The sequence below is a fragment of the Paraburkholderia ultramafica genome (assembly GCF_902859915.1).
In the GTDB taxonomy this organism is placed as follows: Bacteria; Pseudomonadota; Gammaproteobacteria; order Burkholderiales; family Burkholderiaceae; genus Paraburkholderia; species Paraburkholderia ultramafica.
On the sequence record NZ_CADIKK010000003.1, the window covers coordinates 172,069 to 287,411 of the forward strand.

Annotated in this window: 96 protein-coding genes and 6 pseudogenes (2 of these 102 only partly in view); 61 read left to right on the top strand and 41 right to left on the bottom strand. The window is 64.6% G+C overall.

Going from position 1 to position 115,343, the window contains the following annotated elements; all coding sequences use genetic code 11:
* From HV744_RS04525 to HV744_RS04535, 3 genes are all read left to right on the top strand, one after another.
* Window positions 1-1,305, top strand: the 3' portion of a protein-coding gene (locus HV744_RS04525; protein WP_175148346.1) for a 3-(methylthio)propionyl-CoA ligase. It extends 381 nt beyond the left edge of the window; 1,305 of the gene's 1,686 nt are visible here — the last part of the coding sequence; its start codon lies beyond the left edge, outside the window; it ends in the stop codon at window positions 1,303-1,305.
* A gap of 172 nt (window positions 1,306-1,477) precedes the next feature.
* Complete coding sequence (locus HV744_RS04530) at window positions 1,478-3,562, top strand: 3-hydroxyacyl-CoA dehydrogenase NAD-binding domain-containing protein (RefSeq protein WP_175148347.1); 2,085 nt, start codon at window positions 1,478-1,480, stop codon at window positions 3,560-3,562.
* A gap of 196 nt (window positions 3,563-3,758) precedes the next feature.
* Window positions 3,759-4,937 carry an acetyl-CoA C-acyltransferase gene (locus HV744_RS04535; protein WP_175148348.1) on the top strand — a complete coding sequence of 393 codons (1,179 nt, stop codon included), beginning with the start codon at window positions 3,759-3,761 and terminating at the stop codon, window positions 4,935-4,937.
* A gap of 136 nt (window positions 4,938-5,073) precedes the next feature.
* Here HV744_RS04535 and HV744_RS04540 read toward each other — a convergent pair whose 3' ends face one another.
* Window positions 5,074-5,595, bottom strand: a complete 522-nt coding sequence (locus HV744_RS04540; RefSeq protein WP_175148349.1) for an LEA/WHy family protein — start codon at window positions 5,593-5,595, stop codon at window positions 5,074-5,076.
* A 168-nt stretch (window positions 5,596-5,763) separates the two neighbouring features.
* Here HV744_RS04540 and HV744_RS04545 point away from each other — a divergent pair.
* From HV744_RS04545 to HV744_RS04565, 5 genes and pseudogenes are all read left to right on the top strand, one after another.
* Window positions 5,764-6,345: pseudogene (locus HV744_RS04545) on the top strand (aminotransferase class I/II-fold pyridoxal phosphate-dependent enzyme); the annotation flags it as partial.
* Window positions 6,346-6,586: 241 nt separating this feature from the next.
* The gene (locus tag HV744_RS04550; protein ID WP_175148350.1) at window positions 6,587-7,075 is read left to right on the top strand and encodes a PaaI family thioesterase; all 489 of its coding nucleotides are present in this window, start codon (window positions 6,587-6,589) and stop codon (window positions 7,073-7,075) included.
* 128 nt (window positions 7,076-7,203) lie between these two features.
* Window positions 7,204-8,202: an NADP-dependent oxidoreductase gene (locus tag HV744_RS04555; RefSeq protein WP_175148351.1), complete on the top strand. Its 999-nt coding sequence runs from the start codon at window positions 7,204-7,206 to the stop codon at window positions 8,200-8,202.
* A 64-nt stretch (window positions 8,203-8,266) separates the two neighbouring features.
* Window positions 8,267-9,178: an SDR family oxidoreductase gene (locus HV744_RS04560; protein WP_175148352.1), complete on the top strand. Its 912-nt coding sequence runs from the start codon at window positions 8,267-8,269 to the stop codon at window positions 9,176-9,178.
* Window positions 9,179-9,262: 84 nt separating this feature from the next.
* Window positions 9,263-10,222: an alpha/beta hydrolase gene (locus HV744_RS04565; protein WP_175148353.1), complete on the top strand. Its 960-nt coding sequence runs from the start codon at window positions 9,263-9,265 to the stop codon at window positions 10,220-10,222.
* Window positions 10,223-10,294: 72 nt separating this feature from the next.
* Here the strand turns inward: HV744_RS04565 and HV744_RS04570 are convergent, their stop codons facing one another.
* Window positions 10,295-11,140 (bottom strand): NRDE family protein, encoded by an 846-nt coding sequence (locus HV744_RS04570; RefSeq protein WP_175148354.1) that lies wholly within the window; start codon window positions 11,138-11,140, stop codon window positions 10,295-10,297.
* Between the two features lie 95 nt (window positions 11,141-11,235).
* Complete coding sequence (gene ygfZ, locus HV744_RS04575) at window positions 11,236-12,333, bottom strand: CAF17-like 4Fe-4S cluster assembly/insertion protein YgfZ (RefSeq protein WP_175148355.1); 1,098 nt, start codon at window positions 12,331-12,333, stop codon at window positions 11,236-11,238.
* 78 nt (window positions 12,334-12,411) lie between these two features.
* Here ygfZ and mltG point away from each other — a divergent pair, with 78 nt between their 5' ends.
* The 10 genes from mltG (at window position 12,412) to HV744_RS04625 (ending at window position 22,546) form a co-directional block, all read left to right on the top strand.
* Window positions 12,412-13,422, top strand: coding sequence for an endolytic transglycosylase MltG (gene mltG / locus HV744_RS04580; RefSeq protein ID WP_175148486.1), 1,011 nt, complete (start codon window positions 12,412-12,414; stop codon window positions 13,420-13,422).
* Window positions 13,422-14,042: a dTMP kinase gene (tmk, locus tag HV744_RS04585; protein ID WP_175148487.1), complete on the top strand. Its 621-nt coding sequence runs from the start codon at window positions 13,422-13,424 to the stop codon at window positions 14,040-14,042. Before mltG ends, tmk begins: the two co-directional genes overlap by 1 nt.
* 93 nt (window positions 14,043-14,135) lie before the next feature.
* Window positions 14,136-15,170: a DNA polymerase III subunit delta' gene (locus HV744_RS04590; RefSeq protein WP_175148356.1), complete on the top strand. Its 1,035-nt coding sequence runs from the start codon at window positions 14,136-14,138 to the stop codon at window positions 15,168-15,170.
* Window positions 15,171-15,291: 121 nt separating this feature from the next.
* Window positions 15,292-15,816 carry a GNAT family N-acetyltransferase gene (locus tag HV744_RS04595; RefSeq protein WP_175148357.1) on the top strand — a complete coding sequence of 175 codons (525 nt, stop codon included), beginning with the start codon at window positions 15,292-15,294 and terminating at the stop codon, window positions 15,814-15,816.
* A 33-nt stretch (window positions 15,817-15,849) separates the two neighbouring features.
* Complete coding sequence (locus tag HV744_RS04600) at window positions 15,850-16,641, top strand: TatD family hydrolase (protein WP_175148358.1); 792 nt, start codon at window positions 15,850-15,852, stop codon at window positions 16,639-16,641.
* 52 nt (window positions 16,642-16,693) lie between these two features.
* Window positions 16,694-17,434: an ankyrin repeat domain-containing protein gene (locus HV744_RS04605; RefSeq protein WP_175148359.1), complete on the top strand. Its 741-nt coding sequence runs from the start codon at window positions 16,694-16,696 to the stop codon at window positions 17,432-17,434.
* A gap of 254 nt (window positions 17,435-17,688) precedes the next feature.
* Window positions 17,689-18,045, top strand: a complete 357-nt coding sequence (locus tag HV744_RS04610) for a Rap1a/Tai family immunity protein (protein WP_175148360.1) — start codon at window positions 17,689-17,691, stop codon at window positions 18,043-18,045.
* 504 nt (window positions 18,046-18,549) lie between these two features.
* Window positions 18,550-19,773: a mechanosensitive ion channel family protein gene (locus HV744_RS04615; RefSeq protein WP_175148361.1), complete on the top strand. Its 1,224-nt coding sequence runs from the start codon at window positions 18,550-18,552 to the stop codon at window positions 19,771-19,773.
* Between the two features lie 65 nt (window positions 19,774-19,838).
* Window positions 19,839-21,251, top strand: a complete 1,413-nt coding sequence (gene otsA, locus HV744_RS04620; protein WP_175148362.1) for an alpha,alpha-trehalose-phosphate synthase (UDP-forming) — start codon at window positions 19,839-19,841, stop codon at window positions 21,249-21,251.
* Window positions 21,252-21,475: 224 nt separating this feature from the next.
* Complete coding sequence (locus tag HV744_RS04625) at window positions 21,476-22,546, top strand: glycosyltransferase family 4 protein (protein WP_175148363.1); 1,071 nt, start codon at window positions 21,476-21,478, stop codon at window positions 22,544-22,546.
* On the opposite strand, the gene HV744_RS04630 is transcribed toward HV744_RS04625, so the two are convergent.
* From HV744_RS04630 to HV744_RS04645, 4 genes are all read right to left on the bottom strand, one after another.
* Window positions 22,515-22,748 (bottom strand): hypothetical protein, encoded by a 234-nt coding sequence (locus tag HV744_RS04630; RefSeq protein ID WP_175148364.1) that lies wholly within the window; start codon window positions 22,746-22,748, stop codon window positions 22,515-22,517. The genes HV744_RS04625 and HV744_RS04630 overlap by 32 nt on opposite strands.
* A gap of 129 nt (window positions 22,749-22,877) precedes the next feature.
* On the bottom strand, window positions 22,878-23,471 hold the full coding sequence (locus HV744_RS04635) for a BPSL1445 family SYLF domain-containing lipoprotein (protein WP_175148365.1): 594 nt from the start codon (window positions 23,469-23,471) through the stop codon (window positions 22,878-22,880).
* A 481-nt stretch (window positions 23,472-23,952) separates the two neighbouring features.
* Window positions 23,953-24,402: a hypothetical protein gene (locus HV744_RS04640; protein ID WP_175148366.1), complete on the bottom strand. Its 450-nt coding sequence runs from the start codon at window positions 24,400-24,402 to the stop codon at window positions 23,953-23,955.
* Between the two features lie 243 nt (window positions 24,403-24,645).
* On the bottom strand, window positions 24,646-24,942 hold the full coding sequence (locus HV744_RS04645; RefSeq protein WP_175148367.1) for a PsiF family protein: 297 nt from the start codon (window positions 24,940-24,942) through the stop codon (window positions 24,646-24,648).
* Window positions 24,943-25,378: 436 nt separating this feature from the next.
* On the opposite strand from HV744_RS04645, the gene HV744_RS04650 reads away from it, so the two are divergent.
* Complete coding sequence (locus HV744_RS04650) at window positions 25,379-25,675, top strand: YciI-like protein (RefSeq protein ID WP_175148368.1); 297 nt, start codon at window positions 25,379-25,381, stop codon at window positions 25,673-25,675.
* 583 nt (window positions 25,676-26,258) lie between these two features.
* Window positions 26,259-27,434: a transposase gene (locus HV744_RS04655; protein ID WP_175148369.1), complete on the top strand. Its 1,176-nt coding sequence runs from the start codon at window positions 26,259-26,261 to the stop codon at window positions 27,432-27,434.
* Between the two features lie 120 nt (window positions 27,435-27,554).
* Here HV744_RS04655 and HV744_RS04660 read toward each other — a convergent pair whose 3' ends face one another.
* Window positions 27,555-29,108: a mannose-1-phosphate guanylyltransferase/mannose-6-phosphate isomerase gene (locus tag HV744_RS04660; protein WP_281363626.1), complete on the bottom strand. Its 1,554-nt coding sequence runs from the start codon at window positions 29,106-29,108 to the stop codon at window positions 27,555-27,557.
* Window positions 29,109-29,749: 641 nt separating this feature from the next.
* Between HV744_RS04660 and HV744_RS04665 the strand changes: the two genes are divergently transcribed.
* The 10 genes from HV744_RS04665 to HV744_RS04710 all read left to right on the top strand — a co-directional run bounded on the left by HV744_RS04665 (window position 29,750) and on the right by HV744_RS04710 (window position 43,092).
* The gene (locus HV744_RS04665) at window positions 29,750-31,147 is read left to right on the top strand and encodes an undecaprenyl-phosphate glucose phosphotransferase (RefSeq protein ID WP_175148370.1); all 1,398 of its coding nucleotides are present in this window, start codon (window positions 29,750-29,752) and stop codon (window positions 31,145-31,147) included.
* Between the two features lie 100 nt (window positions 31,148-31,247).
* A complete protein-coding gene (locus HV744_RS04670; protein ID WP_175148371.1) occupies window positions 31,248-32,726 on the top strand; it encodes a UDP-glucose dehydrogenase family protein in 1,479 nt (492 codons plus the stop codon).
* 46 nt (window positions 32,727-32,772) lie between these two features.
* A complete protein-coding gene (locus HV744_RS04675; RefSeq protein ID WP_175148372.1) occupies window positions 32,773-33,234 on the top strand; it encodes an arsenate reductase/protein-tyrosine-phosphatase family protein in 462 nt (153 codons plus the stop codon).
* The gene (locus tag HV744_RS04680) at window positions 33,228-34,436 is read left to right on the top strand and encodes a polysaccharide biosynthesis/export family protein (protein WP_175148489.1); all 1,209 of its coding nucleotides are present in this window, start codon (window positions 33,228-33,230) and stop codon (window positions 34,434-34,436) included. The genes HV744_RS04675 and HV744_RS04680 overlap by 7 nt, the downstream gene beginning before the upstream one ends.
* 92 nt (window positions 34,437-34,528) lie before the next feature.
* Window positions 34,529-36,754: a polysaccharide biosynthesis tyrosine autokinase gene (locus HV744_RS04685; RefSeq protein WP_425497676.1), complete on the top strand. Its 2,226-nt coding sequence runs from the start codon at window positions 34,529-34,531 to the stop codon at window positions 36,752-36,754.
* A gap of 52 nt (window positions 36,755-36,806) precedes the next feature.
* Complete coding sequence (locus tag HV744_RS04690) at window positions 36,807-37,730, top strand: glycosyltransferase family 2 protein (RefSeq protein WP_175148373.1); 924 nt, start codon at window positions 36,807-36,809, stop codon at window positions 37,728-37,730.
* Between the two features lie 127 nt (window positions 37,731-37,857).
* Window positions 37,858-39,117: a glycosyltransferase family 4 protein gene (locus HV744_RS04695; protein ID WP_175148374.1), complete on the top strand. Its 1,260-nt coding sequence runs from the start codon at window positions 37,858-37,860 to the stop codon at window positions 39,115-39,117.
* A 3-nt stretch (window positions 39,118-39,120) separates the two neighbouring features.
* Complete coding sequence (locus HV744_RS04700) at window positions 39,121-40,599, top strand: glucose-6-phosphate isomerase (protein WP_175148375.1); 1,479 nt, start codon at window positions 39,121-39,123, stop codon at window positions 40,597-40,599.
* Complete coding sequence (locus HV744_RS04705) at window positions 40,596-41,825, top strand: glycosyltransferase family 4 protein (protein ID WP_175148376.1); 1,230 nt, start codon at window positions 40,596-40,598, stop codon at window positions 41,823-41,825. Before HV744_RS04700 ends, HV744_RS04705 begins: the two co-directional genes overlap by 4 nt.
* 100 nt (window positions 41,826-41,925) lie before the next feature.
* A complete protein-coding gene (locus HV744_RS04710; RefSeq protein WP_175148377.1) occupies window positions 41,926-43,092 on the top strand; it encodes a glycosyltransferase family 4 protein in 1,167 nt (388 codons plus the stop codon).
* A 226-nt stretch (window positions 43,093-43,318) separates the two neighbouring features.
* Here HV744_RS04710 and gmd read toward each other — a convergent pair whose 3' ends face one another.
* From gmd to HV744_RS04725, 3 genes are all read right to left on the bottom strand, one after another.
* Entirely contained in the window at window positions 43,319-44,362 is a 1,044-nt protein-coding gene (gene gmd / locus HV744_RS04715) for a GDP-mannose 4,6-dehydratase (RefSeq protein ID WP_175148378.1), read from the bottom strand.
* Between the two features lie 150 nt (window positions 44,363-44,512).
* A complete protein-coding gene (locus HV744_RS04720; protein ID WP_175148379.1) occupies window positions 44,513-45,325 on the bottom strand; it encodes an SGNH/GDSL hydrolase family protein in 813 nt (270 codons plus the stop codon).
* The gene (locus tag HV744_RS04725; RefSeq protein WP_175148380.1) at window positions 45,322-46,464 is read right to left on the bottom strand and encodes an acyltransferase family protein; all 1,143 of its coding nucleotides are present in this window, start codon (window positions 46,462-46,464) and stop codon (window positions 45,322-45,324) included. The genes HV744_RS04720 and HV744_RS04725 overlap by 4 nt, the downstream gene beginning before the upstream one ends.
* Window positions 46,465-47,168: 704 nt before the next feature.
* Between HV744_RS04725 and HV744_RS04730 the strand changes: the two genes are divergently transcribed.
* The 3 genes from HV744_RS04730 (at window position 47,169) to HV744_RS04740 (ending at window position 53,406) form a co-directional block, all read left to right on the top strand.
* Window positions 47,169-49,370, top strand: coding sequence for an NHL repeat-containing protein (locus HV744_RS04730; RefSeq protein ID WP_175148381.1), 2,202 nt, complete (start codon window positions 47,169-47,171; stop codon window positions 49,368-49,370).
* A 125-nt stretch (window positions 49,371-49,495) separates the two neighbouring features.
* Entirely contained in the window at window positions 49,496-50,962 is a 1,467-nt protein-coding gene (locus HV744_RS04735; RefSeq protein ID WP_175148382.1) for a flippase, read from the top strand.
* Window positions 50,959-53,406 carry a glycosyltransferase family 4 protein gene (locus HV744_RS04740; RefSeq protein ID WP_175148383.1) on the top strand — a complete coding sequence of 816 codons (2,448 nt, stop codon included), beginning with the start codon at window positions 50,959-50,961 and terminating at the stop codon, window positions 53,404-53,406. The genes HV744_RS04735 and HV744_RS04740 overlap by 4 nt, the downstream gene beginning before the upstream one ends.
* A gap of 174 nt (window positions 53,407-53,580) precedes the next feature.
* On the opposite strand, the gene HV744_RS04745 is transcribed toward HV744_RS04740, so the two are convergent.
* Window positions 53,581-54,795, bottom strand: coding sequence for an acyltransferase family protein (locus HV744_RS04745; protein ID WP_175148384.1), 1,215 nt, complete (start codon window positions 54,793-54,795; stop codon window positions 53,581-53,583).
* 240 nt (window positions 54,796-55,035) lie between these two features.
* On the opposite strand from HV744_RS04745, the gene HV744_RS04750 reads away from it, so the two are divergent.
* Both HV744_RS04750 and galU read left to right on the top strand, forming a co-directional pair.
* Window positions 55,036-55,179: a hypothetical protein gene (locus HV744_RS04750; protein WP_175148385.1), complete on the top strand. Its 144-nt coding sequence runs from the start codon at window positions 55,036-55,038 to the stop codon at window positions 55,177-55,179.
* A 318-nt stretch (window positions 55,180-55,497) separates the two neighbouring features.
* Window positions 55,498-56,415 (top strand): UTP--glucose-1-phosphate uridylyltransferase GalU, encoded by a 918-nt coding sequence (galU, locus tag HV744_RS04755; protein ID WP_175148386.1) that lies wholly within the window; start codon window positions 55,498-55,500, stop codon window positions 56,413-56,415.
* Window positions 56,416-56,636: 221 nt separating this feature from the next.
* Here the strand turns inward: galU and HV744_RS04760 are convergent, their stop codons facing one another.
* The 4 genes from HV744_RS04760 to glcE all read right to left on the bottom strand — a co-directional run bounded on the left by HV744_RS04760 (window position 56,637) and on the right by glcE (window position 61,569).
* A complete protein-coding gene (locus tag HV744_RS04760) occupies window positions 56,637-58,811 on the bottom strand; it encodes a malate synthase G (RefSeq protein WP_175148387.1) in 2,175 nt (724 codons plus the stop codon).
* A 141-nt stretch (window positions 58,812-58,952) separates the two neighbouring features.
* Window positions 58,953-59,357, bottom strand: coding sequence for a heme-binding protein (locus HV744_RS04765; protein WP_175148388.1), 405 nt, complete (start codon window positions 59,355-59,357; stop codon window positions 58,953-58,955).
* A 19-nt stretch (window positions 59,358-59,376) separates the two neighbouring features.
* Entirely contained in the window at window positions 59,377-60,654 is a 1,278-nt protein-coding gene (glcF, locus tag HV744_RS04770) for a glycolate oxidase subunit GlcF (protein WP_175148389.1), read from the bottom strand.
* A gap of 36 nt (window positions 60,655-60,690) precedes the next feature.
* Window positions 60,691-61,569 (bottom strand): glycolate oxidase subunit GlcE, encoded by an 879-nt coding sequence (gene glcE / locus HV744_RS04775; protein ID WP_246278940.1) that lies wholly within the window; start codon window positions 61,567-61,569, stop codon window positions 60,691-60,693.
* On the opposite strand from glcE, the pseudogene HV744_RS04780 reads away from it, so the two are divergent.
* Both HV744_RS04780 and HV744_RS04785 read left to right on the top strand, forming a co-directional pair.
* Window positions 61,541-61,950: pseudogene (locus HV744_RS04780) on the top strand (FCD domain-containing protein); the annotation flags it as partial. The gene glcE and the pseudogene HV744_RS04780 sit on opposite strands and share 29 nt — an antisense overlap.
* Before the next feature lie 61 nt (window positions 61,951-62,011).
* Window positions 62,012-62,893 carry an MOSC domain-containing protein gene (locus tag HV744_RS04785; RefSeq protein ID WP_175148390.1) on the top strand — a complete coding sequence of 294 codons (882 nt, stop codon included), beginning with the start codon at window positions 62,012-62,014 and terminating at the stop codon, window positions 62,891-62,893.
* A gap of 8 nt (window positions 62,894-62,901) precedes the next feature.
* On the opposite strand, the gene cobA is transcribed toward HV744_RS04785, so the two are convergent.
* Entirely contained in the window at window positions 62,902-63,717 is an 816-nt protein-coding gene (gene cobA / locus HV744_RS04790) for a uroporphyrinogen-III C-methyltransferase (RefSeq protein WP_175148391.1), read from the bottom strand.
* A 701-nt stretch (window positions 63,718-64,418) separates the two neighbouring features.
* Between cobA and nirB the strand changes: the two genes are divergently transcribed.
* The 6 genes from nirB (at window position 64,419) to HV744_RS04820 (ending at window position 74,303) form a co-directional block, all read left to right on the top strand.
* Window positions 64,419-66,959, top strand: coding sequence for a nitrite reductase large subunit NirB (nirB, locus tag HV744_RS04795; RefSeq protein WP_175148392.1), 2,541 nt, complete (start codon window positions 64,419-64,421; stop codon window positions 66,957-66,959).
* Window positions 66,960-67,038: 79 nt separating this feature from the next.
* Window positions 67,039-67,392: a nitrite reductase small subunit NirD gene (nirD, locus tag HV744_RS04800; RefSeq protein ID WP_175148393.1), complete on the top strand. Its 354-nt coding sequence runs from the start codon at window positions 67,039-67,041 to the stop codon at window positions 67,390-67,392.
* 45 nt (window positions 67,393-67,437) lie between these two features.
* Window positions 67,438-71,631: a bifunctional nitrate reductase/sulfite reductase flavoprotein subunit alpha gene (locus tag HV744_RS04805; RefSeq protein WP_175148394.1), complete on the top strand. Its 4,194-nt coding sequence runs from the start codon at window positions 67,438-67,440 to the stop codon at window positions 71,629-71,631.
* A 198-nt stretch (window positions 71,632-71,829) separates the two neighbouring features.
* The gene (locus HV744_RS04810; RefSeq protein ID WP_175148395.1) at window positions 71,830-73,197 is read left to right on the top strand and encodes an MFS transporter; all 1,368 of its coding nucleotides are present in this window, start codon (window positions 71,830-71,832) and stop codon (window positions 73,195-73,197) included.
* A 295-nt stretch (window positions 73,198-73,492) separates the two neighbouring features.
* On the top strand, window positions 73,493-73,954 hold the full coding sequence (locus HV744_RS04815; protein WP_175148396.1) for an SRPBCC family protein: 462 nt from the start codon (window positions 73,493-73,495) through the stop codon (window positions 73,952-73,954).
* On the top strand, window positions 73,938-74,303 hold the full coding sequence (locus HV744_RS04820; RefSeq protein WP_175148397.1) for an ArsR/SmtB family transcription factor: 366 nt from the start codon (window positions 73,938-73,940) through the stop codon (window positions 74,301-74,303). Before HV744_RS04815 ends, HV744_RS04820 begins: the two co-directional genes overlap by 17 nt.
* Before the next feature lie 193 nt (window positions 74,304-74,496).
* Here HV744_RS04820 and HV744_RS04825 read toward each other — a convergent pair whose 3' ends face one another.
* The 3 genes from HV744_RS04825 to tam form a co-directional block, all read right to left on the bottom strand.
* On the bottom strand, window positions 74,497-75,720 hold the full coding sequence (locus HV744_RS04825; protein ID WP_246278941.1) for an aldehyde dehydrogenase family protein: 1,224 nt from the start codon (window positions 75,718-75,720) through the stop codon (window positions 74,497-74,499).
* Entirely contained in the window at window positions 75,689-76,054 is a 366-nt protein-coding gene (locus HV744_RS04830) for a hypothetical protein (RefSeq protein ID WP_175148398.1), read from the bottom strand. The genes HV744_RS04825 and HV744_RS04830 overlap by 32 nt, the downstream gene beginning before the upstream one ends.
* A 172-nt stretch (window positions 76,055-76,226) precedes the next feature.
* Window positions 76,227-77,003 (bottom strand): trans-aconitate 2-methyltransferase, encoded by a 777-nt coding sequence (gene tam / locus HV744_RS04835; protein ID WP_175148399.1) that lies wholly within the window; start codon window positions 77,001-77,003, stop codon window positions 76,227-76,229.
* A 154-nt stretch (window positions 77,004-77,157) separates the two neighbouring features.
* Between tam and HV744_RS04840 the strand changes: the two are divergent.
* Together HV744_RS04840 and HV744_RS04845 are read left to right on the top strand one after the other, a co-directional pair.
* Window positions 77,158-77,295, top strand: a pseudogene (locus HV744_RS04840) (helix-turn-helix domain-containing protein); the annotation flags it as partial.
* Between the two features lie 247 nt (window positions 77,296-77,542).
* Window positions 77,543-77,887 carry a hypothetical protein gene (locus HV744_RS04845; protein WP_175148400.1) on the top strand — a complete coding sequence of 115 codons (345 nt, stop codon included), beginning with the start codon at window positions 77,543-77,545 and terminating at the stop codon, window positions 77,885-77,887.
* 178 nt (window positions 77,888-78,065) lie between these two features.
* On the opposite strand, the gene fabV is transcribed toward HV744_RS04845, so the two are convergent.
* The gene (gene fabV / locus HV744_RS04850; RefSeq protein ID WP_175148401.1) at window positions 78,066-79,262 is read right to left on the bottom strand and encodes an enoyl-ACP reductase FabV; all 1,197 of its coding nucleotides are present in this window, start codon (window positions 79,260-79,262) and stop codon (window positions 78,066-78,068) included.
* 148 nt (window positions 79,263-79,410) lie between these two features.
* Between fabV and HV744_RS04855 the strand changes: the two genes are divergently transcribed.
* Window positions 79,411-81,933: a penicillin-binding protein 1A gene (locus HV744_RS04855; protein WP_175148402.1), complete on the top strand. Its 2,523-nt coding sequence runs from the start codon at window positions 79,411-79,413 to the stop codon at window positions 81,931-81,933.
* A gap of 139 nt (window positions 81,934-82,072) precedes the next feature.
* On the opposite strand, the gene HV744_RS04860 is transcribed toward HV744_RS04855, so the two are convergent.
* On the bottom strand, window positions 82,073-83,425 hold the full coding sequence (locus HV744_RS04860) for an MFS transporter (RefSeq protein WP_175148403.1): 1,353 nt from the start codon (window positions 83,423-83,425) through the stop codon (window positions 82,073-82,075).
* Window positions 83,426-83,776: 351 nt separating this feature from the next.
* Here HV744_RS04860 and HV744_RS04865 point away from each other — a divergent pair, with 351 nt between their 5' ends.
* On the top strand, window positions 83,777-84,148 hold the full coding sequence (locus HV744_RS04865; RefSeq protein WP_425497674.1) for a hypothetical protein: 372 nt from the start codon (window positions 83,777-83,779) through the stop codon (window positions 84,146-84,148).
* Between the two features lie 25 nt (window positions 84,149-84,173).
* On the opposite strand, the gene HV744_RS04870 is transcribed toward HV744_RS04865, so the two are convergent.
* Window positions 84,174-84,314, bottom strand: a complete 141-nt coding sequence (locus HV744_RS04870; RefSeq protein WP_175148404.1) for a hypothetical protein — start codon at window positions 84,312-84,314, stop codon at window positions 84,174-84,176.
* A gap of 9 nt (window positions 84,315-84,323) precedes the next feature.
* Window positions 84,324-84,419, bottom strand: a pseudogene (locus HV744_RS37120) (cupin domain-containing protein); the annotation flags it as partial.
* Between the two features lie 114 nt (window positions 84,420-84,533).
* Here HV744_RS37120 and HV744_RS04875 point away from each other — a divergent pair.
* The 4 genes from HV744_RS04875 (at window position 84,534) to HV744_RS04890 (ending at window position 89,503) form a co-directional block, all read left to right on the top strand.
* Complete coding sequence (locus HV744_RS04875; RefSeq protein ID WP_175148405.1) at window positions 84,534-84,971, top strand: MarR family winged helix-turn-helix transcriptional regulator; 438 nt, start codon at window positions 84,534-84,536, stop codon at window positions 84,969-84,971.
* A 73-nt stretch (window positions 84,972-85,044) separates the two neighbouring features.
* On the top strand, window positions 85,045-86,568 hold the full coding sequence (locus HV744_RS04880; protein WP_175148406.1) for an efflux transporter outer membrane subunit: 1,524 nt from the start codon (window positions 85,045-85,047) through the stop codon (window positions 86,566-86,568).
* 42 nt (window positions 86,569-86,610) lie between these two features.
* Complete coding sequence (locus HV744_RS04885) at window positions 86,611-87,858, top strand: HlyD/EmrA/EmrK family protein (protein WP_175148407.1); 1,248 nt, start codon at window positions 86,611-86,613, stop codon at window positions 87,856-87,858.
* Between the two features lie 82 nt (window positions 87,859-87,940).
* Complete coding sequence (locus tag HV744_RS04890; protein WP_175148408.1) at window positions 87,941-89,503, top strand: DHA2 family efflux MFS transporter permease subunit; 1,563 nt, start codon at window positions 87,941-87,943, stop codon at window positions 89,501-89,503.
* A 120-nt stretch (window positions 89,504-89,623) separates the two neighbouring features.
* On the opposite strand, the gene HV744_RS04895 is transcribed toward HV744_RS04890, so the two are convergent.
* The gene (locus HV744_RS04895) at window positions 89,624-90,685 is read right to left on the bottom strand and encodes a DNA-binding protein (protein WP_175148409.1); all 1,062 of its coding nucleotides are present in this window, start codon (window positions 90,683-90,685) and stop codon (window positions 89,624-89,626) included.
* 161 nt (window positions 90,686-90,846) lie between these two features.
* Here HV744_RS04895 and HV744_RS04900 point away from each other — a divergent pair, with 161 nt between their 5' ends.
* From HV744_RS04900 to HV744_RS04915, 4 genes are all read left to right on the top strand, one after another.
* Window positions 90,847-92,067 carry a tyrosine-type recombinase/integrase gene (locus HV744_RS04900; protein WP_175148410.1) on the top strand — a complete coding sequence of 407 codons (1,221 nt, stop codon included), beginning with the start codon at window positions 90,847-90,849 and terminating at the stop codon, window positions 92,065-92,067.
* 405 nt (window positions 92,068-92,472) lie between these two features.
* Entirely contained in the window at window positions 92,473-93,045 is a 573-nt protein-coding gene (locus tag HV744_RS04905; RefSeq protein WP_175148411.1) for a DUF2760 domain-containing protein, read from the top strand.
* A complete protein-coding gene (locus HV744_RS04910; protein WP_175148412.1) occupies window positions 93,042-94,913 on the top strand; it encodes an Hsp70 family protein in 1,872 nt (623 codons plus the stop codon). Before HV744_RS04905 ends, HV744_RS04910 begins: the two co-directional genes overlap by 4 nt.
* Window positions 94,910-97,804, top strand: coding sequence for an Hsp70 family protein (locus HV744_RS04915; RefSeq protein WP_175148413.1), 2,895 nt, complete (start codon window positions 94,910-94,912; stop codon window positions 97,802-97,804). Before HV744_RS04910 ends, HV744_RS04915 begins: the two co-directional genes overlap by 4 nt.
* A gap of 66 nt (window positions 97,805-97,870) precedes the next feature.
* Here the strand turns inward: HV744_RS04915 and HV744_RS04920 are convergent, their stop codons facing one another.
* A complete protein-coding gene (locus HV744_RS04920) occupies window positions 97,871-98,140 on the bottom strand; it encodes a hypothetical protein (protein WP_175148414.1) in 270 nt (89 codons plus the stop codon).
* Between the two features lie 280 nt (window positions 98,141-98,420).
* On the opposite strand from HV744_RS04920, the gene HV744_RS04925 reads away from it, so the two are divergent.
* Together HV744_RS04925 and HV744_RS04930 are read left to right on the top strand one after the other, a co-directional pair.
* Window positions 98,421-99,650 (top strand): amidohydrolase family protein, encoded by a 1,230-nt coding sequence (locus tag HV744_RS04925; protein ID WP_175148415.1) that lies wholly within the window; start codon window positions 98,421-98,423, stop codon window positions 99,648-99,650.
* 145 nt (window positions 99,651-99,795) lie between these two features.
* Window positions 99,796-100,692: a LysR family transcriptional regulator gene (locus tag HV744_RS04930; protein WP_175148416.1), complete on the top strand. Its 897-nt coding sequence runs from the start codon at window positions 99,796-99,798 to the stop codon at window positions 100,690-100,692.
* Between the two features lie 82 nt (window positions 100,693-100,774).
* Here HV744_RS04930 and HV744_RS04935 read toward each other — a convergent pair whose 3' ends face one another.
* Window positions 100,775-100,936: a hypothetical protein gene (locus HV744_RS04935; protein WP_217469094.1), complete on the bottom strand. Its 162-nt coding sequence runs from the start codon at window positions 100,934-100,936 to the stop codon at window positions 100,775-100,777.
* A 120-nt stretch (window positions 100,937-101,056) separates the two neighbouring features.
* Entirely contained in the window at window positions 101,057-102,298 is a 1,242-nt protein-coding gene (locus HV744_RS04940; protein WP_175148417.1) for a 2-aminoethylphosphonate--pyruvate transaminase, read from the bottom strand.
* A gap of 118 nt (window positions 102,299-102,416) precedes the next feature.
* Between HV744_RS04940 and HV744_RS04945 the strand changes: the two genes are divergently transcribed.
* The gene (locus HV744_RS04945; protein WP_175148418.1) at window positions 102,417-103,307 is read left to right on the top strand and encodes a LysR substrate-binding domain-containing protein; all 891 of its coding nucleotides are present in this window, start codon (window positions 102,417-102,419) and stop codon (window positions 103,305-103,307) included.
* Window positions 103,308-103,381: 74 nt separating this feature from the next.
* On the opposite strand, the gene HV744_RS04950 is transcribed toward HV744_RS04945, so the two are convergent.
* On the bottom strand, window positions 103,382-104,128 hold the full coding sequence (locus HV744_RS04950) for a glucose 1-dehydrogenase (RefSeq protein ID WP_175148419.1): 747 nt from the start codon (window positions 104,126-104,128) through the stop codon (window positions 103,382-103,384).
* A 375-nt stretch (window positions 104,129-104,503) separates the two neighbouring features.
* Between HV744_RS04950 and HV744_RS04955 the strand changes: the two genes are divergently transcribed.
* Both HV744_RS04955 and HV744_RS04960 read left to right on the top strand, forming a co-directional pair.
* Complete coding sequence (locus HV744_RS04955) at window positions 104,504-104,758, top strand: type 2 periplasmic-binding domain-containing protein (RefSeq protein WP_246278942.1); 255 nt, start codon at window positions 104,504-104,506, stop codon at window positions 104,756-104,758.
* 188 nt (window positions 104,759-104,946) lie between these two features.
* Complete coding sequence (locus HV744_RS04960) at window positions 104,947-105,924, top strand: PDR/VanB family oxidoreductase (protein ID WP_175148420.1); 978 nt, start codon at window positions 104,947-104,949, stop codon at window positions 105,922-105,924.
* Here the strand turns inward: HV744_RS04960 and HV744_RS04965 are convergent.
* The 12 genes and pseudogenes from HV744_RS04965 to HV744_RS05020 form a co-directional block, all read right to left on the bottom strand.
* Complete coding sequence (locus HV744_RS04965) at window positions 105,921-106,268, bottom strand: HepT-like ribonuclease domain-containing protein (protein ID WP_175148492.1); 348 nt, start codon at window positions 106,266-106,268, stop codon at window positions 105,921-105,923. The genes HV744_RS04960 and HV744_RS04965 overlap by 4 nt on opposite strands.
* Window positions 106,265-106,555, bottom strand: a complete 291-nt coding sequence (locus HV744_RS04970; RefSeq protein WP_175148421.1) for a nucleotidyltransferase family protein — start codon at window positions 106,553-106,555, stop codon at window positions 106,265-106,267. Before HV744_RS04970 ends, HV744_RS04965 begins: the two co-directional genes overlap by 4 nt.
* 99 nt (window positions 106,556-106,654) lie before the next feature.
* A pseudogene (locus HV744_RS04975) lies at window positions 106,655-106,864 on the bottom strand (transposase); the annotation flags it as partial.
* Between the two features lie 101 nt (window positions 106,865-106,965).
* On the bottom strand, window positions 106,966-107,256 hold the full coding sequence (gene catC / locus HV744_RS04980; protein WP_175148422.1) for a muconolactone Delta-isomerase: 291 nt from the start codon (window positions 107,254-107,256) through the stop codon (window positions 106,966-106,968).
* 155 nt (window positions 107,257-107,411) lie between these two features.
* Window positions 107,412-108,320 carry a catechol 1,2-dioxygenase gene (gene catA, locus HV744_RS04985; protein ID WP_175148423.1) on the bottom strand — a complete coding sequence of 303 codons (909 nt, stop codon included), beginning with the start codon at window positions 108,318-108,320 and terminating at the stop codon, window positions 107,412-107,414.
* A 59-nt stretch (window positions 108,321-108,379) separates the two neighbouring features.
* Window positions 108,380-109,537: a muconate/chloromuconate family cycloisomerase gene (locus HV744_RS04990; RefSeq protein ID WP_175148424.1), complete on the bottom strand. Its 1,158-nt coding sequence runs from the start codon at window positions 109,535-109,537 to the stop codon at window positions 108,380-108,382.
* Window positions 109,538-110,006: 469 nt separating this feature from the next.
* Window positions 110,007-110,450: a hypothetical protein gene (locus tag HV744_RS04995; RefSeq protein WP_175148425.1), complete on the bottom strand. Its 444-nt coding sequence runs from the start codon at window positions 110,448-110,450 to the stop codon at window positions 110,007-110,009.
* 193 nt (window positions 110,451-110,643) lie between these two features.
* Window positions 110,644-111,414, bottom strand: coding sequence for an ATP-binding cassette domain-containing protein (locus tag HV744_RS05000; protein ID WP_175148426.1), 771 nt, complete (start codon window positions 111,412-111,414; stop codon window positions 110,644-110,646).
* Complete coding sequence (locus HV744_RS05005) at window positions 111,414-112,403, bottom strand: ABC transporter permease (RefSeq protein ID WP_246278943.1); 990 nt, start codon at window positions 112,401-112,403, stop codon at window positions 111,414-111,416. Before HV744_RS05005 ends, HV744_RS05000 begins: the two co-directional genes overlap by 1 nt.
* An 8-nt stretch (window positions 112,404-112,411) precedes the next feature.
* Complete coding sequence (locus tag HV744_RS05010) at window positions 112,412-113,491, bottom strand: sugar ABC transporter substrate-binding protein (protein WP_175148428.1); 1,080 nt, start codon at window positions 113,489-113,491, stop codon at window positions 112,412-112,414.
* Between the two features lie 448 nt (window positions 113,492-113,939).
* The gene (locus HV744_RS05015; protein WP_175148429.1) at window positions 113,940-114,668 is read right to left on the bottom strand and encodes a FadR/GntR family transcriptional regulator; all 729 of its coding nucleotides are present in this window, start codon (window positions 114,666-114,668) and stop codon (window positions 113,940-113,942) included.
* 117 nt (window positions 114,669-114,785) lie between these two features.
* Window positions 114,786-115,028 (bottom strand): hypothetical protein, encoded by a 243-nt coding sequence (locus HV744_RS05020; RefSeq protein ID WP_175148217.1) that lies wholly within the window; start codon window positions 115,026-115,028, stop codon window positions 114,786-114,788.
* On the opposite strand from HV744_RS05020, the pseudogene HV744_RS05025 reads away from it, so the two are divergent.
* Window positions 114,982-115,343 (top strand): annotated as a pseudogene (locus tag HV744_RS05025) (RHO alpha subunit C-terminal catalytic domain-containing protein) (its annotated part continues 259 nt past the right edge of the window); the annotation flags it as partial. The gene HV744_RS05020 and the pseudogene HV744_RS05025 sit on opposite strands and share 47 nt — an antisense overlap.

Below are 115,343 nucleotides of genomic sequence, written 5' to 3' on the forward strand. Positions count from 1 at the left end.
CTCGTCGACGTGCTCGCGCCGCAATGCCCGAAAGTGCGCGGCTGGATCGCGCTGGCCGACGCAGCGCATCTGCCGGTCATGCAAACGCCGGTGCTCAGTTACGAGACGCTGATGGCCGCGCAGGACGGCAACTTCGCCTGGCCGCATATCGACGAGCGTCAGGCGTCGTACCTTTGCTACACATCTGGCACCACCGGCAATCCGAAGGGCGCGCTGTATTCGCAGCGCTCGACGGTACTGCATGCGTTCGGCGCCTCCTTGCCCGATGCGATGAGCCTGTCCGCGCGCGATGCGGTGCTGCCGGTCGTGCCGATGTTCCATGTGAACGCGTGGGGCATTCCGCACGCCGCGCCGTTGACCGGCGCGAAGCTGGTATTCCCCGGCAAGGACCTCGACGGCAAGTCGCTTTATGAACTGATGGAAAGCGAGCGCGTCACGTATTCGGCCGGCGTGCCGACCGTGTGGCTTGGCTTGCTGAACTATCTGCGCGAGGCGGGCGTGAAGTTTTCGTCGCTCAATCGCACCGTGATCGGCGGCTCCGCGTGTCCGCCGGCGATGCTGCGCACGTTCGAGGACGACTACGGCGTGCAGGTGATCCACGCGTGGGGCATGACCGAAATGTCGCCGCTCGGCACCTTGTCGAAACTGACGTGGGAGCAAAGCCAGCGGCCGCTCGCCGAGCAGCGCAAATCGCTCGAAAAGCAGGGCCATGCGATCTATGGCGTCGACATGAAGATCGTCGGCGAGGACGGGCGGGAATTGCCGTGGGACGGCGTCGCGTTCGGCGATCTGCATGTGCGCGGGCCGTGGGTGATCGACCGGTATTTCCGCAAGGACGAGTCGCCGCTGGTGGACGGCTGGTTTCCGACCGGCGACGTCGCGACCATCGACCCCGACAGTTTCCTGCACATCACCGACCGCTCGAAGGACGTGATCAAATCCGGCGGCGAATGGATCAGTTCGATCGACGTCGAGAACGTCGCTATTGCACATCCGGCGGTAGCGGAAGCGGCGTGCATCGCGTGCGCGCATCCGAAGTGGACCGAGCGTCCGCTGCTGGTGGTGGTCAGGCGCGCGGGCTTCGACGTGACGCGCGAGGAACTGCTCGCGTTCTACCAAGGCAAGGTGGCCCGCTGGTGGATCCCCGACGACGTCGCGTTCGTCGACCAACTGCCGCACACGGCCACCGGCAAGCTGCAGAAACTGAAGCTGCGCGAGCTCTTCCGCGATCATGTGCTGCCCTCCGCGCTCGAGGACGAAAAGAACTGTCCGCTTGGTCCGCTTGCCAGGGGAAACCCCGTCTAACGATAAATTGAACGAGCGTGCTTTTTTGTGTATCCTGCCTGCTGACCCCGGGACAATCGGCCAGAAAGTTGGACAATGAGTTGGGCAATGCGCCAATTCGATTGAACCGGACAGGCGGCGCGTGATGCCGCCTTAATCGCATGATTGGCATCGATCGCATGGAGGCAGGCAGATGGCAGTGGACTACACAACTCATGACGGCGTGGCCGTCATCACGCTGAACAATCCTCCGGTGAACGGCCTCGGGCTGTCGACGCGAGCTGGCATCGTCGAAGGGATCGAGCGCGCGCAGAACGATCCGGCCATCAAGGCCATCGTGCTGACGGGCGCCGGCAAGGCCTTCTCGGGCGGCGCCGACATCACCGAATTCAACACGCCGAAGGCGACCCAGGAGCCGACGCTCGCCACGGTCATCAAGATCGTCGAAGGCAGCGTGAAGCCGGTGGTCGCGGCGATTCACAGCGTCGCGATGGGCGGCGGCCTCGAACTGGCGCTCGGCGCGCATTACCGGATCGCCGCACCCGGCGCGCAGATCGCGCTGCCGGAAGTGAAGCTCGGCATCCTGCCGGGCGCGGGCGGGACGCAGCGTCTGCCGCGCGCGATCGGCCTCGAAGCCGCGCTCAACATGATCGTCTCCGGCGCGCCGGTGCTGTCGGAGAAACTGGCCGACTCGGGTCTGTTCGACGAAGTCGTGCAAGGCGATCTGGCCGAAGCGGCGCTCGCGTTCGCCCGCAAGGTCGGCGCGAAGGAAGGCCCGCATCCGAAGGTGCGCGAGCGCAAGATCGAGCATCCGAACGCGGCCGGTTTCATCCAGTTCGCGCGCAACAGCGTTGCAGGCATCGCAAAGAATTTCCCGGCGCCGCACAAATGTATCGACGCTGTCGAAGCGGGCGTGCAGAACGGTTTCGACAAGGGCCTCGAGTTTGAGCGCGAATGCTTTATCGCGCTCGTGCAGACGCCGGAAAGCCATGCGCTGCGTCACGCGTTCTTCGGCGAACGCGCGGCCAGCAAGATTCCCGACGTGCCTGCCGACACGCCGGTGCGCGACATCAGCACGGTAGCGGTGATCGGCGCCGGCACGATGGGCGGCGGCATCGCGATGAACTTCATCAACGCGGGCATTCCGGTCACGCTGCTGGAAACCAGACAGGAAGCGCTCGACCGTGGCTTGGCCACGATCCGCAAGAACTACGAAGCCACCGTCAAGAAGGGCAAGCTCAAGCCCGAAGCGCTCGAACAGCGGATGGCGCTGATCACGCCCACGCTTTCCTACGACGACCTGAAGCACGCGGATCTGATCGTCGAAGCCGTGTTCGAAGAACTCGGCGTGAAAGAGCAGGTGTTCAAGCGTCTTGACGAAGTCGCCAAACCCGGCGCGATCCTCGCGTCGAACACGTCGACGCTCGACGTCGACAAGATCGCCGCGTTCACGAAGCGTCCGCAGGACGTGGTCGGCTTGCACTTCTTCAGCCCGGCCAACGTGATGAAGCTGCTCGAAGTGGTGCGCGGCAAGGACACGGCGAAGGACGTGCTCGCCACCGTGATGAAGCTCGCGAAGAAGATCAGGAAGACCGCGGTGGTCTCGGGTGTATGCGACGGCTTCATCGGCAACCGGATGATCGAGCAATACATTCGTCAGGCGCTCTTCATGCTCGAGGAAGGCGCGCTGCCCGCGCAGGTCGACCGCGCAATCGAGAAATTCGGCTTCGCGATGGGTCCGTTCCGCATGAGCGATCTGGCCGGCAACGACATCGGCTGGGCGATTCGCAAGCGCCGCTATCTGGAACATCCGGACATGCACTACTCGAAGATCGCCGATCGTCTGTGCGAGATGGGGCGCTTCGGCCAGAAGACCGGCGGCGGCTGGTACGACTACAAGGCGGGCGACCGCACCGCGTATCCGTCGAACGTGGTCGACGAGATGATCGGCGAGTTCTCGAAAGATACCAACGCCGCGCGCCGCAAGATCGGCGACGAGGAAATCGTCGAGCGCCTCGTGTTCGCGCTCGTCAACGAAGGCGCGAAGATTCTCGAAGAAGGCATTGCGTCGAAAGCGTCGGATATCGACATGGTCTATCTGACCGGCTACGGCTTCCCGCTCTATCGCGGCGGCCCGATGCTGTACGCGGATACGGTCGGCCTCTACAACGTCGAGCGCGCGATTCGCCGCTACGCGGCGCGGCCGAACGGCGACGCGTGGCAACTGGCGCCGGGCATCGCGGAGCTGGCCGCCAAAGGCCGTGGGTTCAACGATTGAGCGGGCTGAGCCGGCTGAATGGCCGCTCGAGTGAAATGACTGAGGTGGCGCGCTGCGGCGCTCCAGCCGCCCGGCGATTCGCCAACGCGCCACCATCGACATCTGGAAGTACCGACCAACTTGTATGGGACCAGAGTAACCGCTGAAGCGCCAACTCTGGTCGACCGCAATAACTTGCATGGGATGGGAGACATGTATGACTGACGCCGTAATCGTATCGACCGCCCGCACGGGTCTCGCCAAATCATGGCGCGGCGGTTTCAACATGACGCACGGCGCGACGCTCGGCGGCCACGTGACCCAGGCCGCCGTCGAACGCGCGAAGCTCGACCCGGCGCGCGTCGAAGACGTGATCATGGGCTGCGCGAATCCGGAAGGCGCGACGGGCGCCAACATCGCGCGGCAGATCGCGTTGCGTGCCGGCTTGCCGGTCAGCGTGCCGGGCATGACGGTGAACCGTTTCTGTTCGTCGGGATTGCAAACTATTGCGCTTGCCGCGCAACGCGTGATCGCCGGTGAAGGCGATGTGTTCGTGGCGGGCGGCGTGGAATCGATCTCGTGCGTGCAGAACGAGATGAACCGCCACATGATGGCCGAAGGCTGGCTCAGCAAGAACAAGCCGGAAATCTACTGGTCGATGCTGCAGACCGCCGAGAACGTCGCGACGCGCTACTCGATCTCGAAAGAGCGTCAGGACGAATACGGCGTGCGCTCGCAGCAGCGCGCGGCGGCCGCGCTCGAAGCCGGCAAGTTCAAGGACGAGATCGTGCCGTTGACGGTGCTCGCCGGCGTCGCCGACAAAGCGAGCGGCCGTCTCTTCACGAAGGAAGTGACGGTCAGCAGCGACGAAGGCATTCGCGCCGACACGACGCTCGAAGGCGTGTCGAAGATTCGCACCGCGATGCCGGGCGGCGTGATCACCGCCGGCAATGCGAGCCAGTTTTCAGATGGCGCGTCGGCCTGCGTGGTGATGAACGCGAAGGTCGCGGAGCGTGAAGGCCTGCAACCGCTCGGCATGTTCCGCGGCTTCGCGGTGGCCGGTTGCGAGCCGGACGAGATGGGCATCGGCCCGGTGTTCGCGGTGCCGAAGCTGCTCAGGCAGGCGGGCCTGAAGGTCGAGGACATCGACCTGTGGGAGCTGAACGAAGCATTCGCGGTGCAGGTGCTGTATTGCGCGGACAAGCTCGGCATTCCGCACGACCGTCTGAACGTGAACGGCGGCGCGATTGCGGTCGGCCATCCGTATGGCGTGTCGGGCGCGCGGCTGACCGGGCACGCGTTGATCGAAGGCAAGCGGCGTGGCGCGAAGCTGGTCGTCGTGACGATGTGTATCGGCGGCGGCCAGGGCGCGGCAGGGCTGTTCGAAGTGGTTTGATCCGGTTCAGGCGGAGCTGGGACGGCGGGTGCTGTGGGGTTCGTTGCGGTGGCGACCAATCCGCAGCACTGTTTTTTTATCTGCGCTTTCTCCAACAGCGGTTGCCGGACTCAGTTGCCTGATTCAATTGCAGGCATCACGGCGAAGTCGGGCCACGCGGCGACAGGCTCAACGTTCCTTGATTGGTAAATCGCGTCGTACCCGTCAAGCCGCTCGCGAGCTTGCCGCGCAGAATGTACGGAATCTGCCCCGACTGCGCGGCGTCCGCGAGCGCGAAGGCCTGGCGAACCGCAGCGAAAGCCGGCACGGTCAGTGGCACGGTGACGACGGTTTCGCCGAAGCGCTGCACGGTGCCGCCCTGGTCGCTGACGCCGCTGGCGAACGGCTTGCCGTTCAGTTCGAGTTCGAGCGACACGCCGTTGAAGCTGACCGTGGAGTCGTTGGGATTCTGCACGCGCAGTTTGATATTGAAGCGCATCTCCAGCCCCTGGCTGTCGATCGGCTCGATGCCGGCCACACTGACGCGCAACGGGTCGGCCCCCAACAGGCCGGCGCAGCCATTGAGCGTCAGTGTGATGGTGGTGAAGAGGGCGACGATGATGAACAGGCGGCAAACACTGGACAAACGACCGGACAGCGGCGCGCGCAGGGAGGACATGACCGGCACCTCGAAGGAAGCGGGTTGATCATGCATTGTACCGGGAGGCGTCGCGCGGGCAGAGGCGTTTCAGGCGGCGCGCCGCAACCGTGTTCTGACGAGGCCAGCCAGATGATGCGCGGCCTGACGGATGTAGCTGTAAGTGCCTTTATCGGCGCACGGGGGGAGTACGACGAACGCGCTGATGCCGCACAGCCGCCCAGGTCGCTGAAAGCGTGGGACACCGACGGCACCGTGATCCATTGCACGTTGTTCAACAAGACGCTGGCGCCCGGCATGCGGGTCGGCTGGATCAACGGCGGACGCTGGCATCCGCGTATCGGCATGCTGAAGTTCGCGCAGTCGCGGCACAACGAGCAGTTGTCGCAAGTGGTGCTTGCCGGGTTCCTGGAAACGAGTGCGTACGAGCGGCATTTGCGGCGCTTGCGCGACGGCTTGCGGCTTCAGCGCGAACGGATGGCGGCGGCGGTGGCCGCGTCGTTTCCCGACGGCACGCGCTTCACGCCGCCGCGCGGCGGCATGTTTTTCTGGATCGAACTGCCGCGTGAAGTATCGTCGTCGGCTTTCTTCGATGCCGCGTTGGATGACGGCATTCGCGTGATGCCGGGGACGGTGTTTTCGAACGCGGGGCGTTTCGATCACTTCATTCGGCTGAGTTGTCCGGGTACGGATCCCGATCTGGCCGATCAAGCGGTGCGCAGGCTGGGGCGGTTGGCGGGACGGATGGCGGCGCATGCGCCGACGCGATAGCGGGTATCATTTCCTGCTGCGTGCGCCTACGGCTCCGCGTGCGTTTGGATGCCGCACGATGCGACGGGACGTCATGCAAAGCAATGCAGCGAATGCCGGGCATCAGCCGGGCAAATGGAATTGAAGCGACGCGAACAAGGTGATTCAGTGATCCATCACATTGTGATGTCAAAGCTCAACGAACAAAGCCAGCCTGCCGAAGGCGCCTCGCGCTCCGCCGACTACGAAACCTGAATACGCAATGACCGATTCATCCTCATCACCCAAAGCAGGCAGCCCATCTCTGCCCGAAAGCCCGTTCGTCGACCGCCTCGGCGCGCAGCTGTTGTCGGCCGCCGACGGCGTCAGCGAAGTCGTGCTGCCGTTGCAGGCCGATCATATGAACACGTGGGACGTCGCGCATGGCGGCGTCACGATGACGCTTGCCGACGTAGCGCTCGCGATGGCCGCACGCAGTCTGGCCGGCGACGGCGTCGGCGTCGTCACCGTCGAGATGAAGGTCAACTTCATGCAGCCGGGCCGCGGCGAATTGCGCGCGACCGGCCGCGTGTTGCACCGCTCGACCACCATGGCCTATTGCGAAGGCGAGATTCGCGACAGTGAAGGCCACTTCGTTGCCAAGGCGCTCGGCACCTTCAAATACATGCGCCGCCTGGCCGTCGGCCGCGGCGTGACGCAACAGCGCCTGCGCAGCGACCCGTCGGCGAAGCCCGGCCCCAGCGACGGCTGATCGGCCGATGCAGCGCGCGCGTTCCGGGTAAGCCGCACGCGTCAGTTGTGGCCTTTGTGCGCCGTTCGATTCACGCGCGCCGTTAAATCATTCACCGACCCAATCGGTAACTCAAGGAGACGACCGTCATGCCCCAGATCAACCGTCAACTCGTGCTGGCTTCGCGTCCGCAAGGCGCGGTCACGCCCGACAACTTCAAGCTCGTCGAAACGCCGCTCGCCCCGCTTGCCGATGGCGAATTGCGCGTGCGTAATCACTTCCTGTCGCTCGATCCGTACATGCGCGGCCGCATGAACGACAGCAAGTCGTACGCGGCGCCGCAGCCGCTGAACGAAGTGATGATCGGCGGCACGGTCGGCGAAGTGGTTGAGTCGAAGAATCCGAAGTTCGCGGTCGGCGACAAGGTCGTCGCGATGTTTGGCTGGCAGGAGTACGGCACGTCGAACGGAACCGGCGTGCAGAAAGTCGACGATACGCACGTGCCGCTGTCGGCCTGGCTGGGTCCGGTCGGCATGCCGGGCGTCACCGCGTGGTACGGGCTGAACCGGATCATCGCGCCGAAAGCGGGCGAGACGGTGGTGGTCAGCGCGGCGAGCGGCGCGGTGGGCAGCGTGGTCGGACAACTGGCGAAGCTGGCCGGCGCACGCGCGGTCGGCATCGCGGGCGGCGCGGACAAGTGCCGCTATGTGGTCGAGACGCTCGGCTTCGATGCCTGTGTCGATTACAAGGCCGGCAACCTGTATCAGGACCTCAAGGCCGTGACGCCGGATGGCGTGGACGGCTACTTCGAAAACGTCGGCGGCGAAGTGCTCGACGTGACGCTCGCACGCATGAACGCGTTCGGGCGCATCGCGCTGTGCGGGTTCATCGCGGGCTATGACGGCCAGCCGCTGCCGCTCAGGCAGCCGTCGTTGATGCTCACGCAGCGGCTGCTGGTGCAAGGCTTCATCGTCAGCGAACATATGGACGTGTGGCCGGAAGCGCTCAAGCAGTTGGGCACGCTGGTCGCGCAGAACAAGCTGCAATACCGCGAGACCATCGCGCAAGGGCTCGACGCGGCGCCGGAGGCGTTCATGGGTCTGCTCAAAGGCAAGAACTTCGGCAAGCAGCTCGTCAAGCTGATCTGAGCGCAGCAACGCATACAGGCAAGCGGCGCAGGCAGACAACGCCGCTCAACCCAGGAGTCAATGGATGTTCGAATTCGCAGGCAAGGTGGCCGTGATCACCGGGGCGGCTAGTGGTTTCGGCCGCGCGTTCGCGCAGAAGGGCGCGGCACTCGGCATGAAGCTCGTGCTGGCCGACGTGAATCCCGACGCGCTCGCGCAAACCGTCGAAGCGTTGCGCGAGAGCGGCGCCGAAGCGCTCGGCGTGCCGACCGACGTGTCGAACCCGGCCCAGGTCGAAGCGCTCGCGCAAGCGGCGCTCGCCGCGTTCGGCAAGGTGCACCTGCTCTTTAACAACGCGGGCGTGGGCTCGGGCGGCTTCCTGTGGGAAAGCTCGGCGAACGACTGGTCGTGGGTGTTCGGCGTCAACGTGATGGGCGTCGCGCACGGTGTGCGCGTCTTCACGCCGATCATGCTCGCGCAGAACGAGCCCGCGCATATCGTAAACACGGCGTCGGTCGCGGGCTTGCTGTCGCCGCCCGCGATGGGCATCTACAACGCGTCGAAACACGCGGTGGTGTCGCTGACCGAGACGCTCTATCAGGACCTGCAACTGGCGCAGGCGGCCCGCGTGCAAGCGGCGGCGGGCACACAAGCGGCGGGCGGCCTGGTCGGCTGTTCGCTGCTGTGCCCAGCCTTCGTGCCGACCGGCATCGCCGATGCGGAACGCTCGCGTCCTTCGGAACTGCGCAACGCCAGTGCTCCGACGCGCTCGCAGATCGCCGCCGGCAAGCAACTGCAACGCGCGGTGCAGTCTGGCAAGCTGAGCGCCGCCGATGTCGCCGACATCACCTTCGAAGCGATCGCCGCGCGGCGGTTCTACATCGTCACGCATCCGGCCATCATGGCGACGGTCAAGCTGCGTCACGAGGACATCGAGCAATGGCGCAATCCCACCGATCCGATGTCGCTGAAGCCCGAAGTGAAGAACGCGAGCTAGGCGCTCATCGCATTGCCGGCGCGTTTTGCGCCGGCTCTTTTTAACCTTCGGCGCGCAGGCGCCATCCGACGCAGCACGCGCACCATGCCGCTGAATCCGAAGATCGAGCAGGTGCTCGATATGATCGCGCGGGCCAAGCGCCCGCAGTACCACCACATGAGCGCGCAACAGGCGCGCGCGTCGTACGAAAAAAGCGCGCCGATCCTGGAGATCGCGAGCGCGCCGATGTTCACGCTCGAAGATCTGCGCATCCCGACGCGCGACGGCGCGACCATTCGCGCGCGTCTGTACCAGGCGGTCGAGCCGAGCTGGGCCGAGCCCGCACCGGCGCTGATCTACTATCACGGCGGCGGCTTCACGGTAGGCAGCGTCGATACGCACGACGCGCTGTGCCGGATGTTCGCGCGCGACGGCCAATGCACGGTGCTGTCGGTCGATTACCGGCTCGCGCCCGAGTACAAATTCCCCACCGCGGTTGAAGACGCGTTCGACGCATTGAGCTGGCTGCACGAGCACGCCGCGGAATACGGCGTCGACGCGCAGCGGCTCGCGGTCGGCGGCGACAGCGCGGGTGGCACGCTGGCGACGGTCTGCGCGGTGCTCGCACGCGACGCCGGCATCCGGCTCGCGTTGCAGTTGCTGATCTATCCGGGCACCACCGGCTATCAGCAAACCGATTCGCACTCGCGCCTCGCCGACGGCTTCCTGCTGTCGGGTGACACGATTCAATGGTTCTTCGAGCAATACGTGCGCGACACAGGCGATCGCGACGACTGGCGTTTCGCGCCGCTCGACGGCCAGCGTGGCGCGCCCGATTTCAGCGGTGTCACGCCGGCATGGATCGCGACCGCCGAATACGATCCGTTGAGCGATGAAGGCGATGCGTATGCGCAGAAGCTGCGTGCCTCGGGCAACGAGGTCACGCTCACGCGCTATCCAGGCATGATCCACGAGTTCTTCAAGATGGGCGGCTTCGTGCCCGAGGTCGCGAACGCGCATGCGGATGCCGCGGCGGCATTGCGCGCGGCGTTCGGGGTGGAGTAATTGCTGCTGTTGGTCTGAGGCGTCGGATCGATCGTCAGAAGAGCGCCAGACTATCGCGACGCGAAGCGCCCCTCACGCAATCTCACGCTCGATATTGAACGCGAAGCTGCGCTCGAAATCCCCGGGGCGCACGATCCGATGCGAGCCGTTGTCGTCGCTGCGCTCGGCGACAGCCACGCTGATCACCTCACCATGCGCGGCCACCCGCAACGCGGTCGTGCCGCGCGTGCCATATTCCGGCGATTCGATAAACGCCGCCGACAACACCCGTTCGCGTTCGAGCGGAATGCCGGTGGACGGCAGTTCGTCGTCGCGCGCGAGACGCGGATCGCGCATCAGATCGATCAGACGCTCGAGCGGCGGCATCGCGTCGCGCGTAAGCAGGGTGCTCAGCTCGGCGCGCTTTTTCACCAGCTTCGGCCAAGCGGTATCGAGCACCGCGTTCGAGATGCCGTGCGTGCCCGGCGTGAGCAGAGCGGGCGCGCGCTCCGAGCGGTTGCAATACCAGGCGAGTTCGCGGCGCGCCCAGTCGCCCACCAGCAGATTGAAGCCGTTATAGATGTCGCCGGTTAGCGCGACGTGTTGCAGATACGCGAGCGGAGTCTCATGCAGGCTGCCATTCGCATCGCGCGCCGGACCGCTCAGCCAGTCGCTGACGAGCGTGCCACGGGTCGGCGCGTCGGCGCGCATTTCGTGCGGCGCGCGGTAATTGGTCAGCGCGGCGAAGCGGCCGTCGCGCGACAGTCCGAGCCACGTGCCGCCGCCCACCAGATCGCGGCCGGCCAGCACGGTCGGCGCGTGCTGCCACCAGCCGATCGGTTCGGCCGTGCGGCGAAAGAATTCGTCGCGATTCGCGGCGAGCGTGAGAAGCGGGCCGTCGACCGCGTCGGGCCGCCAGTCGAAAACGATCAGACACATCGGGGGGCGTCTCCCGGTGAGGGGCCGTTGGCGTTGTTGATGAGGCCAGCAAAAAGCGGCGCCTGATTGCGCCGCTTCGGACCGTGCAGGGGTGTTTAGACCTCGGCCGGCAACCCGTACGGCAGCGCGAGGAACCGCAGCGCCGGGCCATCGGCCGCGCCCAGATGCACCGAGCCGCTTTCCAGTGCCGCGAGCTTGATCTCGACCAGCAGATCGACCCCGCCGCCTCGCGCCGACGCCGCATTCACGATCATCCCGCACGGCTGGCCGGGATCGTCCGAATGGAACAGTTCCGCGCCGGGCCTGACGGTTTCGAGTTCGCCGTCCACGTTGGCGAGCGACGTGCGCCGCTTGATCGTGCCGCGATACTGGCTGCGCGCGACCACTTCCTGGCCCGGATAGCAGCCTTTGCGGAAATTCACCGCGCCGAGCACGTCGAAGTTGACCATTTGCGGCACGAACTGCTCGACCACCGGCTGGGTGATGCGCGGCTCGCCCGCGCGGATGTCGAGCCAGTCCCACACCGCCGGCGACACGCGCTGGAGTTTTTCATCGAGCAAGGGCAGGTGGGCCTCGACCTGCGCCTTCGGGCCGACCCACAGATAACGCAGACGCGCGAGCGCATCCGGCACGCGAATCAGCGAGCCCGCCGTCCCGTCCACCTGCACATGCACGCCGTCGGGCAGCGCGTCGAACACGCCGGACAGCGCTTTACGCACGTCGCCGGCGAGACCCACCACCGCCAGCTCGCCGCTCGCGTCGACGAGCTTCGCCTTGGCGCGCAGGATGAACATCGATAGCCGCTTCTGCACCGCGGCCTGCACGTCTTTCGACAGCAGCATGCGGATCGTGTCGCCGCTGCGCCACGTCAGGAGCGACGCCAGCAGCCGGCCCTTGGCCGAGCAGTAGCCGGCCAGACGCGCGCTGGCGGCATCGAGATGCTGGGTGTCGTTGGTCAACTGGCCGTGCAGGAAGCTCGCCGCGTCGTCGCCGGTGGCGTCGATCACGCCGAACTGCGCGAGCGGCATGTACGCGCCGTGATGGATCACGGCGTCGAATTCATCGGCCGACGGGCGCGGCAACACTGGCAGCCCGGCGGGCGCGACGGCTGCCGGGGCGGCCGCGGGGCTCGACGTGAGTCCTGAAGCCGGACTCGAAGCGGTGCCTGAAGCGGTAGCGAGCGGTGTGTTCATGGATTCCGGGAACAGTCAATTCTGACTTTGGCTAAGGCAAACAAGTATTATATGCAGTCCAACCCTGCCACGTTTCGCATGTCCCTTCTGAAGAAATGTTTCGTCGCCGGCTCAATCGTCGTTGTGCTGGCCGCTGCCGCAATCGCTGGCGGTTATCACTGGGCCACCAGTCCGCTCGACCTGACCCCCGCGCAACTCGACGTCACCGTCAAACCGCACAGCAGCCTGCGCAGCGTCGCGCAGCAGCTCAATCGCGGCGGCGTGCCGGTCGAGCCTGAACTGTTCATCGCCATGACGCGGCTGCTGGGCCTGCAGACCGATCTGAAGTCGGGCAACTACGAGTTCAAGACCGGCGTGACGCCGTACGAAGTGCTGCAAAAAATCGCCCGCGGCGACGTCAACGAATACGTGGCGACGATTATCGAAGGCTGGACCTTCAAGCGCATGCGCGCCGAGCTGGACGCCAATCCGGCGCTCAAGCACGACACCCTGGGCATGAGCGACGCCGACCTGATGAACGCGATCGGCGCGCCGGAAGCGTCGCTCGGCAATGGCGAGGGGCTGTTCTTCCCGGACACGTATCTGTTCGACAAGAACACCAGTGACCTCGACGTGTACCGCCGCGCGTATCGGCTGATGCGCGTGCGGCTGGACGAGGCGTGGCTCGCGCGGGCGCCGGACCTGCCGTACAAGACGCCTTACGACGCGTTGACGATGGCGTCGATCATCGAAAAGGAAACCGGCAAGAAGTCGGACCGGCCGATGGTGGCCGCGGTGTTCGCGAACCGTCTGCGTGCGGGCATGCCGCTGCAGACCGACCCGACCGTGATCTACGGCATGGGCGACAGCTACACCGGCCACATCAGAAAGAAAGACCTGCAGACCGACACTCCCTACAATACCTACACCCGGATGGGCCTGCCGCCCACTCCCATCTCGCTGCCCGGGGTCGCGTCGCTGCAGGCGGCGCTGAACCCGGCGCAAAGCACCGCGCTGTACTTCGTGTCGCGCGGTGACGGCAGCAGCATCTTTTCTGACACCCTCGGCGATCACAACAAGGCCGTGGACAAATACATTCGAGGGCAATGATGGCGCGGGGCAAATTCATCACGTTTGAGGGCATCGACGGAGCCGGCAAGACGACTCACCTCGGCTGGTTTCGCGAGCGGCTCGAACAGAAAGTCGCGAGCACCGGCCGCTCGATCGTCATGACCCGCGAGCCCGGCGGCACGCCGCTCGGCGAACAGATCCGCAAGATCGTGCTGCACCAGAAGATGGACCTCGAAACTGAGGCGCTGCTGATGTTCGCGCTGCGCCGCCAGCATCTGGCCGAAGTGATCGAGCCGGCGCTCGCGCGCGGCGACTGGGTGCTGTCGGACCGTTTTACCGACGCGACTTTCGCCTATCAGGGTGGCGGCCGCGGACTGCCGCGTGACAAGCTGGAAACGCTGGAGCGCTGGGTGCAGGGCGGCTTTCAGCCGGACCTGACGGTGCTGTTCGACCTGCCGCCCGAGATCGCCAACGAACGGCGCAGCGCGGCGCGCGATCCGGATCGCTTCGAGAGCGAATCGGCGGCGTTTTTCGGCCGCACTCGCACCGAATATTTGCGCCGCGCGGAAGAGGCGCCGTACCGTTTCGCTATCATCGACTCTTCGCAGAGCATTGCGCGAATTCAGAAGCAACTTGAAGAACTGATCGCAATTCTTTGATTTTAAAAGAATATAATTCCGGTTTATAACGTGTGCAAAGTTGGCGTGACATCTCACGTAATGCTATCAACTGATTGATTTCAAAGAGAAACGATGATTTATCCGTGGCAAGCCGATGACTGGAACCGCCTGCAGCAGCTGCGCGGCCACTGGCCGCACGCGTTGTTGCTGCATGGACAGGCCGGCATCGGCAAGCTGCGCTTCGCGCAACATCTCGCGCAAGGGCTGCTGTGCGAGGCACAGCAGGCCGACGGCGAGCCGTGCGGCACGTGCGTGGCCTGCAACTGGTTCGCGCAGGGCAATCATCCGGACTACCGGATCGTCGTGCCCGAGGCGCTCGCCGCGGAAGCCGGCGTGGGCGCCGCCGCCGACGAAAAAGTCGACAAGGCCGACGCCGACGAAGGCAAGAAGACCCGCACGCCCAGCAAGGAAATCAAGATCGAGCAGATTCGTGGCCTGCTCGACTTCGTCGGCGTGGGTTCGCACCGCGGCGGTGCGCGCGTGGTCGTGCTGTATCCGGCGGAAGGGCTGAATGTCGCGGCGGCCAACGCGTTGCTCAAGACACTCGAAGAACCGCCGGCGGGCGTCGTGTTCCTGATGGTGTCGGCGCGTATCGACCGTCTGTTGCCCACCATCATCAGCCGCTGCCGCCAATGGCCGATGAGCGTGCCGGCGCTCGCCGTGGCGACGCAGTGGCTGGCCGCGCAAGGCGTCGCCGAAGCGCCGGCGCTGCTCGCCGAAGCCGGCGGCGCGCCGCTCGCGGCGCTCGCGCTCGCCAGCGACGAAAACCGCACGCTGCGCGACTGGACCTTGAAGCAACTGGCCGCCGGTCCGGATTGCGACGCCTTCGCCTGCGGCGAGGCGCTGCAGAAGCTGCCCGTGCCGCTGGTGCTGGGCTGGCTGCAACGCTGGATGTACGATCTGCTGGCGCAGCGCACCGCCGGCGCGCCGCGTTATTTTCCGCAGGCGTCGGCGGCGTTGACGCGCTGCGCGTCGCAGGCGGATGCCAGCGCGTTCGCGCGCTTCATGCGCACCGTGACGCGCCAGCGCGCTGTCGAGAACCATCCGCTGAACGCGCGGCTGGTGTTCGAGGAGCTGTTTATCGGCTACCGCGAGTTGTTCGTGTAAGCCTGCCCGTGGGACGCCCCGGCCGCGGCGGGCGCATCGCGCCGCGCCGCTCAGGCTGGTCGTCCGCGATCTGGCCCGTGTTTCGTCCTGTCAATTCGCCTTCCATCTCAACAAAAGCACCATGAGCCTTTCTTACCGCGATGCCACGCTCGACGATCTGCCCGCGATCGTCGCCATCTACAACTCGACCGTACCGTCGCGGCAAGTCACCGCCGATCTCGAGCCGGTCAGCGTCGAAAGCCGGCTCGCGTGGTTTCACGCGCACGGCCCGCACAAGCGTCCGCTGTGGGTGGTGGAAGACCCGCAGCAGCCGGGCCGCGTGATCGCATGGCTAAGCTTTTCGGATTTCTACGGCCGTCCGGCCTATCTGCGCACCGCCGAAGTCAGCATCTATCTCGACGAAAGCGCGCGCGGCCAGGGGCTCGGCAAAAAACTGCTGACGGCCGCGCTCGCGGCCGCGCCGGCGCTCGGCATCGACACCGTGCTGGGCTTCGTGTTCGGCCACAACGAAGCGAGTCTGCGGCTGTTCCGCGGCTTCGGCTTCGACACGTGGGGCTCGCTGCCGCGCGTCGCGGTGCTGGACGGCGTGGAGCGCGATCTGGTGATTCTCGGCAAGCGCCTCGACACGGCCACAGCCGCCGCCTGATTCGCCTCACGCCATTTTTCGCAGGACATCATCATGTTTGTCGACTCGCACTGTCACATCAACTTCGAAGGACTCGCCGACCGCCTGCCGCAAGTGTTGGAAAACATGCGCAGCCATTCGGTCACGCACGCGTTGTGCGTGTCGGTCGATCTGGAGACGCTGCCATCCGTGCTGGAGATCGCCAGCCGGCACGAGAACGTCTACGCGTCGGTTGGCGTGCACCCGGACCACGAGGACATGCGCGAGCCGAGCGTGGCCGAGCTGATCGAGCTGGCCGCGCATCCGAAGGTGGTCGCGATCGGCGAGACGGGGCTCGACTACTATCGTCTGGAAGGCCGCACGATCGCCGACATGGAATGGCAGCGCGAGCGCTTTCGCACCCACATCCGCGCCGCGCATGCGACGAAAAAGCCGCTGATCGTCCATACGCGATCGTCGGCGGAAGATACGCTGCGGATCATGGCCGAGGAGCGCGCGAGCGAGCCGGGCGGCGTGATGCACTGCTTCACCGAGCCGTGGGCGGTCGCGGAGCAGGCGCTGGCGCAGAATTTTTATATCTCGCTGTCGGGTATCGTCACGTTCAAGAGCGCGACCGACGTCCAGGACGTCGCGCGCCGTGTGCCGCTCGATCGGCTGTTGATCGAAACCGATTCGCCGTACCTCGCGCCGGTGCCGTATCGCGGCAAGCCTAATGAACCTGCGTACGTAAGTTATGTCGGACGCTTCATCGCGCAACAACGCGAGATGCCGGACGAGGCCCTCGCCGCCGCGACCACGCAGAACTTCTTCAGGCTGTTCAAGATTCCCGCGCCAGTCGGTGCTTGATTCATAAAGCCGAGCAATATCAAAAGGATAGGGAAGTTTCCTAAAGTAAGATATGAAAAATATTTCGATGTCGACCGCTGCATTCCCACAGACTTCCGCCGTGCGCGGCGCGCTGGCAACGACCCGGCGCGGCGCGTCGCGGGTCGCGCTCGCCGCCACGTTCGCGTGCGCGGCGCTGACTGGGCTGAGCGCGTCGCCGGTGCAGGCCGCGCCGATCGATTCGCTGATCAAATCGGTCAAGTTCGACGACATCGACGGTGTCAACAAGCTGCTCGCCAAGGGCATGGACCCGAACAGCGTCGATAGCCAGGGCATTCCGCTGCTGGTGCTCGCCGCGCGCGAGAAGTCGGACAAGGTCGGCGCGGCGCTGGTCGCCAACCCGAAGACCAACCTCGAGATCGAGGACAAGGCCGGCGAGAACGCGATGATGATGGCCGCGCTGGTCGGCGACCTGAACTTCGTCAACCTGCTGATCGCGAAAGACGCCGAGGTCAACAAGAAGGGCTGGGCGCCGCTGCACTACGCGGCCGCGAACGGTCACGACGATATCGTCAAGGTGCTGCTCGATCATTCGGCCTACGTCGACGCCGGTTCGCCGAACGGCACCACGCCGCTGATGATGGCCGCGCGCGGCGGCCATGTGTCGACGGTGAAGCTGCTGCTCGACAACGGCGCGGATCTGACGGTGAAGAACCAGATCGGCATGACGGCGCTCGATTTTGCGAAGACCTACAAGGAGCCGGACGTCGTCGAAGGGCTGAGCGCGCGCCTGCAGCAGATGCAGAAGAAGTGAAATGCGTGGCGAACCGGACCGGCGGGCTGACCGTCGACCGGGTTCACCGCGCGTATCTGTCTGAACCTGTGCCTGAACCGCGGCCTGAGCCTGTGTCTGAACCGCAGCCCGAACCTCGGGCGGAAGATAGCGGCTGCCGGGCTGCTGCCGCCGCGTAAAACAGTGCAGAATGACGACTTTGGCGCGCCGCGTGGCGTGCCGTCCGGATGCGGCGACGAAAGACCGCCTGATAAACGACCCTCGAAAGGAACACCATGCTGCGGGCTTTGATTTTCGCCAGCGCGTTTGCCGTACCGCTATCGGCAGCCGCGTTTACGGGAGGCGACCTCAACAAGCTGTGCACCAAGACGGATGTGGCATCGCGCAGCGCGTGCGCGGCCTATATCGAAGGCGCCGCCGACGGCATCTTCAACACCATCGACGCGATCGGCGGCACCACCGGCCCGCGAGTCGGCCAGTACTACTGCCTGCCGCCCGACGCGCGCTCGGCGCAGTTGACCGACGCGGTGCGCAAGTACATCGCGGAAAATCCGAACGTCGCGGGCTACAACGCCAGCACGGCGATCTCGCTGGGACTCGGCAAGGCGTTTCCTTGCAAGAGCGGAAGCTGATCCGGGCGGTGGGCTGCAAGCGCGCGTGCCCGCGCGGGTATCCACTGCGGGCGCGTGGGCGTTGTAGTCTGGCGATGCGTTCGTGTCCGGGCCGGACAGTCGCGGGATTGCAAACCCGTTCCGGGCGGTATGCTTCAAATCTGCTTCAAATCTGCTTGAAACCCGGGATCGCCCGTATCCAGAACGGGCGATCCGGGCACCGTTCCCCACTTCGGGGCATGAACACCTAAGATGTCGTTAGATCCACGGGTGTGCCACGCGAACGCGGGGGAACATGCCGCCCGGGACGGCGCGTTGCCGGGTGCGGATGCGCCGGTATCGTCGGCGGGGCGCTGTCGGCGAAATCGCGCCCGCTCCGGCGGCGGGGCGCCGCCTGTTTGCCCGGCGTCCCGGCCCGCCGCGCGCAGCGTGCGACACGGCACGTAACGCCGCGGCCGCGCTTCAGGCGCAGCAGTCCTCGCAGCAGTCCTGTCTATCACTCAAGCCAGGAGGAACATGCCCCCCATGTCTACTTTCGACGACCTCAACCGTGTCGCCGAAGCGCCGTTGCATACGTGGTTCGGCGCCTTGGTCGTGTCGTTCATCGTGGTGGCGGTGGCCATCGGCGTCCATCGGTTCGGCGCGCGCGTCGTGATGCGCATCGCGCGGCCGCATCCGCTGACCAGCGTGGTGCTGCGCTATATCGACAAGCCGTCGCTGTTCGTCCTTGTGATTCTGGTGCTGGAAGGCGTGTGGGCCGAGGCGCCCGATACGCTCAATCACATCGAGCCGTTGCGCGATATCACCGCGATCGCGCTGATCGCGGCGCTCACGTGGCTGTCGGTGCGCTCGGCGGCGGCCATCGGCGAGGCGATCGTGCGCGCCCATCCGCTCGATACTGTCGACAACCTGCAGGCGCGCCGCATCCACACGCAGGCGCGGGTGCTGGCGCGCTCGGTGATGATTCTGATCGTGATCGTCGGCACGGGCGGCGCGTTGATGACCTTCCCGAATGTCCGCCAGGTCGGCGCGAGTTTGCTGGCCTCGGCGGGGGTCGCCGGTCTGGTCGCCGGTATCGCGGCACGGCCCGTGCTCGGCAATCTGATTGCCGGCTTGCAGATCGCGTTGTCGCAGCCGATCCGGCTCGATGATGTGGTCGTGATTCAGGGCGAGTGGGGGCGTATCGAGGAAATCACCGGCACGTATGTGTCGGTGCGTCTGTGGGATCAGCGCCGGCTGATCGTGCCGCTGCAATGGTTTATCGAAAATCCGTTCACCAACTGGACCCGCAGCAGTTCGCAGATCATCGGCACGGTGTTTCTGTTCGTCGATTACCGGATGCCGCTCGCGCCGTTGCGCGAGGAGCTCGCGCGGATCGTCGAGAGCGCGCCCGAGTGGGATCGCCGCGTGCAGGTGCTGCAGGTCACCGACGGCACCGAGCGCTCGATGCAGTTGCGCGCGCTCGTCAGTTCGCTCGACTCCGGTTTGAACTGGGATTTGCGCTGCCGCGTGCGCGAAGGACTGCTCGACTTCATCCAAAGGCACTATCCGCAATATTTGCCGCGCACGCGTGCCGAAGTGTCGGCGGAGCTGGAAACCGCCACGACCGAGGCGGTCGACTGGGTGCCGCGCAGTGCGCAGGCGCCGGCCGGCAGCACCGCCGCGCATACCGAGGCCGATCCGGTGGCCAGCCGTATCGGCCGGCCGAGCGCGGCCGAGGCTGCGCAGAAGGCGAAGGAAAAGGCGTAGCGGACCAGGCGCAAGCATCCAACGCGCACCTGCCCGCGCCGAGCGAACCAAGGAGGATATCCAGAATGGGTCGACTGATCGTCGTGTCGAATCGCGTCGCTACGCCGACGGAAACCAAAGGATCGGCGGGCGGGCTTGCGGTCGGCGTGTTCGGCGCGCTGAAAGATGCCGGAGGCGTATGGTTCGGCTGGAGCGGCGACGTGGTCAGCGAGACCGTCGCCAACGCCGGCCCGACGCTGGAACAGGACGGCGCCGTGACCTTCGCGACCGTCGGCCTCACGCGCAAGGACTACGACCAGTACTATCGCGGCTTCTCGAACGCGACGCTGTGGCCGGTGTTCCACTACCGCAACGACCTCGCCCGCTATGAGCGCGAGGAGTACGCGGGCTACCGGCGCGTCAATGCGTGGCTCGCGCACAAGCTGATCAAGCTGCTCGAACCCGACGACGTGATCTGGATTCACGACTACCATCTGATCCCGTTCGCCGAGGCGCTGCGCAGCGAGGGTGTCACGAACCGCGTCGGCTTCTTCCTGCACATTCCGTTTCCCGCGCCACAGATCCTGCTCAACATTCCGCCGCACGAAGAGCTGGTGAAGTCGCTGTCGTGCTACGACCTGCTGGGCTTCCAGACCGCCACCGACGAACTCGCGTTCCACGATTACGTGACGCGTCACGCGCGCGGCACGGTGAGCGCGGGCGGTCACGTCGAAGCGTTCGGCCGCAAGCTGCGCACCGGCGTCTACCGGATCGGCGTATTCCCCGACGAAATCGCCGAGCAGGCGAAGCGCTACGAAAGCCGGCAGCATGTGCTCGAGCTGAAGCAGAGCCTCGAAGGACGCAAGCTGATCATGAGCGTCGACCGGCTCGATTACTCGAAGGGTCTGGTCGAGCGGTTCCGCGCGTTCGAGCAGTTGCTGGAACGCTCGCCCGAATGGCGCGGCAACGTCACGCTGGTGCAGATCGCACCGCCGACCCGTTCAGACGTCGCCACCTACCAGAAGATCCGCCAAGATCTGGAATATGAAGCAGGACGAATCAATGGCCGCTATTCGGGCCTCGACTACACGCCGATCCGTTATCTGAACCAGCAGTACGACCGCTGGAAGCTGATGTCGCTGTTTCGCGAGTCGCAGATCGGCTTCGTGACGCCACTGCATGACGGCATGAACCTGGTCGCGAAAGAGTACGTCGCCGCGCAGAACCCCGACGACCCGGGTGTGCTGGTGCTGTCGGTTTTCGCGGGCGCGGCGGCGGAGTTGACCGGCGCGCTGCTGGTCAATCCGCATGATGCGATCGGCATGTGCGAAGCGTTGCAGCGCGCCTTGCAGATGCCGCTCGACGCCCGTCAGCGGCGTCACGAGATCAACATGGCGGCGCTGCGCAAGAACGATCTCGGTGTGTGGCGCGACACCTTCCTGAACGATTTGCGCAGCGTGCCGGCGCAGCAGCCGGGCAAGGGCGGCGGGTACACGTGATGGGGGCGACCCCGCGTCGGATGTAAGCCGAATGTAACAGCACCGAGCAAATGCAAGACCGAGGGCTTTTTGCCGGGCAGTAGGGAATAATGCTCCGATGCCAGTGGTGCACGCAGTCCGTGCGTCACCGTCGCATTGATTGGAGGTAACGGCGCTGTCATACTCGGCGTCGCTGACGCGCACCGCCACGAGGCGCAAGCCGTCAGTTCATGGAGACACAAAATATGAAAATTGCGCAGATCGCCCCCTTGACCGAATCGGTGCCGCCGAAGCTGTATGGCGGCACGGAGCGCGTCGTGTCGTACATCACCGAGGCGCTGGTCGAGCTTGGCCATGACGTGACGCTGTTCGCGAGCGGCGACTCCGTCACCAGCGCGAAGCTCGAAGCGGTCTGGCCGCGCGCGCTGCGTCTGGACCCGGGCATACGCGACCGCATTGCGCCGCATATGCTGTTGATGGAACTGGTGCGCCGCCAGGCCGAAGAGTTCGACGTGCTGCATTTTCACCTCGACTATTACTCGTTCTCGGTGTTCAAACGCCAGGAGACGCCATTCGTCACGACGATGCACGGCCGGCTCGATCTGCCCGAGCAGCAGCCGGTGTTCGACACCTTCAACACCGCGCCGGTGATCTCGATTTCGAACGCGCAGCGTCATCCGTTGCCGCAGGCCAAGTGGCTCACCACGGTCTATCACGGCTTGCCGGAGCAGTTGTACACGCCGCAACCGGTCGAGCAGAAGTACCTCGCGTTTCTGGGCCGGATCTCGCCGGAAAAGCGTGTCGACACCGCGATCCGGATTGCCGGGCGCTGCGGCATGCCGATTCGCATCGCCGCGAAAGTGGACGCCGCCGACCGCGAGTACTTCGAGCGTGAGATCCGGCCGTTGCTGGACTTGCCGTATGTGGAGTTCATCGGCGAGATCGCGGATAACCAGAAGGCCGAATTCCTCTCCGGCGCGCATGCGCTGCTGTTTCCGATCGACTGGCCGGAGCCGTTCGGTCTCGTGATGATCGAGGCGATGGCGTGCGGCACGCCGGTGATCGCGTTCAACCGCGGCTCGGTGCCGGAGGTGATCGACGACGGCGTGACGGGCTTTATCGTCGAGGACGAGATCGGTGCGGTGGCGGCGGTCAACCGTCTGCACAAGATGCCGCGTGCGGGCGTGCGGCAGCGCTTCGAGGAGCGCTTCACGTCGCACCGGATGGCGCAGCAGTATGTGGACGCGTATCAGTCGGTGATTCGCGCGCAAAAGCGTTCGCGCTTCAAGGTGATCGATACGTCGTCGGGAGGTTGAGGCGGCGGGTGCGGCTCATGCGCTGCGTCGGGCAGCGCATCGAGAAGCGCGGCACAGTGAAAAAGAACGGCGGTGTGCGATGCGCACCGCCGTTTTTCATTGCTGCTTCACGCTGAACGATTGAATCGGGCAACGAGCGGATTGCGGCAGCAAAGGCCTGGCAGGACCGCTTGAAAAGCGGTTCGACCGGAAGCTCCACCAAGCCTGCCACCGCGGCGCGCCACGATGCAGTCGCGGCACTGCGCAGGCTTGCGTGTGCCCCGGCCACCGCTACTCATGGAACCGGGCGGTGCGCACGCATGCCTCGCAGACCGGCAAACCGATAGCGCGCTCAGATCTTCAGACGCGATACCTTGGTGCCCTGCAACGACAGGTCGCCCATCAGGCCGGCATTGGTCAGCACGAATACCTGGACCGGCGCGGTTGCCGTGGTCGTGTCGACTGCGCCGTTGGCGCCGATCTTCACCAGTGCGACAGAGGCGTCGGCGCCGACCGACCAGCCATCCGCATTGCGGAATGTGTCCAGCGAGTCCTGCGTCATGAACAGGAAGATGATGGCCTTCGACTGCGCGCCCGCCTGCAGGCCGAACGAGCCGGAAGTCGTGCTGTAGTAGCCGACCGTGCTGCCGCCGACGCGCAGTGCCCCGTCGCCGTGCTGAGCGCCGACGATCAGGCCCGCCTGCAGAACCGACGGGAACACGAGCACGCCGCGCGCCTTCGAGACCAGTTCGCGCGAACCCTTCACGGACGTGAAAAGCCGCGACATTGCGCCGTCGACGTCGGCGTCGATCGAATGGCGTCTGGAGGCGTCGGTGGCGGGCGTGGGGTTGTTGCTGCTGGGCGACGTGGTGGTGCACCCAGCGAGTGCAATGCCTCCGAAAGCGAGCGCAGCGGTAGCCTTCAACATGAAGTTTCGTCTTTGCATCGTTTTTCTCCGTATGGTTCCGGGGCGCAACCTCGGCGATGTTGCCGGATTGCCTTTAAGTTATATCACGCGCAAGCGTAAAAGGCGCACTTCGCCGTCAAGCGAAAAGCCTTGTACGGCGGGGCTTTGCGGCTAACCCTAAGACGTCGGACTGTAATTTTGACCTGCCTCGATACGGACCGGGGAGGCTCGCGCGGCGGGTTCGATTGGCTTGCGGCGCAGCGTGCCTGCCGCGCGCTCACGCGCGCGAGGTGGAATGGCGACCGTGCGAACAGTCCGTTTTTACCGATTTTCAGGACCGGTGTCTGATTTTGAAATCGAATCAAAAGTGTTGCCTGGACGCCGCAGTCCGGTGCGTCGTCGTCGCAAGATGCATCGGGCGGGGCAGCAGGCGCTGCGAAACTCATGCCGTCAGCAGGCGTGCGCCGCGATCTCCTCGGTGATTTCTTCGTCGCGCGATGCGTGGCGTCGCAGCGCGCGCTCATCCATGGTTCGCTGGACTTTTGACCGGCGGCGCCCGCCGCAGCGCGCGGCGCACCATGCCGATCAGCATGCCGAGCAGGAACAGCGCGGCCGCCGGCACGACCCAGTAGCCGACGAACGCGTGCCATAGATAAGCCATCAGGGTCGAGCGGCGCACGCTGTATTCATTGCGCGCGTCCTGCTGGCGCGGCGCATTGGCGGCCAGCACGTCGGCCGGACAGCCGGCCGCTTGCGCGTCGCCGGGTTTGCCGTGGCAGCGCGCAGGCGCGCCGGCCGCGCGTTGTGCGTCGGTGAAATTCCAGGTGGTCAGCGCACGGTCGAGGTCGACGGCGTTGTACGCCATTTCCTCGCGGATCTCGTTGACCGCAACGATCGCCACGGGCACGGCCCAAAATACGATGACGACCAGCCACCGCCTCAACCAGCGGTTTTTATGCTTCGATACCATCCTTGCCTCCGATCGATGCTCAGCAGCACCAACGACAAGATGGCGGCCCGTCTAATAGTTGTATATGGGGGTGGGCCGTCTCCGCAGCCATCATAGAAGAAAAAGGCGCGTTCAGGCGGGTGGACTGCGAAGAGGGGGGCGACGGGAGAGACAGGCAATGGCCGCGCCGGACAATAGCGCGGCCGTGTTCGAGCGATGAGCGCTCGGTCACCGTGTTCGTCACACGGCGCCGCTGCGCTGCGTTCAGTTAGCCGGTGCGGACGACAGGCAGGTCTTCATGAACGCCTTGCGGTCGTCGCCTTTCTTGCCGGCGGCTTGCGTGTTGCACGCCTTCATCTTGTCCTGCTGGGACATCGGCGCGGCGGCGGCCGGCTTCGCGGACAGGCAGGTCTTCATGAACGCCTTGCGGTCGTCACCTTTCTTGTCGCCGGCCTGCTTGTTACAGTCGGCCATTTTAGTTTGCTGGCTGTTCTGCGCGAACACCGGCGAAACGAGAACCGCGCCGAGCACCAGCGTAGCGATAGCGGATTGGATTTTCATGTGACACTCCATCGGTGGTGAAAACGTTTTTGGTCGTCCATGCGCGGGCGTCAACGCCATCCAGGGCCCCCCGGCACGTCCATTATGGCAACTGCTGTCTGCCTGAACGGACAGAAGCGCATTCCGGTTGACAGGCGCTCACGCTCGTTTTCCCCTACGCGAAGGGGCAGGGCAAGGGGCCGGCGCTTGAAGCAGGCGAATGGCGGCAGTGTCGAGTTATGCTATGCAATCCAGATCAATTAATTAAGCTTATTTCAAATGAATTGAGTCGACCACTGTTTGAGATGACTGGTGAAAAATTTAAATGCTATTTGCGTTGCTGCGAATGCAAATGAATAGAAAATCGTCACAAAAGTCGGCCACATGCGATGTGGGTAATGTTGACTCGAACGTGGTTCCGATTGACCGTCTTTTTGCAAGCCATAGGAGGCTCGCCATGCACTACCTGTTGATGTACGACCTCGTGTCCGACTACCTCGAACGACGCGCCGCGTATCGTGACGAGCATCTGCGTCTCGCGTGGGCGGCGGCTGAACGCGGTGAGCTGGTGCTGGCCGGCGCGTTGACCGAACCCACGGACTGCGCGATGCTGCTCTTCAAGGGCGACTCTGCCACTGCCGCCGAAGCCTTTGCCAGAGCGGATCCGTACGTGCGTGCCGGACTCGTGACTCACTGGCGCGTGCGCGAGTGGACGACGGTGGTGGGTGATAGCGCCGCGAAACCTACGCGCTAGAAGCAAGTCAAACAAGCCGCATCAACCATGCGGGAAGGGGCAAAGAGGGCGCACGCGCAAGCAGCGCATGCGCCTCCATCACCGCACGATGCCTTGATGCGTATGCGCTGTTCGCGCGCCGCCCGCGGGTGTTGCACCCGCCATTCGCGGGGATGCCAAATGCGTAAAAATATGGTGTCAATCGAGATTGAAATTCGTAAATGCAATTCAGTGCTGTAGCGTGTAGTTGTGCAATGCAATAGTGCGGTCTGTCGTCGAGATGGCCAGTGCTTCTGTGACAGCAATGCGTGAAATGACGCAGTGAAAAGGACAAGATTGTTTCTATCCGTAACACTTGCCTCAACTGTATTCACGAAAACCCTGGTGATGGTATGCTTCGTGCACAAATTCTCCTATGCACGAGTGAGACCACGTTTTGTGCTTCGCAATAGGGACAAACCGCACCAAGTCAGGGCGGTATTGACCAGCCAACAGAACGTACAAAACATATTTGTGCAACCGAGGGCCGCACACGGATCGTGAAAGTTGAATCCGTGGCCGGCCCAAAGCCGCGGCCCGGCCAGGGCCGCGTGGAGAAAACCCAATGTTTTTCGATGAGCTAAGCAATGACGAATGGGCGCTGCTGGCAGTTCTTGTCTCTGACGAGCCGGCCGTCCGTCTGAACCGACGCGGTCGGCCCCGCGCCGAACCGCGGATCGTGGCGAATGCCGTCCTGTGGATTCTGACCACCGGCGAACCCTGGTCGAAGCTGCCAGGCCGCTATCCGTCGGGTCCCACGTGTCGGCGCCGGTTTGAAGAATGGCAACTGAACGGCACGCTGCTCGAAATGGTCCGGCTGTTGTCGCAAACCGGGCGCACCTTCGCGTACGTCCCCCAGCCGGCGCCGCCCGTCGCGGCCAAACCCGCAGCGCCGGCAGCGGAAACACCCAGCATGCGCGACGAGAGTTTGCGTGGCGTGTCGTGGAAGAGCCCCGAGTCGTGGCAGGCGGCCGGCGTGTCGGGCACGCTGAGCAACTGGCGTTCGGCCGATCCGATCGCCGACATCACGCGCCAGTTGTCCGGCCTCGCGCCTGCGGCGCCGGCGCCGGTGACACGCGCGCAAGCTGCGTCCGCCGCCTCCTTGCGGCCCGCGCCGCGTGCCGCTGTGCCTGCCGGCCTTGGCGAAGCGCGTGCGGTCGGTGCGGCGATGGAACATCTGGATTCGGCGATCGCGTCGGCACGCCGCGCGCACGCGCCGGGCGAACAGCGCAGCCCGCTGTCGATGAGTCTCGCGCCGCGCGGCACGCAGATCGCGGACCCGCACGGCTATCTGATTTACGTCGTGGCCGAGCAGGTGCCCAACGCAATGTATCGCGCATGGGCTGAAATCATGAAGGACGGCAAACGCGTCGAGCGTTCCGGCCTCGTCGGCCCGCGCTTTGCGGATGCGGCTGCGGCGGAGCAGTACGCGCTCGAATGGGCGCGGCAGTGGATCGACCGGGAGCGCGTGACGCAGGCCGCGGCCGAACCTGCCGGCGCGGCTCAAGCACCTTCGGCGCATGCGTCCAGGCAGGCGGCTCGTCCGTTGCCCGCGTTGCGTCATGTGCCGGAGCCCGTGGCGGTGAATCATGGCGCGCCTTTGCACGGTCCGCTCAATGCGTTCCGTGGACCGCTGCGCCGTTCTCCCGGTGAAGCGGCTGCCGCGAGCGCGGCGACCGACAGCAGTGCATCAGATCGTTATCCGTCGTCCTATACAGAACTCATCTCCCACGCGGGATGAGCGCGGCGGTCAGCGCGGCGGCTAGCACGGCGTCGGCATAACAGCAGTTCCCCGCGGCCGTCAGGAGCAACCGCCGCAGGTTCCCGCTTCATTCGTTGTGGTTCCAACTGTGTTACCCGATCACTGGCGTCCATACGTGTCGTCGAAGCGCACGATATCGTCTTCGCCGAGATACGAACCGGACTGGACCTCGATCATTTCGAGCGGCATCTTGCCCGGGTTCTCGAGACGGTGAGTGACGCCCAGCGGAATATAAGCCGATTCGTTTTCGGAGACGATAAAGCGCTCTTCACCTCGCGTGACGAGCGCGGTGCCGCGCACGACGATCCAATGTTCGGCGCGGTGATGATGCATTTGCAGCGAGAGCCGCGCGCCCGGTTTCACGACGATACGTTTGACCTGGAAGCGCTCGCCGGTGTCGACGGAATCGTAGTTGCCCCACGGCCGATGCACCTTGCGATGGTTGGCCGCTTCAAGGCCGCCGTCCTCGCGAATCCGGCCGACGATCTTCTTGACGTCCTGCACGCGCGACTTGTCAGCGACGAGAATCGCGTCGGCCGTTTCGACCACCACGAGATCCTGTGTGCCGACGCAGGCAATCAGGCGTCCTTCGGAATGCGCAAAGGTCGACGTTGCGCCTTCGAACATCACGCGGCCGCGGCCCACGTTGCGCTCGGCGTCTTTCTCGGAGATGTCCCAGATCGCGTCCCACGAACCCACGTCCGACCAGCCCGCCTGCAACGGCACGACCACGCCGGAGGCGGCGCTTTGATCGGTGCCGAGCTGCTCCATCACCGCGTAGTCGATCGAATTCGACGGCGATGCGCTGAACGCGTCGCGTTGCAGACGGAAGAAGTCGCCATCCGCCTTGCCGCCCGCGAACGCGGCTGCGCACGCTTCGTAAATGGCCGGCTGGAAATGGCGGATCGCCTTCAGCCAGGTCGACGCGCGCATGATGAAGATGCCGCTATTCCACCAATACTCCCGCGATTCGATATAACGCTGCGCGAGCTCCAGGTGCGGCTTCTCGACGAAGCGGTCGAGCTGATGCGCGCCGATCTTGCTGGATGCTTCGTTATCCGTAGCGTGTGCGTGATCAGGTGTGCCAAGCGCCGCGCCGATGCGAATGTAGCCATAGCCGGTTTCCGCACGGGTCGGCACGATGCCCATCGTGACGATGTGACCGGCCGCCGCGTGCTGCACGCCGGCAGCCACCGCAGCATGAAATCCGTCGCTGTCGGTGACCGCGTGATCGGCGGGCATCACGACCATGATGCCGTCCTCGTCCTGCGCGGCGATCGACAGGGCGGCCACCGTCAGCGCCGGCGCCGTGTCGCGGCCGACGGGTTCGAGAATCAGCCGGGTCGGCTTGCCGCTGGTGCGCAACTGTTCGGCGGTGGTGAAGCGCTGTTCTTCATTGGCCACCACGACCAGTTGCTCGGTGAGCGGGTAGCCGGATTCGAGTCCGTCGAGCCGGCGGGTGGTGGATTGCAGCAGCGAGTCTTCGCCGAGCAGGCCGATCAGCTGTTTCGGATGCTGTTCGCGCGACATCGGCCACAGCCGTGTGCCGGAGCCGCCCGCGAGAATCACGGGATGAACTTTGAGCTTGACGTTCATGGGCGTAGCTTGCGTGGACCGGGTGTCGGCGGGTGTCGCCGTGACCGGAGCTGTCATGTTGGACTCCTCGAGGCTGGGTGAATGCGTCGAGTTTTATCATGAAGTCAGGAATCAATAAAAGTGCGTTAAATAGAAACTATATAAAACGCGCAATAAAATTATCCGCTTGATGAAGAAATAATGTCCGACGAATTTATAAAAAAGAAAAATTACCAGAAAAAAATAGGCGGCAATTTTTTTACGCCCGATTCTGCGTCAGAATGACACCGCGCGGGGCGGCGTAAGCTTCGTAGGAAACCACGCGAGAAGGCCTGCATCGCCTTACGGCTTAACCTGTTTAACGCCTTTCAAGCACGCAATCCGGTAACAATTGCCGAACAAAACTCAGAAAAAATACTGAAACTTTGACTGATACAATTTGAGATATTTTGCGGTCTTGCAGTACGAATTTTAATATCGCTTTATCTATACTTGTACAAGGGTATTCACTCATTCCGACACAGATTTTTCGATCCGGCCATCAGACATTTTTCCGGATCGGGAAATGGCAGGGCAATCGCACCGGCTCAATCAGTTTCGCGTCGCGCATGAATTGGCGGACGCGCTTACCGGCGTGGTGCGCTCGCTTGCCGGACTGAGCTGCGACGGATTTAACCAACCAACGGACGGCACTTGACTGACGAACTGAGGGACAGCGCATGCTGAGCGTTCTATCGAGAATCATCGACATCGCCATGGTCGCGCTCGGCGCCGCCATCGCGGCGGCCGTGCACAGCGGGAAAGTCGTGTGGCTTGACGATATGCAAAGCGTGTCGCTCGCGTTCGGCTGTCTGCTGGTGGTGGTGTTTTTCCCGGCGCTGGGCATCTATCAGTCGTGGCGCGGCAAGCCGCTGTACGACCTGCTGTCGCGCGTCTCGGGCGGCTGGGTGATGGTGGAAATCACCGGCGTGCTGATCAGTTTCAGCCTGCACCGTGCGGACAACCTGTCGCGGCTGTGGCTCGTGTATTGGGCGATTGCGACGATCGCGCTGCTGATCGTCACCAAGATGGTCGTCTACTCGATCCTGCGCGGGCTGCGCCGCGAAGGCTTTAATCAGCGCGCGGTGGCGATCGTCGGCGGCGCGCCGTATGGGCGCTTCCTGATCGAGCAGATGCGCAGCCGCCCGGAAGCGGGCTTCAGCCCGGTCGTGGTGTTCGACGAGGACAGCACGATCAATCCCTACGAGGACCCGGACGCGGGCGACGCGATCGACGGCGTGCCGGTCGAGCGCGACTATCAGCGGATGATCCAGCTGGTGCGCCAGCGTGCGATCCGCGAGTTGTGGCTGGCGCTGCCGATCTCGAAGGAGAAGGCGATCCATCGCTTCGTGATGGATCTGCGCAACGACTTCGTGAACATCCGCTTCATTCCGGACGTGCGCAGCCTCACGCTGTTCAATCAGCCGATGGTCGAGCTGCTCGGCGTGCCCGCGATCAACCTGGCCGCGTCGCCGATCACCGATCTGCGCGTGCTGCCCAAGCGCGTGTTCGACCGCCTGTTCGCGCTGGCCGCGCTGACCGCGCTGGCGCCGCTGATGCTGGTGATCGCGGCGCTGGTGAAGCTCAGCTCGCCGGGCCCGGTGTTCTTCCGCCAGAAGCGCAAGGGCATCGACGGCAATCAGTTCGAGATCTACAAGTTCCGCTCGATGAAGATGCACAAGGAAGAGGCCGGCAAGATCACCCAGGCCACGCGGCGCGACCCGCGCATCACCGCGGTCGGCGCGTTCCTGCGCCGCACCAGCCTCGACGAGCTGCCGCAATTCATCAACGTGCTGCGCGGCGAGATGTCGGTGGTCGGCCCGCGTCCGCATGCGCTCGAACACGACGACATCTACAAGGATCTGGTGAAGGGCTACATGCACCGCTACCGGATCAAGCCGGGCATCACCGGGTGGGCACAGATCAACGGCTATCGCGGCGAAACTGACCGCATCGAAAAGATGATGGGCCGCGTCAAGCTCGATCTGTACTACATGCAGCACTGGACCTTCTGGCTCGACATCAAGATCGTCGTGCTGACGCTGTGGAAGGGCTTCGCGGGCAGTAACGCTTATTGAGTCCGGCGATCGAGCCCCGGTCATGCAAACGCAACGCAGCGCGTGACCGCACGCCTGAATCAACTCCACCGAATCAACTCCTTTTCCCGAGGTGCAACACATGAACCTGACGATCATCGGTAGCGGCTACGTAGGCCTCGTGACGGGCGCATGTCTGGCCGACATCGGCCACGACGTGTTCTGTCTCGACGTCGATCAGCGCAAGATCGACGTGCTCAATAACGGCGGCGTGCCGATCCATGAACCGGGTCTGCAGGAGATCATCGCGCGCAATCGCAAGGCCGGACGCCTGAAGTTCTCGACCGATGTCGAGGCCGCGGTCGCGCACGGCGATATCCAGTTCATCGCGGTCGGCACGCCGTCCGACGAGGACGGTTCCGCCGACCTGCAATACGTGCTGGCCGCGGCGCGCAATATCGGCCGCCATATGACGGGCTTCAAGGTGATCGTCGACAAATCGACGGTGCCGGTCGGCACGGCGTCGCGCGTGCGCGAGGTGGTCGCCGCCGAGCTGGCCGCGCGCAACGTCAGCCACATGTTCTCGGTGGTGTCGAATCCGGAGTTCCTGAAGGAAGGCGCGGCGGTGGAAGACTTCACGCGGCCCGATCGCATCGTGCTCGGTTGCGACGAGGACGTGCCCGGCGAAAAGGCGCGCGAACTGATGAAGCGCCTCTACGCGCCGTTCAACCGCAATCGCGAACGCACGCTGTACATGGACGTGCGCTCGGCCGAATTCACCAAGTACGCGGCCAACGCCATGCTCGCCACGCGCATCTCGTACATGAACGAGCTGGCCAATCTGGCCGACCGCGTCGGCGCGGACATCGAGGCGGTGCGCCGCGGTATCGGCTCCGATCCGCGCATCGGTTACGACTTCCTGTATGCCGGCTGCGGCTACGGCGGCTCGTGTTTTCCGAAAGACGTGCAGGCGCTGATCCGCACGGCGGCCGACCACAACGCGAACCTGCGCATTCTCGAAGCGGTGGAAGCCGTCAACGACACGCAGAAGAGAATCCTCGCGCACAAGATCGTCGCGCGGCTGGGCGAAGACCTGTCGGACCGCACGTTCGGCGTGTGGGGCCTCGCGTTCAAACCGAACACCGACGACATGCGCGAAGCGCCGAGCCGTCCGCTGATCGCCGAACTGCTGCGCCGTGGCGCGCGCGTGAAGGCCTACGACCCGGTCGCGATCGACGAATCGAAGCGCGTGTTCGCGCTCGATCTGCAGGACGTGCCGCAGCAGCACGCACGCCTGTCGTTCGTGAACGAAGAGATGGAAGCGGCCGAGGGCGTCGACGCGCTGGTGATTCTCACCGAATGGAAGGTCTTCAAGAGCCCGGACTTCGATTCGCTCAAGCAGATCCTGAAGACGCCGCTGATTTTCGACGGCCGCAATCTGTATGAGCCGGATGCGCTGCTCGAACTGGGTATCGAGTATCACGCGATCGGGCGGCAGCACGCTTTGCGCAATGCGCCGGCCAAGGTCGGCGCGCACAGCATGCCGCTTGCCGAAGCCGCTGCGGACCCGCATGCGTTCGCAACCGGCTCCGGCCGTGAGACCGCCGCTGCGAGCCATTAGGCCAGCAGGTCGCCAGGTCACCACGCGCCTCGTCAAGGAGCCCGCCATGTTCGCCAACGTTCTGATCGTCTGCCACGCCAACGTGTGCCGTTCGCCTGCCGCCGAAATGCTGTTCAAGGCAAAGCAGCGCAAGGCGTCGGAGGCGGGGCGGTCCACAGCGCCGATCGCGTTTCATTCGGCGGGCCTGCGGGCGATGAACGGCCACGCGATGGACCCGGTCATGCAGCGCCTGCTCGCCGAGCAGGGCGTTGCGCCCGGCATCCATTACTCGCGGCGCCTCGACCGCCAGCTCGTGCGCGCCGCCGATCTGGTGCTGGTCACCGAACGCGCGCAGGTGAGCGACGTCGAAGCGCTCGATCCGGCCTCGCGCGGCAAGGTCTATCCGCTCGGCAAATGGGAAGACGATTCCGACGTCGCCGATCCGCACGGCGGCGCGGAAACCGATTACAGGGAGAGTCTCGTGCTCATCGAACATCTGGTCATGGGATGGCTGAACAAAATATGCTGATGAAGAAACTCACTGCAAACTCATTCGCGCGCTGCAAATCGAAATTCGCCGCTACGCTTTTGCTGACGTCCTTTCTGTCGGCCTGCGCTACCGCACCGGGCAACTATCTCGACACGTCCCGTCTGAAAGAAGACGACCAGAACCGGCCCACCGAAACGTATCCGGTTCATCTGATCGACGCCAGCGTGATCACCGCGCAGGCGCAAGCCGCCGCCGCGAAGACCCAGGTGCTGCCGACCTCGCGTTACACCGACCCGTCGCAGTACGTGTACCGGCTCTCGCCACAGGACATTCTCGGCATCACCGTGTGGGATCACCCTGAATTGACCACCCCGCAGGGCAGCACGCTGTCGTCGGGCGGCAACACCACGCAGTCGATCGGCGGCGCGTTGCAGCAGCCGTATACGGCCGCGCTGCCGGGCCAGGCCGATCCGTACGGCCAGACCATCGCGTCCGACGGCACGATCTTTTTCCCGTTCGTCGGCCGCATCAAGGCCGCCGGCAAGACCACCAGCGAGGTGCGCGATCAGCTCGCCACCGGCCTCGTGCGCTATATCCGCAACCCGCAGGTCGACGTGCGCGTGCTGTCGTATCGCGGCCAGAAAGTCCAGGTGACCGGCGAAGTGAAGACGCCGGGGCCGCTCGCCATCAGCGACGTGCCGCTCACGCTGGTCGACGCGATTACGCGCTCGGGTGGCACGAACCCGGACGCCGACATCCAGCGCGTGCGCCTCACGCGCAACAACCAGCTCTACGTGCTCGACGCCGACCGCATGCTCGATCGCGGCGACACCACGCAGAACGTGATGCTGCAAAGCGGCGACGTGATCAACGTGCCGGACCGTACGGACGCACGTGTTTTCGTGATGGGTGAAGTGAAGACGCCGATCCAGTTGCCGATCATCCGCGGCCGGATGACGATTGCCGACGCGCTCACGCAGGGCGGCGGCATTCTCAACACCGACGCCAATCCGCGCCAGATCTTCGTGATGCGCGGCATGCGCGAGCATCCGACCAGGCCGGAGGTGTTCCGCCTCGACATGACGCAGCCGGACTCGATCATGCTGTCCTCGCAGTTCCAGTTGCAGCCGCTGGACGTCGTGTATGTGGGCACCGCCGCTTCGACCACGTTCAACCGTGTGTTGCAGCAGGTCCTGCCAAGCGTGCAGACGCTGTTCTACCTGAGGCAACTGACGCGCTGAACGTCTGAGCCGTAGACAGGCCCGCGCCGCATCGCCCTCACGGGCGCGGCGCGGGACCGAAGCAAACGCCGAAGCAACCGATACGGGATCGAATTGTGAGCACTCAAATTTCTCCACACATGGCTGGTCCGATCAAGACCGAAGAAGAAGACGTCGTCCTCGGACAACTGGTGCAGGTGATCCTCGACGACATCTGGTGGCTGCTCGCGATCGCCGCCGTGATCATCACGATGGCCGCCGCGTACTGCATTCTCGCGAAGCCGATCTATTCGGCCGACGCGCACGTGCGGGTCGAACAGTCCGACAACACGTCGCAGGCGCTCACGCAGACGCAGACCGGCGCCGCGATCACCACCGGCTCGAGCTCGCTGCCGACCGACGCCGAAATCGAAATCATCAAGAGCCGCGGCGTGGTCGGTCCGGTGGTGCAGCAGTTGAAGCTGAACTTCAGCATCACGCCGAAGACAGTGCCGCTGCTCGGCAGCATCGCCGCCCGGATGGCGACGCCGGGTCAGCCGGCGCGTGCGTGGCTGGGGCTGACGTCGTACGCATGGGGCGGCGAAAACGTCGAGCTCGATTCGATCGACGTGACGCCGGCGCTCGAAGGCCAGAAGCTGAACTTGAGAGTGATCGACGAGCAGCACTACGAACTGTTCGCGCCCAACGGCGCGCAGCTGCTGCGCGGCCAGGTCGGCCAGCAGGCGCAGGGCGGCGGGGTGACGATGCGCGTCAATCAACTGGTGGCGCGTCCCGGGCAGGAATTCACGGTGGTGCGATCCAACGACCTCGACGCGATCACCGCGTTCCAGTCGGCCATCAGCGTGCAGGAGCAGGGCAAGCAGACCGGCGTGATCCAGATCTCGCTGGAAGACAAGAGCCCCGAACACGCGGCGCTGGTCGCCAACGCGCTCGCACAGTCGTATGTGCGCCAGCACGTGTCGAACAAGCAGGAAGACGCGATCCGGATGCTCGACTTCCTGAAAAGCGAGGAGCCGCGCCTGAAGTCCGATCTCGAACGCGCGGAAGCCGCGTTGACCGCGTATCAGCGCCAGTCCGGCTCGATCAACGCGAGCGACGAGGCCAAGGTGTACCTCGAAGGCAGCGTGCAGTACGAGCAGCAGATCGCCGGCTTGCGTCTGCAGATGGCGCAGTTGACCGAGCGCTACGGCGACGACCATCCGATGCTGAAGGCCGCGCGCGAGCAGATGGCCGAGTTGCAGGCGCAGCGCACCAAATACGCGGACCGTTTCCGCGATCTGCCGGCCACCGAAGTGAAGGCCGTGCAGTTGCAGCGTGACGCCAAGGTTGCGGAAGACATCTACGTGCTGCTGCTCAACCGCGTGCAGGAGTTGTCGGTGCAGAAGGCGGGCACGGGCGGCAACGTGCACATCGTCGACGCGGCGCTGCGCCCGGGCGCGCCGGTCAAGCCGAAGAAGATGCTGATCCTGTCGGCGGCGGTGATTCTCGGGCTGATTGCCGGTACGGGTTTCGTGTTCCTGCGCCGCAATATGTTCAAGGGCATCGACGACCCGGATCACATCGAGCGGGCGTTCCATCTGCCGGTGTTCGGCCTCGTGCCGCAAAGCGTCGAACAGGCGCAGCTCGAAAGCGCGTACCAGCGCGGCGGCGAACGTCTGCGCTCGGTGCTGGCGAGCGCGCGTCCGAAGGACGTGACGATCGAAAGTCTGCGCAGCCTGCGCACCTCGATGCAGTTCACGATGATGGACGCGCGCAACCGTATCGTGATGCTGACCGGCCCGATGGCCGGGGTCGGCAAGAGCTTCCTGACGGTCAACCTCGCGGTGCTGCTCGCGCATTCGGGCAAGCGCGTGCTGCTGATCGACGGCGACATGCGGCGCGGCATGCTCGAACGCTATCTGGGCGGCGCGCAGGACAACGGCCTGTCCGAATTGCTGAGCGGCCAGATCTCGCTTGAAGAGGCGATCCGCAGTTCGAACGTCGAAGGGCTCAGCTTCATCTCGTGCGGCCGCCGTCCGCCCAATCCGTCGGAGCTGCTGATGTCGCCGCGTCTGCCGCAATACCTCGACGGGCTCGCCAAGCGCTACGACGTGATCCTGATCGACACGCCGCCGGTGCTGGCCGTGACCGATGCGTCGATCATCGGCGCGTATGCCGGTTCGACCTTCTTCGTGATGCGCTCGGGCATGCACAGCGAAGGCGAGATCATCGATGCGCTGAAGCGCCTTCGCGCGGCCGGCGTGCACGTGCAGGGCGGCATTTTCAACGGCATGCCGGCGCGTTCGCGCGGCGGCTACAACCGCGGCTATGCGGCGGTTCATGAATATCTGAGCACCTGAGCGCCGCACGCGTTCAGAACCTAGCGCAACGACGATAACAAAGGACATCACGATGAAAGTGACGGTACTGGTTCCGACTTACCGCCGCCCGGCCGATCTGGTGCGCTGCCTCGCGGCGCTGCAACGGCAGTCGCGCGCGCCGGATGAAGTGGTGGTGGTGGCGCGCGCCGACGACGACGCGACACACACCTGTCTGCGTGACCCGGCGGTGCCGGGCAAGCTGCCGCTGACGGTGGCGCTGGTCGAGGTGCCGGGTCAGGTCGCAGCGCTCAATCGCGGGCTGGATGCGGCCGGCGGCGACGTGATCGCGATCACCGACGACGACGCCGCGCCGCACGTCGACTGGGTCGAACGGATCGCGGCCGCGTTCGCCGGCGACGCGCGTCTCGGCGCGCTCGGCGGGCGCGACTGGGTGCACGAAAAAGGCCGCGTGCTGGATGGTGAGCGGCCGCTGGTGGGCAAGGTCACCGCGCACGGCAAGATCATCGGCAATCATCATCTCGGGGTCGGCCACGCGCGCGAGGTCGACATCCTGAAGGGCGCCAACATGAGCTACCGGCGCGACGCGGTGCGCACGATCCGCTTCGACGCGCGCTTGCGCGGTGCGGGCGCGCAGGTGCATAACGACATGGCGTTCAGCCTCGCCGTGAAGAACGCCGGCTGGAAGCTGATGTACGACCCGCGCGTGGCGGTCGATCACTTCCCCGCCGAGCGTTTCGACGAAGACCGCCGCGACGCGCAAACCATGGCGGCATTGCGCAACGCCGCGTTCAACTTCCATCTGATCCTGCGCGACCAGTTGCCGCCGCTGCGCCGCGAAACCGCGTGGTGGTGGTGGACGCTGGTCGGCACACGGCTCTATCCGGGGCTCACGCATGCGGCGCTCGCGCTCGTCTCGAAGCAGGCGGGCCTGAAGCTATCGCGCTGGCGCGCGGTGCGCACCGGCGCGCATGAGGCGCGCCGCGCGCTGTCCTGAGTCACGTGAGCCACGTGAGCCACGTGAGCCAGGCGGCCCCCACAGCATCGCGCACGTTCGCGCATCGGCGCACGGCCCCCGCCAGGGCCGCCGATGCCTCTTTCCACCGGCAGAGCGGAGTGTCTGCATGAGTACGAAAGTTCACGTTCATCTGTTTTACGGCGCCGACCCGCGCTTCTACCGGCCGGGCGACAACATCGGCTGCCTGTACGGCTATCACCACGCCGAGTCCGACGCGTTCAAGCTGACCTATTCGCAGGACGCGCGCGAAGGCAAGCCGGTGCGCCTCTTGCGCCGCGCGCTGAAAGCGCTGCTGGGGTTCGACTTCATCCATACGTGGCGCAACCGCGCCGAGATGCTGCGCTCCGACGTGATCTGGACGCACACCGAACAGGAATGGCTGTCCGCCGCGCTGATGCTGCTGCTGAGCGGACGCAAGGCGGGCACAGCCGCGTCGCCGCTGCTGCTCGCGCAAAGCGTGTGGCTGCTCGACAAGTGGCCTTCGTACGGGATTCTGCGCAGATGGCTGTATCGCAGGCTGATGACTCGCGCCGATCAGTTGACCACGCTCGCCAGCGAGAACGCCGATCTGTGCCAGCGCTATTTCAAGCGTGAAGCGCGGCCGCTGCTCTACGGTCTCAATACACGTGACTTTCCGGTCAACGCGCCGACCCAATGGACGCCGCATACGCCGATCCGCATCGCCGCGATCGGCAACGACCGCGACCGCGATTGGGAGACGCTCATCAAGGCCTTCGGCAACGATCCGCGTTACACCGTGAAGCTCGCGACGCGGCGGCGGATTCCCGCATCGCTGCGCGCGCCGAACGTCGAGATCGCGTTGTTCTCGGGCATCCGCAAGCAGCACGAACTGTATGACTGGGCCGACGTGATCGTCGTGCCGTTGCGGCCCAATTCGCACGCGTCGGGCATCACCGTGATGCTCGAAGCGGCGGCGGTCGGCAAGCCGATGGTGGTGACGAACGTCGGCGCATTGCAGGATTATTTTCCGGGGGACGAGGCGGCCTATATCCCGCCGTTCAATCCGCAGGCGCTGCGCGACGCGGTCGACCGGCTCGCCGCGGCGCCGGCCGAGGCGTTGCGCCAGGCGCAGGCGGCGGCCGCCGGTTTGCTGTCGCGCGATCTGACCACGCAGCACTATGCGATGCAGCACGTGCGGATTACCGAGGACATGCTGCGCGCGCGTGCTCATACCCAAGCGCACGCGCAAACGACAACGCAAGCGCAGGCGCAGGCGCACACGCGCACTCAGGCGCAAGCGCATACCCCGACCGCCGCCCAGGCGCACGCGCCAAAGCAGGCCTATGCGCCAAAGCAGGCGCAGCCCCCGCGCGCTGCCGCGCGCGAATCACGCGGAGGTCTCTGAACGATGTCGACGATTCCGCGCGCCAACGCAGCCGACGCCGCCGCAAGCGGCGTAGCGCGGGTGCTGTCCGGCGGCCCGCAGGAATGGCTGCCGCCGCTGTTGCTGTGGCTGATCACGGCGGTATTGATCGTCGCGCATCAGGGCACGGTGCTCACGCTCGCGTTTCCGGTGCTCGCGATCCTGACGGGCCTGTGGCTGTACTTCAAGAGCCCGGCGCGCTACATCGGCTTCATGTGGTGGCTGTGGTTCCTGAGCCCGGAGGTGCGGCGTCTGGCCGACTGGTCCAAAGGCTCGTTCACGCCGACCAGCCTGATCCAGGTCGCGCCGCTCGCGGTCACGATGATCAGCGCGCTGTCACTGCTGCGCTACTACCGGCTGCTCGCGCAGCGGCGCGGCCTGCCGGTGCTGCTGATCCTGCTCGGCCTCGTCTATGCGTTCATGATCGGCGTGATGTCGAGCGGGCCGCTCGCGGCCATCTACGACCTCGCCAACTGGCTGTATCCGATCCTGATCGGCTTTCACATCATGGCGCACACGCGCCAGTATCCGCAGTATCGCGACACCATCGTCAACACGTTCATCTGGGGCATGCTGGCGATGGGCGGCTACGGCCTGATCCAGTTCTTCATCATGCCGCAGTGGGACGCGCTGTGGATGCTCGGCTCGCAGATGAACTCGCAAGGCGACCCGGTGCCGATGGGCGTGCGCGTGTTCAGCACGATGAATTCGTCGGGGCCGTTCGCGTTCGCGATGATGGGCGCGATGGTCTTCGTGATGGCGGCCACGCACCGCGTGCGCTGGATCGCCGCGGCGCTGGGCTTCTTCTCGTTCGCGCTGAGTCTCGTGCGCTCCACGTGGGGCGGCTGGGTCATTGCGCTGCTGATTCAACTGGTCAAGTCGAACAACAAGGTGCGGGTGCGCATCGTCGCCAGCGCGGTGCTGCTGGCCGGTCTGTGCGTGCCGCTGCTGGCGGTCGGTCCGGTGGCCGAGCGGATGCAGGCGCGCCTGACCACCATCGTCAACCTGAACGACGACCAGAGCTACGCCGCGCGCAACGAGTTCTACGCGAGCTTCGCGAAGACGGCCTTCACCGACGTGTCCGGCGAGGGCATGGGCGCGACCGGCACCTCGACCAAGCTGTCGAATGACGGCGGCCAGCTCGGCCAGTACGGCAACTTCGACAGCGGCGTGATGAACATCCCGTTCGTGCTCGGCTGGCCCGGCACGCTGCTGTACATGTCCGGCATCGTCTGGCTGGTGACGCGCGCGGTGCTCGCGTCGTTCAAATTGCGCGACGACAAATTCGTGTCCGCCTGCCTGAGCCTGAGTCTCGCGACCTTCGCGATGCTGGTGTTCACCAACTCGCTGGTCGGCACCGGTGGACTGCTGCTTTTCATGAGTGTTTTTTCGATCCTTTCCGCGGTCCATTACGAAAAGATGAACCGCAGACGCACGCTATTTCGCCACGGAGGCACTGATTGAGAGTCGCCATTGTCACGCACGTAGTGCGCCATAACGACGGCCAGGGCCGCGTCAACCACGAGATCGCGCGCGCCGCCCTCGACGAGAACATCGGCGTCACGCTGGTCGCGTCGCATGTTGCGCCGGAGTTGCTGGCGCATCCTGAGGTCCGCTGGGCGCCGGTGAAGATCGGCCGCTGGTGGCCCACCAATCTGCTGCGCCAGCAGGTGTTCGCGTTGAAAAGCGCGCTGTGGCTGCGCGCGCATCGGCGCGAATACGACGTGCTGCACGTGAACGGTTTCATCACGTGGATGCCCGCCGACGTCAACACGTCGCACTTCGTGCATAGCGGCTGGTTCGGCAGCAAGTACTACCCGTTCGGGCTCACCAAGGGCATGTGGTCCGCGTATCAGTCGGTGTACACGCGTTGCAATGCGCTGCTCGAACGCTGGGCTTACCGGCGCTCGAAGGTGATCACGGCAGTGTCGCAAAAGGTCGCCGACGAAATCCGCGCGATCGGACTGAAGCCGGATAACCGCGTGGACGTGATCTACAACGGTGTGGACACGCAAGGCTTCGCGGCGGCCACCGGCAATCGCGAGCAATTCGGCCTGCCGAAGGATGCGTTCCTGCTGTTGTTCGTCGGCGACCTGCGCACGCCGCGCAAGAATCTCGGCACCGTGCTGGCTGCGCTCAAGCATCTGCCCGAGCACGTGCAGATCGCGGTGGCGGGCTTCCTGCCGGGCAGCCCGTATCCGGAAGAAGCGAAGGCGCTGGGCATCGCGCACCGCGTGCATTTTCTCGGGCTGGTGAAGGAGATGCCGGTGCTGATGCACTCGGTCGATGCGTTCGTGTTCCCGTCGCGCTACGAGGCGATGAGCCTGTCGCTGCTCGAAGCGATGGCGGCCGGGCTGCCGGTGGTCACGGCGCGCACCGCGGGGGGCGCCGAGATCATCACGCCGGATTGCGGCATCGTGCTCGACGATCCGGACGATCCCAAGGCGCTGGCAGGCGCGGTCGTGCGCCTCGCCGGCAACGACGACGCGCGCCGCGCGATGGGCATCGCCGCCCATCAGCTCGCCACCGGTTTCGGCTGGGCGCGGATGGCCGCGCAATACATTGCGCTGTACCGGCAGTTGGCCGGGCAGCAGGAAAACCGCCGGCGCAACGACGCGGAAGCGTCGGTGGTCGCCAAGACCGACGCGTTGACGCTGAACACGCTGGCCGGACAGAAGAGCGCGGAATGACATATCGCATAGCGGCGCGGCGCTCGCTGCGCCGTGACATGTCGTGCATTCATTCGGCGCTTCATCGACACAACTCTCAGAACGCACAGGGGCAACAACCATGACGACGAGTTCAATCAAATCGCTGCAGATCGGGATGCACTGGTTTCCCGAGCGCGCGGGCGGCCTCGACCGCATGTACTACTCGCTGGTCGGCGCGCTGCCGGGCGCGGGCGTCGCGGTGCGCGGCGTGGTGGCCGGCTCGCCGAAAGTGGCGGCGGACACGGGTGGCGCGATCAACGGCTTCGGCTCGGCCGCGCAATCGCTGCCGTTGCGGCTGATGGCGGCACGCCGCGCGCTGCGGCAGGAGATCAGCATGTCGCGGCCGGACGTGATTTCGTCGCACTTCGCGCTGTACACGTTTCCGGGGCTCGACGTGACGCGCGGCATTCCGCAGGTCTCGCACTTTCAGGGGCCGTGGGCCGACGAGAGCCACGTCGAAGGCGCCGATTCGCTCGGCCAGCGCGCCAAGCGTTATCTGGAGCAGTCGGTCTATGCGCGCTCGTCGCGGCTGATCGTGCTGTCGGAGGCGTTCGGCAAGATTCTGACCTCGCGCTACCGGATCGCGCCGGATCGCGTGCGCGTGGTGCCCGGTTGCGTCGACGTCGAGCAGTTCAATCTGCCGATCACGCCGGCCGAAGCGCGTCTGAAGCTGCAATTGCCGCAGGACCGGCCGATCGTGCTGGCGGTGCGGCGCCTCGTGCGCCGCATGGGTCTCGAAGATCTGATCGACGCGGTAAAGCTGCTCAAGCGCAGCGCGCCCGACGTGCTGCTGCTGATCGCGGGCAAAGGTCGGCTCGAAGGCGAGTTGCAAGCGCGCATCAGCGAAGCGGGTCTCGAGGACAACGTCAAGCTGCTGGGCTTCGTGCCCGATCAGCATCTGGCGGCGCTGTACCGTGCGGCGAATATCAGCGTGGTGCCGACGGTCGCGCTCGAAGGCTTCGGCCTGATCACGGTCGAATCGCTGGCGTCCGGCACGCCGGTGCTGGTGACGCCGGTCGGCGGGCTGCCGGAAGCGGTGGCGGGTTTGTCGCCGGATCTGGTGCTGCCGGAGACCGGCGCGAAGGCGATTGCGCAAGGGCTGGCCGGTGCGTTGAACGGCTCGTTGAAGTTGCCGGATGCGGATGCGTGCCGTCGTTACGCGCGTGAGAACTTCGATAACTCGGTGATCGCGAAGCGCGTGGCGTCGGTGTATAGCGAGGCGATTGCGGCGGGTGGAGTGCACTGAGTTGCATCAGCGTTTGCCGGCCAGGCAGTTGCGGGCAAGGCGGCGGAGATCGTCATTGCGCAAAGCGTGGCGATCTCCCGCTTCGGCGCTACGTTGTACAGGTTGCGAAGCGTAGTCAGGGGCGTTCGCGTGTGGAATGGCAGCCTGAATTCAGGCCGCTTGACTCATGCAGCCGCCGGCTCAAAGTGCGGCCACGGACGTGCGGCCGCGCTTCCTCCTCAGCGAATCAGAACGTTTCGTGATGCTCATTACGGCCGATGTCCGCATGAACCATCATGTGGCACAACTGTTCGAGCGAGGTCTGCGGCTGCCAGCCGAGCGTGTCGCGCGCCTTGTCCGCGCAGCCGATCAGCAGGTCCACTTCGGCCGGGCGATAGAACTTCGGATTCACGCGCACCAGCGTCTTGCCGGTGGCGACGTCGATGCCGGTTTCGCGCTCGTCCTTGCCCGACCATTCGAGCTGATAACCGGCGGCGGCGAACGCCATGCGCACGAAATCGCGGACCGTCTCGGTGCGGCCAGTGGCGAGCACGAAGGTGTCCGGCTGGTCCGCCTGCAGCATGCGCCACATCCCTTCGACGTATTCGAGCGCGAAGCCCCAGTCGCGCTGCGCGCTCAGGTTGCCGAGTTCCAGCACGTCCTGCTTGCCGAGCTTGATCTTCGCGACCGTGTCGGTGATCTTGCGGGTGACGAATTCACGGCCACGCAGCGGCGATTCGTGATTGAACAGAATCCCGCTGCTCGCGAACATGCCGTACGACTCGCGATAGTTGATGGTCGACCAGTGCGCGAACAGCTTGGCGACGCCATATGGGCTGCGCGGGTAGAACGGCGTGCTCTCGCGTTGCGGGACCGCCTGCACGAGGCCGAACATCTCCGAGGTCGAGGCCTGGTAGAAGCGCGTCGTCGGGCTCAGAATGCGCAAGCCTTCGAGCAGGTTCAGCGCGCCGACTCCGGTCACTTCGGCGGTGGTCACGGGCTGGTCGAACGAGACGCCCACGAAGCTTTGCGCGGCGAGGTTGTACAACTCGTCGGCCTGCGCGCCTTCGAGCAGGCGCAGCGTCGAACCGAGGTCGGTCAGATCGTGTTCGACCAGACGCAGATTCGGATGATCGAGCACGCCGAGCTCACGCATGCGCCAGAAATTGACCGAGCTCGTGCGCCGGTAAGTGCCGGTCACGTGATAGCCCTTTTCGAGCAGCAGTTTGGTCAGGTAGGCGCCGTCCTGTCCGGATACGCCGGTGATGATCGCTTTGCGTGGTTGGCTCATAGCTTGCCTTCGATATTGGTAAAAGAAAAAAGGAAGAAGCATTCGCGCCGGATACGGCGCATTTCATCGGCACACTCGGAAGCGCATTCCAGAAGCACGATTCATTTGCGTCACGAACCGGACCTCACGAAGCGCGCTTGAAAAAGAGCTTCAGAGCGTGCCGTCCAGCAGCCGCCGCACCAACGGTTCGACGACCTGATAATCCTGTTCGGCCTTGAGCCGGTACAGCCCCGGCCGCGGATGCGCGCCGTCGGACATCAGCGTCTTCCAGTCGGGCAGACTGCTGACGTAGGCGAACTGGTCGACCAGCGGCACCTGCTGTTCGGCGGCTACGCGGCGCGTCATGGCGACCATCGCGGCGAGCCGCGCGTTGAGCCGGTTGTCGGGCATCGGGTTCGAGGTCTGCAGAACCGGCTCTTTGCCGAGCGCACGGGCGGTCTTCACGAGCGTCGTTTCGGCCGCGTAGAACTGCTCGGGCGTCTGGTTCTGCATCACTTCGTTGATACCGTAGTTGATCAACACGATCTGCGCGGGCGAGGCCGCGAGGCGTTCGCGCCAGGGCAGGCCGGCGGTCGGCCCGGCGCGGCGGTTGCCGGTGCCGTCGCGCAGTTGCGTGGCCAGCGTGCCGCCCACGCCGAAGTTCGTGACGCGCACCCGGTCGCCGTGATGCGCCTGCAAGTCGTCTTGCAGATATGACACGGCGTTTTGCGGCTGCGCGCCACAATGGCCGTCGCTGCAGGTGATGCCGAGTGTGGTCGAGTCGCCGTAGGCGTCGATCTGCACTTGTGCTTGCGTTCCTTGCGGTTGTTGCGCCGCGTTCGCACGGGCCGCAGTGGCCACGGGTGCCAGGGCGAGCGCAATCACCAGCGAGCCCACACGTGCACTCGCACGCGGCCCCACAGGTGCACTCAGTGTCGACGCCGCGGCCTTCACGCTCGCGGCAAGCCATTTACGGCGCCTCATGCGCGGCTTTGCGGCGCTTGCCGCGCAGCCCCGGCTCTCGCGACGCCGCCGCCGGAGGGTGCGTGCGTTTGGGAGTGCGTTTGCGCGTGCGTTTGGGTGCTTGCCGGCATTTGCGTCTTGCCGCGCGAACCGAAGATCAATCGCTTCTCGAACGCGAACCACGTGATGCTCGCATAGGCAAGCGTGATCGCGAGTGCGAGCGCGGCGGTCATATAGCGATTCAGATGCAGCGGCCACAGCACGTACAGCACGCTCAGGTGAATCAGATAAATCGTGTAGCTGATGGTGCCGATATAGACCAGCACGGGATTGCACAGCAGCCGTTTGACGATGCCCTTGCTCTGCAGGGCGATGACCACGACTGAAGTACAAAGCACCAACGAAACGCTGTAGAGCCCGGCGTTCGACAGCGGCGTATTGGCCGCGCGAAACCGCGGAAAGTGCAGATGCAGCCATGCCAGCACGGCCAACGCGGCGAAGAAACCGAGCACCGCGGGCCCCTTGAACGGCTCGAGCGCATTGCGATCGCGCCGCACCGCGACCGCCAGCAGCGCGCCGGCCGCGAGCAGGTCCATGCGGAACGGCGTCAGGTAATAGATCGGCCAGAACGAATCGAACCAGGGCGTGGCCACCGCGCGCAGCACCGGCACCAGCACGATCAGCGCGGCCGCCACGTAGCCGAGCACGCGCTCGGGCACCAGCAGGATCACGAACGGCCAGAAAATATAGAACTGCTCTTCGACCGCGAGCGACCACAGCACATTCAGGCTGTCGTGACCGCTCTGATTGAGCGCGTCGCCGATATTGGCCGCGAAGAACGCGTACCAGTACCAGTGCTGCGCCCACGCGAGGCCGAACAGGATCGACGACACCACCATCAGCAGCAGGTACGGCGGCAGGATGCGCCGTGCACGGCGCGCGTAAAAGTAGCGGAAATACGACTGCTGGCGCTCCTTGCGATCGAGCAGGATGCCGCTGATCAAAAAGCCGCTCAAAACAAAAAACAGATCGACGCCCATCCACAGCGGTGCTTTCAACGCGTGCTGCGCGAATACCGCGAGCACGGCGATGGCGCGCAGGCCGTCGAGCTGCACGATGCGGGAGTGGGAGGGCGCGAGGGGCAGTGCGCTGGCAGTCATGAACCGTCCATGGTGTGAAGCGGATGGGCCGGGCGAAGGATCGCGCGAGGTTCCCTGCGCAACATCAGGAACAGGCGCGTTCGCTTCGCGTCGCAACGGAAGTGCAATCGATTCTAGGGAAAAGAAAATCGCGAAAAAACGGGAATGAATTGGATAAATGAATCAGATTGCAACAGGGTGTTTCGTTATCCATTCGCAATGGATTTATATGCTTGTGTCGCGCAGATGAAGCAATGCGTAATAAGTGCAGATAGCACGTCGCCACATCGGTAAGGATGGAGGCAAACGATCCCGCGTGAGCCGCGCTGGTGCGTATTGGGTTTTTAATCTATTTTTAAACCGATTTCTTTCGCGACGCTTAAAGCATCGAATATTTTTGAATTATTTTCGATTTTCGTCGTGGGGTTTTTTCCGCGTAATGTGAGCCGTGCGGATTGACAGGTCCGGGACGGCGCGCGGGCCGCACGCTGCGTGCCGGCTCTGCATTGACTGTCAGGCATCCGGATTCGAAGCGGCCGCCGTGTTCGCGGCCTGTTTGAACACCGTCTGAGCATCGCCTCGCAGTGCTGCATCGCAGCCGTCCTTCCTGCACGAATCGGCCACACGTTCTTGCGTGGCTTGCGGCGGCTCGACCCGTCACATCACTCGATTTTGTACCCTGCGCGGGCTCATGCCCGTGCGCGGCGTTGACTGGAGGACCTACCTTGCCCCGTTTCACGTTCAAAAGCTGGCTCGCCGTGTTGGCGTGCGCCGCCGGACTGGCTGCGGGATCGGTCAGTTTCACGGCAAGCGCGGAAACCGCGTTGAACGCGAAGACTTCATGGATCGGCAATAGCTTCGGTTTCGGTGACGGCACGTGGGCGCAGATCAACATCACCGCGATTGCGGTCGCGCCCGACGGCAAGGTGTACACGAACGCGCCGTGGGACGAGAGCGGCGCCGAGGCGAGCGTCTATCAGAACGGCAAGATGCTCGGCTTCGCGGGCGGCACGCATGGCTGGGGCAACGGCGGCGGCAACGCGATCGCGGTGAATCGCAAGTATGCGTTCGTGGCGATTGCGGTCGGCAACGAAAAGGGGCGGCTGGTCGAGCAGGGCGTGTGGCCGGAGAAAGGCAAGCAATGGTACGGCATTTCGCGCCGGCAGATCGCCGATCCGAAACGCGCCGCGCCGTTCCAGCCCGCCGCGAAAAGCGCCGACCCGCACGCGCAACTCGCCGCCGGCTTCCTGATGATGAACGAAGTGCCGACCGGCACGAGCGCTGAAATCGGCGGGCTGGCGGCGAACGACACCACGCTGTACGCGGCGAACACCGCGCGCGATCGCATCGAGGTGTACGACGCCGAATCGATGCAGCAGAAAACCACGTGGAGCGTGCACGAGCCTGGCCGCATCGCGCTCGCTGCCGACGGCACGCTGTGGGTGCTGAGCGGCACGCGCAACGACCGCGCGCCGCGGGTTGAGCACTACACGGCCACCGGCCGGCGCATCGACGAAAACTTCACGCTGCCGGCCGATACGGTGGCGGTCGATCTCGCCGTCGACGCGCAAGGCCGCATCCTGATCGCCGATAACGGACCGCGCCAGCAGGTGCTGTTCTTTACGAAGAGCAATGGCCGCTATGCGGAGTCCGGCGCGCTCGGCGAGCGCGGCGGCATTTTCAGCGGCGTCGCGGGCAAACCGGGACCGCAGCGCTTCAACGGACTGACCGGCGTCGGCGTGGATGCGCGCGGCAACGTCTATGTGTCGACCAACGGCATCGGTCCGCGCTACGAGCCGATCGGCGCGGGCCTCGGCGCGACGCTCGAAAGCTACGCGCCCGACGGCAAGCAGAACTGGCAGGTGCAGGGGCTGCTGTTCGTCGACGGCGCGTGGATCGATCCGTCGCGGCCGGACAGCGTCTATACCGGCAACAAGCGCTTCGAACTGGATCTGTCGAAGCCCGCCGGACAGGACTGGAAATACGCGGGCTTCCTGTCGAACCGCTTCAAGTATCCGGACGACCCGGTGTTTCACACCGATCAGTATCCGGGCCTGCCGATCGCGCGCAAGCTGAAGGGCCGCACCTTCCTGTACCTGACGGACATGTATGCGGACCATCTGAAGATCTATCGCTTCGACCCGCGGCACGACGGCGAAACGGCGATTCCTTCGGGCTTCATCGCGGGCCGCGAGCGCGGGGTCGCCAAGGTGCCGAATGCGCCGCCGGGCGGCGACTGGATCTGGCGCGATACGAACGGTGACGGCAGGTTCAATAGCGACGAATTCACCCTCAACACGAGCGGCACCAGGCTCGCGGGTGGCTGGGGCTGGTGGGTCGACACCGCCGGCGACATCTGGCGCACGCGCGACACCAAGGGCATCTACCGCTTCCGCTTCGGCGGGCTGGATGCGAAGGGCAATCCGGTCTACTCGTATTCGAATCTGACGCAGTACCCGGTGCCGCAACCGTTCACGGAACTGCACCGCGCGATCTACGACCCCGCCGCCGACACGATGTACGTAACCGGCTATACGCCCGACACGCCGGTCGATCGCGGCTTCTGGAAAGAAGTGGGCCGCGTGCTGGTGCGCTACGACAAATGGTCGAGCGGCAATCCGGTGCAGCGCTACGCAATCACCTTGCCGTGGCAAACGCAGAGCAAACCCATCGCGACGATCATCGGCCTGACCGTCGAAGGGCAATACATCTTCGGCGTCGAACCGGTCGGCGCGGTGCACGTGTGGGACAAGGACAGCGGCAAGGAACTCGGCGTGATCCGTCCGGGCGCGGAAGTGGGGGGCGCGTCGGGCTGGGTCGATGTGCCCAACGGCATCAGCGCGGCGCAGCGCAGCAATGGCGAGTACCTGGTGTTCGTCGAGGAAGACGCGCGCGGCAAAGTGATGATGTACCGCTGGAAACCTTGATGCAGCGGGTGGCGTGAAGGATTCGTCCGGATCACCAGGCAAATGGTCCGCGCCACGCAAAACCCACTTCAAGCCCAACGTAAAAGCAAACGCCAACGCAAACGCAGTCAAACCCAAGGCATCCGATGGAAAAAGGCATTCTCAAGAACGTAGCGATCAATTTCTTCGGGCTGGTGCTGCCGACCTTCGTCTCGCTCGTGACCGTGCCGTCGTATATCAAGCTGCTCGGCGTCGAGCGCTACGGCGTGATCAGTCTCGTGTGGACACTGATCGGCTATTTCGGGATTCTCGATCTCGGCATGAGCATGGCCGCGCAGAACCACATCTCGAAGGCGCGCGCGTCCGGCGACAAGGACGAAAGCGCGCGCGTGTTCTGGAGCGCGACGTGGCTCAATCTCGCGACCGGCGTGATCGGCGGGCTGATCATCTATTTCGGCGCGTTCCTGTACACCGCGTATTTCACCAAGGTGTCGCCCGAGTTGCAGCACGAGGTCTATATGGCGCTGCCGTGGCTCGCGGTGGCGATTCCGATTGCCAACGTGTCGTGGGTGTTCGCTGGCGCGATCAACGGCGCGGAACGCTTCGGCGTCTACAACACCAACCAGACCATCGGCACCTTCCTGTTCCAGTTGCTGCCGCTCGGCGCCGCGCTGTGGCTGGGCGCGACGTTGCAGAACGTGCTGGCCGCGGCGGTGTTCGCGCGGATTCTGGCCGCGCTTCTGCTGGGCCGCTCCGCGCTGAAGGTGCTGGAAATCCGCCGCATCGAGCCGCCGCAATTCGGCGTGGCGAAGGGGCTGTTCAATTTCGGCGGCTGGATGCTGATTGCCAGCGTCACCACGATGATCGCCGACTCGCTCGATCGCGTGATGCTCGGCACCAGTCTCGGCGCGCGTTTCGTCACGTACTACACGGTGCCGCAGAACCTCGTGACGCGGCTGAACATTGTGCCGACCGCGCTGGTGCGCACGCTGTTTCCGCGGCTGTCGGCGGTCGGCCGCGCGGATGCCGACACCATCACGCAGCAGTCGCTCGAATTTCTCAACGGCGTGTTCACGCCGGTCGCGCTGGTCGCGATGCTGGTGCTCGAACCGTTTCTGCATCTGTGGGTCGGCAATGAGATCGCCAGCGTCGCCGCGCCGGTGGGCCGCATCATGATCGTCGCCGTGTGGCTGGTTGGTCAGGCGAACGTCACGCGAATTCTGATCCAGTCGCAGGTCAATCCGGCCACCGCCGCGCGCGTCGGACTGTTCGAATTGCCGTTGTTTGCAGCGGCTTTGTGGCTCGGCATCACGCACTTCGGCTTGACCGGCGCGGCGATGGCCGTCGCGGGCCGCGCGCTGTTCGACTACGCGGTGCTGCTGCATTTCTCGGCGATCCGCGCGCGCCAGATCGCGCTCGACATGCTCGCCCACCTCGCATTCCTGCTCGCCGGCCTGTGGCTCGCGAGCTTCCTGCCGAGTCTCGCGCTGGCGATCGCCGCCGGCGTACTGATGGTCGGCGCGAACATCGCCTGGTCGATCACGATGACCCCCGCCCTGCGCAATCTTGCGCGTTCACTGCTGTTGCGACTGAATCCGAGGAAAAGCGCATGAACCAGAGAGTCCTTGAAGAAGCCGCGCTGCGACCCGCGACGCGCAGCGCTCTGGCCGAACTCACCAGCGCGCCCGGCGTGCCGGCCACGCCGCGCCGCGCCGCGTTGCGCGCCGATAAAACGGTGCGCATTGCGATCGTGCATGACTGGCTCGTCACCTATGCGGGCGCGGAGAAAGTGCTCGAGCAGATCGTCGCGTGCTTTCCGGACGCGGACCTGTTCAGTCTCGTCGACTTTCTCGACGACCGCAGCTTTTTGCGCGGCAAATCGGTGACGACGTCGTTCATCCAGAAGCTGCCGCTCGCGCGCAGCAAATACCGCTCGTATCTGCCGCTGATGCCGCTCGCGATCGAGCAGCTCGACGTGTCCGCGTACGACGTGGTGATTTCCAGCAGCCACGCGGTCGCCAAGGGCATTCTGACCGGCCCCGACCAGGTGCATATCAGCTACGTGCATTCGCCGATCCGCTACGCGTGGGATCTGCAACACCAGTATCTGCAGCAGTCGAAGCTGACCAGCGGCCCGAAGTCGGCGCTGGCGCGGCTGATTCTGCATTACATCCGCAACTGGGATATTCGCACGTCGAATGCGGTGGACGGCTTCGTCGCGAACTCCGACTTCATCGCGCGGCGTATCAAGAAGGTCTATCAGCGCGACGCGCAGGTGATCTTTCCGCCGGTCGATGTCGACGCCTTTTCGCTGTGCACCGAGAAGGAAGACTTCTATCTGACCGCGTCGCGGATGGTGCCGTACAAGAAGATCGACCTGATCGTCGAAGCGTTCGCGCAGATGCCGGAGCGCAAGCTGGTCGTGATCGGCGACGGCCCCGACATGGAGAAGATCCGCGCGAAGGCGGGGCCGAACGTCGAGATCATGGGCTACCAGCCGTTCAAGGTGCTCAAGGACCGGATGAGCCGTGCGAAGGCGTTCGTGTTCGCCGCCGAGGAAGACTTCGGCATTTCGGTGGTCGAAGCGCAGGCATGCGGCACGCCGGTGATCGCGTACGGCAAGGGCGGGGCGCTCGAAACCGTGCGCGATCTGTCCGAGCCGCGGCCCACCGGCATGTTCTTCGATGAACAGGATGCCGAATCGATCATCGCCGCAGTCAAGCGTTTCGACGCTCACATCAAGCACTTTTCACCGGCGGATTGCCGGGCCAACGCCGAGCAGTTCTCCACCGCGCATTTCCGCGAACGCTTCTTCACGCATGTGCGCTCGGAGGTGCCGGCATTGCGCACGGCGCAACTGCCGCCCTACGTCCCCTATCAAGCAGAGCCGGTTGCGAACGCGCCGCGCATTCTCGCCGTCGATCAAAGCGGCGTGCTCGGCGGCGCCGAGCTGTCGCTGCTGGAAATCGTCAAGGCGCTGCGCTCGCGCATCGAGGTCGTGCTGTTCGACGACGGCCCGTTCCGCACGGCGCTGGATGAAGCGGGCGTCACGGTCAACGTGCTGGATGCCGGCGCGCTGCGTCATGTGAAGAAGCAAGGCGGTTCGTTGCCGAAGGGGCAAGCGCTCAAGGGCTTGCTGTCGCTCGTGCGGGCGACCGCCAAACGTGCGCGCGACGCCGACGTGATCTACGCGAACACCCAGCGTGCGATGGTGATCGGCGCGATCGCCGGCAAGCTGGCGAGGCGCCCGGTAGTCTGGCATCTGCGCGACATCGTCAGCCCCGAGCACTTCGGCGGCAAGCAACTGGCGATCATCAAGTGGTGCGCGCGGCTTGGCCTCACGCACGTGATCGCCAATTCGGCCGCGTCCGCGCGCGCGTTCGCCGAGCTCACGCAGTTCGACGACAAGCGTATCGATGTGGTGTTCAACGGCATCTCCGCCGAACCGTTCGACGCGTTGCGCGCAGTGCCGCAAGCGACCTTGCGCGAGCGCCTGAACTTGCCGCGCGACGCGTTTCTGGTCGGCTCGTTCAGCCGCCTCGCGCGCTGGAAGGGGCAGCACGTGCTGCTCGAAGCGATGGTGCTCAATCCGCAGATGCACGCGGTGCTGGTGGGCGCGCCGCTGTTCGGCGAGGACCAGTACGAGAGCGAATTGCACGCGTTCGTCGCCGCGCACAAGCTCGGCGAGCGGGTGCATTTCCTCGGCTTCCAGCACGATATTCCCGCCTGCATGTGCGCGGTCGACGCGGTCGTCCATACGTCGATCACGCCGGAGCCGTTCGGCCGCGTGATCGTCGAAGGGATGCTGGCGCAGCGGCCGGTGGTGGCGGCCCGCGCGGGCGGCGTGCTGGAGATCATCGACGACTACGAAAACGGCGTGCTGTGCACGCCTGGCGACGCGCACGGCCTCGCCGATACGCTCGCCGAATTGCGCTCGAACGACGATCTGCGTAACAAGCTGGTCAGCAACGGCTATCAAACGGCGCTGAGCCGGTTCGGCACCGCAACCTATGTGGATGGCGTCGCGCGGATTCTGAAGCGCGTGGTGGCGCGTTAAACGGTTGTCGGACGGCCTGGGCGGTGCAGTCTGCTCAGGCGGTCAATGCAGGCTCGACTCGGGTTCGATGCAGGTTCGATGCAGACAGTTTTGACGCGGGGGTAGGCGGGGATTCGGCCAGTCCCTGTCGTTGGCGCAACGGAGCGAAAGTCCAGCGACTTCCGCTCTGTTTTTTTATCGCTGGAGTTTCGCGGCTTTCGGTTTGAAACTGGCCGACCACTTCATCGCCGGCAGTTCGACCAGACGGTAGAACACGTAGGCAACCGGCACGGCCACCAGCATGTAGCCGAACGACGGCCAGATCGACATTTGTAGCGACGAGCGGAACAGCAGCGACGACAGCAGCACGAAGATCGGCAGATGGATCAGATACAGCGAGAAGCTGAAATCGCCGAGGCGGGACAGCAGGCGCGTCCCGAACGGTGCGCGCTGCGGCCCGTTGCGCCGGTCCAACGCCTTGTACAGATAGAACGCGAAGCCGATCGCCCACAACTGGAACGCACCGTACTGACCGAAATGGAACGCCACGCAGCCGAGCGCGATGAAACCCGCGGCGAGCACATAGAGCCACACCGGCGAGCGTGATTGCGGCGCGCTGCGGGCGCGCGCGTCCGCGATCCACGCGCCGAGCGTCCATGAGAACCAGTACGACGTGAAGAACTGGATGTCGTGGCGCTCCAGCACATAGGCCGACACCACATTGACCACCGCGACGATCGCCAGCACGGACGTCATGCCGATCCGCCGGCGCAGCGCGAACAGCAGCGGATAGATCGCATAGAACTGCACTTCGAGCGATAGCGTCCACAGCGCGCCGTTCGATCCATACGTTTTGCCGGCCACCCCTTGCAGCGAAAACAGGTTGACGAGGAACGCCTGCAGGCCGATCTCGCGGATCTTGTGACTGACCGGCGGCAGTTGCAGGCTGAACCAGTCGAGCGCAAAGGTCAGCACCAGCGCGGCAAGCAGCACCGGATAGATGCGCGCAAAACGGCGCACCCAGAAATTGGCGGTGTCGAGCCGGTAGGCGGGATTGCTCGCGAGCCGCAGCGCGCCGCCGCGATGAATGCAGTAGCCGCTGATGACGAAGAAAATCGGCACGCCCGCCGAGCCCCACGCAATCGGGAACGTCAGATAAGCGGCCAGCGCATTCAGACTCAACGAGTGGCCGACGCTCTGGTGAAAAGTCTGCATGCCGACCCAGGCGACCTGGCGGCAATGAAAATACGCGACCAGCAGCGCGGCGAAGCCCCGCATCGCGTCGATCACGTGCTCCTTGCCGGCGCTGTCGGCGCGCGCGTCGGCTGGAGCACGTGACGCCGCGGCGGCCGGGCGAGATGGGGAGATGGGCAGGGATGAGGCGGCGGCATCCAGTGCTGAGTCGCTCATGCGCGGTCCTTATTCTGAACGGGGGGAGGCGGATCGCCGGGCGCCGTACGCGCCCGCGACAGATCACATGCTAGAGCACTGCGGCGGCAAAAAAATCGCTAAAAAACGGCATGCCGAATTGAATTGAATGTCGATTTTGTGACGAATTGTAATTGTGCATAAGCGGATGTGGCATCGAATTATTTAGCGCTTTTGTCGTGCTAATTTAAGGCACGGATTTTCTTGACCAGAGGTGAAGTCATGAACCTGCATTTACTCGCCGGCATTGCCGTGCTGCTGATCCTTGCCGCCGCCTCCGCTTACCGTGAGGCGTTGCGCAACGAGCCGATCCGGCGTTACCGGATGAACCCGGGCAAGCTGCCGCCGGTCGACGAAAGCGAGTGACGTGGAGCCGAAACACATGAAGCGCATGCGACCCGCCCGCGCTTCATCGCCATGCTCGCGCATCTATTGCACCGGCGGCCCAGTCAGCCGATGACGTAAAATTTCCGGAATCGCTGAAAAATAATTCGCTTGATCTAAGTAATTGTTTCCTGTCGTTTTCCACTATCTGGCATATTGAAAGCAAATCGATTTATTTATTCCGGTGGAGAAAAATTCGCACGGGAAACAGGCTGGTTTTTTTGCTAGTCTTTCCGGCGACTCGATTGGCCGCCAGGTCCGCGAACACACTAACTTCTAACCGATGTGGGAATGCCTACCATGCTGAAAGTCACCAAAGCCGTGTTTCCCGTAGCGGGCCTCGGGACACGATTCCTGCCGGCTACCAAAGCAAGTCCGAAGGAAATGCTGCCGGTCGTCGACAAGCCGCTGATCCAGTACGCGGTCGAGGAAGCGATTGCCGCCGGCATCACCGAGATGATCTTCGTGACGGGCCGCAGCAAGCGCGCGATCGAAGATCATTTCGACAAGTCTTATGAGATCGAAGCCGAACTCGAGGCGCGCAACAAGCAGAAGCTGCTCGATCTGGTGCGCAGCATCAAGCCGGCCAACGTCGACTGCTTTTACGTGCGCCAGGCCGAAGCGCTCGGCCTCGGACACGCGGTGCTGTGCGCCGAGAAACTGGTGGGCGAGAGCCCGTTCGCCGTGATTCTGGCCGACGACCTGTTGCATAGCTCGAAGCCGGTGATGAGCCAGCTCGTCGACACCTTCAACCACTATCACAGCTCGGTGATCGGCGTGGAAACCATCGCGCGCGAAGACAGCCGTTCGTACGGCGTCGTTGACGGCCGCGAGTGGGAAGACAATGTGATCAAGCTGTCGGGCATCGTCGAGAAGCCGGCGCCGGACAATGCGCCGTCGAATCTCGGCGTGGTGGGCCGCTATGTGCTGATGCCGACCATCTTCAAGCATATCCGCGCGCTGAAGCCGGGCGCGGGCGGCGAACTGCAATTGACCGACGCGGTGCAATCGCTGCTGACCGAAGAGCAGGTGCTTGCGTATCGCTACTTCGGTACGCGTTTCGATTGCGGCAGCAAGCTCGGTTATCTGAAGGCGACGGTGGAATTCGCACTGCGTCATCCGGAAGTGAAGGCGGATTTCGAAGCGTATCTGCAGGCGTATATGCAGGGCAACGCGGAGGCTGGGGTGCCGGCTCAGTTTACGGCTGAAGCGGCTTGAGTGGTCTGAGTGCTTTGAGCGGTTTAAGCTGCACGAGCGACGTTAGCGGCTTATGAGCAACTGCGCCGACTGCTGAGACAAATGGGCAACGCGCGCAGCCGCAACGCGCAACAAGGTTTCGCGCGAAAATCCGCTGCCAAAGAAAACGGGCGCCGCATCAAGCGGCGCCCGTTGTCGTTTCCACCGGCCCGCACTTCACGCGCGGCCCGGCCAACCCAGCCTCAACCCTGCTGCTTCACTTCCAGCCGGAACTTGTGCAGCAACGGTTCCGTATAACCGCTCGGCTGCTGACGTCCTTCGAACACCAGCGCTTGCGCGGCCTTGAACGCGATCGTGTCGAAGCCCGGCGCCATCGGCTTGTAAAGCGGATCGCCGGCGTTCTGCTCGTCGACCACCTTGGCCATGCGCTTGAACGTCTCTTCGACCAGCTCGCGCTGCACCACGCCGTGACGCAGCCAGTTGGCGATGTGCTGGCTCGAAATACGCAGCGTCGCACGGTCTTCCATCAGGCCGACGTTGTGAATGTCCGGCACCTTCGAGCAACCCACGCCCTGGTCGATCCAGCGCACCACGTAGCCGAGAATGCCTTGCGCGTTGTTGTCGATCTCGCTGCGGATCTCGGCGTCGCTCCACTTCGCCGCTTCGACCACCGGAATCGTCAGCAGGCCGTCGAGCAGTTCGTCGCGTACCTTCGCATAATCGGTGCGCTCCAGCTCCTGCTGGATCGCCTGCACGTCGATCTGGTGATAGTGCAGCGCGTGCAGCGCCGCGGCGGTCGGCGAGGGCACCCACGCGGTATTCGCGCCGGCCTTCGGATGCGCGATCTTCTGTTCGAGCATCGCGTGCATCAGGTCGGGCATCGCCCACATGCCCTTGCCGATCTGCGAGCGGCCGCGCAGGCCCGCGCTCAAACCGACCAGCACGTTGCTGCGCTCATACGCGGCAATCCATGTGCTCGGCTTCATGTCGCCCTTGCGCATCATCGGGCCGGCTTCCATTGCCGAGTGCATCTCGTCGCCGGTGCGGTCGAGGAAGCCCGTGTTGATGAACGCGACCCGCTCCGACGCTTCGGCGATACAGGCGAGCAGGTTCACGCTGGTGCGGCGCTCCTCGTCCATGATGCCCATCTTGATCGTGTTGCGCGGCAGCTTCAGCAGGTCTTCGACGCGCGCGAACAGTTCGTTCGCGAACGCGACTTCGGCCGGGCCGTGCATCTTCGGCTTGACGATATAGATCGAGCCGGTGCGCGAGTTCAGCTTGTGCTTGCGATCGTGCAGTGCGCACAGCGTGGTGATGACCGCGTCGAGAATGCCTTCCGGAATTTCGTGGCCGTCTTGGGTCAACACCGCCGGATTGGTCATCAAATGACCGACGTTGCGGATGAACAGCAGCGAGCGGCCATGCAGCACGACCGGCGCCGTGCCGTTCGCGGCGGTGTACACGCGATCGGCGTTCAGCCGGCGCGTGAAGGTCTTGCCGTTCTTCGTGACCTCTTCGGTCAGATCGCCGGTCATCAGACCGAGCCAGTTGCGATACAGCTGCACCTTGTCGTCCGCATCGACGGCCGCGACCGAGTCTTCGCAATCGATGATCGTGCTCACCGCCGCTTCGACGACCACGTCCTTCACATGCGCCGCATCGGTCTTGCCGATCGAATCGTTTGCATCGATCTGGATCTCGACGTGCAGGCCGTTATGTTTCAACAGCACCGCCGACGGCGCGCTCTCGTCGCCTTGATAGCCGATGAACTGCGCGGGCGTCTTCAGCTCGCTCGTACCATTCTTCAGCGCGACGACCAGCTTGCCGCCTTCGATGCTATAGCGCGTCGCGTCGGCATGCGAACCGTTCGCGAGCGGCGCGGCCTGATCGAGAAACTTGCGCGCATACGCGATCACCGCGGCGCCGCGCACCGGGTTGAAGGCCTTCTGCTTTTCCGCGCCGTTCGTCTCGGGGATCGCGTCGGTGCCGTACAGCGCGTCGTACAGGCTGCCCCAGCGCGCGTTCGCCGCGTTCAGCGCATAGCGCTGATTCGACAGCGGCACGACCAGTTGCGGGCCGGCCTGTTCGGCGATTTCGGTGTCCACGTGGTCGGTCGTGGCTTTGACGCTGGCAGGCACGGGCACGATGTAGCCGATGCCTTCGAGAAACGCCCGGTACGCGCGCAGGTCGCGCACCGGGCCCGGATTCGCGCGATGCCAGTTGTCGAGTTCGGTTTGCAGGCGGTCGCGCTCGGCGAGCAGCGCACGGTTCTTGGGCGCCAGCTCGTGCACGAGGGCGTCGAAGCCCGACCAGAATGCGGCGCTGTCGATTCCGGTGCCGGGCAGGGCTTCGGTTTCGACGAACTGGTCGAGGTTGGCGGCGACTTGCAGTCCGCCGCGCGGGTTCATCTGAGTCATCGACTGCTCCATCTTTCTGAATGGGACCGATGAGGGGGCATCGGTCCGCGTTGTTGCCAGGTTATTGCAATGCTATTGCCACGGATTCGCTTCATTGTTGCAAAGGCCGCCGCTGCGAACCGCATCCGGACGAATCCGGACTCAAGCAGCGATGGCCTGAATACCCGCCTTGGCGATCTGCACGTCCTGATCCGACTTGACGCCCGACACGCCGACCGCGCCGACCACCTGACCGTCGACGATCACCGGCACGCCGCCTTCCAGCGTGCCTTGCAGGGGCGCGCTCAGGAAGGCGGTGCGGCCGTTGTTGATCATGTCCTCATAGACCTTGGTTTCGCGACGGCCGATCGCTGCGGTCCGGGCCTTTTCCGTCGCGATGTACGAGCTGGCCGGCGCGCCGCCGTCCAGACGCAGCATTCCGAGCGGGTGGCCGCCGTCGTCGACCACCACGATCGCGACGGCCCACTGATGCTTCTCGGCTTCCGCACGGGCGGCTTCGAGGATGCGGGTCGTTTCGGCAACGCTCAACACGGGTTTGCTCAGCATAATGAATTTCCTGTCTCGGTTATGGTAAGGATGCTTCTACAAGTTCTATCCAGTGACGCACCGGCGTGCGCCCCGCATTGTCCAGGTGCGTCTGGCAGCCGATGTTGGCCGTCACGATCAGCTCCGGCTGGCCGCTTTCCAGCGCATCGAGCCGGTTGTTGCGTAGTCGCTGCGCCAGCTCGGGCTGGGTGATCGAATACGTGCCCGCCGAGCCGCAGCACAAGTGAGCATCGGGCACGGCGGTGAGATCGAAGCCGAGCCGTTGCAGGATCGACTCGACCGCGCCGCCCAGTTTCTGCGCATGCTGCAACGTGCATGGGCAGTGAAACGCGATGCGCCGCCGGGCCTGCGTCGACACCTGCGTCGACGATTCCCCCGGCAATGCCGCCTGCGAATTCATCTGCGCATCCGCAAGCAACTTGTCGAGCGGCGCGTGAGCCAACACCTCGACGAGGTCGCGCGCCAGTTCGCTGACCCGCTGCGCTTTCGACGCATAGCGCGGGTCGTCGCGCAGCAGATGCCCATACTCCTTGACGAACGCGCCACAGCCGCTCGCCGTTTGCACGATCGCCTCGGCCCCGGCCTCGATGGCGGGCCACCACGCGTCGATACTGCGCCGTGCGCGCGCCAAGCCTGCCTCTTGCGCATTCAGATGATAATCGGTCGCCCCACAGCAGCCGGCCCGCTCGGCATTGACGATGCTGATGCCAAGCCGGTCGAGCGCGCGCGCGGCGGCCGCGTTGGTGTTCGGTGACAGCGCGGGTTGCACGCAGCCCTCCAGCATCAGCATCGTGCGCGGATGCCGTAACGTCGGCCGGGCTTTCGGGCGGGCGCTACGCTTGGGGATTTTACGTCCAAGCGCGGCCGGAAGAAACGGCCGCAGCGCGCGGCCGGTCTTCAGCAGCGCGTCGAACCCCGCGGGATGCGGGATCGCACGGCGCAAACCCTCACGCAGCTGGCGTTCGGCGGCGGGCCGCCGGACCCGTCGCTCCAGCTCCGCGCGGCCGATATCGAGCAGCGCACGATAGGTGACGCCGGACGGGCAGGTGGTTTCACAGTTGCGGCAGGTGAGGCAACGGTCGAGGTGCAACTGGGTTTTCTGCGTGACCGGCTCGCCTTCGAGCATCTGCTTGATCAGATAGATGCGCCCGCGCGGGCCGTCGAGTTCGTTGCCGAGCAGTTGATAGGTCGGGCAGGTCGCTTTGCAGAAACCGCAGTGCACGCACGAGCGCAGGATCTGCTCGGCTTCGTCCGCGCGCGACAGGGTTTTGGCGCGGTCGCTGAGATTGGTTTGCATGCTGATGTCCCCCTTCGGAGATTCGCCTTCAGGTTTTCAAAGCTCGGCGTACAGGCGGCCCGGATTGAAGAGGCCGTGCGGATCGAGTTGCTGCTTCAGTTGCCGGTGAAAGCGCAGCAGCGCGGGCGGTAGCGGCATGAACGGCTCGGCGTCCACTCGCGGCGTGAAGCAGATCGCGTGACCGCCCGCCGCTTGTGCGATCTGGCGGATTGTCGCGGCCGGCGCGTCGCTTTTCAGCCAGCGTTGCGCGCCGCCCCAGTCGAGCAGCGTGTCGCCGGGCAGGTCGAACAACGGCGAAGCGTTTGGCAACGACAGCCGCCACAGCGCACGCGGGCCGGCAAAAAACGCCAGACGATGCTCGCGCAAGTCCTCCCAGAAGCGCGGCTCCAGTTCGTTGCCGCCGATGCGATCCACCGCCGACGCCACCGAGCCCACGCCGCCTTCGAGACGCACATGCAGGCGGCCGTCGACGTGACACGCGGCGCTCACCGGCAGCACGGCACGGCGCCACGCCGACAGTTCGCGCAGCGCTTCGCCCGCGTCGAGATCGAGCGCGAGGCAGGCGAGGGCGCGCGGCTTGGGCAGCACCTTCAGCGACACTTCCGTGATCAGTCCGAGGCAGCCGAAGCTGCCGGCAAGCAAACGCGACACGTCATAGCCGGCGACGTTCTTCATCACCTCGCCGCCGAAGCGCAGATGCTTCGCATGGCCCGTGATCACGCGGCAGCCGAGCACGAAGTCGCGCACCGAACCGGACCACGGCCGGCGCGGACCAGCGAGGCCCGCGGCCACCATGCCGCCGACAGTGGCGGCGCCGTCGAAGGCCGGCGGCTCGCACGGCAGCATCTGGCCGGCGGCATCGAGCGTGGCGTTCAGTTCGGCGAGCGGCGTGCCGGCCGACTTCGTGCAGATCACGCGCCGCTACGAGGAGATGATCGCGGCGCATGGCAAGGAGACGAGTGCATCGACTCACGCGCGGCTCGACCACGCGTTTCACCTGGCGATTTGCGAGGCCTCGCATAACCCGGTGCTGTGCATACGCTGAGCTCACTGACCGATCTGCTGCTGAGCTCGGTATTCGCGTCGGTCAACAATCTGTATCACCGCGAGCCGCAAAAGCGCGTGATCGATCGTCAGCATGCGCGGCTTTATAACGCCGTCACCGGCAAGCTGCCCGAACAGGCGCGCAAGGCGGCGGCCGATCACATCGCGAGCGTGTGCGCGAATCTGCGGGAAATCGAACAGGAAGAGCAGCGGCTCGTGCGCGCCACGCTGCGGCTGGAAGGTTGGGAGTAGAGGGCTTTACAATCGAGCCTCGAACCAACCACTCGCGTGCGCGCCACGCGCCCACCACACCATGCCTACCATCAGCGAGCTGTTCGTCTATCCGGTCAAATCCTGCGCGGGCATCGCGCTGCGTGAAGCGCGCCTGCTCGCGACCGGCCTCGAATACGATCGATGCTGGATGGTCACGGATCCGCACGGTGCGATGTTCACGCAGCGCGCGTATCCGCGCATGGCGCTGATCAAGGCCGAGCCAGGCGAGGCGGACCTCGTGCTCAGCGCGCCCGGCATGAGCGAGCTGCGCACGCCGCTCGACGCCGCGCAACTCGACGCGGCGCGCAAGGTGGAGACTTCGGTCTGGAGCGACGCGGCCTACGGCCTCGACACCGGCGCAGCAAGCGCCGCCTGGTTCTCGGAGTTTCTCGGCGTGCCGGCGCGGCTCCTGCGCTTTAACCCCGAGCACGAGCGGACCGTCGATCCGGACTACACCGGCAGCGTCGGCGGCGCCACGACGTTTTTCGCCGACGGCTTTCCGCTACTGGTGGTCGGCCAGGCTTCGCTCGACGACCTGAACGCGCGGCTGAACCACAAGGGCGCGCCGGCTATTCCAATCGACCGCTTCCGTCCGAATGTCGTGCTGACGGGACTCGATGCGTACGAAGAGGACTATGTGGAAACGCTGAACGTCGCTAGCGCGACAGACGGTGAGCAGCGCGTGCAACTGCAAATGGTCAAGCTGTGCGCGCGCTGCCCGATGCCGACCATCGACCAGGCGAAGGGCGCGCCCGACCCCGACTGGCCGAATGAACCGACCGACACGATGAGCCTGTACCGGGCCAAGCCACAGCGCGACGGCGCGCTCACGTTCGGCAACAACGCGCTGGTCGCGAGTGGGGCCGGGGCGTGGCTGCGTGTCGGGCAAGCGGTTGAAGCGGAGTTGGGTTTCGGCGACTGACGAACGCTTCAGGCAGCGTGCGCGATGGCAACATGCGCGAGCGGTTCGCCGCCCTGGATGACCTCTGCCTGATCGCGCCAGGCATCGCGCTCCCCCCACGCGCGCTCGACGCTCTCGCCGATCGCGCTGCCCACCAGAATCACCGCCGGGCTGCTGAAGCCCGCGTGCGTCGCGTCGGCGACGAGCCGGTCGAGGCGGGTCAGCAGGCGCCGCTCGTCGATCCCGCCCGCCCATTGCACGACGGCGGCCGGCGTGTCGGCCGGCAGGCTCGCCAGCAACGCGCTCGCAATACTGCCGATACGCCGCATCCCCATATAGATCGCCAGCGTGGTGCGGGTCGCCGCGAGCGCGGCCCAGTCCGGCTCGCCGTGATCTTCGGTGTGCGCGGTGACGAAGCTCACGCCGTGGCAATGGCGGCGATGCGTGAGCGAGATGCCGAGTCCCGCCGCGGCCGCGAAGCCCGACGAGATGCCGTTGACGATCTCCACCGCGATGCCGGCTTCGCGCAACACCGCCAGTTCTTCGCCGGCGCGCCCGAACAGCAGCGCTTCGCCGCCTTTCACTCGCACCACGTGCAAGCCCTTGAGCGCGTAGCGCCGCATCAGGCGTTCGATGAACGCTTGCGGCGTCGAGCGGCAGCCGCCGCGCTTGCCGACGCGGATCACGCGGGCCTGCGGTGCGAGCGTCACGATGTCGGGATTGGCGAGGTCGTCGAGCAGCACGACGTCGGCGGCCGCGAGCGCTTTCGCGGCTTTGAGCGTGAGCAGGTCGAGATCGCCCGGGCCGGCGCTCAGTAACGTGACCTTGCCGGTGTTCGTGTTCATCGCGGTGTCCTTCGTTTCTGTAGTGTTTCGGTTTTCCAGCCGACGCCAGTCGTCCCGCCAGCGCCAGATAAACAAAACGAAAAACGGCGTCCGCCCGTGATGCTCACGAGGGGACGCCGTTGTCCGTTGCTGCGGTCTGTTTCGTAGCCGGTTTCGTAGTCGGTTCAAGCGGGACGGAGCACGCCATTGTGCTGTGTCCGGTCATCGCGGCCGCGTTGCCTGAATGACTTCGCGCTGGCTCACGCAAGTACCACGCCAGGCATCGGCGACGCACGCGCTATCCCATACCGCGCGTCGCGCGCCGCGCTAAAAACGCAGGGTTTGCGCACCGTTCGCGTGCCCGCGTTGCGCACGTGCACAGTGCTGCGTCGCACCATCCATGTGCCTGGCTGCATCAAAACGCGCCGCGCGTCGGTTTCGCCGCACGGCTGTGCGATTCGCCGCAAAGCCTCGCGCCACGGTCTTCCTGGCCGCATTGCGCACGATTGGCACGGCCTTTGCGTTATGCGTTGCCATCGGATCAACGTGGATCCGGCGCGAGTGCGACACAAAGCACTCGCTGCAGTACAGGTCAGGACAACGGCGTCCCCCGAATTCAGTCATCGACTGGGTTCGCGGGACGCCGTTTTTATTTCCGCAAGCGCTTCGCCCGATACCCGACGGCGACGCCCGACGCTCAGCACATTGAGGACACCGCGCTCATGAAAATCATCGTTATCGGTCACGGGATGGTCGGCCACAAACTGGTCGAGAGCCTCGCGCTTGATGCCGCGCACGGCCTCGACATCACGGTGCTGTGCGAGGAATCGCGGCCGGCCTACGATCGCGTTCACCTGTCCGAATTCTTCGCGGGCAAGACCGCGGACGATCTGTCGCTCGTCGAGCCGGGCTTCTTCGAACGCCAGAACGTGCTGCTCAAGCTGAACGCGAAGGCCGTGGCGATCGATCGCGACGCGCGCACCGTGACGGTGTCGACCGGCGAAACGCTACCGTACGACAAGCTGGTGTTCGCCACCGGCTCGTATCCGTTCGTGCCGCCAGTGCCAGGCCGCGAACGCGCCGATTGCTTCGTGTACCGAACTATCGACGATCTCGAAGCGATGCAGGAATGTGGCGCACGCTCGAAGACCGGCACGGTGGTCGGCGGCGGACTGCTGGGTCTCGAATGCGCGAAGGCGTTGCGCGACATGGGCCTGCAAACGCATGTGGTCGAGTTCGCGCCGCGTCTGATGGCCGTGCAAGTGGACGACGGTGGCGGCCGCGTGCTGCGCACCAAGATCGAAGAGCTAGGCGTGACGGTGCACACGCAGAAGAACACGACGGCGATCGTCGACGGCGAAGCGGGCACGCACCGCATGCAGTTCGCGGACGGCAGCCATCTCGACACCGACATGATCGTGTTCTCCGCAGGCATTCGTCCGCGCGACGACCTGGCGCGCGCATGCGGGCTGACGCTCGGCGCGCGCGGCGGCATCGTGATCGACAACGACTGCCGCACCAGCGATCCGCACATCTATGCGATCGGCGAGTGCGCGCTGTGGAATGGCCAACTGTTCGGGCTCGTCGCGCCGGGTTACGACATGGCGCGCACGGTCGCGAAGCAGCTGCTCGGTGATACGGCCGAATTCGCCGGCGCCGACCTGAGCACCAAGCTCAAGCTGATGGGCGTCGACGTGGCGAGCATCGGCGACGCGCATGGCAACACGCCGGGCAGCCGCGCGTACCAGTTCAGCGACGAGCGCAGGCAGGTCTACAAGAAGCTGGTGGTGTCCGATTGCGGCAAGTATCTGCTCGGCGGCGTGATGGTCGGCGACGCGAGCGAATACGGCACGTTGCTGCAGATGATGTTGAACCGCGTCGAGCTACCCGAAGCGCCTGAATTCCTGATCCTGCCGCAAGCGGACGGCAACGCGAAACCCGCGCTCGGCGTCGAGGCGCTGCCGGCCGCCGCGCAGATCTGCTCGTGCAACAACGTCTCGAAGGGCGAGCTGTGCGCGGCAGTGTGCGCGGGCGCCACCGACATCGGCGCGCTCAAATGCGCGACCGCCGCCGGCACCTCGTGCGGCGGTTGCGTGCCGCTCGTCACGCAGGTGATGAAGGCCGAGATGAAGAAGCAGGGCCTCGCGGTCAATAACCACGTCTGCGAGCACTTCCCATATTCGCGCCAGGAGCTGTATCACATCGTGCGTGTCGAGGGCGTGCGCAGCTTCGGCGAACTGCTCGCGAGGCACGGTCACGGCCTGGGCTGCGAAATCTGCAAGCCGGCGGTCGCGAGCATTCTCGCGTCGTGCTGGAACGAATTCGTGCTGAAGAAAGAGCACGCGTCGCTGCAGGACACCAACGACTACTACCTCGCCAACATTCAGCGCGACGGCACCTATTCGGTCGTGCCGCGCATGGCGGGCGGCGAAGTGACGCCCGACGGCTTGATCGCGGTCGGCCAGGTCGCGAAGAAATATGGCCTCTACACGAAGATCACTGGCGGTCAGCGGGTCGACCTGTTCGGCGCGCGCGTCGAGCAACTGCCGTTGATCTGGGAAGAACTGATCGCGGCCGGCTTCGAATCCGGCCACGCGTACGGCAAGTCGCTGCGCACCGTGAAGTCGTGCGTCGGCTCGACGTGGTGCCGCTATGGCGTCGGCGATTCAGTGGGCCTCGCAGTCGAACTAGAGAACCGCTACAAGGGCCTGCGCACGCCGCACAAGATCAAGTTCGGCGTGTCGGGCTGCACCCGCGAATGTGCGGAAGCGCAGGGCAAGGACGTCGGCATCATCGCGACCGAAAAGGGCTGGAACCTCTACGTGTGCGGCAACGGCGGCATGAAGCCACGTCACGCCGAACTGCTCGCGTCGGATCTGGATAAGGACACGCTGGTCCGCTACATCGACCGCTTCCTGATGTTCTACGTGCGCACCGCCGACCGTTTGCAACGCACCAGCGTGTGGCGCGACAACCTCGAAGGCGGTCTGGACTATCTGATCGACGTGGTGGTCAACGATCACCTCGGTGTGGCCGCCGAACTCGAGTCGGAGATGCAGCACGTGGTCGAGACCTACGAGTGCGAATGGAAGAAGGCCGTCACCGATCCCGAAACGCGCAAGCGCTTCCGTCATTTCGTCAACAGCGGCGAGCCTGACAGCAATGTTCGATTCGTCGAGGAACGCGGCCAGATCCGGCCGGCCACGCCCGCCGAGCGGCAATCGAGGCTCGCGGCGATTCCTGTCGTGGTCGAGACCGTGTGATTTTTTGCGTCGCCTGTTTGCTTCACTTGTTGCCCACTGATTTGCCCACTGATTTGCCCACTAAGCGAGGACTTCCGCCATGAACAACGAACGCGTACCACGCCCCTGGACGGCCATCTGCCAACTCGACGACATCGTGCCGAACACGGGCGTCTGCGCGCTGGTCAACGGCGAACAGGTGGCGGTTTTTCATGTGAACGACGGCAACGCCAACGCCGCCGTATACGCGATCGAAAACTACGATCCGGGCTCGCAGGCGGCCGTGCTGTCGCGCGGGCTGATCGGCAGCCTCGGTGAACGCGTCGTGGTCGCGTCGCCGATCTACAAGCATCACTTCGATCTGCGCACCGGCGAGTGTCTCGAGAGCCCGTCGTATTCCGTCGGCGCGTTCGACACGCGCGTCGAAGACGGCCACGTGTGGGTCGCGGTTTGAGCCGCTGAATTTCTGCAACCTTTTTTTAGAACGACGCCGCCACTCATGTCCTCCACTAGCGTAAAAACCGTGTGCCCCTACTGCGGCGTTGGCTGCGGGATGGTGCTGCACGTCGAGGACGGCCAGGTCGTGAAGATCTCCGGCGACAAGGAGCATCCGGCCAACTTCGGACGGCTGTGCACGAAAGGGCAGTCGGCGCATGTCGCGTTGCGCAAGTCGGGGCGTCTGGAAAGCGCGTTCGTGCGGCATGCGCGCGACGAGGATCCGGTGCCGCTGCCGATGGCGCAGGCGATCAGCACCACGGCGGCGCGTCTGCGCGGCCTGCTCGACGAACACGGACCGGACGCGTTGTCGTTTTACGTGTCCGGCCAGATGTCGATCGAGGCGCAGTACCTCGTCAACAAGCTCGCGAAGGGTTTCGTCGGCACCAACAACATCGAATCGAATTCGCGCCTGTGCATGGCGAGCGCTGGCAGCGGCTACAAGCTCTCGCTCGGTGCGGACGGCCCGCCGGGATCGTACGAGGACATCGATCACGCCGACCTGTTCTTCGTGATCGGCGCGAATATGGCCGACTGTCATCCGATTCTGTTCCTGCGGATGATGGATCGCGTGAAGGCGGGCGCCAAACTGATCGTCGTCGATCCGCGCCGCAACGCGACCGCGGAGAAGGCCGATCTGTTCATGCAGATCAAGCCGGGCACCGATCTCGCGCTGCTCAACGGCCTGCTGCATCTGCTGCACGAAAACGGCCATACGGATGCCGCTTTCATCGCCGACGCCACCGAAGGCTGGGACGCGATGCCCGCGTTTCTCGCCGACTACACGCCTGAGCACGTCGCGCAAATCACGGGCCTCGCCGTCGAGGACATTCGCCGCGCCGCGCAAATGATCGGCGCCGCGAAAGAGTGGATCAGCTGCTGGACCATGGGTCTGAATCAAAGCACGCACGGCACGTGGCACACCAACGCGATCTGCAATCTGCATCTGGCGACCGGCAAGATCTGCCGGCGCGGCAGCGGGCCGTTTTCGTTGACGGGCCAGCCCAATGCGATGGGCGGCCGCGAAATGGGCTACATGGGGCCGGGTTTGCCGGGCCAGCGTTCGGTGCTGGTCGACGCGGACCGCGCGTTTGTCGAAGACCTGTGGGGCATTGCGCCGGGCACGCTGAAGACCGAAGTCGGCAACGGCACGATCGACATGTTCACGCGCATGGCCGCGGGCGACATCAAGGCCTGCTGGATCATCTGCACGAACCCGGTGGCGAGCGTCGCCAACCGGCAGAACGCTATCGCCGGTTTGCGTGCCGCGGAACTCGTGATCGCGCAGGACACGTTCCTCGACACCGAGACCAACCGCTACGCCGACGTGCTGTTGCCCGGCGCGCTGTGGGCCGAAGCGGAGGGCGTGATGATCAACTCCGAGCGCAATCTGACGCTGATGCAAAAGGGCATCGAGCCGCCGGGCGCCGCGTTGCCGGACTGGCAGATCATCGCGCGCGTCGCCTGCGAAATGGGTTTCGCCGCTGCGTTCACTTATGCGAGCGCCGACGAAGTGTTCGCCGAAATCACCCGCGCGTCGAACCCGAAGACTGGCTACGACCTGCGTGGCGCAAGCCATCGCCGTCTGAAGGAAACGCCGTTGCAATGGCCGCTGGCGGCCACCGATTCCGCCGATCGCAATCCGGTTCGCTACCTCAACGACGGCGTGAGCCAAACGTTGAAGGAACTGCCCGACGGCAGCCGTCCACGACTCGTGTTTCCGACCGCGAGCGGCAAGGCGATGTTCTTCGCCCGCGCCTATGCGGCCCCGGCTGAATTACCCGATCGCGAGTACCCGATTGTGTTGAACACGGGCCGCCTGCAGCATCAATGGCACACGATGACCAAGACCGGCAAGGTCGCGATGCTCAACAAGTTGAACCCGGGTCCGTTCGTCGAGATTCATCCCGAAGACGCCGCCACGCTCGGCATCAAGGCGAAGGACCCGGTCGAGGTTCGTTCGCGCCGTGGCCGCGCGGTGCTGCCCGCGCTCGTCACCGAACGCGTGAGCGCCGGCAACTGCTTCGCGCCAATGCACTGGAACGACGTGTTCGGCGACGACCTGTGCATCAACGCGGTGACGAGCGACGCGATCGATCCGGTTTCCCAGCAGCCCGAACTGAAATTCTGCGCGGTCGCGCTGAGTCCGGTCGCGCTCGACACCGTCGAGCCGGTTCTGAATGGCGATGATGAAGTGACCACGGAGACCGATGCAGTTGCCGTTACCGCAAGCGTCAAGGATCAGGACATGCCCCGTATCGATGCACTCACCAGCCTGTTGCAATTGCCACCGACACCCGCGCCGTCGCTCACCGACGCCGAGCGCGCCTACCTGGCGGGCTTCGTCAGTGGTTTGCGTTCGGCCGAAGCGCAGGGTATCGACAGCGTGCCGGTTCTGCCGCGCAGCGCGCCGTTCGATACGGCGACCCGCCTCCATGTGGACGGTCTGCTAGCCGGCCTCTATAGCCGTAGCGCGACGCTCGCGGCCACGCCCGGCGCTGCGCTGCTCGCCAATGCGCAGGCCTATACGCAGGCCGACGCGGCGCAGGCGTCCGGCGTGCGCATTGTGCGCGTGCGGCCGAAGGTGACGCTGCTGTGGGCCTCGCAAACCGGCAACACCGAATCGCTGATCGAGCGCTATGCAACGCGTCTGATGGAGTCGCGCTTCGAAATCCGCACCTCGTGCATGGCGGACTATCAGGCCTCATCGCTCGCCAAAGCGCAATACGTGCTGCTGATGACGAGCACGTTCGGCGACGGCGATCCGCCCGACAACGCGCAAAGTTTCTGGACGCAATTGAGCGCCGACGCTGCGCCGCGTCTGGACGGCGTGCGCTTCGCGGTGCTCGCGCTCGGTGACCGCAACTACGATCAGTTCTGCGGCCACGGCCGCCGTCTCGACGAGCGTCTCGCCGCGCAAGGCGCGCTGCGTCTGATGGACCGCGTCGATTGCGATGGTGAATATCAGGAGAGCGCCGACGCGTGGCTCGAACGCATCATCGTACGTATCAACGAAGAAGATGCGGCGCTGCATGCTGTGCCGGCCGGTGGCATGATCAACGCGGTGGTGCCCGGCGCGGTGCCGACCAAAGCGCGGCCGGCCGCTTCGCGGCTCGTCAGCAATCTGCGCCTGAACCGCCAGGGCACGGCGAAGGACACGCGTTATTTCTCGCTGAACACCGGCGACTCGGGCCTCGAATACGAAGCGGGCGATGCGCTCGGCGTATGGCCGAGCAACTGTCCCGAGCTGGTCGACGAATTGATCAGCCTGAGCGGCCTGAGCGCGGATGCGCCGGTGCACGTGGCGGGCACGGGCGACATGCGTCTTGCGGATGCGCTCGGCAAGCACTACGAAATCGCGCGTCCGGGCGCGGACGCGCTTGCGTTCATTGCCGCGCGCAGCAGCAACGGCGCGCTGCGCGATCTGCTGACGCCCGAGCGCAAGGCCGACCTCAAACAATGGTTGTGGGGCCAGCAGCTCGCCGACGTGCTGCATGAATTTCCGGTGGGTCTTACGGCCGCCGAATTGACCGGCATGCTCAAGCGTCTGCAACCGCGCCTGTATTCGATCGCGTCGAGCCCGAAGGCGCATCCGGGCGAAGTGCATCTGACGGTGTCGGCAGTGCGTTACAACAATGGCCGGCGTCATCGCAAAGGCGTGTCGTCGACGTTTCTCGCCGACCGTGCGGGCGAAACCGACGTGCCTGTGTTCGTGCAGAAATCCGCACACTTTCGTCCTCCTCACCATGCCGACACACCGATGATCATGGTCGGCCCCGGCACCGGCATCGCACCGTTTCGCGGCTTTCTGCACGAGCGGTGTGCACGTGGCGACCGGGGACGCAACTGGCTGTTCTTCGGCGAGCAACATGCGGCCACCGATTTCTACTATCGCGACGAACTCGAAACGATGCGCGACAGCGGCGTGCTGACCCGACTCGACCTCGCGTTCTCGCGTGACCAGGCCGACAAGATCTATGTGCAGGACCGCATGCGCGAACAAGGTGCGCAACTGTGGGCATGGCTCGAAGACGGTGCGCATTTCTACGTATGCGGCGACGCGAACCGGATGGCGCGCGATGTGGACGCCGCGCTCAAGGATGTGGTCGCCACGCACGGCGGCATGAGCGACGAAAAAGCCGCCGACTACGTGAGCCGTCTGGCACGGGACAAGCGCTACGCACGCGACGTGTATTGAGTGGCGGGCCGTTTCGACGCGGCCGGCGCAGTCACGAATTCAAGGTTTCACAGAGTACTCAATCAAGCTTCAAAAGACGGACCCGGATGGCATGGAAGCTGCATGTCATGGCCGGATTTTCAACATCGTGACATGCCGGTGCATGGCGCCCAACGCCATTGCCGGATAGTCGAGAAATCAGTTTTGTGAGGATGTCTGATGAAAAACGTGATGAGCTCCCTGAAGAGCGGAGACTGGCGCGCGCTAGTGGCGTGCTTCCTCTATTTCGACACCGGCTTTACCGTGTGGGTTCTGTATGGACCGCTCGCGCCGTTCATCAGCAAGAGCATTGCGATGACACCTGCGCAACAAGGCTTGCTGGTCGCGGTGCCGGTGCTGTCGGCGGCGATTCTGCGCGTGACGCTCGGCAATCTGTATCAATCGGCGCATGGCAGGCGCATTGCGTTGCTGGGCGTGTTGCTATCGGCGGTGCCGACCATCGTGCTGCCGCTGATGCAGTCGGTGCCGTCTTACGAGATGCTGCTGGTGCTCGGCGTGTTCCTCGGCGTCGGCGGTGCGAGCTTCGCAGTGGCCTTGCCGATGGCAGGCAGCAACTATCCGCCGAAGGTACAGGGCCTGGTGCTGGGGCTGGCCGCGGCCGGCAATATCGGCGCGGTGCTCGACGGCTTCCTGTTCCCGCAACTGGCGACGCACTACGGCTGGCAGATGGCCGCCGGCGGCGCACTGCCGTTGCTCGCGATTGCCGCGATCACGCTGTATTTCTGGGCCAACGATTCGGGCGTGAAGTCGGGCAGCGTGCTGCGTGCGTTCGGCAGCTTCGCGGTGACGCTGGTCGGTTTGATCGTGCTGGTGCTGCTGGTCGAAGCCGGCCTGTTCGGTTCCGGCAAGACCGGCGTGCTGCTATTGCCGGTGATCGGCGCGCTGCTGGCCATCGCGGTGCTGCCCAAGCGTTATCGCTCGGTGCTCGGTGAGCGCGACACGTGGGCGATCATGCTGGTGTACAGCATCACGTTCGGCGGCTTCGTCGGCATGTCCTCGTATGTGTCGCTGCTGCTGACCAACCTCTATCAGTTGTCGAAGATCGACGCGGGCCTGTTCATGGCGCTGCTCGCCGCCACCGGCGCGATGGTGCGCCCGCTCGGCGGCCTGATCGCCGACAAGGTGTCCGGCGTGCGCGCGCTGACGATCCTGCTCGCGATCATTTCGCTGTGCGACTTCGTGTTCGCCGCCGCGATGCCTTCGATGGTCGGCGGCATTGCGCTGCTGTTGTGCCTGTATGTGGCCTTCGGTCTTGGCAACGGCGCGACCTTCCAGTTGGTGCCGCATCGGTGGGCGGGCCGCACGGGTCTGATGTCGGGCATCGTCGGCGCGGCGGGCGGCATCGGCGGGTTTTATCTGCCGGTCGTGATGGGCATCGCGAAGGAAACCACGGGCAGCTATCAGATGGGCTTTGCGACGTTCGGCGCGCTGGCCGCCTGCGCGTTCCTCGCAATCGTCGCGCTACGCCGTCCGTGGATGGCGTGGTCGATGCAGACTGGCGTGATGCACGCGCACGCCACCGAATGATGCAGCACGAACGACGCGACTCGGCGGCACCTGAGAGTGCGTGGTCCCGCGACGCACGCGGGCCTGTGAGTGAACGCGGGCGCGGACGTGGGCGCCGCGGCAGCGCGTGGATGCGAAGCCACGGCGCTGCGCGGCGCGGTGTGCGCGCTCATGATTCTGCCGAACGTGCGCTTGCCCAAGAGCAGAAAGAGCACGACGAACCGTGAGCTACCTTACGAAAAGCCGCAAAAAAATACGCAGGCAAAGACTTGCATATTGGGGAGAGCGTTTCTAATATGCAGTCAGGAGGCTGCATATGAACTCATCGACCGATCGCATCGAAAAACAGATTCTGCTGAAGGCGCCGCGCTCGCGGGTCTGGCGCGCGTTGTCCAATGCCGAGGAATTCGGCACATGGTTCGGCATGAATCTGACCGGCAAGCAGTTCGTCGCCGGCCAGACCGTGCAGGGCAATATGACCTATCCGGGCTATGAGCATCTCGTCATCGACTTGCTGATCGAGCGCGTCGAGCCCGAGCATCACCTGTCGTGGCGCTGGCATCCGGCCGCGATCGATGCGTCGGTCGACTACTCGCCGGAGCCGACCACGCTGGTCGTGTTCGAGCTGGCCGAGGTCGATGGGGGCACGTTGCTGCGTGTCGTCGAATCGGGTTTCGACCGGATTCCCGCCGCGCGCCGCGATGAAGCCTTCCGCATGAACACCGGTGGGTGGGAACATCAAATGGCCAACATCGAAAAGCATGTCGCCAAGGGCTAGAACGGCAACGGCAAGCGCGGGTCTGAAGGTGTCGATGCTGCGACACTCCGCGCCGATTTTCGCGGCGCTCGGCGATGAGACGCGCCTGCGTCTGATTGCCGTGCTGTGTGCGGGTAGCGCGATGTCGATTGCGCAACTGACTGCCGGTACGGAGATCACGCGGCAGTCTGTTACGCAACATCTGCAGGTGCTTGCCAACGCGGGCCTCGTGCGCGACGTCAAGGTCGGGCGTGAGCGCTTGTGGGCGTTCGAGCCGGCCCACCTCGAAGAAGCGCGCCGCGCGCTCGATGCGATCTCCGGGCAGTGGGATCAGGCGCTGTCGAGGTTGAAGGCGATGGTGGAGGAGTGAAGGGTGGCGAAGGCGAGTTCCGGCTGATGTCCACGATCATTGAACGTGGTCGAAACGGCACGAACTCGTTCAATGACCACGACTGTATACGGACCGTGAACACCAAAAACAATTGAACACAGCGAGGCCGGCGCGCCCAGCCGCGCCAGCCCCGCTGACTTGAAACGTATGCGGCATCACCTGCCGCACGCCATCAATACGCAATACACACCGACTTGCTCTCTGTATAGGAATCGATGATCGCCTTGCCATGTTCGCGGCCGATCCCTGACGCCTTGAAGCCGCCGAACGGCATCGCCGGGTCGACCATGTTGTGCGTGTTGACCCACACCGTGCCCGCTTCGATCCCATCCACGAGCCGCAGCGCCTTGTCGAGCTGATTCGTCCAGACGCTCGCACCGAGCCCATACTCGGACGCGTTCGCCTGGGCCAGCACTTCATCGAGGTCGTCGTAAGGCATCGCGACGAGCACCGGTCCGAACACCTCTTCCTTGACGACGGTGAGCGGCTTGCACGCGTGATTGGCAATCACCGTCGGGCGCACGAAGTAGCCGTCGCCGTCCACGCGGGCCTCGCGCGACAGGATCTCGCCGCCTTCCTGTTGGCCTTGCGCAATCATGCCGACCACCTTGTCGCGATGCCGCGCGGAGACCATCGGTCCCATCTGCGTCGCCGTATCGAAGCCCGAGCCGAGCGCGATGCTATCGGCCACCGCGGCGATGCCTTGCACGACTTCATCGTAGATCGAGCGCGCGACATACAGGCGCGAGCCCGCCGTGCAAACCTGGCCGTGATTGAAGAAGATCGCGCCGGCGGCGCCTTCGATCGCCTTGCGCGGGTCGCAGTCGTCGAGCACGATCACCGGGCTCTTGCCGCCCAATTCCAGCGAGGCCCGCTTCAGATCGTCGGCGCATTGCCGGCCGATGATGTGGCCAACTTCGGTCGATCCCGTGAAGGTGACCTTATTCACCAGCGGATGCCGGACCAGCGCCGCACCGGCAGTCTCGCCACGGCCAGTCACCACGTTGAATACGCCCGCCGGGAAGCCCGCTTCGTGCGCCAGTTCGGCGAGGCGGATCGCGGTCAACGGTGTTTCTTCCGCGGGCTTGAGCACCACGGTGCAGCCGCAGGCGAGCGCCGGCGCAATCTTCCACACCGCCATCAGCAGCGGGAAATTCCACGGCACGCTGTCGAAGCGCACGGCGGTGTACGCGGTGGCGATCGGGCAGAAGTCTTCGGGTGCCGGGCTGGGGATCAATCCGTCGACGGGCGCGACGGAGAATCTTGCGCAGATTCCGAATCTCGTCAATTCGGACACCGATAAGCAGCTCTCGGTGATCGTGGGGTTGCGGCACAATTTCTGATCCTGCCGCAACGCCGGCAACTCAATCCGCGAGCCGCCGATCCGCCAGCGCATTCTGGCAATCCGCCAGCACCTGCTGGAGCAATCTCGCTTGCGGGTCGATTTCATCCGTATCGAGGATTTCTTCGACCGCGTCGCGCGCCCAATCAGTGTCGACGAACCGTGCGTGCCGCTGCGCGATCTCGAGCGCGGTGGCCGACAGCTTCGCGATGCTCAGCCAGTCGGCCTCGCGCGAGCGGCGGTCGAGCCACTTATGCGCGGCCTGCACATGAAACGCCGCGTCGGGCCACTCCTCATTCAGGTAATAGGCGCCAAGGCAACCGCATGTGAGCCAGCACAACAGCTCCAAACGGTCACGTGGACTCAGATGATGGCGTACATCACTCATGGCGACGCTCGCTGCTAGAAATTGCTTCCCGGTGAGGACGGCGGGCCGCCATCCTTCGCTTTCAGCAAACATTATCACGCAGAATTCACGAGCGGCAATGCCTGACGTCCCTGGCGCGTACGTTACCCCACCCGCGCCGCGGCGCACGCGCCGGCCGGTGCGGCTAGCCCGGCTAGCGCGTGGCGACGATGAAAAGCCGCGGAAACGGCAGCAACACCGTGCCGTCGGCGAGCGGCGGATAGGCGTTCGCGATTTCATCCCGGTAACGTTGCAGGAAAGCCTGCTGTTCGGCGCCGTCGAGCCCGGCCAGGAACGGCCGCAGCGCGCTGCCCTTGAACCATTCGACCACCGCGTCGGCGCCGCCCGCGAGCGGGTGATGGTAGACGGTGCGCCACACGTCGACCCGCGCGCACAGCGGCTTGAGCAATCCGTAGTACCAGCCGGCGTCGTAGCGCATGGTCCGCTCGACGCCCTTGAGCTTATGCGCCCAAGGGCCGTGCGCCGCGATTTCGCGCAGCAGACGGTGCGCGGGTTCGTCCAGATTGTCGGGCATCTGCACGGCGAGGCTGCCGCCCGGCGCGAGCTTCTTCACCAGCGAAGGAAACAGCCGCTCGTGGTCGGGCACCCATTGCAGCACGGCATTCGCGAGGATCAGGTCGTACGGGCCGGCGGCGTCCCACGTCGAAATGTCGCTCACATCGAACTGGAATTGCGGCAGGCGCTGGCGGGCCGCCGCGATCATGTCTGGGGAGCTGTCGAGGCCGCTGATCGCCGCGCCCGGCACGTGCTCCGCGAGCGTTTCGGTGGAATTGCCGGGCCCGCAGCCGAGGTCCACCGCGATCCGCACGTCCGTTGCCGGCACCGCCGCCAGCAGATCCCTGACCGGGCGCGTGCGCTCGTTTTCGAACAACACGTACTGCTTCGCCTGCCACTCCGTCGTCGCTGTCATCTGATGCTCCTTGTAGGCTGAGTGCGCGGATCGGCAGCGGGCGCTTGCGTTTGCGGCGTTCCGAACCGGTCTGCTCCGATCCAATCCGCCCATTCTCGGCGGCTGCGCAGGCGGAGCAAAATGAATTTATGATTCCGATTCCTTCATTTTTCTAATGAAAATCGACACCTTGGGGGGCCAGGCGTTTGTCGCGATTGCGGATCGCGGCAGCTTCCAGGGCGCGGCCGATTCGCTGCACGTCACGCAAACGGCGATCACGCAGCGGCTGCGCAAGCTCGAAACGCTTGCCGGGCGCGAAGGCTATCGCGACTGTTGCCGCAACGGCACGCCATAAGCCGCTCAGCGCAGGGCACGGTACGGGAGCGCTCCCGACGTGAACGCGGCGCGTCTTGCGCCGAACGCATGCCATCGCATGCCCGCGCCGCTTACAGAAATCCCGCTGAAAAGCTTACGGATTCGCGCTCACGCAACGCTTCTGCATAGCGCGTCCCGACTCACCTACAATGGCCGCTTTTGCGACACAGATCGAAGGTTCGACGATGCGGGTGACAAAATTCGCGCTGGTTTTGCTGACAGCGTTTTTCACGGTGAATGCGAGCGCCGAGATGACGGCCTCGCAATACAAACAATGGGCTCATACGGATAACAACTCCGTCTACGCCGCGTACATTACCGGCACGATCAACGCGCTGGGCTGGGCGAACGGCGACCTGGTGTCGAAGAACCGGCCGCCGCTGTTCTGTCCGCCGCAAACGCTCGCCATCGGCAATCAGAACGTCTATCCGCTGCTCGACGCATTTTTCGCCAACCATCCAGGTATCTCCGACGATTTTCCGATCGGGCTCGCGATTCTCCGTTCGCTTCAAGGGGCGTTTCCCTGCTGACATGGGGGCCTGAGGCCAGCGGCGCGAGCCTGATTCCAGCGACCGACCAGCCAAACGATTCCGACACGAACGGCGCGTGATTGCTCGCGAGCCCTCGTCATGTCGGTCCGTCCAGCCCGGGACAAAATGCGCGCCCATGCGACGAACCCGCGGCAAGCGAGCCCGTCGCCGCACCAGGTCAGACCTGCACGAGCTTCGGAATCTGCACGTCCGGATTGACGTCCGCGTCGTAATCCACGCCCTTGATCTCGAAGCCGAACAAGCGCAGAAAATCGGTCTTGTAGCCGCTGAAGTCGGTGAGTTCGTAGATATTCTCGTTGGTCACCTGGCTCCACAGCGCCTGCACGCGGGCTTGCACTTCGGGGTCGAGCTCCTTGTAATCGGCGCGCAGACGGCCTTCGTCGTCGATATGCGGCGCGTCGCCGTACAGGCTGTCCTTGTAGAGGCCGTACACCTGCTCGATGCAGCCTTCGTGCGTGCCTTTCTCCTTCATGACCTTGAACAGCAGCGACAGATACAGCGGCATCATCGGGATCGCCGAGCTGGCCTGCGTGACGACCGCCTTCAGCACCGACACGCGCGCGTCGCCGCCCTTGGCCGCGAGCTTGGCGCGAATGCCCAGCACTTTCTGGTCGAGGTCTTTCTTGGCCGCGCCGATCGAGCCGTTCCAATAGATGTCGTGCGTGATCTTTTCGCCGAGATAGGTGAACGCGGTGGTCTTCGCACCGTCCGCGAGCACGCCGGCGTCGAGCAGCGCGTCGATCCACATCTGCCAGTCTTCGCCGCCCATCACCGCGACGGTGTGGTCGATCTCGGTTTGCGTCGCCGGTTCGAGGACCGTTTCCTTGATGACTTCCTTGTCCGTGTCGATGCCGCGCAGATTCACCGCCTTGCCGACCGGCTTGAGCGTCGAGCTGAACACTTCGCCGCTCTTCGGATGCGTGCGCTTGGGCGCCGCGAGGCTGTAGACCACCAGGTCGACCTGTCCGAGATCGCGCTTGATCACCTCGATGGTGCGCTGCTTGACTTCATCGGAAAACGCGTCGCCGTTGATGCTGGTCGCGTACAGGCCTTTCTCCGTGGCGAATTTCTCGAACGCGGCGGTGTTGTACCAGCCGGCCGTCCCCGCCTTGGTTTCGCTGCCGGCGCGCTCGAAGAACACGCCGAGCGTGTCGGCGCCGCAGCCGAACGCGGCGCTGATGCGGGCGGCGAGGCCGTAGCCGGTGGATGCGCCGATCACGAGCACCTTCTTCGGACCATTGGCGATGGGACCGCGTGCGTTGACGTACTCGATCTGTTCCTTGACGTTGGCTTCGCAGCCGGTCGGATGGGTTGATACGCAGATGAAGCCACGCACGCGCGGTTTGATGATCATGAAGCACCTCTTGTCGGAATTGGCGACATTATAGTGGCCCTCGATTGCCGCCGGCACGCCATGCCGGTTTGGCCGCCCGCGACGCAAAAATCCGCCGCCGCCGCGCATCTTGGTAGGATTGCGCCTTTCCCGGCAGACGGTAGCATGTGTGAAGCGCCTCATCCCCTCATTTCTGGCGGCCCTCGATAAAGGGCTGACCCTCGCGAACCCGCTCATCGCGCAGGCCTGGTGGCATCTGCGCCATCCCACCCGCCGCGGCGTGGCGTGGGCGTGCGCCGCGCTGCCCGTGCTGCTGCTCCTGTATGTGCTGATCCTGATTCCGTTCACACCGAGCATCGGCGACATCCGCAAGGCGAAGATCGAGCAGCCGGCGCAGATCCTGTCGGCCGACGGCAAGCTGCTCGCCGAGTTCAAGCCGTCCAACCGCGAGTGGGTCAAGCTCAAGGACATCTCGCCGAACGTGGTGAACGCGCTGATCGCCACAGAAGACCATCGCTTCTATCAGCATTGGGGCCTCGACTGGCGGCGTACGGCAGCGGCCGCGCTGCACACGTTTTCCGGTGACCGGCAGGGCGGCTCGACCATCACCCAGCAGCTCGCACGCAATCTCTATCCCGACGAGATCGGCCGCGCGCCTACGTTGACGCGCAAGCTCAAGGAAGCGATCACCGCCTTCAAGATCGAGGCGCTCTATAGCAAGGACGAGATTCTCGAAACCTACCTGAATACGGTGCCGTTCCTGTACAACGCGTACGGCATCGAGATGGCGGCACGCACCTATTTCGACAAATCGGCGTCCGATCTGAACGTTCTGGAAAGCGCGACGCTCACCGGCATGCTCAAGGGCAATAGTTACTACAACCCGGTGCTGAACCCGGAGCGCGCGCTGGATCGTCGCAATACGGTGCTCGCGCAGATGGTCAAGTACGGCAAGCTGACGCCGGCGGCCTTCGAGACGCTCAAGCGGCGTCCGTTGCGCATCGATTTCGAACGTCAGACTGAGCCGCCCGGACCCGCACCGCACTTCGCGCAGCAACTGCGCAAGTGGCTCGCGGCGTGGGCCGATCGCAACGACTACAACATCTATTCCGATGGCCTGGTGGTGCGCACCACCATCGATTCGCGCCTGCAAACCATGGCGACCCAGGCCGTGACGCTGCAGGGCAACCAGTTGCAGGGGATCGCGAACTCGGCATGGGGCACGCGTGCGGGCTGTGCGGGCGGCCGGGATCTGCTGCCGACCTTCCTGCGCGAAACGCCCGACTTCCGCGCCGCGAAAGACGCGGGCCTGAGCGACGAGGACGCGCTCAAGCGCGTCGCGTCGGACCGCAAGCTGGTGCAGTCGGTCTGCGAGTCGAAGACCCGCGTGCAGGCCGACTTCCTCGCGATGGACCCGCGCAACGGCCAGATCCGCGCGTGGGTCGGCAGCCGCGACTTCAGCCAGGATCCGTTCGATCACGTGCAGCAGGCGCGCCGTCAGCCGGGCTCGACCTTCAAGCCGTTCGTCTACGCGGCGGCTTTCGAAGCCGGCGCCAAACCCTCCGACACCTTCGTCGACAAGGCCGTCGAAATCCCGCTGGCCGGCGGCGAAATCTGGAAGCCGAGCGACGAGGACGAGCCGAGCGAGCGCGCGATCAGCCTGCGCGACGCGCTCGCGTATTCGCGCAACCGGATTACCGCGCAGGTGATGGAGACGGTCGGCCCGAACAAGGTCGCGCGGCTTGCGCGCGCGATGGGCGTGCGCGACAGCGAACTCGACCCGGTGCCGTCGCTCGCGCTCGGCACGAGCCCGGTGACGCTCAAGGAGATGGTCTCGGCCTACGGCACGATCGCCAACCTCGGCGGGTACGTGGAGCCGGTGATGGTCACGCGGATCGAGGATCGCAACGGCGACGTACTGGCCGAGTTCGCGCCGGCGTCGCCGAAACAGGAACTGCCCGCGGATACCGCCCGCACGCTGGTCGACGTGATGCGCGACGTGGTGAGCCGGGGCACGGGTTCGAGCATTCGCAGCCGCTTCGGCGTGCGCGGCGATGTTGCCGGCAAGACGGGCACGACCCAGGGCAATGCGGACGGCTGGTTCATCCTGATTCATCCGCAACTGGTGGCGGGCGCGTGGGTGGGCTTCAACGACAGCCGGGTGACGTTGCGCAGCGACTACTGGGGGCAGGGGGCGCATAGCGCGCTGCCGATCGTCGGCGACTTCTTCCAGCGCGCGCAGCGCTCGAGGCTGGTCGATAGTCGCGTCAAGTTCGATACGGTGCAGGAGCCGGGCTGGTTTGCCGAGCACACCGGCAGGTTGCGCGAGTGGTTCCGGCAGCTGTTCGCGGCGGCGCCGGCCAAGCCGGAGAAGCAGGTTGTCACGCGGGGTCCGGTGCGTCGTGCGCCGGCTGCGGCGGTTGAGGCGGGTGCTTCGGCTGCGGTGGCGGCGTCCGGTGGGTCCTCTGTGCCCGAGACAGCGGTTGAGCCGCATGCGCTGCCGCAACCGCCGTTGCTGCAAGCGCCGGGCTCGGCTTCGGCGCCCGCGAATGGGGCGGTCGACGGTGAAGCGCATGGCGGCGGCGAACCGGCCATTGCGCCGACGCCCACGCCGGATGATGTTGTGCCGCCGGATGCTGGCAGCACGGCTAACGAAGGGGCGTCGACGAACGGTGGTGGCGCATCGCACTGAGGTGGGCGCGGACAGCATCGGATGACAGGACCACGCTCGCGAGAGCGGGCCCGACGGCGACGCCGCTGCGCCCCCGACATCGACGCGGCGGCGGTCCCAACAGCGACGCCGCTGTATCGGCCAGCGCTCTGTCGCGTCGCTAGGACTGCGCCACTTCAGCACCACCCGCCGCCTGCGGACTTGCAACGCCCGACGACGCTTCAAGCGAAGCATCATGATGCAGCAGCAACACCGCCGCGACCCCGACGAGCCCAGCCCCCGACAGACACAACAACCCAGCGCCGAACCCCCCAGTACTATCCTTGATCCACCCCATCGCGAACGGTCCAAAGAATCCCGCCAGATTGCCGAGCGAATTGATCGCGGCGATACCGCCCGCAGCAGCCGCGCCTGACAGGAACGAGGCCGGCAACGTCCAGATCACCGGCAGACAGCCGAAGATGCCGAACCCGGCGATCGACAGCGCGATCATCTTCTGCACCGGATTGTCGAGCCCAGCCGCGGCCGCGATGCCGCCGGCCGCGACCAGCAGCGCGATCGCCACGTGCCATCTGCGTTCGAGCTTGCGGTCCGAGTGCCGCCCCCACAGCACCATGCTGATCACGCCGACGATATACGGCAGCGACGTCACAAAACCCGTCTGCAGATTGGTGAGACCGAACGACTTGACGATCTGCGGCAGGAAGAAACTCAGCCCATAGTTGGTGGCGTTCGCCCCGAAGTAGATCAGCGCGATCGCGAGCACGCGCGGATTGATCAGCGCTTCTTTCACGCTGAACGTGCGCACGGCTTCGCGATGCTCGCGTTCGCGCTTCTGGCGCGCGACCAGCCAGTCGCGCTCTTCGGCGGCGAGCCAGGTGGCGTCCGCGGGTTTGTCAGTCAGATAGAACAGCACACCGAACGAAAGCAGCACGGCGGGCAGCGCTTCGATCAGATACACCCATTGCCAGCCGGCCAGTCCGCCACGGCCGTCCAAGGACAGCAGCGCGCCGGAAATCGGCCCGCCGATCACGGTGGACAGCGGAATCGCCGCCATGAAATAGCCGACCACGCGGCCGCGATACGCGGCGGGAAACCATAGCGTGAGCAGGAAGATGATGCCGGGAAAGAACCCGGCCTCCGCCACGCCCAGCAGGATGCGCAGGCCATAAAACACATGTGCGGCCGAGAGCCCCGTGTAGCGCGCGATGTCGGGGATGAACGCCATCGCGCCGGCGAGAATGCCCCATGTGAACATGATCCGCGCGATCCAGCGGCGCGCGCCGAATCGTTCGAGCAACAGATTGGACGGGACTTCAAAGAAAAAGTACGCAATGAAGAAGATCCCCGCGCCGAAGCCGAACGCACTGGCCGACAGGTCGAGCGCCTTGTTCATCTGCAGCGCGGCAAAGCCGACGTTGACCCGGTCCAGATAGGCGATGAAATAGCAAAGGATCAGGAACGGCACGAGCCGAACCGTTACACGTTTTATGGTGCGTGCTTCGAGTTCCATCGATGTCTCCTCCGGTTTATTCCGGTTCGTTTGAATGACGTCGTTACAGAGTAGACGCTGAAGCGCGATTCAGGAAGTTTTTTGCGCAAGGCTGTGATCAGGGAGTGGATGCAGCAACGAGTGTGCCGCGGCATGAAGAGGAAGACGATGCGCTCCAAATGAAACGACGCTCAGGCTCGCGCACCGGGATGCGTCAGATCCTCCGCTCGACGTCGGAACCACAGCAGGCGTCGACACTCCAACGATTGTTCAAGAGCACGCAACAGTGTTTTCGAGTGATGAGGCTGATCTCTTGCGCGTGAATACGGATAATTACGGTTTGGTAATCGGTCAAAAAAGTACAGGTATTACATGGTCATTCATGATTCGGATCGGATGCCCGAACGGCGCGATGCCTTCTTCCCGCTCGCGGGTCGACACGCGTTGTCCAACCGGGTGCGCGGTCTCATTGCGGCAGTCATCGCATGCGCGAGCCTGGTGGGATGCGCATCGACGGGCGACGTCGTCGCCACCGACAAGCCTGGCATCTATACGGTGGAGGCGAGCGCGACAGGCGGGCGGATGGCGTGGGCGCGCGCGCACGACCACGCCATGAACGAAGCGCGCGACTACTGCGAGCGTCGCGGCATGCAGAGCAGTATCACGACGGAAACCGTCAGCGGCGTGCAAATGATGAGCGAACACGCCTCGTCAGTCAATTTCGAGTGTCATCCGAAGTTCTAACGTGAAGAGGGCACCAAGGTGCCGATCACGCATTCACGATCAGCAATGAGCAAACGCGCTCCGCCCGGAACGCCACCACCAGCCCCAGCATCCCGACCAACTGCGAACGCGTCGACGACGGCGTGAGGTTCTGCGAGTCGCCGACCAGCGGCGCCGCAGCGATCACCGCGCCCGGTCACTTTTTGTCGAACGTGACGAGGCCTTTATCTTTCGTGTCCGCCACAAAAATGGCGAGCAGCTTCGCGGGTTCGGTGGCGCTCGCGTTTCGCGCTCGCGCGGAAGGGCGCGGAATAGTGCTCGCCACTGAAACACTCATGTATCGAAATCGACTTTGACAATATCTGACATTGCAGATAAAGTTCAGCTCACCAACGAGGAGGCCCAGATGAACCACTACTCGCCGGAAAGCTTCAGCCCGACACAGAGCGTGGGCTTCGCGATCAACAAAGCACGTAATGTGCTGATCAACGAAATGGATGCCGCGCTCAAGGAGCTCGACATCACCTCCCAGCATGTGGGCATTCTGCTGTCCATGCGCCGGGGCGTCGCCACTACGCCGTTCGAGTTGTCGAAGCTGCTCGGTATCGACACCGGCCTGATGACGCGCATGCTCGACAAGCTGGAAAAGAAGGGTTTGCTGGAACGCTCGCGCAGCATCGAAGACCGCCGCGTCGTCAACCTGAAGCTGACGAAGGAGGGCGAAGCGATTTCCGGGCAGCTTCCGGGGATCGTCCCGATGGTGCTGAGCCGGCGTCTGAGAAAGTTCACGAAAACCGAATTCGAAGAATTGCGCCGCCTGCTGAACAAGTTTCTCGCCGATTAGGCGCGCCGCAACGCAAACCACGCTGCGAATGCTCGCAGCAGTTTTTTCACCCAATTATCTGACAGGTCAGAAAATGAAATCACAGTTATCCAGGCAGACAGCCGGGTCGCGAGTCGCGAAGGCTGGCGTGACGGTGATCTTCGCGGCCGTGCTGTCGGCTTGCGCGAACTACGCCGGCATCTCGAGCGACAAGCAGATGGCGCAGCCGCAGACCTACGCGACTCAACAAAGCATCCCGCAGGACGACGGTCATTGGCCGGCAGCCGATTGGGCCGACCAGTTCGGCGACGCGCAACTGAAGGCCTTGCTCGCGGAGGCGCTGAAGGGCAATCCGTCGGTCGAACAGGCCCGGGCTCGGGTCGCCGCGGCCGCCGCGTACAGCGACACCGCGAAGGCCAGCACGATGCCGCAAGTCGGCGCGACGTACTCGTTCACGCGACAGCAGTTTTCGAGCACCGCACTCGTGCCGCCGCCGTACGCCGGTTCGTGGCAATCGGAGAACAAGGGGCTGCTGTCCGCTTCGTACGATCTCGACCTGTGGGGCAAGAATCGCGAAGCGCTGAAGGCTTCGCTGTCGCAATTGCAGGCGAGCCGCGCGGACGAGGAGGTCGTCAAGCTGTCTCTCACGTCGGCCACGGCCCGCGCGTATAACCAGCTGGCACGGCTCTATGCGTTGCGCGACATCGCGCAGCAGGAAATCACGCAACGCGAGCAGATCGATCGCATCACTGCCGGGCGTATCGCCAGCGGTCTCGACACGCAAGTGGAACGCAAGACCGCGCAGGCCAATCTCGCCACCAGCCGCGCAACGCTGGCCGCGCTCGACGGCAGCATCCTCACGACCCGCTATCAGCTCGCGGCATTGCTCGGCGCCGGGCCGGATCGTGGTCTCGCGATCACGCGGCCGGCGCTTGGCGTCGGCGATGAAGTACGTCTGCCGGACAATCTGCCCGCCGATCTCGTGAGCCGCCGCCCTGATCTGGTCGCCGCGAAATGGCGCGTGGACGCATTCACGCACGACGTGAAAGAGGCCAAGGCCGAGTTCTATCCCGACATCAATCTGAGCGCGGCGATCGGACTCGACGCGTTCGGCTTCGGCCGTTTCCTGAACGCGGCGAGCCGCACCGCATCGGTCGGCTCGGCGATTCATCTGCCGATCTTCGACGGCGGCCAGTTGCGCGCGCAATTGAAGGGACGTTATGCCGACTTCGATTACGCGGTCGCCACTTATAACCAGACGCTCGTCACCGCGCTGTCCGAAGTCGCGACGCAACTCGCGCAAATCCGTTCGACCGACCAGCAGCTCGACGACGCCCAGGCCGCGCAGGACGCCGCCCGCAGCGCCGACCAGTTGGCGCTGACGCAGTACAAGGCCGGCCTCGCGAATCAGCTGACGGTGCTGAACGCCGACACCACCGCGCTCACCGCCGACCAGCAGGTCGCGAACCTCAGGATGAACCGGCGCGATCAGCAGATCGCGTTGGCCGCGGCGCTCGGCGGCGGTTATGTCGACAGCGCCGATTCCGGCGCGTACGGCAAGGCAGCCACGCCAGTCGCCTCGGCAGCCAGCACCCAACCCGTCGTCGCCGCGCGTTGAAACGCGATCGCGACACTTTCACATCTGTCAGGAGCCACCAAAATGAACGATACGATCAACACCGGCCGCACGACGGTGGAAGCGGACCCGGTCCCACAAGCGCAGGAGCAGCCCGCCACGAAGCGCAAGCTGCTGCTCGCGTTGCTGGCCGCCACCGTCGTGGTGGCGGGAGCGGCCTACGGCGCGTACTACTTCACGGTGGGCCGATATCACCAGTCCACCGACGACGCGTACGTCAGCGGCAACCTCGTGCAACTGACGCCGCAGGTGAGCGGCACGGTGGTCGCGGTGAACGCCGACGACACGCAGATCGTCAAGCAGGGCGCGCCGCTCGTCACACTCGATAACGCCGACGCGAAAATCGCGCTGGGCGATGCGGAAGCGACACTCGGCCAGACCGTGCGGCAGGTCAGCGGCCTCTACGTGAACAACGATTTCTATGCGGCGACCGTCGCGCAGCGCGAGTCGGATCTCGCGCGCGCGAACGACGACCTGAAGCGCCGCCAGGCGGTGGCCGAGACGGGTGCGGTATCCGGCGAGGACATCGCGCATGCCCGTGACGCGGTCAGCTCGGCGCAGGCCGCGCTCGACGCCGCGCGCCAGCAGGCCGAGGCCAACCACGCGCTGACCGACCGCACGTCGATCGAGCAGCATCCGAACGTGCAGGCCGCCGCGTCGAAAGTGCGCGACGCCTATCTGAACTACGCGCGCAACACGTTGCCCGCGCCGGTGACAGGTTACGTCGCGCGGCGCTCGGTGCAGGTCGGCCAACGCGTCGCGCCGGGCACGCCGTTGATGGCGATCGTGCCGCTCGACGGCGTCTGGGTCGATGCGAATTTCAAGGAAGGCCAGCTCAGGCACATGCGCATTGGCCAGCCAGTCACACTGTCCGCCGACGTGTACGGCTCGGGCGTCAAGTATCACGGCCGGGTAGTGGGCTTCTCGGCGGGGACGGGCGCCGCGTTCGCCGTGTTGCCCGCGCAGAACGCCACCGGCAACTGGATCAAGATCGTGCAGCGGCTGCCGGCGCGGATCCAGCTCGATCAAAACGAACTGAACGCGCATCCGCTGCGGATCGGGCTGTCGATGCAGGTCGACGTCGACACGCGCGAAGAGTCGGGCGCGCAGCTCGGCGCGGCGGTCAGCACCTCGTATCGCACCGACGTATTCGCGCAGTACGGCGCCGACGCGGATGCGGAAATCGCCCGGATCATCGAGCAGAACATGCCGGCCAGACGCGAGCTTGCAGCAGGCACGAAGCAAAAGAACACAGCGCGCAAAGCGGGTTGAAGCGGCAGTCGCGCGAGCCGGCTTTTTTTCGTGCATTTAACTGACAAGTCAGATCGTTTTGCCTTCCTCGACAGGTGATGTAATGAATGGATCGGGTAACGTAGCGACACTGCCACCGTTGACGGGCGGCAAGCTGGTACTGGCAACGCTTGCCGTGGCGCTCGCCACGTTCATGAACGTGCTGGATTCGTCGATCGCGAACGTGGCGATTCCGACGATCGCCGGCAACCTGGGCGTGTCGGTGGACGAGGGCACCTGGGTGATCACGCTGTTCGCCGCCGCCAACGCGATCGCGATTCCGTTGACCGGCTGGCTCACGCAACGGGTCGGGCAGATCAAGCTGTTCGTGTGGGCGATCCTGTTGTTCGTGCTGTCGTCGTGGCTGTGCGGGATCGCGCCGAATCTGCCGGTGCTGCTCGCCGCGCGGATCGTGCAAGGGGCGGTGGCCGGCCCGTTGATCCCGCTGTCGCAAGCGATTCTGCTCGGCTCGTATCCGAAGGAAAAGAGCTCGCATGCGCTGGCGTTGTGGGCGATGACCGCGACCGTCGGCCCGATTGCCGGCCCGGCGCTCGGCGGCTGGATTACCGACAGCTACTCGTGGTCGTGGATTTTCTACATCAACATCCCGGTGGGCCTGTTTGCCGCCGGCGTGACCTGGGCGATCTACCGCACTCGCGAGACGCCCACCAAACGCTTGCCGATCGACAAAGTGGGGCTGATCTCGCTGATCGCGTGGGTCGGCTCGCTGCAGATCATGCTCGACAAGGGCAAGGATCTCGACTGGTTCAACTCGCCGGTGATCGTCGCGTTGACCGTGTTCGCGACAATCAGCTTCGCGTTCTTCGTGATCTGGGAGTTGACCGAAAAGAATCCGATCGTCGATTTGACATTGTTCGGAAAACGAAATTTCCTGGGCGGCACGATTGCAATTTCAGTGGCGTACGCGGTGTTTTTCTCGAACCTCGTGCTGTTGCCGCAATGGATGCAGGAGTACCTGAACTACCGCTCGGTGGATGCGGGTCTGGCGACCGCGCCGCTCGGCATCTTTGCGGTGGTCCTCGCGCCGGTGATGGCGAAGATCATGCCGAAATCGGACGCGCGGGTCCTCGCGACGCTGGCATTCCTCGGCTTCGCTGGGGTGTTCTTCATGCGCTCGCAGTACACCACGGGGGTGGATACGTGGACGCTCGTTTTGCCGACCCTGTTGCAAGGGATTCCGACCGCGCTCTTCTTTGTGCCGCTGACCGCGATCATTCTTTCCGGCTTGTCGGCGGACAGGATTCCGGCCGCGGCGGGTCTGTCGAACTTCGCGCGGGTGTTTGCCGGCGCGGTGGGGACGTCGCTGGCGTCGACGGGATGGAACGATCGGACGATCATCCATCACGCACGGCTGGCCGAGCAGACGAGCGTCAATAATCCGACCTTCACGTCCGCTCTGGACTCGTTGCACAGTTCGCTGGGCGGCAGTTCGGCTCAGGCGATGGCGTACTTCGAGCACTCGCTGAACACGCAGGCGGCGATGCTTGGATTGAACGATATTTTCTGGCTGTCGGCGGTGATCTTCGTGTTGATCGTCCCGCTGATCTGGGTGACCAGGCCGGATCGCGCCAGCGCGGCTGCGGCCGCCGGGGCCGGTGGACATTGAGTGTGGAGGCGGGCGGCATGACGGCCGCCCGTCGATGTGGTCTGGCGGTTGGCGCAATCGTGCGCGCCAGATGATCGCGAAGGCGGCGACCATCGCACGCCCGGTCGCAGCGGGCAAACATCAGCGCTTCTGATTCGGCGAGCGCTTGACGAACGGGCCGCCTGAAAAATCAATCGACGCGCGGCCCTGCGGGACCGCCTTCGTGCGGGGACGGCGAGCAGGGCGGCCCGGCGCAGATTCAGTTCGCGCCGTTTCCAGATGCCGCGACATCGTCTCCAGACGTTGGCGAAGCAGGTCCGCCGACGCAAGCCTCCCGGCAAGCAACGCGTCCTTCTCCGACAGCTGCGCGTCCATCACCGCACACCGGGCTGTTGACGCCCCCAGTTCAGCCTTCGCAGTGGCGAGCCCATCCCGGAGAGCGTCACGCTCCGACCGATGCTCAACCTCCTGCAACGTGATCCGTTCATTGGCAGTTTGAAGCTCCTTGCGGGCACGGCTCGCCGCCGTCCGTTCGCTTTCAATCTCAAGCAGCGCCCGCTTTTCAGCCGCCGCCAGCCGCTGTTCGTTCTGAGCGTGCGATCGACGCAGCTTCGCCAGCTCTTCGGCGAAATCGCGTCGTGCGTCCGCCAGAGCGGCGGCGCCCGCCGCGATCTCGTCCTTCGACGCCGCCAGTTGCCCGGTCAGCATGTCGTTGGCGGTCTGAAGCTCGACGAGGCGCGCTTCAAGCCCGCTGATCTGCTGGCCAAGCGTGGCGACACTGCCCGCGGCCTGTTCGGCTTGCAGCGACGCGTCGTTGCATTGCGATTCCATCGCTTGCGCCTGCTGGCGTGCGGCAGCGATTTCAGCCTGCGCATCCTGCCTGAACACGTCCAGCGCGGCGGTCGCGGCGTCGTTCGAGAGCCGCCACAGATTGGCCGCCAGTTCGCCGGCCGCCGTTGCGACTTCGGGCGGCAGGTCCGGGCGTCCCACATCGACCCGGGTCTTTTCGCGCACCTCGACCCAGAACTCGCGCAGCGCCTTGGCCGGCGCGCTCATGCTGCCTTTGCGCACGAGCTGGTACAGCCGGTTCGCAGTCGGCGTCTCGCCGTACCGGAAGAACATCAGCGCGCAAACCTCTCGATACAACGCCTGCGTGTCTTGCGCGCGTTCGCGGACAGCCTCAATGTCGGATTCGAGTGTCATGGGCGTTGGGACAGGTCAAAAGACTGTGTTGATAATACAACGTATTATGCGAATAACGCTACATGCGGCAAGCTTTTACACGACATTAGTACTATAATGTCGTGTACAGTCTATGACTGTCTTGTCTGGTGTTTTCCTCGCAATCCTGGAGTGCCTGAACCGTGTCCAATGCCCAGCTCGCCACCGTGCAGCCCGTCGAGTCGCTCGCCGTTCCGGAAAGTCTCGATGGCCGCGACGGCACCAATCGCGGCGCGATCGAGAATTCGCAGCTGTCGGCCCGCAACGATCTGGATGCCGTGCGCGCGTGGCTGTCGAACTACGCGGACACGAAGACGACCTTCGACAACTACCGCAAGGAAGCCGAGCGGCTGCTGCTGTGGGCCGTCGTGCAGCTCGGCAAGCCGCTGTCGTCGTTGACGCACGAGGATCTGCTGGGATTCAAAACGTTTCTGGTCGATCCGCAGCCGGCGAGCCGCTGGGTGTCGGTCAACGGCGGAAAATATCCGCGCGGCGACGAACGCTGGCGGCCGTTCAACGGGCCGCTGTCGCCGGCCAGCCAGCGTCAGGCGCTGATCATCCTGAACGCGATGTTCACGTGGCTGGTCAACGCCGGGTATCTGCGCGGCAATCCGATGGCGCTGTTGCGGCAGCGCGCCAGGCGCTCGGCGCCACGGGTGACGCGCTATCTGTCGACGTCGCTCTGGGATGAAGTGAAGCTGTTCGTCGAACAACTGCCGCAGGAAACCGATGCGCAACGCGCCTACTACGCCCGCTGCCGCTGGCTGACCACGCTGTTCTATCTGCAGGGCATGCGGATTTCCGAAGTCGCCGGCGGCCAGATGGGCAGCTTTTTCAGAAAGCTCGGCGCGGACGGCAACGATCAATGGTGGCTGGAAACGCTCGGCAAGGGCGACAAGGAACGGATCGTTCCCGTTTCAACCGAACTGGTTCAGGAGTTGCGAAGCTATCGGACACTGAATGGTCTCGCCGTCCTGCCCACCCGGTCCGAGGAAACCCCGCTCGTCATTCCGTTCAAGGGCAGAAACCGTTGCCTGTCCCGTTCCGCGATCCATGATGCGATCAAGGGCATCTTCGGCGGCGCAGCGTCCTGGCTGCGCGCGCGAGGTCCGGAGTTTGCCGACCGCGCCGATGAACTCGAACGGGCGTCGGCTCACTGGCTTCGGCACACCGCCGGCTCGCATCAGGCCGATGGCGGCGTCGATCTGCGCACCATCCGTGACAATCTCGGGCATGTGTCGCTTAACACGACCAGTCTTTATCTGCACACGGAAGATGATGCGCGGCATAAGGAGACGGTTAAGCGCCACCGGATGAATTGGAGTGTGCCCGAAACTAACGACGGTGACGCTGGCGATGCTTGATTGACCGGCATGCCTGTTGACCGGCATGCCTACGGATAATCACCAAACCGCGACGTCGGCTCGCTCACCGTCGACGGCGCCGTATAACCCGGCACGTTCGCGCGAAACGGGCCGGACTAGTCCCCACCCGTCGCAACCGCCCCACCAACCCGCCAATCTCGCCCCATTGCCCGCTAGAATGGCCGCCTTTGCGCGCTTCGGGCGCGCCACAAGGCAAAATACAGGTTTTGCGCGCGCCGCAGGCGCCGCGACTCCGGATGAATCACGCGCCGGCGGCAGGCATGCCGACGGCCTCCGCAAACCTGCACGACAGCGGCCTGGGCAAGCCCAGCAAGGCTTCGCGGCCGCTCGCGTGCGGCGCGGTCAGGACAGCTCGTCCTTTAACAGAGCACCTCAGGAGCATTTATGACCGATTCGAACCCGTCCTTCCTCGGCAGGATTTCCCTTGCCGTCGGCACCTTTTTCAGCATTCTCGGCGATGGCAATTTCGCCGCCAGCGTGCTGCGTCTGCGTCATGGCGGTGCAACCGCGCCGATGCCGGCGCCCGCCGCCCCGGCACCTGCACCCGCGCCGCGACCGGCGCCCACGCTGAAAGAAGCCCGCCCCGACGCCGCGCTGCAACTGCTCGGCCTGTTGCAACGCGACGCGCGCTTCATCGATTTCGTCGAAGAAGACATCAAGAACTACAGCGACGCCGACATCGGCGCCGCCGCGCGCCTCGTGCACGACGGCTGCCGCGCGACGCTGCGCGAGCATTTCACGATCCGTCCGGTGCGTGACGAAGCCGAAGGCAGCCGCGTCACGCTGGCCGAAGGTTTCGACGCGAGCTCGATCCGCCTGACCGGCAACGTCGTCGGCAAGGCGCCGTTCAACGGCAGCATCAGTCATCGCGGCTGGCGCGTCGACGAAGTCCGTCTGCCGAAGCTCACGGACAGTCATAACGCGAAAGTGATCGCACCGGCGGAGGTGGAACTGTGAGCGACGCACGTTATTCGATTGGTATCGACCTGGGCACCACGCACTGCGCGCTGTCCTATGTGGACACGAGCGCCAGCGACGGCGAGAAAACCGCCCAAAGCGTGCTGCCGATCGTGCAGCTCACGGGCCCCGGCGCGATCGACAATCTCGATCTGCTGCCCTCGTTCCTCTATCTGCCGCATCCGGACGAACTGGCGTCGGGCGATCTCTACCTGCCGTGGACCGGCCAGCGCGAATTCGCGGTCGGCGAGTTCGCCCGCAACCGCGGCGCGGCCACGCCGATCCGGCTGGTGTCGAGCGCGAAGAGCTGGCTGTGCCATCCGGGCGTCGACCGCCGCGCGGCGATCCTGCCGAACGACGCGCCGCCCGAAGTCGCGCGCGTCTCGCCGCTCGAAAGCTCGGTGCGCTATCTGACGCATTTGCGCGAAGCCTGGGACCACGCGCATCCCGACGCGCCGTTCGCGCAACAGGACATCACGGTGACGATCCCCGCCTCGTTCGATCCGGCCGCGCGCGAGCTGACCGCCGAAGCCGCCGAGGCCGCCGGCTACGGCCGCATGACGCTGCTCGAAGAACCGCAAGCCGCGCTGTACAGCTGGATTCAGAAGAGCGCCGGCCAGTGGCGCAAGCAGGTCAAGGTCGGCGACATCATCCTCGTGGTCGACGTGGGCGGCGGCACGACCGACCTCTCGCTGATCGCGGTGATCGAGCGCGAAGGCAATCTCGAACTACATCGCGTCGCGGTCGGCGAGCACATCCTGCTCGGCGGCGACAACATGGACCTCGCGCTCGCGCACGTGGTCGCGCGCAAGCTCGCGGCGCAAGGCACCCAGGCCGACGCGTGGCAACTGCGCGCCCTCACCTACGCGTGCCGCTCGGCCAAGGAGACGCTGCTCAGCGACCCCGCCACCGATACCGTGCCGCTCGTCGTGCCGAGCCGCGGCTCGAAGCTGATCGGCGGGTCGATCCGCACCGAACTCACGCGTGCGGAGTTGACCCAGACGATTCTCGAAGGCTTCTTCCCGCAGGTGGACAGCGCGGCGCGTCCGGTGAGCCGCGCGCGCGTCGGCCTGACGCAGCTCGGTCTGCCGTACGCGCAGGACGCGGGCATCACGCGGCATCTGGCGGCGTTCCTCGGCCGTCAGGTCGGCGCGCTGGCCGAGCTCGAAGGTCTGCGCAACTCGGCTGGTGGCGAGGCTGGCAACCCGGCCGTGGCAGGCGCGAGCTTCCTGCACCCGACCGCCGTGCTGTTCAACGGCGGCGTGTTCAAGTCGCCGCTGCTGGTCGAGCGCATCATCGGCACGCTCAATGACTGGCTCGCGGCGGAAGGCGCGGCGCCGGCGCGGCTGCTCGAAGGCGCGGACCTCGATCTCGCGGTCGCGCGCGGCGCGGCCTATTACGGCTACGTGCGACGCGGCCAGGGCGTGCGGATTCGCGGCGGCACCGCGCGCGCGTACTACATCGCGATCGAATCGGCGATGCCTGCCGTGCCCGGACTCGAGCCGCCGGTGCAGGCGCTGTGCGTCGCGCCGTTCGGCATGGAGGAAGGCACCGAGGCCGAGTTGCCCGCGCAGGAGTTCGGCCTCGTGGTCGGCGAGCCGGTGCACTTCCGCTTCTTCGGGTCGTCGGTGCGCCGTCAGGATCAGGTCGGCACGCTGCTCGATTACTGGGGCCCCGAGGAGTTGCAGGAGCTCGACGAAATCCAGGCGACGCTGCCCGCCGCCGGCCGCACCGCGGGTGAAGTCGTGCCGGTGAAGCTGCATGCGCGTGTCACCGAAGCGGGCACGCTCGAACTGGAAGCCATCCCGCGCGACTCCGACGAGCGCTGGAAAGTCGAGTTCGATGTGCGCGGCAACGCGAATGCGTGAATGAGATGAAGCGGTACAGCGTCGGTATCGATCTCGGCACCAGCAACACGGTGCTCGCCTATGCCGAGGCGGGGGCGCAGGATGGCTCACGAGGTGGGTCCCAGCAGATACGCGTGTTCGAGATCGAGCAGCTGGTGAGTCCCGGCGAAGTCGCCGCGCGGCCGCTGCTGCCGTCGGTGCGTTATCACGCAGCCGAGGGCGAACTGAGCGCGGGCGATCTGCAATTGCCGTGGTCCCGTGCGGAGCGCGCGGCCGGCGACGCTGCGGCGCAGCCGGTCGTGATCGGCCGGCTCGCGCGTCTGCTCGGCGCTCAGGTGCCGGGGCGGCTGGTGGCGAGCGCGAAAAGCTGGCTGTCGCACGCGTCGGTCGACCGCGTCGCGCCGATCCTGCCGTGGGGCGCCGCCGACGATGTCCGCAAGGTCTCGCCCGTCGAGGCGAGCGCAAGCTATCTGGCGCACGTGCGCGCCGCATGGAACCAGCGCTTCCCCGACGCGCCGCTCGAACAGCAGGACGTGGTGCTCACGGTGCCGGCTTCGTTCGACGAAGGCGCGCGCGCGCTGACCGTCGAAGCGGCGCGCATGGCCGGCCTGCCCGCGTTGCGGCTGCTCGAAGAGCCGCAGGCGGCGTTCTACGACTGGCTGTTTCATCATCGTGAGCGGCTGGCGAGCGAGCTTGCGCACACGCGTCTCGTGTTGATCTGCGACGTCGGCGGCGGCACCACCGACCTCACGCTGATCGAAGTCGGCATGCGTGACGGCGAGCCGCAGCTCACCCGCATCGGCGTGGGCAATCACCTGATGCTCGGCGGCGACAACATGGATCTCGCGCTCGCGCATCTGGTCGAAGCGCGGCTGCCGGGCGGCGACGCACGTCCGCGTCTGTCGGCGGCGAGTCTGTCGCAACTGGTCGAGCGTTGCCGGGGCGCGAAAGAACAATTGCTCGGCCCGCAAGCGCCCGACTCGACGTCGATCACGCTGCTCGGCGCGGGGTCGAAGCTGATTGGCGGTGCGCGCACCGCGCAGGTCACGCGTGAGGAAGTCGAGCGGGTTATCGTCGACGGCTTCTTTCCGGCGGTGGGCTCGCACGAACGGCCCGGCAGGCCGCGCGGCGCGATCGTCGAGTTCGGGCTGCCCTATGCGACCGATGCGGCGGTCACGCGGCATATCGCGGCGTTTCTTGGCCGTTTCGCGGCGCAATCGCGTAAGGCGTTGGGCGCTGGCTTGTCTGACTCTTCTGGCGCTAGCGGTTCTGGCAGCGAGCACAGCGATGGCGGCGAAGACGCGCTGCCGGTGCCCGACACGCTGCTGCTGAACGGCGGCGTGTTCCGCGCCGAAGCGCTCACGCAACGTCTCGCCGACACCCTCGGCACGTGGCGCGGCGCAGCGCTCAATGTGCTGCACAACGACAACCCCGATGTGGCCGTCGCTCGCGGGGCGGTCGCCTATTCGCTGGCGCGCGCGGGCAACGCGCCGAAAATCGGCGGCGGCTCGCCGCGCAGCTACTTCCTCGTGCTCGACGAAAGCGCCGACGGCAAGGCCGACGCCGACTCCGTGCAACGCGGCATCTGCCTGCTGCCGCGCGGCACCGAAGAAGGCCACGAGATCCTGATCGCGGATCGCACGTTCGCGCTGCGTCTCGGGCATCCGGTGCGCTTTCACCTGGTGTCGTCGAGCGCGGACACGCTCTATCAAGCCGGCGAGTTGACGGATCTCGCGAGCGGCGACTTCGTGCGCCTGCCGCCGATCGCCACCGTCGTGCAGCCGCGCGGCGAGCGCAAAGCGCGTGAAACCACGGTGCGGATCGCGACATCGCTCACCGAGGTGGGCACGCTCGACGTGCACTGCATCGAGCTCGACGATCCGGCGCAACGCTGGCTGCTCGAATTCCAGTTGCGCCGTGAAGACGCGCAGGTGACTCTGCCGGCCGACTCCGCGCCGGCACGTCATCCTGCACTCGACGACGCGCTCGAACAGATCGACCGCTGCTTCGGCACACGCGCGCAAAAGGTCGATCCGAAAGAAATCAAACGGCTGCGCTCGCAGCTCGAACAACTGCTCGGCCCGCGCGAGAGCTGGAACAGCGCCTTGCTGCGCGAACTGTTCGGCGCACTGTGGGAACGCGCGCGCCGCCGCCGGCGTTCAGCGGATCACGAACGGCTCTGGCTGAATCTGGCCGGCTATTGCGTGCGGCCGGGCTTCGGCTATCCGCTCGACGAATGGCGTGTCGAACAGTTGTGGTCGCTGTTCGACGACGGCATTCAGTACGTCAACGAAAGCCAGGTCTGGTCGGAATGGTGGACGCTATGGCGCCGCGCCGCCGGTGGCCTCGACGAGAGCGCGCAAGCGCGCGTGCTCGACGCGATGGCGTATCTGCAAACGGCCGCGCAGTCGCGTCACAAGCTGCCGTTCGATGTCGCGAAAACAGGCATCGCCGATATGGTTCGGCTGAGCGCGTCGCTCGAACGGATTCCGGTCGAACGCAAGATCGAACTCGGCGAGTCGGTATTGGCGCGGCTGAAGAAGCCTGCTGAAAACCATCAAAGCTGGTGGGCGGTTGGGCGTATCGGCGCGCGGCGGCCGTTCTACGGCAGCGCGCATAGCGTCGTTCCGCCGGAGATCGCCGGGCAATGGCTCAGCGCGATACTCGGGCTCGACTGGAAGAAGGTCGACCCTGCGGCGTTCGCCGCCGTGCAGATCGCGCGCATGACCGGCGACCGCTCGCGCGATCTGTCAGAGGACTTGCGCAAAGCGGTCGTACGCCGGCTCGAAGCGGCCAATGCGCCGCGCGCGTGGATCATGATGGTGAGCGAGAGCGTCGAGCTCGATGACGCCGACGAGGGCCGCGTGTTCGGCGAGTCCTTGCCCGTGGGGCTGAAGTTGATTGCGAGTTGAGGCGGTCTCTCTCGCGTGGTCCGGCGGCAGCTACGAAGCAGCTACGAGGCAACTTCGCATACGCAACTAGCGCGGCTCGAAACTCAAGACGGCCTGCGCCGCCGACCGGTTGTCGCGATTCACCAGGCTCTCCGCCAGCAGGTCACGAAAGATCAAAAGCGTGTCGGCGCCGTGCTGCATGCGAAATTCGTCCAACACTTCGGCAATGGCGACGCGCTGGGTCTCCGGATTCAGCATGCTGGCAATGTACGAACTGCCTCTGGCCAGCTCTATCAGATAGATTGACCTGTAGAATTTCTTTTCAGCCTGCTGGCCGGATTTGCGTCCTTTGGGCATCGGTATTTTTTCTCAGCGGTGTCTCGGTGTGCGTTACATGCCGCCAGGTATTCCCTGCCGTTCCCTGTCGGCCAGGTTGAACGCATCCAGCGTTCAGCCGCTATCGCAACGCCGCGCTATGCCATCGTCACCTGATCACGCGGCCGCGCGAAGTACAATCACACGCCAGCCGCGCGCCGCCTGCGTTTGCCGATCAAGCGGGCAGCGCGCCTCATTCAACTGACAATCGCACGCGCCCCGCCGCGCGATGCCGATTGCTCGTGCCGCCGTCAAACCGCTCATGACCACGACCGCCACTCACCATACGACGAACGCCTGGATCATCACTAACGTCCATCAGGCCGACGGCGCGCGCGTCGACGTGTCGATCGCCGCTGGCCGCATCGCGACAATCGGCCCGGACCTGCCGCGCGAGCCGGGCATGGCGATCGAGGACGGCGCGGGCGCGCTGTTGCTGCCCGGTTTCGTCGAAGGTCATACGCATCTGGACAAGACCCACTGGGGCATGAGCTGGTATCGCAACGAAGTCGGGCCGAAGCTGACCGACCGGATCGAAAACGAACGGCGCTGGCGCGCGCAGAGCGGCCATGACGCGGGCGCCCAGTCGCTCGCGCTGGCCCGCGCGTTCCTGCTGGCGGGCACGACGCGTCTGCGGACCCACGTCGATATCGACACCGATGCGGGCCTGCGTCACCTCGAAGGCGTGTTGGCCACGCGCGCCGCGCTGAGCGATCTGCTCGACCTGCAGATCGTCGCGTTTCCGCAGTCGGGGCTGCTCGGCCGGCCAGGCACCGACGCGTTGCTCGATCGTGCGCTGAGCGCGGGCGCCGATGTGCTCGGCGCGCTCGACCCCGCACTGATCGACGGCGATCCGGTTGCGTCGTTAGACGTGACGTTCGGCCTCGCGCAGCGTCATCAGAAGCCGATCGACATCCATCTGCACGAGCCCGGCGAAATCGGCGCGTTCACGCTCGGCCTTCTGCTCGACCGCGTCGCGGCGCTCGGCATGCAGGGCCAGGTGGTGGTCAGTCACGCGTTCTGTCTGGGCGCGCTGCCCGAGCGTGAGCGCGATGCGTTGCTCGCGCGCGTCGCCGATCTGCGCGTCGCGCTGCTGACGACCGCCCCGTCGTCGACGCCGGTGCCGCCGCTCAAAACCTGCATCGAAACAGGCGTCACGCTGTTCGGCGGCAACGACGGCATTCGCGACACGTGGACGCCTTACGGCTCGCCGGACATGCTCGAACGCGCGATGCTGATCGCGATGCGCTACGGCCTGCGCCGCGATGACGAACTGGCGCTCGCGTTCGACTGCGTGAGCAGCACGGCCGCCCGCGGCTGCGGCTTCACGCAGTACGGCTTGCAGCCGGGCGCGCGCGCCGACCTCGTGCTGCTCGACGCGGACACGCTCGCGCAGGCGATCGTCGCGCGGCCGCCGCGCAAGCTGGTGGTGGCCAATGGCCGGATCGTCGCGCGCAACGGTGCGCATGCGCAGCATCGGAACGGCCACTGAGGCGCGCGACATGGCACGCATCGCGCGTATGGAGCGCATGGAGCGCACAGACGGCCGCCGGCGCGGCTCCAATTGCTGAGCCGCACCAACGCCCGGCGCTACACTTCACGCCACTGGCTACAACGAATCCGTTTTCCACATTCAGATGATCAATCTCTTTCAGGCCATGCAGGCTTTCGTCAAGGTCGCCGACGCGGGCAGCTTCGCGCAGGCCGCGGCGCACCTCGGGGTCTCGACCTCGGTCGTGACGCGCCATGTGTCGAGCCTCGAACAGCATCTCGGCATTCGCCTGTTCCAGCGCACCACGCGCAAGGTCGTGCTGACCGAAGCCGGCGCGGCGTATGCCGATGGTTGCCGCGTGCTGCTGGCCGAGCTCGAAGAGGTCGAATCGCGTGCGACCACGACCTCGAAGGAAGTTGCGGGCGACTTGCGGATCGTTGCGCTGGGCAGCTTCTCGCTGTTTCGCCTCACGCCGCTTTTCGCGGAATACCAGGCCAAGTTTGCGCATGTGAATCTGCGCGTCACGCTGACCGAAAAACGCGTCGACCTGCTCGAAGGCGGTTTCGACGTGGGCATCGTGACCGAACACATGATCCGCTCGGAGTCGCTGGTGGTGCGGCGTCTGCTCAACTCGCACGCGGTGCCGGTGGCGGCGGCCGCCTATCTCGCGCAAGCGGGGCATCCGCAAACACCGGCCGATCTCGCGCGGCATCGGGTGATTGCCGCGCCGCTCGACACCAGTCCGCAGAGTTGGGTGTTCAGCAAGGGCAACGGCAGCGACGAAAACATCTCGCTCGATGCGTCGTTCACGGTGAACAGCATGATCATGCAGAAACAGGCGGCGCTGGGTGCGATGGGCATCGCGTTGCTGCCGCTCGAAATGGTCGCCGACGAATTGCACGCAGGCACGCTGGTGCGGATTCTTGACGACTACGCGGTGCTCAATGGCGACGTCGCCGTATCGCTGGTCTATCCGAGCCGCGAGTTCGTGCCGCGCAAGGTCCGGGAGTTCATCGATCTGGCGGTGGGGTACTTCAAGTGAGCTTGCGCAGATGACGAAAACCCGCTCGTCCCCGCGTTCAACGCATCACGGCCGCTCGCCTCGCGCGAGACGAGCGTCGATGTCATACACCACCGGCATCAACGCCGAACTGTTCGAATGTTTCGACGAACGCGCCCATCGGCGCGAGCGAACCGTAATCGACCACCGTGCCGGCCCAATCGAAAATCACCGCTTTGACGTGCTTGACGTGCTTGACGTGCTTGACGTTCTTCACGTGCTTCATTGACTTCGTTCCTCAGGAGATTCAAAAGCTCGCGCGGCGTGCCGCGCATTTTTGTTCATGATCGCCGGTACGTTTGTCCGGGTGGACCAGCAGTGGACCCGCGGTTGACCACCACCCGGCTCACGCCGCTTGCGCCAACGCCTTGCGCTCTTCGAGCGCAGCCGCCGGCGGCGCCGCGTGCTCGACACCCATCGTCTGCAATGACCTCGCGCAAGCCTGCACCACGCGGCGCATCACGTGCTCATCCACCTGACCGATGCAGCCGATGCGGAAGCTGTCCACCACCGTCAGCTTGCCTGGATAGATGATGAAGCCCTGCTCCTTCATCAATTCATAGAAGCGCGCGAATTCGAACGACGGATGCGCCGGCGAGAAGAACGTCACGATGATCGGCGAGCGCCAGCGCGCATTCAGCAGCGGCTCGAAGCCGAGTTCCTGCATGCCCGCGACCAGCACGTCGCGATTGTTCGAGTACCGCGCGAGGCGCCCGGGCTGGCCGCCTTCGAGCTGGTGCAGACGCAGCGCTTCGAGAAACGCAGCCACCGTGTGCGTCGGCGGCGTGAAGCGCCACTGCCCGGTGCGGTTCATCACGTCCCATTGATCGTAGACATCGAGCGCCAGCGAGTGGCTGCAACCCTTGGCCTGCTGCAACGCGCGCTTGCGGGCGATCACGAAACCGAAGCCGGGCACGCCCTCGATGCACTTGTTCGCCGACGACACGAACGCCTCGCAGGCAATCTCGCGTACGTCGAGCGGCACCGCGCCGAACGCGCTCATCGAATCGATCAGCAGCTTGCGGCCCTTCTTCGCGGTGGCGGCGGCGATCTCTTCGAGCGGGTTGAGAATCCCCGAGCTGGTTTCGCAATGCACCGCGACCACGTGCGTGATGCGTCGATCGGCGTCCAGCATGCGTTCCACTTCCGCGCCGCGCGGCGGCAGGTAGTCGCCCTTGTCGAGCACCGTGCACGCGCGGCCCAGATAGCCGAGCGTGGTCGCGATGCGCTTGCCGTACGCGCCGTTGGCGAGCACCAGCGCATGGCCGTCGCGCGGCAGCAGGCTGCCGAGCATCGCTTCGACACAATAGCTGCCGCTGCCTTGCAACGGCACGCAGTCGTAATCGCCGGCGCTGTCGCCCGCCATCTCCAGCAGGCTGGCGCGCAACTGCGCGGTCATCGCGCGGAAATCGCCGTCCCACGAGCCCCAGTCGCGCAGCATCGCCTGCCTGGTCGAGAGTGCCGTGGTCAGCGGCCCCGGCGTCAGCAGATACGGCTCGCCGCTGGCCGGCGCGGCGCATGGCATCGCGCACGGCGCGGTTGAAGACGCTGCGGACGCCGCCGGTGAATGGCCGATCGCGCTTTCCATGGTCGCAACTCCGATATCGCTATGTCGATGCGTGACACAGTACCGAAAGACTGACCATCGGTAAAATCGATATAATCGATGAAGGTATCGTAAAAACTGATTTCATGGCGAGGCACACGTGCAATACGCGCAATTGCGGGCATTTCATGCGGTCGCGGAACATGGCGGGTTTTCCAAAGCCGCGCAGGCGCTGTCGCTGACGCAGCCGGCGGTGTCGGATCATGTGCGGCGGCTGGAGCAGGACTACGGCGTCAAGCTGTTCGAGCGCGGGCCGCGCGGCGTCGAAACTACCGAACTGGGCTTGCGCCTGTTCAGCGTGACGCGCCACATGCTGAGTTGCGAGCGCGACGCGCGGCAACTGCTGGAGTCGGCGGGCGGGCTCGAGTCCGGCTCGCTGTCGCTCGTCGCCGACGCGCCCGATCTGGCGGTCGCGCTGATCGGCGCGTTTCGCAAGCTGCATCCGGGAATCGTCGTGACGCTGTCGATCGCCAATGCCGCGGACTGCATGCAGCGCGTGCTGTCGAGCGCGGTGGACGCGGCCATTACCGCCGCGCCGCAAGTGCACAGCCGGCTGGAGTCGCGTGTGTTGCGGCGCGACCCGCTGGTGGCGATGGTGCCCGCCAGCTATCCGGTCGCGAAGAAACGCAAGCTCAGCTACGCGGAACTGGTCAGGCAGCCGATGATTTTCCGCGAGTCGCAATCCGTCACGCAGCAGTTGCTCGAAATCGAACTGGTGCGTGAGTCGTTGCAGGTGGAACCGGTGATGTACGTCGATGGGCGCGAGGCGTTGGAAGAAGCAGTTGCGCAAGGCATGGGTGTAGGCGTGATCGCACGCGCCGAATTCAACGAGTCGCGGCGGATCAGGATGATTCCGCTGCAGGATTGTCAGGTGCAGATGATCGAATCGCTGACGCGGCTGGCGGAGCGGCCGGGGTCGAATCTGCTGGATGCGTTGTTCGCGGTGCGGTTGCCGAGCCCCACTCCGGTTGATGCTGGAGCGGCCGGATAAAAGCGCAAGCCGCCCGGCAGGCGATGGCTGAGCCTGGGGCGGCTTGCTTGCTGTGCTGCCTGCTGTGCTGCCTGTTAACGCGATCCGCCGCTCGCAATCAGACTTTCGCCCGTCAACCAGCGCGAGTCATCGGACGCGAGGAACGCGACGATATCGGCGATATCGTCGGGTTGACCGATGCGCCCGAGCGGCGTCGTGCTGACGGCCCACGTTTCGAAATCCGAACCAATGATGCCCGCGCTATGCGTGCCTTCCGTCGCGACCATGCCCGGATTCACCGAGTTGACGCGAATCTTGCGCGGACCGAGCTCCTTCGCGAGCACGCCCGTGATGCCGTCCACCGCGCCTTTGGTCGCCGTATACACCGCGCTGCCCGGCGGCGTGATGCGGCTCACCACCGAACTGACGTTGACGATGCTGCCGCCTTCGCCGAGATGCTTGACCGCGGCCTGCGTGGTCAACAGCAGCCCTAGCACGTTCACATTGAAGTGCTTATGGAAGTGCTCTTCGGTGATCTCTTCGATCGGCGCGAATTCATACACGCCCGAGTTGTTGACGAGGATGTCGAGATGCCCATAGGTTTCGATCGCCGCATCGATGATGCCTTGCGCGTCGGCGGCTTTGGCGACGTCCCCGCCAACCGCCACCGCCTTGCCGCCCGCCGCGGTGATCGCATCGACCACGCTGTCGGCGCCCGCTTTGCTGGACGCGTAGTTCACCACCACCGACGCGCCCTGCGCGGCCAATGCCTTCGCAATGGCCGCGCCGATACCCTTCGATCCGCCGGTTACAACCGCAACTTTACCTGTGAGCTTGCTCATGATCATGTCCTTTAAATGGGATTCGCGCCGACGTGCTGTCGCGAAGATTCGCGGGGCTGACGTCGATGAAGCCGGAAATGCAGTGGCGCTGTCACTGCACACAATGTAGGCATGTCGGCCGCACGGATAAAGCGGCTGAAGGCGAATAGTTACGTTGGTTGAAACGAACAATCGGAAATCCGCAGGCGCGGCATGCACACAGGCACACGCACGCGCTCGCCAGATGACAGCGTCCTGTTAAGGCAGTTTGTGAATTCAGCGCTTACGCAGTAGCGCGATCTGGCCGGCGCGCGACGCTCGCCGAAGTGGCGGATCGGGAATTCATCGGTCTCAGCGCGGACAGCGCGTTGCACGCCTACCTTGGGGGAGCGCGCGTTGCTGGCCGGCCAGTCCGTCGGCTTTCGCGCCCACATGCGCACGTTCGACGGCATCTGCTGCAGGGTCGAACAAGGCGCCGGCATCGGTATCGTGCCGGCCACGGCGGCCAGGCGCTATCGCGGCACGCCGGGCATCCACACGATCGAGCTGGCCGACAGCTGGGCCTCGCGGCAGTTGCTGGTCTGCATGCGCGATCTGAACGCGATGCCGAGACCGGAAAAGGCGCTGGTCCGGCACCTGGCCGGGATCTAGCGGTTCGGTTCGGCGCTGTCTGCGTCGCCTTGATATCAGTTCGATTTATCCAACTGGCTATTTTTAATCGATTTGCCTGATTCTACGAAGGTTCTTATCCTTGATGCACAAGCGCATGCGGTTCGACGCATGCGGCGTCCGCACTGCTCGCAGTGCTCCTTGCAGTGCTCATTCTTGTCGGCAAGATCATGGAAAGAACCACCTTCAACGTGCGCGTCGATAGCGTCCGCGACGAAGCGCATGGCGTGCGCTCGTTCAGCGTGTCGCGTCTGGACGGCCAGCCGTTCGACCACTACGAACCCGGCGCGCACATCGACGTCACCGGCCCGTCCGGGCTCATGCGGCAATATTCGTTATGCGGCGACCCGGATCATCGCGACGCGCATCTGTTTGCGGTGAAGCGCGAAGACGCTTCGCGCGGCGGCTCGCGTGCGCTGCATGACGAGGTTGCGGTCGGCAGCGAGCTGACGGTCGGCGCACCGCGCAATCTGTTTCAGCTTGCGCCCGGCGCCGACGAACACATGCTGGTCGCCGCGGGCATCGGCGTGACCCCGCTGCTGAGCATGGCGTACCGGTTGCTCAGGCAACAGCAGCGCTTCGTCCTGCATTATTTCGCGCGCTGCGCGGAGCATGCGGCGTTCTTGCCGCTGCTCTCGCGTGCACCGTTCAGCGACTACGTGAAGTTTCACTTCGGCGTCGCGCGGGAGCAACTCGATGCCGTGCTCGGCGACTGTCTGGCGGGCGCGCGCGAAGGCACGCACATCTACACCTGCGGCCCCGCGCCTTTCATGGAGCGCGTGGTGGCGATCGGCGAAACGCGTGTCGCGCCGGAGGCGATTCACCTCGAACGGTTCGCCGCCGACCCCGCTCCCGCTGTCAGCGGCGAATCCGCCGCGCTCGACGCATTCGACGTGCGGATCGCCAGTAGTGGCGCGGCCGTGCGTGTGGACAAGGACACAACCATCGTCGCGGCGTTGGCGTCGATCGGCATCGAAGTGGACACATCGTGCGGCGAAGGCGTGTGCGGCACCTGCATGGTCGACGTGGTGAGCGGCGCACCCGAACATCGCGACCATTGCCTGAGCAAAGCGGAACGCGCGAGCGGCAAGGTGATCTGCTGCTGCGTGTCGCGCGCGACGTCGCCGGTGCTGGTGCTGGATCTTTAACGCGCCGCGCTTTGCCGCACGTCGGGTAGTTGCTTCAGCAGCGCTGTTTGTACGGTGTCCCACACCACGTCGAGGTTGATGTCGAAGTAGCCGTGGGCAATGCGGTTGCGCATGCCGCGCATGCTGCGCCAACGCACCTCGGGATGCGCCTGGGTGAATTCGGCGTAGCCATCCATCACCTTCGTGGCGGCCTCGCCGAGGATGATGAGACTCATGATGACGGCCTGCTGAGTGCGTTTGTCCACCATGAAGTCGACTTTGCCCAGGCGCTCCACGAAGCTGCACGCATCCGTCGCGGCCTGCTGCATGTGGTCGAAGTAGTCGGGCAGGCGGTTCTCACTTATACCGGCTGCGCCTCCGCAAGCACCTTGGCACGCAATTTCGACGGCAGATCTGCGGGGGTCAGCAGATCAACGTGGACACCCAGCAGCGATTCCAGTTCGTCTTGCAGTCCGCCCAGGTCGAACAGCGTGGCACCGGGCAACGCATCGACCAGCAGATCAAGGTCGCTGCCATCCTCGTCGGTGCCATGCAGCGCTGAGCCGAAGATGCGCGGGTTCGCCGTGCGAAAGCGGCTCGCCGCTTCGCGCACTGCACTTCGCTTGAGATCAAGCACAACGGACGGTCGCATGGGACACTTTTCCTTATCGAAACTCATCGAAATAGTAAGAGGTTGAGAATACCGTTTCAAGAACTATATTCGGGAATCGCAACGCTCGCTGCGCACTCAAAACAGATAACCGATGAACAGCAGCCTGAACATCACCACCGGATCCAGCTCGGGCCGTTCGTTATTCGCGCAGTACAGGTGCGCCACCTTCTCGCGGATGAATTCGAAATCCACCGACGCGACGATCTTGCGCAGCAGGTAGTCCTTCGACATGAGCTCTTCGAGCATAACCATCTCGAGTTTGTGTTGCACAGTCGGTTTCGTCAGCATGCCGCATTAAACGGCAAAGCCTGGCTCAGGGCCAGGCTTTGCGGGTACTTTGTCAGCAATCTGAGGTGCTGCCTTCGCAGCACCTTCTTACTCTTCCTCTCTTACCGGTCGTCGTCGCGAATCGACGACGCATGCCGGCACAGCGCACGCACCTCGACATCCATATACGGAAACAGCGGCAACTGGCTCAGCAGGTCGTGCAGATGCGCGGGGCTTTCCACATCGAACACGCTGATATTCGCGTAGCGCCCGGCGATGCGCCACAGGTGCCGCCATACGCCTTCCTGCTGGAGCCTTTGCGACATCGCTTTCTCGTCCGCCTTCAGACGCGCGGCGCGTTGCGCATCCATATCGGGTGGCAGATTGACGGTCATCTCGACGTGAAACAGCATGCTTGCTCTCCTGGTATGATCGATTGGGTGGATCGATACGGTGATCGGTAAACAAGGACCCTGGCTTACGCGGCAAAACACACGCCGCGCAAACCAGGGTCGACAGATTCCTGCAGTAGTACGCTCAGGCGCTTTCTCTCATCGCATCCGCAGCATCAGGCTTCGGCGCGCACACGCTCCACTTCGGCGCCCGGCAGATTGTCGCGTTCGTTGAACAGCGTGAAGTCGAAATCGATCAGCGCGAAGTTGCCTTCCACGCCGTACGGTTTGCCTTCGGCGCCTTCCGCCTGCCTGACGGCCGGCACGAGGCCGTCGCGCGTGGCGAACGCGAAGTCGTCCCACAGATACGGATCGCCGTCGATGTTGATCTGCGTCGTCAGCTTGCGGCAGCCCGGCGCGGACACGAAGAAGTGGATATGCGCCGGACGATGTCCGTGACGGCCGAGCTGATCGAGCAACCGTTGCGTTTGCCCTTGCGGCGGCACGCTATAGCCGACCGGCACGACGCTGCGGAAGCTGTATTTGCCCTCGGCGTCCGTGCGAATCGAACGGCGCAGATTGAACGCCGATTGCGATTTGTCGAAGTACGAGTAGTTGCCGAGATGGTTCGCGTGCCACACTTCGACCAGCGCATTCGCCAACGGCTTGCCGTTTTCGCCGAACACGCGGCCGCGCATCACCAGCGTCTGGCCAGGATCGGTGCCGTCATCGAGCCGCGCATGTCCGACGGACTCAGGCGCGCCCGCCACATACAACGGCCCTTCGATCGTGCGCGGCGTGCCGCCTTCAATGCCGGCCTTTGCTTCCGCTTCGTCCAGACGCACATCGAGAAAATGCTCGAACCCGAGACCCGCGGCCAGCAGACCCAGCTCGCCGCTCTTGCCGGCTTCGCCGAGATAGTTCAGCGCGGTCCAGAATTCGTCAGGCTGCACGTCGAGATCTTCGATCGTATAGAACAGGTCTTGCACGATCCGGTTGACGATCTGCTTCGTGCGCGGATTGCCTTCACTGGTGGCGCTGTCGTTGATCTTTTGCAGCAGCGTGTCGATGGCTTGCTTGTTCATGGGGTATCTCCTAAGTTTGATGTTCTGGATGGCTAACGGATGAGCCAGCCAGTCGGCCTTCAGTTCGTGGTAACGCTTGCGCCTTTGCGCGTATCGCGCCGCAGACGGTCGATCTTGTCCCAGTCGAGCGTGATGCCGAGACCTGGACCTTGCGGCAGATGCAGCGCAAAGTTTTCGTAGCGCAGCGGCTCGGTCAGGATTTCTTCGGTCAACAGCAAGGGACCGAACAGCTCCGTGCTCCACTTCAACTCGCCGAACGTGCTGAAGAGTTGCGCCGAGGCGATCGTGCCGACCGCGCCTTCGAGCATCGTGCCGCCATACAGGTCGATGTTCGCGGCCGACGCAATCGCGGCCACCTGCGCGGCGCCGCTCAAGCCGCCCGATTGCGCGATCTTCACCGCGAAGACATCCGCGGCACGCGCGCTGGCAATCGCGAACGCATCCGCCGGGCCGTGCAATGCTTCGTCGGCCATGATCGGCACTTGAGCGAGTTCGGTCAGACGCTTGAGACCCGCGCGATTGTCCGCGGCGATCGGCTGCTCGATCAGCGTGACGCCGGCATCGGCGAAACGTCGGGCCGCCCAGATCGCTTCCGATTCGGTCCACGCCTGGTTCACGTCGACTCGTACTTCGCCGCGCCCTTCCAGTGCTTTTTTGATCGCGACGACATGCGCGACGTCGTCAGCCACCGCGCGCGAACCGATCTTCAACTTGAACACGCGATGACGCTTCACTTCATACACGCGCCCGGCTTCGTCGATGTCGCGGTTCGTATCGCCGCTCGCGAGCGTCCACGCCACCTCCACCGAATCACGCACGCGCCCGCCGAACAACTCCGACAACGGCACGCCGACGCGTTGCGCCTGCGCATCGAACAACGCGGTTTCAACCGCGCACCTGGCAAACCGGTTGCCTTGAAACAGCTCGCGCAGCTTCGCCGTCGCGGCGCCCGGGCGGGTCGCGTCCATACCCTTGAGCAGCGGCGTGAAATACGTGTCGATGTTGACCTTGATACTCTCGGGGCTCTCCTCGCCATACGCGAGACCACCGATGGTGGTGCCCTCGCCCACGCCGACCACGCCGTCCGCGCAACGGATGCGCACCAGCACGAGCGTCTGGCAGTTCATCGTTGCAACCGAGAGGCGGTGTGGACGAATCGTCGGTACGTCGACGAGGATCGTCTCCACGCTCTCGATCTTCACGGGTGTTGCTAACATTCGTTGCCCTCCTGAACTGCTGTACCGGGGAGCCCCATATTAGAAACAAACCCGCGCGGCAGTCCAACACCGATTCCGACTACTTCAATACTTTGACGGTATGGCGTGCCGGACCAGGCTGAGAAGTCTCATGCCGAGCATCACTGGTGGGACTGGTACGCTCCTTATCTGAGCGCGCGTCAGAACGGCCGCAGTCCTGAGGATGCAGTAGCGCAAGCCGACCGTTATATGGAGCAGGTCCTTCGTGTTCTCCCCCGATGACGCCGTTCGAGTGACCGAACTCTCCAGGTACGTCCACCGCCCGGCGCGTGACTGTCTTCTCTAGTGACCGCCGGGGGGCAGCCATGCCCGGACCTGCTGCGTGAGGTGACCGGCACGGGCATCATAAGCAAACGTTCCGATGCGTTTGAGCGATTCATAAAAAGCCGCACTGATTCGCTGAATGTGGCTTTTGTTTCATAAGGTTTTTTTAAATGCCTTTTTCGCGCAGCGACGCGACATACTGCCTGGCTGCCTCGTTGCCATGCGCGAGCGCCCGTGACCCAAGAGAAAACCCCAACTGCGACTCATGAGCGACTGCGCTGCGGTCATCATCAAAGAGCTTGGCCGCGCGGCGCAGATGTTGCGCCGCTTGCACATGCAGTTCCGACGCCGCTGCGTGATGTTGCGCGGCAGTCAGGCCACTCTCGACAGCGCCCGCCGACGGCGGACCGCCCGCATGCTTCGCAGCGGCATTGGACTCGTCAATCGCAAACAACGCATGGCCCTGCGCCAATACCGCCTGATGAGCGGCATGATCGTAATCCTTGCCCGCCTCGTAATACTGCGATGCCTCCCGATGAAACCGCGCTGCCTGCTCATGATGCAATGCGGCAGCATCGAGATGTCCCTTTTTACTTTGTTTGGTATTCATGGCAACTCCCGTGTAACGGCGTCCCTTCAGCGATGACCGACCGCATACGACTCGCGACCGGCCGGAATCCATGGCTGAAAGTTACTCGCTTCGGCGTTGCCTGGGTTTCTTTTTGCGGGCGTTGCGCGTTTCCAATCATCCGGGATGCCGCCCGGCCGTCATCGTCATTGCGAGAACCAGCAACTGTCCAGGATCATTGCGCCGTGGTCCGCATGGCCCGATACTCGCGTCGCACGATATCCATCAACTCGGCGACCGACGTGCTGGCGGCCTCCCTTTGGTAAGTCACGCGGCCGCGCTGCATCAGCATGACGCGATCCGCAATATCAAGCGTCTGCGCGTAGTTGTGCATGATCATGATGATAGACAGCCCGCCCTTCTCCTTGAGCCGCAAGATCAGGTCGATGATCAGCCCGGCTTCGCGGGCGCCCATCGCCGCGAGCGGCTCGTCGAGCAGCAGAATCCTTGCATTCGAATTGACCGCGCGCGCGACGGCAATCGCCTGCCGCTGCCCACCGGATAGCTGCTCGACCGGCAGATCGACCGAAGGCACCTGCACGCCGATCTCTTCGAGACATTCGGCCGCGCGACTCCGCATGGCGCGGTTGTTCAACAGCCGCAACGGCCCCCGGCGGATGATCTCCCGATTCAGGAACATGTTGTGATAAATACTCAGTGAATTGGCCAGCGCCAGATCCTGATACACGCATTCAATGCCCAGCGAACGGGCGTGATCGACCGAGCGCAGCATCGTTTCCACGCCGTGCACAAAGAGCTTGCCGCTTGTCTGCTGATGAAAGCCGGTCAGAATCTTGATCAGCGTCGACTTTCCGGCACCGTTGTCGCCCAGTACGCCAAGTATTTCGCCGGGCCTGAGCGTCAGCGTCACACCGTCGAGTGCCGTGACCGCGCCGAAACGCTTGACAATGTCCTCGCCGCGCAGGACCTCCGCCAGCTCCGACATCACAGCTCTCCCTTGCGCGCGAGACGGACGACGTGGATGTTGAAGATCATCGCCGCGAGGATCGCCGCGCCGAGAATCATGTTGAAGGTGAACGCGTTGATACCGATCAGCGTGAACCCGTCGCTAAGGATGCCCAGCACGGCCGCGCCTATCAGGCCGCCGATGATCGTGCCCGATCCGCCGGCCAGTGGCGTGCCACCGATCACTGCTGCGGCGACAGCGAGGAACATGATCTGGTTGCCGCCTGCTTGCGGATCGATCGAGGTAATCCGGAAAGCCTCGAGGATCCCGGTGAAGCCCGCGAGCACCGCGGCGATGATGAAGTTGCCGAGTTTCAGGCGTCTGACATGAATACCGGCTTCGCTCGCGCCCAGCGGGTTCGCGCCTCCTGCAATCGTATGCAGACCCCAGCGCGTATGGCGGAGCAGGACGTGCATGACGGCGGCGATGGCGACCGCCCAGATGATCTCGCTGTAGCCCCATGCGCCCATGATTGCCGAAAATATCGTCCCTTCCGGCGGGGAAACCGGTGTGCCCCGTGAAATCGTCAGCGTGAAGCCGTTGACGAAAAATAGCGTACCGAGCGTGGTGACAAACGATGGGATGCGCAGGTACACCGTCACCGCGCCGTTGACCAGCCCGACTACGGCTGCCGCGAGCAGCCCGGCCAGCACGGCGACCCAGACAGGCAGACCGGCTTCGTTGGCGAAGTACATGACGAAAGGTGCAAACGCGAAGACCATCCCGGCGGAGAGATCGATCTCTCCGCCGATCATCAACATGATTTCGCCGAACGCAATGATCGCCACCGGCGCGATGAACTGCGACAGGTTTTCGAGGCTCGCGCCGGTCAGCAAAAAGTCACGATTGGCGGTTTCGAAATAGGCACAGAGAATCAGCGCAACCGCGAGGATGCGAATCTCGCTGGAACCCCAGACCGGCCTCGACCAGAGCCGCCGGCGTTCGCGAGGTTTCGAAGTTGCCGTCACAGAAGACGTCACCCTCTGATCGCACCCGTGCGCGGCACGATCTGCGGCTTGGTGCTCTTGCCTTCATAGCGTGTCGACGTGTTCAGGTAGGGCTCAACCGTGTCTTTAGTGACGAACTTCAGGCCCGTGTTGACATTGGCCGGCCCAACGAGCCCACCGGACGAGAGGAACACGAATGCCTGAACCACGGTATAAAAGCCTTGCACGTAAGGCTGCTGATCGATCGTAAAGTCCAGAAAGCCCTCGTGGATCAGTTGGACCGTGCGTGGCAACAGATCGAAACCGCCGCCGTGCACGCCCTTGGCCGGCAGGTTCGACGCTTTCATCACCTCGGCAACGCCCTGGGTGCTGCCCGCGTCGACCGCGAACATACCCTTGAGGTCCTGGTGACCCAGGTAGAACGACTTGATTTTCGAGAGCTCCTCGTTGACCGTCGCGCCGGTCGCGATGGTCTGCACGTCGATCTTCTTGCCGGACTTCTTGATCGCGGCGACCGCGCCATCGAGCCGCGGCTGAATGTTGAGCTGCCCCGGCGTCGCAATGAAGATCGCGACCATGCCGCTATCGATCAGACTGACGATACGCTCACCCATCTGATACCCGGATAGATACAGATCCTGGCCAATATAGGCGAGGCGCGGACTGGACGTGCCCTGGGGCGCATCGGCGTTATAGGCGAAGACCGGAATGCCTGCGTCGAGCGCGGCCTGGATCGGCTTGTCGAACGCCTTCGGATCGACGATCGGCACGGCGATGGCGTCGGCTTTACCGGCGATCGCCGCGTTGACCGCATTCACCATCTGCGCAATGTCGGCATTGGCCGAGCCGGTCCATTGAAAGTCCATCCCGAGCAAAGCCGTGGAGTCCTCAATGCCATATTGCGTCGGCACGAAGAACGGATTCGTCGTGACATGGTTGACGAATACGATCTTCCAGCGCTTGTGTTCCGGGAACGGTCCCGCTTGCGCAGCCTGGGCCGGAGTCAGTGCTCCGCCAAGCAAGGCCAGCGCCGTACCGAGGCCCGCGCCTTGCAGCAATCCGCGGCGCGTGAGTTGCACCTCCCCGTTGCCTTCCTGCTGTTCCGCCATGTCAGTCTCCAGTCTTTCAGTTATTGAATAACTCACTGCTCACTGTGCATGACGGCGCAGGCCTGGCAAGCGCCGGTGCCGGGCCCCACCACACCTCACAATACGCGTGTGCATGCGCGTGCGCCTGACGACCCTGAGAAAAATCCTATATCACGCGTTTTTACCCTCAATCGATGTATACCCTTAACTAGTCCGACTATTTGACAGGCACTCGCACACCGCTCGCGGAGGCGCACTTGATCCGGACAACGGCTTGATGTCGCGGGTAAGGATCGGCGCGGCAGGTCGCGTCAATAGTATGACTATCGGCCTGCGCTTTGAATCGCAGTTGCAAACCGCGATGTGCCGGCGATCGCCGTCTGTGACCGCCCCATGCACAACCGCAAGCAACATCGCCGCGATATTCGCACTAAAGGAATCGGCGCTGCGGTCGCTCTCTTCGGACGGGTCATGCGGGGTGGTGGCTGCCGACTTCCAGAATGCTCTCGGCATCCGCACGCGCGTTTTCGAGTTGAACCAGGCTTGCATGCCGCGCGCCTAACGGGTCACGATTCTGGATAGCGGTGAGGATCGCCTTGTGCCGCGGCAATGACAGAGCGTGCGTGTCGGGATGACGGCTCGTCAGTCTGATCGATTCCGACAGCGCGAGCGACAACATGTTGCCGATGTACGCCAGCATGTCGTTATGGGTAGCCATCATGATCGCGCGGTGAAACTCCAGATCGGGATCCAGCAGCGCACTCGCGGTTTCCGCGTGTTCCATCCGGTCATAGGCCGAGGCGATGCGCGCAAGGTCGTCGCTGGTCGCGGCGGTGGCGGCGAGCGCCGCCGCCGCGGGCTCGATGATGCGGCGCACGGTCAGCAGCGAACTGAAGAACTCGCCTTCCGGCACGCAGTTGATGGTCCAGTACAGGACATCCGGGTCGAGCATATGCCAGTCCGCGCACGGCTTCACGACACTGCCTACACGCGGTTTCGATACGACCAGCCCCTTCGCCACCAGCACGCGGGTCGCCTCGCGCAACACCGGGCGGCTGACGCCATAGCTCTCGCACAGCACGGCTTCCGCCGGCAACCGCTGGCCTGGCTGCAGCTTGCCGCTGACGATGCCCATGCCGAGCTCTTGCACGATGCGGCCATGCAGGCTCTTGCGCTGTTGCAGATGACGATAGTCCATGCTCAGAGGTCGCGGTCGTGCACCGTTGGTTCTGCTCCGATCTATTCAGCGTTCGAGCCGGCACATACTCCGTTGCCGACCCGGATAGGGTTCGCTGTATGGAGAGCCGATGCGTGTTCAAGCATAGCACGCGATAATGGCGTACGCGGTGACGTCCAGGGTAGCGCCGCAGCGCAGGCTTTTTCGAGCTGGGGCCGAGCCGGTGTTTGATCCGGCGGGAGTGTGATGCCTGGGTGCCACCGTGTCGACAGCATGATTGTCTTTATAAAAATGACGATTTGTCATGAATTGCAGTTGACCTGCTTGCAGACGGATGAAATCGATCGATGACGAAACCGCCACCGCGATCACCAGTTTCATGACCAGCGACGACGCGTTCTGCCGCTCGCTCGGCAACGGCCACAGCCTCGCGGTGCTGGTGCCGGAACTCGTCGATCTGGACCGCGACGACGGCGCGCCGATTCCCGAACGCTTCGAGGGGCTTGCCGCGTCGCTCGCCAAAGATCACACGCCGGACCAGGTGCGCCGCATCGTGCGCTCGCTGATGGGCGTCGGCTTCAATCTGAATCTGTTTCCGAACCTCGCGTTGTCGATGGCGTTTTTCCGCGTCCTGCGGCCCATTTCCGCGAATGAGACCGAAATCCGTCACGTCGCGCTCGCGATGGACGGCGGTCC

Excerpts from the sequence above, each read along its gene's own strand:
- HV744_RS04530 (WP_175148347.1), top strand. The coding sequence starts at position 1,478 with ATGGCAGTGGACTACACAACTCATGACGGCGTGGCCGTCATCACGCTG.
- HV744_RS04535 (WP_175148348.1), top strand. The coding sequence starts at position 3,759 with ATGACTGACGCCGTAATCGTATCGACCGCCCGCACGGGTCTCGCCAAA.
- HV744_RS04540 (WP_175148349.1), bottom strand. The coding sequence starts at position 5,595 with ATGTCCTCCCTGCGCGCGCCGCTGTCCGGTCGTTTGTCCAGTGTTTGC.
- HV744_RS04550 (WP_175148350.1), top strand. The coding sequence starts at position 6,587 with ATGACCGATTCATCCTCATCACCCAAAGCAGGCAGCCCATCTCTGCCC.
- HV744_RS04555 (WP_175148351.1), top strand. The coding sequence starts at position 7,204 with ATGCCCCAGATCAACCGTCAACTCGTGCTGGCTTCGCGTCCGCAAGGC.
- HV744_RS04560 (WP_175148352.1), top strand. The coding sequence starts at position 8,267 with ATGTTCGAATTCGCAGGCAAGGTGGCCGTGATCACCGGGGCGGCTAGT.
- HV744_RS04565 (WP_175148353.1), top strand. The coding sequence starts at position 9,263 with ATGCCGCTGAATCCGAAGATCGAGCAGGTGCTCGATATGATCGCGCGG.
- HV744_RS04570 (WP_175148354.1), bottom strand. The coding sequence starts at position 11,140 with ATGTGTCTGATCGTTTTCGACTGGCGGCCCGACGCGGTCGACGGCCCG.
- ygfZ (WP_175148355.1), bottom strand. The coding sequence starts at position 12,333 with ATGAACACACCGCTCGCTACCGCTTCAGGCACCGCTTCGAGTCCGGCT.
- mltG (WP_175148486.1), top strand. The coding sequence starts at position 12,412 with ATGTCCCTTCTGAAGAAATGTTTCGTCGCCGGCTCAATCGTCGTTGTG.
- tmk (WP_175148487.1), top strand. The coding sequence starts at position 13,422 with ATGGCGCGGGGCAAATTCATCACGTTTGAGGGCATCGACGGAGCCGGC.
- HV744_RS04590 (WP_175148356.1), top strand. The coding sequence starts at position 14,136 with ATGATTTATCCGTGGCAAGCCGATGACTGGAACCGCCTGCAGCAGCTG.
- HV744_RS04595 (WP_175148357.1), top strand. The coding sequence starts at position 15,292 with ATGAGCCTTTCTTACCGCGATGCCACGCTCGACGATCTGCCCGCGATC.
- HV744_RS04600 (WP_175148358.1), top strand. The coding sequence starts at position 15,850 with ATGTTTGTCGACTCGCACTGTCACATCAACTTCGAAGGACTCGCCGAC.
- HV744_RS04605 (WP_175148359.1), top strand. The coding sequence starts at position 16,694 with ATGAAAAATATTTCGATGTCGACCGCTGCATTCCCACAGACTTCCGCC.
- HV744_RS04610 (WP_175148360.1), top strand. The coding sequence starts at position 17,689 with ATGCTGCGGGCTTTGATTTTCGCCAGCGCGTTTGCCGTACCGCTATCG.
- HV744_RS04615 (WP_175148361.1), top strand. The coding sequence starts at position 18,550 with ATGTCTACTTTCGACGACCTCAACCGTGTCGCCGAAGCGCCGTTGCAT.
- otsA (WP_175148362.1), top strand. The coding sequence starts at position 19,839 with ATGGGTCGACTGATCGTCGTGTCGAATCGCGTCGCTACGCCGACGGAA.
- HV744_RS04625 (WP_175148363.1), top strand. The coding sequence starts at position 21,476 with ATGAAAATTGCGCAGATCGCCCCCTTGACCGAATCGGTGCCGCCGAAG.
- HV744_RS04635 (WP_175148365.1), bottom strand. The coding sequence starts at position 23,471 with ATGCAAAGACGAAACTTCATGTTGAAGGCTACCGCTGCGCTCGCTTTC.
- HV744_RS04640 (WP_175148366.1), bottom strand. The coding sequence starts at position 24,402 with ATGGTATCGAAGCATAAAAACCGCTGGTTGAGGCGGTGGCTGGTCGTC.
- HV744_RS04645 (WP_175148367.1), bottom strand. The coding sequence starts at position 24,942 with ATGAAAATCCAATCCGCTATCGCTACGCTGGTGCTCGGCGCGGTTCTC.
- HV744_RS04650 (WP_175148368.1), top strand. The coding sequence starts at position 25,379 with ATGCACTACCTGTTGATGTACGACCTCGTGTCCGACTACCTCGAACGA.
- HV744_RS04655 (WP_175148369.1), top strand. The coding sequence starts at position 26,259 with ATGTTTTTCGATGAGCTAAGCAATGACGAATGGGCGCTGCTGGCAGTT.
- HV744_RS04660 (WP_281363626.1), bottom strand. The coding sequence starts at position 29,108 with ATGACAGCTCCGGTCACGGCGACACCCGCCGACACCCGGTCCACGCAA.
- HV744_RS04665 (WP_175148370.1), top strand. The coding sequence starts at position 29,750 with ATGCTGAGCGTTCTATCGAGAATCATCGACATCGCCATGGTCGCGCTC.
- HV744_RS04670 (WP_175148371.1), top strand. The coding sequence starts at position 31,248 with ATGAACCTGACGATCATCGGTAGCGGCTACGTAGGCCTCGTGACGGGC.
- HV744_RS04675 (WP_175148372.1), top strand. The coding sequence starts at position 32,773 with ATGTTCGCCAACGTTCTGATCGTCTGCCACGCCAACGTGTGCCGTTCG.
- HV744_RS04680 (WP_175148489.1), top strand. The coding sequence starts at position 33,228 with ATGCTGATGAAGAAACTCACTGCAAACTCATTCGCGCGCTGCAAATCG.
- HV744_RS04690 (WP_175148373.1), top strand. The coding sequence starts at position 36,807 with ATGAAAGTGACGGTACTGGTTCCGACTTACCGCCGCCCGGCCGATCTG.
- HV744_RS04695 (WP_175148374.1), top strand. The coding sequence starts at position 37,858 with ATGAGTACGAAAGTTCACGTTCATCTGTTTTACGGCGCCGACCCGCGC.
- HV744_RS04700 (WP_175148375.1), top strand. The coding sequence starts at position 39,121 with ATGTCGACGATTCCGCGCGCCAACGCAGCCGACGCCGCCGCAAGCGGC.
- HV744_RS04710 (WP_175148377.1), top strand. The coding sequence starts at position 41,926 with ATGACGACGAGTTCAATCAAATCGCTGCAGATCGGGATGCACTGGTTT.
- gmd (WP_175148378.1), bottom strand. The coding sequence starts at position 44,362 with ATGAGCCAACCACGCAAAGCGATCATCACCGGCGTATCCGGACAGGAC.
- HV744_RS04720 (WP_175148379.1), bottom strand. The coding sequence starts at position 45,325 with ATGAGGCGCCGTAAATGGCTTGCCGCGAGCGTGAAGGCCGCGGCGTCG.
- HV744_RS04725 (WP_175148380.1), bottom strand. The coding sequence starts at position 46,464 with ATGACTGCCAGCGCACTGCCCCTCGCGCCCTCCCACTCCCGCATCGTG.
- HV744_RS04735 (WP_175148382.1), top strand. The coding sequence starts at position 49,496 with ATGGAAAAAGGCATTCTCAAGAACGTAGCGATCAATTTCTTCGGGCTG.
- HV744_RS04740 (WP_175148383.1), top strand. The coding sequence starts at position 50,959 with ATGAACCAGAGAGTCCTTGAAGAAGCCGCGCTGCGACCCGCGACGCGC.
- HV744_RS04745 (WP_175148384.1), bottom strand. The coding sequence starts at position 54,795 with ATGAGCGACTCAGCACTGGATGCCGCCGCCTCATCCCTGCCCATCTCC.
- HV744_RS04750 (WP_175148385.1), top strand. The coding sequence starts at position 55,036 with ATGAACCTGCATTTACTCGCCGGCATTGCCGTGCTGCTGATCCTTGCC.
- galU (WP_175148386.1), top strand. The coding sequence starts at position 55,498 with ATGCTGAAAGTCACCAAAGCCGTGTTTCCCGTAGCGGGCCTCGGGACA.
- HV744_RS04760 (WP_175148387.1), bottom strand. The coding sequence starts at position 58,811 with ATGACTCAGATGAACCCGCGCGGCGGACTGCAAGTCGCCGCCAACCTC.
- HV744_RS04765 (WP_175148388.1), bottom strand. The coding sequence starts at position 59,357 with ATGCTGAGCAAACCCGTGTTGAGCGTTGCCGAAACGACCCGCATCCTC.
- glcF (WP_175148389.1), bottom strand. The coding sequence starts at position 60,654 with ATGCAAACCAATCTCAGCGACCGCGCCAAAACCCTGTCGCGCGCGGAC.
- HV744_RS04785 (WP_175148390.1), top strand. The coding sequence starts at position 62,012 with ATGCCTACCATCAGCGAGCTGTTCGTCTATCCGGTCAAATCCTGCGCG.
- cobA (WP_175148391.1), bottom strand. The coding sequence starts at position 63,717 with ATGAACACGAACACCGGCAAGGTCACGTTACTGAGCGCCGGCCCGGGC.
- nirB (WP_175148392.1), top strand. The coding sequence starts at position 64,419 with ATGAAAATCATCGTTATCGGTCACGGGATGGTCGGCCACAAACTGGTC.
- nirD (WP_175148393.1), top strand. The coding sequence starts at position 67,039 with ATGAACAACGAACGCGTACCACGCCCCTGGACGGCCATCTGCCAACTC.
- HV744_RS04805 (WP_175148394.1), top strand. The coding sequence starts at position 67,438 with ATGTCCTCCACTAGCGTAAAAACCGTGTGCCCCTACTGCGGCGTTGGC.
- HV744_RS04810 (WP_175148395.1), top strand. The coding sequence starts at position 71,830 with ATGAAAAACGTGATGAGCTCCCTGAAGAGCGGAGACTGGCGCGCGCTA.
- HV744_RS04815 (WP_175148396.1), top strand. The coding sequence starts at position 73,493 with ATGAACTCATCGACCGATCGCATCGAAAAACAGATTCTGCTGAAGGCG.
- HV744_RS04820 (WP_175148397.1), top strand. The coding sequence starts at position 73,938 with ATGTCGCCAAGGGCTAGAACGGCAACGGCAAGCGCGGGTCTGAAGGTG.
- HV744_RS04825 (WP_246278941.1), bottom strand. The coding sequence starts at position 75,720 with ATGCGCTGGCGGATCGGCGGCTCGCGGATTGAGTTGCCGGCGTTGCGG.
- HV744_RS04830 (WP_175148398.1), bottom strand. The coding sequence starts at position 76,054 with ATGAGTGATGTACGCCATCATCTGAGTCCACGTGACCGTTTGGAGCTG.
- tam (WP_175148399.1), bottom strand. The coding sequence starts at position 77,003 with ATGACAGCGACGACGGAGTGGCAGGCGAAGCAGTACGTGTTGTTCGAA.
- HV744_RS04845 (WP_175148400.1), top strand. The coding sequence starts at position 77,543 with ATGCGGGTGACAAAATTCGCGCTGGTTTTGCTGACAGCGTTTTTCACG.
- fabV (WP_175148401.1), bottom strand. The coding sequence starts at position 79,262 with ATGATCATCAAACCGCGCGTGCGTGGCTTCATCTGCGTATCAACCCAT.
- HV744_RS04860 (WP_175148403.1), bottom strand. The coding sequence starts at position 83,425 with ATGGAACTCGAAGCACGCACCATAAAACGTGTAACGGTTCGGCTCGTG.
- HV744_RS04865 (WP_425497674.1), top strand. The coding sequence starts at position 83,777 with ATGGTCATTCATGATTCGGATCGGATGCCCGAACGGCGCGATGCCTTC.
- HV744_RS04875 (WP_175148405.1), top strand. The coding sequence starts at position 84,534 with ATGAACCACTACTCGCCGGAAAGCTTCAGCCCGACACAGAGCGTGGGC.
- HV744_RS04880 (WP_175148406.1), top strand. The coding sequence starts at position 85,045 with ATGAAATCACAGTTATCCAGGCAGACAGCCGGGTCGCGAGTCGCGAAG.
- HV744_RS04885 (WP_175148407.1), top strand. The coding sequence starts at position 86,611 with ATGAACGATACGATCAACACCGGCCGCACGACGGTGGAAGCGGACCCG.
- HV744_RS04890 (WP_175148408.1), top strand. The coding sequence starts at position 87,941 with ATGAATGGATCGGGTAACGTAGCGACACTGCCACCGTTGACGGGCGGC.
- HV744_RS04895 (WP_175148409.1), bottom strand. The coding sequence starts at position 90,685 with ATGACACTCGAATCCGACATTGAGGCTGTCCGCGAACGCGCGCAAGAC.
- HV744_RS04905 (WP_175148411.1), top strand. The coding sequence starts at position 92,473 with ATGACCGATTCGAACCCGTCCTTCCTCGGCAGGATTTCCCTTGCCGTC.
- HV744_RS04920 (WP_175148414.1), bottom strand. The coding sequence starts at position 98,140 with ATGCCCAAAGGACGCAAATCCGGCCAGCAGGCTGAAAAGAAATTCTAC.
- HV744_RS04925 (WP_175148415.1), top strand. The coding sequence starts at position 98,421 with ATGACCACGACCGCCACTCACCATACGACGAACGCCTGGATCATCACT.
- HV744_RS04930 (WP_175148416.1), top strand. The coding sequence starts at position 99,796 with ATGATCAATCTCTTTCAGGCCATGCAGGCTTTCGTCAAGGTCGCCGAC.
- HV744_RS04935 (WP_217469094.1), bottom strand. The coding sequence starts at position 100,936 with ATGAAGCACGTGAAGAACGTCAAGCACGTCAAGCACGTCAAGCACGTC.
- HV744_RS04940 (WP_175148417.1), bottom strand. The coding sequence starts at position 102,298 with ATGGAAAGCGCGATCGGCCATTCACCGGCGGCGTCCGCAGCGTCTTCA.
- HV744_RS04950 (WP_175148419.1), bottom strand. The coding sequence starts at position 104,128 with ATGAGCAAGCTCACAGGTAAAGTTGCGGTTGTAACCGGCGGATCGAAG.
- HV744_RS04960 (WP_175148420.1), top strand. The coding sequence starts at position 104,947 with ATGGAAAGAACCACCTTCAACGTGCGCGTCGATAGCGTCCGCGACGAA.
- HV744_RS04970 (WP_175148421.1), bottom strand. The coding sequence starts at position 106,555 with ATGCGACCGTCCGTTGTGCTTGATCTCAAGCGAAGTGCAGTGCGCGAA.
- catC (WP_175148422.1), bottom strand. The coding sequence starts at position 107,256 with ATGCTGTTTCACGTCGAGATGACCGTCAATCTGCCACCCGATATGGAT.
- catA (WP_175148423.1), bottom strand. The coding sequence starts at position 108,320 with ATGAACAAGCAAGCCATCGACACGCTGCTGCAAAAGATCAACGACAGC.
- HV744_RS04990 (WP_175148424.1), bottom strand. The coding sequence starts at position 109,537 with ATGTTAGCAACACCCGTGAAGATCGAGAGCGTGGAGACGATCCTCGTC.
- HV744_RS04995 (WP_175148425.1), bottom strand. The coding sequence starts at position 110,450 with ATGAATACCAAACAAAGTAAAAAGGGACATCTCGATGCTGCCGCATTG.
- HV744_RS05000 (WP_175148426.1), bottom strand. The coding sequence starts at position 111,414 with ATGTCGGAGCTGGCGGAGGTCCTGCGCGGCGAGGACATTGTCAAGCGT.
- HV744_RS05010 (WP_175148428.1), bottom strand. The coding sequence starts at position 113,491 with ATGGCGGAACAGCAGGAAGGCAACGGGGAGGTGCAACTCACGCGCCGC.
- HV744_RS05015 (WP_175148429.1), bottom strand. The coding sequence starts at position 114,668 with ATGGACTATCGTCATCTGCAACAGCGCAAGAGCCTGCATGGCCGCATC.
- HV744_RS05020 (WP_175148217.1), bottom strand. The coding sequence starts at position 115,028 with ATGAAACTGGTGATCGCGGTGGCGGTTTCGTCATCGATCGATTTCATC.